This window comes from Arthrobacter sp. MDB1-55, from assembly GCF_059092925.1.
Genome location: NZ_JBNHID010000001.1, coordinates 1309503 through 1424560, shown reverse-complemented (window position 1 = coordinate 1424560; position 115058 = coordinate 1309503). Strand labels below are relative to the sequence as shown.

Annotated in this window: 99 protein-coding genes, 1 tRNA gene and 1 riboswitch (2 of these 101 cut by a window edge); of the genes, 66 read left to right on the top strand and 34 right to left on the bottom strand. The window is 63.9% G+C overall.

Annotated features, from left to right (window positions below; translation table 11 throughout):
- Positions 1–205: the 5' end (the start) of a type I methionyl aminopeptidase gene (gene map / locus AC5RU3_RS06720; RefSeq protein WP_309071258.1), read on the bottom strand. It extends 674 nt beyond the left edge of the window; 205 of the gene's 879 nt are visible here — the first part of the coding sequence; the start codon lies at positions 203–205; its stop codon lies off the left edge, out of view.
- A 74-nt stretch (positions 206–279) separates the two neighbouring features.
- Between map and AC5RU3_RS06715 the strand changes: the two genes are divergently transcribed.
- Positions 280–444 (top strand): SPOR domain-containing protein, encoded by a 165-nt coding sequence (locus AC5RU3_RS06715; RefSeq protein WP_309071259.1) that lies wholly within the window; start codon positions 280–282, stop codon positions 442–444.
- Positions 445–488: 44 nt separating this feature from the next.
- Here the strand turns inward: AC5RU3_RS06715 and panB are convergent, their stop codons facing one another.
- Positions 489–1355 carry a 3-methyl-2-oxobutanoate hydroxymethyltransferase gene (gene panB, locus AC5RU3_RS06710; protein WP_309071260.1) on the bottom strand — a complete coding sequence of 289 codons (867 nt, stop codon included), beginning with the start codon at positions 1353–1355 and terminating at the stop codon, positions 489–491.
- Positions 1356–1566: 211 nt separating this feature from the next.
- Between panB and AC5RU3_RS06705 the strand changes: the two genes are divergently transcribed.
- Together AC5RU3_RS06705 and AC5RU3_RS06700 are read left to right on the top strand one after the other, a co-directional pair.
- Positions 1567–2907, top strand: coding sequence for a glutamine synthetase family protein (locus tag AC5RU3_RS06705; protein WP_309071261.1), 1341 nt, complete (start codon positions 1567–1569; stop codon positions 2905–2907).
- Between the two features lie 18 nt (positions 2908–2925).
- The gene (locus AC5RU3_RS06700; protein ID WP_309071262.1) at positions 2926–5943 is read left to right on the top strand and encodes a bifunctional [glutamine synthetase] adenylyltransferase/[glutamine synthetase]-adenylyl-L-tyrosine phosphorylase; all 3018 of its coding nucleotides are present in this window, start codon (positions 2926–2928) and stop codon (positions 5941–5943) included.
- 90 nt (positions 5944–6033) lie between these two features.
- Here AC5RU3_RS06700 and glnA read toward each other — a convergent pair whose 3' ends face one another.
- Entirely contained in the window at positions 6034–7458 is a 1425-nt protein-coding gene (gene glnA / locus AC5RU3_RS06695; RefSeq protein WP_309071263.1) for a type I glutamate--ammonia ligase, read from the bottom strand.
- Between the two features lie 298 nt (positions 7459–7756).
- Between glnA and AC5RU3_RS06690 the strand changes: the two genes are divergently transcribed.
- Complete coding sequence (locus AC5RU3_RS06690; protein WP_493965097.1) at positions 7757–8194, top strand: RDD family protein; 438 nt, start codon at positions 7757–7759, stop codon at positions 8192–8194.
- Between the two features lie 97 nt (positions 8195–8291).
- Here AC5RU3_RS06690 and AC5RU3_RS06685 read toward each other — a convergent pair whose 3' ends face one another.
- From AC5RU3_RS06685 to lipB, 3 genes are all read right to left on the bottom strand, one after another.
- A complete protein-coding gene (locus AC5RU3_RS06685) occupies positions 8292–9065 on the bottom strand; it encodes a DUF4191 domain-containing protein (RefSeq protein ID WP_493965096.1) in 774 nt (257 codons plus the stop codon).
- Between the two features lie 90 nt (positions 9066–9155).
- Positions 9156–10157, bottom strand: a complete 1002-nt coding sequence (gene lipA / locus AC5RU3_RS06680; RefSeq protein WP_309071266.1) for a lipoyl synthase — start codon at positions 10155–10157, stop codon at positions 9156–9158.
- Positions 10154–10876 carry a lipoyl(octanoyl) transferase LipB gene (lipB, locus tag AC5RU3_RS06675; RefSeq protein ID WP_309071267.1) on the bottom strand — a complete coding sequence of 241 codons (723 nt, stop codon included), beginning with the start codon at positions 10874–10876 and terminating at the stop codon, positions 10154–10156. The genes lipA and lipB overlap by 4 nt, the downstream gene beginning before the upstream one ends.
- A gap of 103 nt (positions 10877–10979) precedes the next feature.
- Between lipB and AC5RU3_RS06670 the strand changes: the two genes are divergently transcribed.
- Together AC5RU3_RS06670 and AC5RU3_RS06665 are read left to right on the top strand one after the other, a co-directional pair.
- Entirely contained in the window at positions 10980–12710 is a 1731-nt protein-coding gene (locus AC5RU3_RS06670; RefSeq protein WP_493965095.1) for a serine/threonine protein kinase, read from the top strand.
- Positions 12711–12742: 32 nt separating this feature from the next.
- Positions 12743–16159 carry a S41 family peptidase gene (locus AC5RU3_RS06665; protein WP_493965094.1) on the top strand — a complete coding sequence of 1139 codons (3417 nt, stop codon included), beginning with the start codon at positions 12743–12745 and terminating at the stop codon, positions 16157–16159.
- A gap of 113 nt (positions 16160–16272) precedes the next feature.
- On the opposite strand, the gene AC5RU3_RS06660 is transcribed toward AC5RU3_RS06665, so the two are convergent.
- The 4 genes from AC5RU3_RS06660 to AC5RU3_RS06645 all read right to left on the bottom strand — a co-directional run bounded on the left by AC5RU3_RS06660 (position 16273) and on the right by AC5RU3_RS06645 (position 21875).
- Entirely contained in the window at positions 16273–16704 is a 432-nt protein-coding gene (locus AC5RU3_RS06660) for an OsmC family protein (protein WP_309071270.1), read from the bottom strand.
- A gap of 145 nt (positions 16705–16849) precedes the next feature.
- Positions 16850–18640, bottom strand: a complete 1791-nt coding sequence (gene sucB / locus AC5RU3_RS06655) for a 2-oxoglutarate dehydrogenase, E2 component, dihydrolipoamide succinyltransferase (RefSeq protein ID WP_493965093.1) — start codon at positions 18638–18640, stop codon at positions 16850–16852.
- A gap of 128 nt (positions 18641–18768) precedes the next feature.
- Positions 18769–20151 (bottom strand): dihydrolipoyl dehydrogenase, encoded by a 1383-nt coding sequence (gene lpdA, locus AC5RU3_RS06650; protein ID WP_309071272.1) that lies wholly within the window; start codon positions 20149–20151, stop codon positions 18769–18771.
- A gap of 173 nt (positions 20152–20324) precedes the next feature.
- Entirely contained in the window at positions 20325–21875 is a 1551-nt protein-coding gene (locus AC5RU3_RS06645; RefSeq protein ID WP_493965092.1) for a leucyl aminopeptidase, read from the bottom strand.
- A 269-nt stretch (positions 21876–22144) separates the two neighbouring features.
- Between AC5RU3_RS06645 and AC5RU3_RS06640 the strand changes: the two genes are divergently transcribed.
- From AC5RU3_RS06640 to AC5RU3_RS06625, 4 genes are all read left to right on the top strand, one after another.
- Complete coding sequence (locus AC5RU3_RS06640; protein ID WP_493965091.1) at positions 22145–23185, top strand: proteasome assembly chaperone family protein; 1041 nt, start codon at positions 22145–22147, stop codon at positions 23183–23185.
- A gap of 13 nt (positions 23186–23198) precedes the next feature.
- Entirely contained in the window at positions 23199–24518 is a 1320-nt protein-coding gene (locus AC5RU3_RS06635; RefSeq protein WP_309071341.1) for an MFS transporter, read from the top strand.
- Between the two features lie 95 nt (positions 24519–24613).
- Positions 24614–25855 carry a DUF4192 domain-containing protein gene (locus tag AC5RU3_RS06630; RefSeq protein ID WP_493965090.1) on the top strand — a complete coding sequence of 414 codons (1242 nt, stop codon included), beginning with the start codon at positions 24614–24616 and terminating at the stop codon, positions 25853–25855.
- A gap of 277 nt (positions 25856–26132) precedes the next feature.
- Positions 26133–27377 carry an RNA polymerase sigma factor gene (locus AC5RU3_RS06625; protein WP_309071343.1) on the top strand — a complete coding sequence of 415 codons (1245 nt, stop codon included), beginning with the start codon at positions 26133–26135 and terminating at the stop codon, positions 27375–27377.
- A gap of 134 nt (positions 27378–27511) precedes the next feature.
- Here AC5RU3_RS06625 and AC5RU3_RS06620 read toward each other — a convergent pair whose 3' ends face one another.
- On the bottom strand, positions 27512–27736 hold the full coding sequence (locus AC5RU3_RS06620) for a DUF7455 domain-containing protein (protein WP_309071344.1): 225 nt from the start codon (positions 27734–27736) through the stop codon (positions 27512–27514).
- 237 nt (positions 27737–27973) lie between these two features.
- Here AC5RU3_RS06620 and AC5RU3_RS06615 point away from each other — a divergent pair, with 237 nt between their 5' ends.
- Positions 27974–30070 (top strand): DNA gyrase/topoisomerase IV subunit B, encoded by a 2097-nt coding sequence (locus tag AC5RU3_RS06615; RefSeq protein ID WP_309071345.1) that lies wholly within the window; start codon positions 27974–27976, stop codon positions 30068–30070.
- Between the two features lie 96 nt (positions 30071–30166).
- On the opposite strand, the gene AC5RU3_RS06610 is transcribed toward AC5RU3_RS06615, so the two are convergent.
- Both AC5RU3_RS06610 and AC5RU3_RS06605 read right to left on the bottom strand, forming a co-directional pair.
- Positions 30167–31144 carry a M56 family metallopeptidase gene (locus AC5RU3_RS06610; protein ID WP_309071346.1) on the bottom strand — a complete coding sequence of 326 codons (978 nt, stop codon included), beginning with the start codon at positions 31142–31144 and terminating at the stop codon, positions 30167–30169.
- Between the two features lie 3 nt (positions 31145–31147).
- Positions 31148–31519, bottom strand: a complete 372-nt coding sequence (locus tag AC5RU3_RS06605; protein WP_309071347.1) for a BlaI/MecI/CopY family transcriptional regulator — start codon at positions 31517–31519, stop codon at positions 31148–31150.
- 211 nt (positions 31520–31730) lie between these two features.
- Between AC5RU3_RS06605 and AC5RU3_RS06600 the strand changes: the two genes are divergently transcribed.
- Genes AC5RU3_RS06600 through AC5RU3_RS06585 form a run of 4 tightly spaced genes read left to right on the top strand, consistent with a single transcriptional unit; the run spans position 31731 to position 38723 of the window.
- Entirely contained in the window at positions 31731–33305 is a 1575-nt protein-coding gene (locus tag AC5RU3_RS06600) for a cytochrome ubiquinol oxidase subunit I (RefSeq protein WP_458117002.1), read from the top strand.
- 42 nt (positions 33306–33347) lie between these two features.
- The gene (gene cydB / locus AC5RU3_RS06595; RefSeq protein WP_493965089.1) at positions 33348–34370 is read left to right on the top strand and encodes a cytochrome d ubiquinol oxidase subunit II; all 1023 of its coding nucleotides are present in this window, start codon (positions 33348–33350) and stop codon (positions 34368–34370) included.
- Positions 34367–37744, top strand: a complete 3378-nt coding sequence (gene cydD / locus AC5RU3_RS06590) for a thiol reductant ABC exporter subunit CydD (protein WP_493965088.1) — start codon at positions 34367–34369, stop codon at positions 37742–37744. The genes cydB and cydD overlap by 4 nt, the downstream gene beginning before the upstream one ends.
- On the top strand, positions 37731–38723 hold the full coding sequence (locus AC5RU3_RS06585) for a GNAT family N-acetyltransferase (RefSeq protein WP_493965087.1): 993 nt from the start codon (positions 37731–37733) through the stop codon (positions 38721–38723). The genes cydD and AC5RU3_RS06585 overlap by 14 nt, the downstream gene beginning before the upstream one ends.
- A gap of 22 nt (positions 38724–38745) precedes the next feature.
- On the opposite strand, the gene AC5RU3_RS06580 is transcribed toward AC5RU3_RS06585, so the two are convergent.
- Entirely contained in the window at positions 38746–41232 is a 2487-nt protein-coding gene (locus AC5RU3_RS06580) for a DNA gyrase/topoisomerase IV subunit A (protein ID WP_493965086.1), read from the bottom strand.
- A 119-nt stretch (positions 41233–41351) separates the two neighbouring features.
- Here AC5RU3_RS06580 and AC5RU3_RS06575 point away from each other — a divergent pair, with 119 nt between their 5' ends.
- The 4 genes from AC5RU3_RS06575 (at position 41352) to AC5RU3_RS06560 (ending at position 46750) form a co-directional block, all read left to right on the top strand.
- Positions 41352–44063, top strand: coding sequence for a bifunctional acetate--CoA ligase family protein/GNAT family N-acetyltransferase (locus AC5RU3_RS06575; protein ID WP_493965085.1), 2712 nt, complete (start codon positions 41352–41354; stop codon positions 44061–44063).
- A gap of 72 nt (positions 44064–44135) precedes the next feature.
- On the top strand, positions 44136–44813 hold the full coding sequence (locus tag AC5RU3_RS06570; protein WP_309071355.1) for a DUF5998 family protein: 678 nt from the start codon (positions 44136–44138) through the stop codon (positions 44811–44813).
- Between the two features lie 8 nt (positions 44814–44821).
- Positions 44822–46015, top strand: coding sequence for an alkaline phosphatase family protein (locus AC5RU3_RS06565; protein WP_493965084.1), 1194 nt, complete (start codon positions 44822–44824; stop codon positions 46013–46015).
- A gap of 3 nt (positions 46016–46018) precedes the next feature.
- Positions 46019–46750 (top strand): thymidine kinase, encoded by a 732-nt coding sequence (locus AC5RU3_RS06560; protein WP_493965083.1) that lies wholly within the window; start codon positions 46019–46021, stop codon positions 46748–46750.
- Between the two features lie 72 nt (positions 46751–46822).
- Here the strand turns inward: AC5RU3_RS06560 and sepH are convergent, their stop codons facing one another.
- Positions 46823–48079, bottom strand: coding sequence for a septation protein SepH (gene sepH, locus AC5RU3_RS06555; protein ID WP_493965082.1), 1257 nt, complete (start codon positions 48077–48079; stop codon positions 46823–46825).
- Positions 48080–48378: 299 nt separating this feature from the next.
- On the opposite strand from sepH, the gene AC5RU3_RS06550 reads away from it, so the two are divergent.
- Entirely contained in the window at positions 48379–48678 is a 300-nt protein-coding gene (locus AC5RU3_RS06550; RefSeq protein WP_309072698.1) for a DUF4193 domain-containing protein, read from the top strand.
- Positions 48679–48742: 64 nt separating this feature from the next.
- Here the strand turns inward: AC5RU3_RS06550 and AC5RU3_RS06545 are convergent, their stop codons facing one another.
- Entirely contained in the window at positions 48743–49213 is a 471-nt protein-coding gene (locus AC5RU3_RS06545; protein ID WP_309123790.1) for a DUF3093 domain-containing protein, read from the bottom strand.
- 178 nt (positions 49214–49391) lie between these two features.
- On the opposite strand from AC5RU3_RS06545, the gene dut reads away from it, so the two are divergent.
- From dut to AC5RU3_RS06525, 4 genes are all read left to right on the top strand, one after another.
- A complete protein-coding gene (gene dut / locus AC5RU3_RS06540; RefSeq protein WP_493965081.1) occupies positions 49392–49871 on the top strand; it encodes a dUTP diphosphatase in 480 nt (159 codons plus the stop codon).
- A 55-nt stretch (positions 49872–49926) separates the two neighbouring features.
- Complete coding sequence (locus AC5RU3_RS06535) at positions 49927–50685, top strand: DUF3710 domain-containing protein (protein WP_493965080.1); 759 nt, start codon at positions 49927–49929, stop codon at positions 50683–50685.
- An 88-nt stretch (positions 50686–50773) separates the two neighbouring features.
- Positions 50774–51031 (top strand): hypothetical protein, encoded by a 258-nt coding sequence (locus AC5RU3_RS06530; RefSeq protein WP_493965079.1) that lies wholly within the window; start codon positions 50774–50776, stop codon positions 51029–51031.
- On the top strand, positions 51028–51765 hold the full coding sequence (locus tag AC5RU3_RS06525) for a DUF3159 domain-containing protein (protein WP_493965078.1): 738 nt from the start codon (positions 51028–51030) through the stop codon (positions 51763–51765). The genes AC5RU3_RS06530 and AC5RU3_RS06525 overlap by 4 nt, the downstream gene beginning before the upstream one ends.
- 7 nt (positions 51766–51772) lie before the next feature.
- Here AC5RU3_RS06525 and AC5RU3_RS06520 read toward each other — a convergent pair whose 3' ends face one another.
- Together AC5RU3_RS06520 and AC5RU3_RS06515 are read right to left on the bottom strand one after the other, a co-directional pair.
- Positions 51773–52435 (bottom strand): potassium channel family protein, encoded by a 663-nt coding sequence (locus tag AC5RU3_RS06520; RefSeq protein ID WP_309071056.1) that lies wholly within the window; start codon positions 52433–52435, stop codon positions 51773–51775.
- A complete protein-coding gene (locus AC5RU3_RS06515) occupies positions 52432–53106 on the bottom strand; it encodes a potassium channel family protein (RefSeq protein ID WP_493965077.1) in 675 nt (224 codons plus the stop codon). Before AC5RU3_RS06515 ends, AC5RU3_RS06520 begins: the two co-directional genes overlap by 4 nt.
- Before the next feature lie 83 nt (positions 53107–53189).
- Between AC5RU3_RS06515 and AC5RU3_RS06510 the strand changes: the two genes are divergently transcribed.
- The 4 genes from AC5RU3_RS06510 to dxs all read left to right on the top strand — a co-directional run bounded on the left by AC5RU3_RS06510 (position 53190) and on the right by dxs (position 61576).
- Positions 53190–55166, top strand: a complete 1977-nt coding sequence (locus tag AC5RU3_RS06510) for an APC family permease (RefSeq protein WP_493965076.1) — start codon at positions 53190–53192, stop codon at positions 55164–55166.
- On the top strand, positions 55163–56464 hold the full coding sequence (locus AC5RU3_RS06505; protein WP_493965075.1) for a class I SAM-dependent RNA methyltransferase: 1302 nt from the start codon (positions 55163–55165) through the stop codon (positions 56462–56464). The genes AC5RU3_RS06510 and AC5RU3_RS06505 overlap by 4 nt, the downstream gene beginning before the upstream one ends.
- A gap of 173 nt (positions 56465–56637) precedes the next feature.
- Complete coding sequence (gene acnA, locus AC5RU3_RS06500) at positions 56638–59433, top strand: aconitate hydratase AcnA (protein ID WP_493965074.1); 2796 nt, start codon at positions 56638–56640, stop codon at positions 59431–59433.
- A gap of 169 nt (positions 59434–59602) precedes the next feature.
- Complete coding sequence (gene dxs / locus AC5RU3_RS06495) at positions 59603–61576, top strand: 1-deoxy-D-xylulose-5-phosphate synthase (RefSeq protein ID WP_309071051.1); 1974 nt, start codon at positions 59603–59605, stop codon at positions 61574–61576.
- A 19-nt stretch (positions 61577–61595) separates the two neighbouring features.
- On the opposite strand, the gene AC5RU3_RS06490 is transcribed toward dxs, so the two are convergent.
- Positions 61596–62234: a vitamin K epoxide reductase family protein gene (locus tag AC5RU3_RS06490; RefSeq protein ID WP_309071050.1), complete on the bottom strand. Its 639-nt coding sequence runs from the start codon at positions 62232–62234 to the stop codon at positions 61596–61598.
- A 395-nt stretch (positions 62235–62629) separates the two neighbouring features.
- Between AC5RU3_RS06490 and AC5RU3_RS06485 the strand changes: the two genes are divergently transcribed.
- The 13 genes from AC5RU3_RS06485 to AC5RU3_RS06425 all read left to right on the top strand — a co-directional run bounded on the left by AC5RU3_RS06485 (position 62630) and on the right by AC5RU3_RS06425 (position 76471).
- On the top strand, positions 62630–65986 hold the full coding sequence (locus tag AC5RU3_RS06485) for an Rne/Rng family ribonuclease (RefSeq protein WP_493965073.1): 3357 nt from the start codon (positions 62630–62632) through the stop codon (positions 65984–65986).
- A 134-nt stretch (positions 65987–66120) separates the two neighbouring features.
- Positions 66121–66235, top strand: a riboswitch (TPP riboswitch).
- Positions 66227–67825, top strand: coding sequence for a bifunctional hydroxymethylpyrimidine kinase/phosphomethylpyrimidine kinase (locus AC5RU3_RS06480; RefSeq protein WP_375164392.1), 1599 nt, complete (start codon positions 66227–66229; stop codon positions 67823–67825). (Overlaps the previous riboswitch by 9 nt.)
- Positions 67826–67979: 154 nt before the next feature.
- A complete protein-coding gene (gene rplU, locus AC5RU3_RS06475) occupies positions 67980–68288 on the top strand; it encodes a 50S ribosomal protein L21 (protein ID WP_309071058.1) in 309 nt (102 codons plus the stop codon).
- A gap of 57 nt (positions 68289–68345) precedes the next feature.
- Positions 68346–68606: a 50S ribosomal protein L27 gene (rpmA, locus tag AC5RU3_RS06470; protein WP_026545518.1), complete on the top strand. Its 261-nt coding sequence runs from the start codon at positions 68346–68348 to the stop codon at positions 68604–68606.
- Between the two features lie 130 nt (positions 68607–68736).
- Positions 68737–70338 (top strand): GTPase ObgE, encoded by a 1602-nt coding sequence (gene obgE, locus AC5RU3_RS06465; RefSeq protein ID WP_458117014.1) that lies wholly within the window; start codon positions 68737–68739, stop codon positions 70336–70338.
- Positions 70339–70385: 47 nt separating this feature from the next.
- Entirely contained in the window at positions 70386–71534 is a 1149-nt protein-coding gene (proB, locus tag AC5RU3_RS06460; RefSeq protein WP_493965072.1) for a glutamate 5-kinase, read from the top strand.
- Positions 71535–71576: 42 nt separating this feature from the next.
- Positions 71577–72914, top strand: a complete 1338-nt coding sequence (locus tag AC5RU3_RS06455) for a glutamate-5-semialdehyde dehydrogenase (protein WP_493965071.1) — start codon at positions 71577–71579, stop codon at positions 72912–72914.
- A 152-nt stretch (positions 72915–73066) separates the two neighbouring features.
- Complete coding sequence (locus tag AC5RU3_RS06450) at positions 73067–73306, top strand: hypothetical protein (RefSeq protein WP_309071045.1); 240 nt, start codon at positions 73067–73069, stop codon at positions 73304–73306.
- Between the two features lie 41 nt (positions 73307–73347).
- A complete protein-coding gene (gene nadD / locus AC5RU3_RS06445; protein WP_309071057.1) occupies positions 73348–74007 on the top strand; it encodes a nicotinate-nucleotide adenylyltransferase in 660 nt (219 codons plus the stop codon).
- Between the two features lie 21 nt (positions 74008–74028).
- Positions 74029–75141 carry a hypothetical protein gene (locus AC5RU3_RS06440; RefSeq protein ID WP_309071044.1) on the top strand — a complete coding sequence of 371 codons (1113 nt, stop codon included), beginning with the start codon at positions 74029–74031 and terminating at the stop codon, positions 75139–75141.
- An 18-nt stretch (positions 75142–75159) separates the two neighbouring features.
- The gene (gene rsfS, locus AC5RU3_RS06435) at positions 75160–75606 is read left to right on the top strand and encodes a ribosome silencing factor (protein ID WP_493965070.1); all 447 of its coding nucleotides are present in this window, start codon (positions 75160–75162) and stop codon (positions 75604–75606) included.
- Positions 75603–76304, top strand: a complete 702-nt coding sequence (locus AC5RU3_RS06430) for a histidine phosphatase family protein (protein WP_493965069.1) — start codon at positions 75603–75605, stop codon at positions 76302–76304. Before rsfS ends, AC5RU3_RS06430 begins: the two co-directional genes overlap by 4 nt.
- 91 nt (positions 76305–76395) lie before the next feature.
- Positions 76396–76471: transfer RNA gene (locus AC5RU3_RS06425), tRNA-Ala, on the top strand.
- A gap of 310 nt (positions 76472–76781) precedes the next feature.
- Here the strand turns inward: AC5RU3_RS06425 and AC5RU3_RS06420 are convergent.
- A complete protein-coding gene (locus AC5RU3_RS06420) occupies positions 76782–77327 on the bottom strand; it encodes a YceI family protein (protein WP_309071041.1) in 546 nt (181 codons plus the stop codon).
- A gap of 431 nt (positions 77328–77758) precedes the next feature.
- On the opposite strand from AC5RU3_RS06420, the gene AC5RU3_RS06415 reads away from it, so the two are divergent.
- The 4 genes from AC5RU3_RS06415 to AC5RU3_RS06400 all read left to right on the top strand — a co-directional run bounded on the left by AC5RU3_RS06415 (position 77759) and on the right by AC5RU3_RS06400 (position 81222).
- Positions 77759–78256, top strand: a complete 498-nt coding sequence (locus tag AC5RU3_RS06415) for a hypothetical protein (RefSeq protein ID WP_309071040.1) — start codon at positions 77759–77761, stop codon at positions 78254–78256.
- A 274-nt stretch (positions 78257–78530) separates the two neighbouring features.
- A complete protein-coding gene (locus AC5RU3_RS06410; protein WP_493965068.1) occupies positions 78531–78806 on the top strand; it encodes a hypothetical protein in 276 nt (91 codons plus the stop codon).
- Between the two features lie 250 nt (positions 78807–79056).
- Positions 79057–79590, top strand: a complete 534-nt coding sequence (locus AC5RU3_RS06405; protein WP_493965067.1) for a DUF6640 family protein — start codon at positions 79057–79059, stop codon at positions 79588–79590.
- A 429-nt stretch (positions 79591–80019) separates the two neighbouring features.
- Positions 80020–81222, top strand: a complete 1203-nt coding sequence (locus tag AC5RU3_RS06400; RefSeq protein ID WP_493965066.1) for a MalY/PatB family protein — start codon at positions 80020–80022, stop codon at positions 81220–81222.
- Here AC5RU3_RS06400 and AC5RU3_RS06395 read toward each other — a convergent pair.
- The gene (locus AC5RU3_RS06395) at positions 81219–82148 is read right to left on the bottom strand and encodes a 5'-3' exonuclease (RefSeq protein WP_493965065.1); all 930 of its coding nucleotides are present in this window, start codon (positions 82146–82148) and stop codon (positions 81219–81221) included. The genes AC5RU3_RS06400 and AC5RU3_RS06395 overlap by 4 nt on opposite strands.
- Positions 82149–82319: 171 nt before the next feature.
- Between AC5RU3_RS06395 and AC5RU3_RS06390 the strand changes: the two genes are divergently transcribed.
- Both AC5RU3_RS06390 and AC5RU3_RS06385 read left to right on the top strand, forming a co-directional pair.
- On the top strand, positions 82320–82481 hold the full coding sequence (locus tag AC5RU3_RS06390) for a hypothetical protein (RefSeq protein ID WP_309072569.1): 162 nt from the start codon (positions 82320–82322) through the stop codon (positions 82479–82481).
- A gap of 78 nt (positions 82482–82559) precedes the next feature.
- Positions 82560–83768 carry an App1 family protein phosphatidate phosphatase gene (locus AC5RU3_RS06385; protein WP_493965064.1) on the top strand — a complete coding sequence of 403 codons (1209 nt, stop codon included), beginning with the start codon at positions 82560–82562 and terminating at the stop codon, positions 83766–83768.
- Here AC5RU3_RS06385 and AC5RU3_RS06380 read toward each other — a convergent pair.
- On the bottom strand, positions 83765–84883 hold the full coding sequence (locus tag AC5RU3_RS06380; RefSeq protein WP_309072568.1) for an aromatic acid exporter family protein: 1119 nt from the start codon (positions 84881–84883) through the stop codon (positions 83765–83767). The genes AC5RU3_RS06385 and AC5RU3_RS06380 overlap by 4 nt on opposite strands.
- 341 nt (positions 84884–85224) lie before the next feature.
- Between AC5RU3_RS06380 and AC5RU3_RS06375 the strand changes: the two genes are divergently transcribed.
- Positions 85225–86166, top strand: a complete 942-nt coding sequence (locus AC5RU3_RS06375; protein WP_493965063.1) for a methylenetetrahydrofolate reductase — start codon at positions 85225–85227, stop codon at positions 86164–86166.
- Between the two features lie 49 nt (positions 86167–86215).
- Entirely contained in the window at positions 86216–88543 is a 2328-nt protein-coding gene (gene metE / locus AC5RU3_RS06370) for a 5-methyltetrahydropteroyltriglutamate--homocysteine S-methyltransferase (RefSeq protein WP_493965062.1), read from the top strand.
- Between the two features lie 64 nt (positions 88544–88607).
- Here metE and AC5RU3_RS06365 read toward each other — a convergent pair whose 3' ends face one another.
- A complete protein-coding gene (locus AC5RU3_RS06365) occupies positions 88608–89543 on the bottom strand; it encodes a LysR family transcriptional regulator (protein WP_458117025.1) in 936 nt (311 codons plus the stop codon).
- A gap of 366 nt (positions 89544–89909) precedes the next feature.
- Between AC5RU3_RS06365 and nrdH the strand changes: the two genes are divergently transcribed.
- The 4 genes from nrdH (at position 89910) to nrdF (ending at position 93909) form a co-directional block, all read left to right on the top strand.
- A complete protein-coding gene (gene nrdH / locus AC5RU3_RS06360; RefSeq protein ID WP_458117026.1) occupies positions 89910–90155 on the top strand; it encodes a glutaredoxin-like protein NrdH in 246 nt (81 codons plus the stop codon).
- Between the two features lie 46 nt (positions 90156–90201).
- Positions 90202–90660 carry a class Ib ribonucleoside-diphosphate reductase assembly flavoprotein NrdI gene (gene nrdI, locus AC5RU3_RS06355; RefSeq protein ID WP_493965061.1) on the top strand — a complete coding sequence of 153 codons (459 nt, stop codon included), beginning with the start codon at positions 90202–90204 and terminating at the stop codon, positions 90658–90660.
- Positions 90657–92807 carry a class 1b ribonucleoside-diphosphate reductase subunit alpha gene (gene nrdE, locus AC5RU3_RS06350; RefSeq protein WP_493965060.1) on the top strand — a complete coding sequence of 717 codons (2151 nt, stop codon included), beginning with the start codon at positions 90657–90659 and terminating at the stop codon, positions 92805–92807. Before nrdI ends, nrdE begins: the two co-directional genes overlap by 4 nt.
- A 127-nt stretch (positions 92808–92934) precedes the next feature.
- Entirely contained in the window at positions 92935–93909 is a 975-nt protein-coding gene (gene nrdF, locus AC5RU3_RS06345; protein ID WP_458117029.1) for a class 1b ribonucleoside-diphosphate reductase subunit beta, read from the top strand.
- 225 nt (positions 93910–94134) lie between these two features.
- Here nrdF and AC5RU3_RS06340 read toward each other — a convergent pair whose 3' ends face one another.
- Together AC5RU3_RS06340 and AC5RU3_RS06335 are read right to left on the bottom strand one after the other, a co-directional pair.
- On the bottom strand, positions 94135–94287 hold the full coding sequence (locus tag AC5RU3_RS06340; RefSeq protein ID WP_458117030.1) for a hypothetical protein: 153 nt from the start codon (positions 94285–94287) through the stop codon (positions 94135–94137).
- A 70-nt stretch (positions 94288–94357) separates the two neighbouring features.
- Positions 94358–94768 carry a nuclear transport factor 2 family protein gene (locus AC5RU3_RS06335; protein ID WP_493965059.1) on the bottom strand — a complete coding sequence of 137 codons (411 nt, stop codon included), beginning with the start codon at positions 94766–94768 and terminating at the stop codon, positions 94358–94360.
- 9 nt (positions 94769–94777) lie between these two features.
- On the opposite strand from AC5RU3_RS06335, the gene AC5RU3_RS06330 reads away from it, so the two are divergent.
- The 5 genes from AC5RU3_RS06330 to AC5RU3_RS06310 all read left to right on the top strand — a co-directional run bounded on the left by AC5RU3_RS06330 (position 94778) and on the right by AC5RU3_RS06310 (position 98775).
- Positions 94778–94930: a hypothetical protein gene (locus AC5RU3_RS06330; RefSeq protein ID WP_493965058.1), complete on the top strand. Its 153-nt coding sequence runs from the start codon at positions 94778–94780 to the stop codon at positions 94928–94930.
- A gap of 303 nt (positions 94931–95233) precedes the next feature.
- Entirely contained in the window at positions 95234–95749 is a 516-nt protein-coding gene (locus AC5RU3_RS06325; RefSeq protein WP_309071740.1) for a hypothetical protein, read from the top strand.
- A 351-nt stretch (positions 95750–96100) separates the two neighbouring features.
- Entirely contained in the window at positions 96101–96658 is a 558-nt protein-coding gene (locus AC5RU3_RS06320; RefSeq protein WP_493965057.1) for a hypothetical protein, read from the top strand.
- Positions 96659–96773: 115 nt separating this feature from the next.
- Complete coding sequence (locus AC5RU3_RS06315) at positions 96774–97055, top strand: hypothetical protein (RefSeq protein ID WP_309071738.1); 282 nt, start codon at positions 96774–96776, stop codon at positions 97053–97055.
- 859 nt (positions 97056–97914) lie between these two features.
- A complete protein-coding gene (locus tag AC5RU3_RS06310; protein WP_493965056.1) occupies positions 97915–98775 on the top strand; it encodes a class I SAM-dependent methyltransferase in 861 nt (286 codons plus the stop codon).
- A 26-nt stretch (positions 98776–98801) separates the two neighbouring features.
- Here AC5RU3_RS06310 and AC5RU3_RS06305 read toward each other — a convergent pair whose 3' ends face one another.
- The 3 genes from AC5RU3_RS06305 to AC5RU3_RS06295 are packed head-to-tail and all read right to left on the bottom strand — an operon-like array spanning position 98802 to position 100834.
- On the bottom strand, positions 98802–99569 hold the full coding sequence (locus AC5RU3_RS06305; protein WP_309071736.1) for an SCO1664 family protein: 768 nt from the start codon (positions 99567–99569) through the stop codon (positions 98802–98804).
- Positions 99569–100117, bottom strand: coding sequence for a DUF3090 domain-containing protein (locus AC5RU3_RS06300; RefSeq protein ID WP_493965055.1), 549 nt, complete (start codon positions 100115–100117; stop codon positions 99569–99571). Before AC5RU3_RS06300 ends, AC5RU3_RS06305 begins: the two co-directional genes overlap by 1 nt.
- A gap of 15 nt (positions 100118–100132) precedes the next feature.
- Positions 100133–100834, bottom strand: coding sequence for a histidine phosphatase family protein (locus AC5RU3_RS06295; protein WP_493965054.1), 702 nt, complete (start codon positions 100832–100834; stop codon positions 100133–100135).
- A gap of 123 nt (positions 100835–100957) precedes the next feature.
- Here AC5RU3_RS06295 and AC5RU3_RS06290 point away from each other — a divergent pair, with 123 nt between their 5' ends.
- A complete protein-coding gene (locus AC5RU3_RS06290; protein ID WP_309071733.1) occupies positions 100958–101395 on the top strand; it encodes a VOC family protein in 438 nt (145 codons plus the stop codon).
- A 54-nt stretch (positions 101396–101449) separates the two neighbouring features.
- Here the strand turns inward: AC5RU3_RS06290 and AC5RU3_RS06285 are convergent, their stop codons facing one another.
- Together AC5RU3_RS06285 and AC5RU3_RS06280 are read right to left on the bottom strand one after the other, a co-directional pair.
- Positions 101450–102319, bottom strand: a complete 870-nt coding sequence (locus tag AC5RU3_RS06285; protein WP_309071732.1) for an HNH endonuclease — start codon at positions 102317–102319, stop codon at positions 101450–101452.
- A 29-nt stretch (positions 102320–102348) separates the two neighbouring features.
- Positions 102349–103152, bottom strand: a complete 804-nt coding sequence (locus AC5RU3_RS06280; RefSeq protein ID WP_309071731.1) for a DNA-formamidopyrimidine glycosylase family protein — start codon at positions 103150–103152, stop codon at positions 102349–102351.
- 216 nt (positions 103153–103368) lie between these two features.
- Here AC5RU3_RS06280 and AC5RU3_RS06275 point away from each other — a divergent pair, with 216 nt between their 5' ends.
- On the top strand, positions 103369–104214 hold the full coding sequence (locus tag AC5RU3_RS06275) for a hypothetical protein (RefSeq protein WP_493965053.1): 846 nt from the start codon (positions 103369–103371) through the stop codon (positions 104212–104214).
- A gap of 100 nt (positions 104215–104314) precedes the next feature.
- Here AC5RU3_RS06275 and AC5RU3_RS06270 read toward each other — a convergent pair whose 3' ends face one another.
- Entirely contained in the window at positions 104315–104515 is a 201-nt protein-coding gene (locus AC5RU3_RS06270; protein ID WP_309071729.1) for a hypothetical protein, read from the bottom strand.
- A 173-nt stretch (positions 104516–104688) separates the two neighbouring features.
- On the opposite strand from AC5RU3_RS06270, the gene AC5RU3_RS06265 reads away from it, so the two are divergent.
- Entirely contained in the window at positions 104689–106143 is a 1455-nt protein-coding gene (locus AC5RU3_RS06265) for a protein adenylyltransferase SelO (RefSeq protein ID WP_309123643.1), read from the top strand.
- Between the two features lie 12 nt (positions 106144–106155).
- Here AC5RU3_RS06265 and ypfJ read toward each other — a convergent pair whose 3' ends face one another.
- On the bottom strand, positions 106156–107070 hold the full coding sequence (gene ypfJ, locus AC5RU3_RS06260; protein ID WP_309071727.1) for a KPN_02809 family neutral zinc metallopeptidase: 915 nt from the start codon (positions 107068–107070) through the stop codon (positions 106156–106158).
- 163 nt (positions 107071–107233) lie between these two features.
- On the opposite strand from ypfJ, the gene AC5RU3_RS06255 reads away from it, so the two are divergent.
- The 5 genes from AC5RU3_RS06255 to AC5RU3_RS06235 all read left to right on the top strand — a co-directional run bounded on the left by AC5RU3_RS06255 (position 107234) and on the right by AC5RU3_RS06235 (position 111563).
- Positions 107234–108565 carry an FAD-dependent oxidoreductase gene (locus AC5RU3_RS06255; RefSeq protein WP_309071726.1) on the top strand — a complete coding sequence of 444 codons (1332 nt, stop codon included), beginning with the start codon at positions 107234–107236 and terminating at the stop codon, positions 108563–108565.
- A 58-nt stretch (positions 108566–108623) separates the two neighbouring features.
- Complete coding sequence (locus AC5RU3_RS06250; RefSeq protein ID WP_309071741.1) at positions 108624–109403, top strand: thioesterase family protein; 780 nt, start codon at positions 108624–108626, stop codon at positions 109401–109403.
- A 146-nt stretch (positions 109404–109549) separates the two neighbouring features.
- On the top strand, positions 109550–109834 hold the full coding sequence (locus AC5RU3_RS06245) for a DUF427 domain-containing protein (RefSeq protein ID WP_309071725.1): 285 nt from the start codon (positions 109550–109552) through the stop codon (positions 109832–109834).
- 54 nt (positions 109835–109888) lie between these two features.
- Entirely contained in the window at positions 109889–110917 is a 1029-nt protein-coding gene (locus AC5RU3_RS06240) for an aldo/keto reductase (protein ID WP_309071724.1), read from the top strand.
- Between the two features lie 4 nt (positions 110918–110921).
- The gene (locus AC5RU3_RS06235) at positions 110922–111563 is read left to right on the top strand and encodes a 4'-phosphopantetheinyl transferase family protein (protein ID WP_309123644.1); all 642 of its coding nucleotides are present in this window, start codon (positions 110922–110924) and stop codon (positions 111561–111563) included.
- A gap of 24 nt (positions 111564–111587) precedes the next feature.
- On the opposite strand, the gene AC5RU3_RS06230 is transcribed toward AC5RU3_RS06235, so the two are convergent.
- Both AC5RU3_RS06230 and AC5RU3_RS06225 read right to left on the bottom strand, forming a co-directional pair.
- Positions 111588–112916 carry a M1 family metallopeptidase gene (locus tag AC5RU3_RS06230; protein ID WP_493965052.1) on the bottom strand — a complete coding sequence of 443 codons (1329 nt, stop codon included), beginning with the start codon at positions 112914–112916 and terminating at the stop codon, positions 111588–111590.
- 32 nt (positions 112917–112948) lie between these two features.
- On the bottom strand, positions 112949–115058 hold the 3' portion of the coding sequence (locus AC5RU3_RS06225; RefSeq protein ID WP_493965153.1) for a Pls/PosA family non-ribosomal peptide synthetase. 1766 nt of this gene lie beyond the right edge of the window; only the last 2110 of its 3876 coding nucleotides appear in the window; its start codon lies off the right edge, out of view — the gene reads right to left on this strand; it ends in the stop codon at positions 112949–112951.

Here is a 115058-nt window from a genome sequence, read left to right as displayed (position 1 = left end):
CCTGGATGGCCTGCGCAGCGATCATGCCGGCTCGTCGGATCCGCTCGATCGTTTCAGCCGACTTGACCTCGGATCCTTCGAACTTGGCCGGGCCCGGACGGCCCACATACTCCGGACGAGGTATGGATGCCGGTACATTCCGGGGCGGGCTGAGGGTGCCCTGCGTGAGCGTGCCGACGGGTGCGGTGGAGGAATGGTGGGGCATACCCTTGATCCTATCGGTGTGGAACCACCGGAACCGAAAGTCAAAGTAAGACTGATGAGACTAAGGAAATCGCAATGGTGCAGTACTGGTACAACGTCCGGACCCATGAGGTTGAAGAGGATGCCCAGTCTGACTGGAGCCAACTCATTGGTCCGTACAACACCCGGGCAGAAGCGGAACGAGCACTGGAAAAGGTTCAGGAGCGCAACCGTGCGTGGGAGGCGCAGGACGAGGAGTAGCCCTGCGATGTCGGGAGCCGGGAGTGTTCACCCTGTGACCGTTCCTAGAAGCTGTGCTCCGGGCCGGGGAAGCTCCCGTCCCGGACCTGGTCCCCGTATGCACGAGCTGCGTCCGCCAGTACTGAGCGGACATCTGCAAACTGCTTGACGAACTTCGCCTGCCTGCCCGAGCGTAGACCCGCCATGTCCTGCCACACCAGCACCTGCCCGGTGGTTGCAGAACCCGCGCCGATGCCGATGGTCGGCACGCTGACCGTTCGATCCACTTCAGCCGCTACATCGGCCGGCACCATTTCCATCAGGACACAGAAGGCACCCGCCTCTGCGAGGGCTACGGCGTCGTCGATGACCTGACGGCCGGCGTCGGCCTTGCCCTGTACGCGGTAGCCGCCGAGGGCGTGCTCGCTCTGGGGCGTGAAGCCGACGTGTGCCATGACAGGAATGCCTGCACGAACGATGGCGCGAACCGTCTCCGCGTGATGGGCACCGCCCTCCATCTTCACGGCATGCACAAGTCCTTCCTTCATCAGGCGGACAGAGGACTCGACCCCCTGGGCTGGGGAGACTTCATAGCTGCCGAAAGGCAGGTCTGCGACGACGAGCGCGCGCTTGGCGCCCCGCGTGACCGCTCGGGAAAACAGGATCATCTCATCAAGGGTGATGGGCAGCGTCGTGGCGTGCCCGAGAACGTTGTTCGCGGCTGAGTCACCGATCAGCAGCACCTCAATGCCGGCTGTGTCGAAGATTTCGGCAGCGTACTGGTCGTAGGCTGTGAGCATGGCGAATTTTCGCCCCTCGTTCTTCGCGGACTGCAGATGATGCGTCCGAATCCGCGCGATCGGCGTGGCCGCCGGTGTGCCGCCGGGCTGCGCTCCGGTTCCGTAGGGGGGTGGAGTTTCCGCGGAATTCATGACCACGAGCCTACTTCACGGGTAACCCCGGCGTAACACAGGCCCTACATACTGGTACGCGGTGCGGATGGACACCGGAATTCGGCGCGCCCAGCCGGATTGTCAGTAAAGTGAACAGCGGACTCGGGAGCAGGTGCTCCGGTTGTGATGCGCAAGATCGTAGCGGCCGACGGACGAGTGGATAACTCTGTGTAGTGGGAAAGAGGTTGGAATGGATCGTCAGCAGGAGTTCGTCCTACGCACCATTGAGGAACGTGACGTCCGGTTCGTTCGGCTGTGGTTCACCGATGTCGTCGGTTCGCTGAAGTCGGTGGCACTGGCGCCGGCGGAGGTGGAAGGTGCGTTCGAGGAAGGCCTGGGCTTCGACGGGTCCTCGATTGAAGGCCTGGCCAGGGTCTTCGAATCGGACATGCTTGCGCAGCCCGATCCATCCACGTTCCAGATCCTGCCGTGGAGAGGAGACAAGGAGCAGACGTCGCGCATGTTCTGCGACATCCTGACGCCCGATGGACAACCGTCGTCGGCCGATCCGCGCGGAGTGCTCAAGAGGACGCTGGCCAAGGCAGCGGACATGGGTTTCACCTGCTACACACATCCCGAGATTGAGTTCTACCTGCTCAAGTCAGACGAACTCGGTCCGGACGGACAGCCCGTTCCCGTGGACCAGGCCGGCTACTTCGACCACGTTCCTGGCGGAGTTGCACAGGACTTCCGGCGTACGGCCGTCGCGATGCTTGAATCGGTGGGCATCTCGGTGGAGTTCAGCCATCACGAAGCCGGTCCGGGACAGAACGAAATTGACCTGCGATACGCCGATGCGCTGCAGACCGCCGACAACATCATGACGTTCCGCACCGTGATCAAGGAGGTAGCGCTGACGCAGAACAGTTACGCCACCTTCATGCCCAAGCCGTTCTCGGACCACCCCGGCTCCGGAATGCACACGCACTTCTCCCTGTTCGAGGGAGATACCAATGCGTTCTTCGAAGCAGGGGCAGAATTCCAGCTTTCGAAGACCGCACGACAGTTCATCGCGGGCATCCTGCGACACGCACCGGAGTTCACGGCGGTTACCAACCAGTTCGTGAATTCCTACAAACGGCTGTGGGGCGGCGGGGAAGCTCCCAGCTATTTGTCCTGGGGCCACAACAACCGGTCCGCGCTGGTGCGGGTTCCGCTGTACAAGCCGAACAAGGGCCAGTCCGCACGCATCGAGTACCGCGGTATCGACTCAGCCACCAACCCCTACCTTGCCTACTCGGTACTGCTCGGTGCCGGCTTGAAGGGCATCGAGGAAGGCTACGACCTGCCACCGGGAGCCGAGGACGACGTCTGGAGCCTGACGGCGGCAGAGCGACGCGCGATGGGCCACGATCCGCTGCCGGCCAGCCTGCACGACGCTGTCCGCGCCATGGAGGATTCGGAACTGGTTGCTGAGATCCTGGGGGAGCAGGTCTATGAGAACTTCCTTCGTAACAAGCGTGCCGAGTGGCATGATTACCGGATCCAGGTGACCCCCTACGAGCTCAGGCGCAATCTCGGGATCCTCTAGTCCCGCAGGAGCCGGCACATGAGCCTCAATAGGGAACTGATCAGCAGGGGATTCACGGATCTCGACAAGAGCAGCCGGTTTCTTGCTGCCGCCGAGCTTCGTGACATCCCCGAGGACAGACTGTTCGCCGGGCTCAGCCACGCGGCGAACCCCGACCTTGCCCTTCAGTCGCTGGTTCGGCTGCTCGCGGTGCAGCCGGAGATCGGTTCTCTGGTACAGGACGACGACGGTGACCCTGAAGCGCTGTTCCGCCTGCTTGGAGCCTCGGAAGCCCTGGCGGAGTTTCTCATGCGTCACCCGGAGCATTCCGACGTCGTGAAGGTTCGGACTACCGCTGAGCCCGGAAGAGTGGACGCGGGGCTGCTGCGGACGTCCCTCCTGCAATCCGTTGGCGCGGATGCCGGACAGCCGAACCCGGTTGCCGCGGTAACCGGAGAGGAAGCGTACCGCGCGCTGCGCACGCGCTACCGTCGGCACCTTACCGAACTGGCGATCCGTGATCTCAGTGCCGCTTCGCCGACCGACTTCCTTCCCTCCGTCGGGCAGGAGCTTGCCGACCTTGCCGCTGCGGCGCTGGAAGCGGCTCTTGCCGTCGCCCGGAAGGAGCTCGAGGGCACCTTTCCTGCCGATGAGATCGCCGCCGTGCGATTGGCGGTGATCGGGATGGGCAAGTGCGGAGCCGGTGAACTGAACTACATTTCGGATGTGGATGTCATCTACGTCATCGAGGCAGAGGGACTCGGTGAAGATACGGCGGTCCGGATTGGCACGGCCCTCGCAGCCGGGATTTCCCGGGCCGTCATGTCATCGGGCCGAGAGCCGGGCTTGTGGGAGGTTGACGCCAACCTGCGTCCCGAGGGCAAGGACGGGCCGCTCGTACGCACGCTGGATTCCCATCTGTCCTACTACGCCCGCTGGGCACAGACCTGGGAATTTCAGGCCCTCCTGAAGGCCCGGCCGATCGCCGGAGATGCCGACCTCGGAGCCCGGTATGCAGGGGCAGTCTCCGCCCTGGTCTGGACTTCCTCGGAGCGAGAGGGGTTCGTTGAGTCGGTCCAGGCGATGAGACGACGGGTCACGGAGAACATCCCGTCCCATGAAGTCAACCGGCAGCTCAAGCTGGGCGCCGGCGGCCTCCGCGACGTTGAATTCACTGTGCAGCTGCTGCAGCTTGTCCATGGGAAAGTCGATGACACCCTGCGAACCCGAGCCACCACCTCGGCCATCGCAGCGCTGAAGACAGCCGGCTATATTGGTCGCCGTGATGCTGAGGAGTTTGATCGGTCCTACCGGTTCCTGCGCGTGCTGGAGCACCGTATCCAGCTTGTTCAAATGCGACGGACCCACCTCATGCCTGAAGACGAAGCGAGCCTGAAGGCACTCGCCAAATCCTCCGGGAGCTCGCTGCTGGTCACGCGCCCGACGGCGGCTTCCCTCACCGAGCAGTGGCAGCAAACCAAGCGCCAGGTGCGGCGGCTGCACGAATCGATCTTCTACCGGCCGCTGCTCAACGCCGCGGCCAACCTCAGCGCGGACGAGGTTCGCCTCACTCCCGAGGCAGCACGGGCCCGGCTCGCCGCCCTGGGTTACGTTGACCCGCGCGGAGCCCTGCGGCATATCGAGGCACTCACCACCGGGATCAGCCGTCGGTCCGCGCTGCAGCGGCAGCTTCTGCCGGTCCTGCTGGACTGGCTGGCTGACGGCGTTGACCCCGACGCCGGGCTCCTAGGCTTCCGGCGCCTCAGCGAGTCGCTGGGGGAGACCCACTGGTACCTGGGGATGCTCCGGGACTCCAAGGCAGCGGCCGAGCGCTTATGCCACGTCCTATCCTCCAGCCGGTTCATCACCGACCTGCTGGAGGTCTCTCCTGAGTCGACGAAATGGCTGGGTTCCGACAAGGAGTTGCTGCCGCTGCCCTTCGAAGTCCAGTGGCAGGAAATCCAGTCGAAGATGTCCCGGCATCCCGCACCGAAGGAGGCAATACGCCTTATCCGCCTCATCCGGCGTCGTGAGATCCTTCGTATTGCTATCGCCGACAGTTCCGGGCTGCTCAGGCAGGAGGACGTCGGGCCGGCACTCGCCGACGCGGATCGAGCGGCCGTGCTCGGCGCGCTCAACGTTGCGGAAGCGGAAGTCTACGCGGGCGAGCAGGCGCTGACCGACGTCGTCGTTATTGCCATGGGGCGCCAGGGCGGGCGGGAGATCACCTACGGGTCCGACGCCGATGTCATGTATGTGCACCGTCCCCGCGAAGGAGCCGATCCGGCGGCTGCTCAGACCCAGGCTGAGCGGATTGTCGGTCAGCTGCGGCAACTCCTGCAACAGCCGTGTACGCCGCCTATTCTGGCGGAACGTGTCCTTGAGGTCGACGCTGATCTCCGGCCTGAAGGCAAGCAGGGGCCGATGGTGCGCTCACTGGAGTCGTTCCGCGAGTACTACCGGCGCTGGTCACTCGTCTGGGAATCACAGGCTCTGCTGCGGGCACTTCCGATGGCAGGGAATGACAAGCTCGCTGGGGAATTTCTACAGCTGATCGATCCGCTGCGATATGAACGCAACGTCACGGAAACTGACCTGCGCGAGATCAGGCGCCTCAAGGCGCGTATGGAGTCAGAACGGCTGCCCCGCGGTGCTGACCCGTCCCGTCACCTCAAACTGGGACGCGGAGGCCTGAGCGACGTCGAGTGGCTTGTTCAACTCCTGCAGTTGCAGCATGCGCGCGAGATACCCGCCCTGCGGACCACGTCGACACTCGAAGCAATGGACGCGGTGGAGGAGCACGGTCTCCTGCCAGCCGACGACGTCGCCACGCTGCGAGCGAGCTGGCGGCTTGTCTCGCGAATCCGGGCGGCGAACACAGTGTGGGGTGGCAAGCAGTCGGACGTCGTGCCGTCGTCGCGCCGCGACCTTGAAGCGGTGGCGCGCTGGTGCGGCTACGGCGCGGGCCAGGGCACGCAGCTGGAAGAGGATTACCTTCGCCTGACCCGCCGAAGCCGAGCGATTTTCGAACGGTACTTCTACGGCTACGGGGACTAGCGTCCCTCGAACGTTCGGCGCTTGCTTCCCGGATGGTGCGGCCTTAAATGAAGGAAGGGCCGCACCGAAGTGCGGCCCTTCCTTCATCGGCTAGACGCCGTAGTACAGCTCGAACTCGTAAGGGTTCGGACGTGCGGCGAGGGGCGCGATCTCCACCTCACGCTTGAAAGCGATCCAGGTATCGATCAGGTCCTGCGTGAAGACACCGCCGGCCTGAAGGAACTCATTGTCGGCTTCCAGGGCGAGGAGTGCTTCTTCGAGGGACCCCGGAGCCTTCTGGATGTCCTTTGCTTCCTCAGCGGGAAGCTCGTAAAGGTCCTTGTCGATCGGGTCAGCGGGCTCGATCCGGTTCTTGATTCCGTCAAGGCCGGCCATCAGCTGGGCAGCGAATGCCAGGTAGGGGTTCGACGACGGGTCCGGAGCGCGGAATTCGATGCGCTTGGCTTTGGGGTTGGAGCCCGTGATCGGGATGCGGATACCTGCGGAGCGGTTGCCCTGTGAGTACACCATGTTCACCGGTGCCTCGAAACCCTTCACCAGGCGACGGTAGGAGTTGACCGTGGGGTTGGTGAACGCGAGCACCGCCGAAGCGTGCTTGAGAAGTCCGCCAATGTACCAGCGGGCAAGATCCGAGAGCCCTGCGTAGCCGCGCTCGTCGTAGAACAGCGGCTCGCCGTTGCTCCATAGCGACTGGTGGCAGTGCATGCCGGAACCGTTGTCGCCGAAGATGGGCTTGGGCATGAAAGTCGCAGACTTCCCCCAGGCGTTGGCAACGTTCTTGATGATGTACTTGAACTTCTGCAGGTCGTCAGCCGCGTGCACCATGGTGGTGAACTTGTAGTTGATCTCTGCCTGTCCTGCACCGCCGACCTCGTGGTGCGAACGCTCAACCTCAAGGCCGACCGCGTCCAGCTCGACACACATTGCGTCACGAAGGTCGGCCTGCTTGTCTACCGGTGCAACGGGGAAGTAGCCGCCCTTGAACGGGGTCTTGTTGCCGAGGTTTCCGCCAACTTCCTCGCGGCCGGTGTTCCACGGGGCCTCGATGGAATCGACCTTGTAGAAGGAGCCCTGGGGGCTGGATTCATACTGGATGTTCTCGAAGATGTAGAACTCGGCTTCCGGAGCAAAGAAGGCGGTGTCCGCGATACCGGTTGATGCCAGGTAGGCTTCGGCGCGTTCTGCAACTCCGCGCGGGTCCCGGTGGTAGGGATCGCCGGTGCGGGGGTTCACGATGGAGAAGTTCAGTGCGAGAGTCTTCTCGATCCGGAAGGGGTCGATGAATGCGGTGGTGACGTCCGGAATCAGCTGCATGTCGGATTCCGCAATACCCTGGAAGCCGCGGATCGATGAACCGTCGAACAGCTGGCCGTGAACAAAGAAGTCAGCGTCAACGGACTTCGCGGGGACGTTGAAGTGCTGCTGCACGCCCGGAAGATCGGTGAAACGGATGTCGACAAACTTCACATCTTCGTCGGCGATGTACTTGAGGACTTCGTCCGCATTTTTGAACATCGGGTTATGCTCCTAACGCATATTTCGGGGAGAGCGACCGGGGCCGGTAGCGCGGGGGAAACGCCGCAAGGCTTTACGTGCTGCGGTCGCAACAGCCTCCACACTATGAATGCGCAGTTACCCACTGGTGTCGCAAATGTTTCCGGCGTGTAACTTAAGCCGGTTGCCACGCACACGTGCTCACACCCCACCCTATCGGTCTCTCGAATGCTTCCGCTTCTCGGAGACGGTCATTCCCCGAGGCGCACCGGCTGGGTTTCCTGTGGGGAGGGTCTCGGCTGCACGTTAGAGTTGAACCGTGGTAGACCGCAGAGACATCAGTTCATGGCTGGAAGGGCCGCCTTCCCGCGGAGACGGTCATTGGCCCGGTCAGCGGCTGGGCAGGCCAAGGGACGGCGTCGGTTCGGTGGCGCGTCCGGGGCGCAGACTAGGAGCTCTGGTTATCGATTGGGCGCTCTGCAGCCTGATCTCTGCCGCGTTCTTCAACTATGACGGTCTGGCCACTCTCGGCATCTTCGCCCTCGAGCAGATGCTTTTGGTGGGAACGCTGGGATACAGCGCCGGTCACAGGGCTTTCGGTATGCAGGTCCAGCATGTTGAGGGCAGGGCAGCCGGGCTCGGCGCCGCCATCGTGCGCGCCCTGCTCATTTGCCTGGTCATCCCCGCGGTGGTCTTCGACGAGGATCAGCGCGGCTTGCATGACCGCGCTGTCGGAACCCTGCTCGTCCGTATCTAGGCTGTTCGATATTTAGGCTGTTCGATCCAGTCCAGATGAATCAGGTCGGCCCGGATACAACAAAAGCCGGTGCGCATCGAGCGCACCAGCTTTTATCTCATCGGCCGCGCATCGCCTTGCGGTCCGGGCGCGCCTTGAACGGATCGACGCCCTTGGGGATGGGCATGCGGGCACCGAGAGCGCTTAGTCGCTTGTCAACCGCGGACACTTCCTGGCGGGTCAGGTTCTTCTTCATCTTCTGAAGTGTCTTCGAAATGCGCTGCAGGGGAACCTGGCCTTCGCCCTGACCCGCGTGTACGACGTGAACCGGCACTCCGGGCACAATCCGGTTCATCTTGACCCGTTCCGCGTTGACGAGCTGCTTCACACGGTTCACGGGCCCCTCGGCAACAAGGACTATTCCCGGCCGCCCAATCGCGCGGAATACGGCGTCCTGGGTGCGGGCGTTGACCGCTACCGGTTCATCCTTCAGGATCCAGCCGCGGCGCAGCACACTGAGTGCAGCTCCCGCTGCACCGGGCTTCCCCTCGATCTGCGCGAAGGCTGCGCGTTCGGCTCTCCGCGACAGAATGAAGAGAGCAGCGAGGAATGCGAGCGGAACGGCGATGATAAGCATCGTCACCACGTTGTTGATCAGCAGTCCGATCAGCAGCCCCACCGCAACTACGGCCAGGAACGCCAGAAGCATGATCCAAACGACGTTTGGGTCATTGCGGCGGGTCATCGCGAACACTTCGCGGATGCGCTTCATTGTTCCCGGCTTCTTCGAAGACTTGCCTGCCTTCGGTTTGCGGGAAAACAGGCGGCGCCGTGCGCTCGATCCGTCAGCGTCAGAAGGAGTGTTGGAACTGTTGTCAGTGCTGTTGGCCATAGTGGCTTAAGTCTACGGGATGCCCAACGCGTATCGGGCGCCCCAGCCGAAGCCGGAGCGCCCGATAAAAGCGTGAACCGCGAAGGTGTATCAGCCCGCCATGAGGGTGGAGGCTTCCTGCAGAGTGCTGCCCGAATCCTCGATGTGTGCGAGCTCAGGAGGAAGCTCAAGACCCTTCTTCCGCATGGCGCGGGCCCACAGCCGGCCAGCGCGGTAGGAAGACCGGACCAGCGGGCCACTCATGACGCCCAGGAAGCCGATCTCGTCAGCCTCCTGCTGCAACTCAACGAATTCCTGCGGCTTGACCCAACGGTCCACCGGGAGGTGCCGCTCACTGGGGCGAAGGTATTGCGTGATGGTGATCAAGTCGCAGCCGGCTTCGTGAAGATCCCGGAGGGCCTCTGAAATCTCCGCCCGGGTCTCGCCCATTCCGAGGATCAGGTTCGACTTGGTAACCATGCCCTGATCGCGGCCCTGTGTGATGACGTCCAGCGATCGTTCGTATCGGAACGCCGGCCGGATGCGCTTGAAAATGCGTGGGACAGTTTCGACGTTGTGCGCGAAGACCTCGGGTTTGGCTTCGCAGATCCCCATGATGTGTTCCGGCTTCCCCGAGAAATCCGGGATCAGAATCTCGACGCCGGTCCCTGGGTTGAGCGAGTGGATCTGGCGAATCGTCTCAGCGTAAAGCCATACCCCCTCGTCCTCGAGGTCATCCCGTGCCACTCCGGTTACTGTTGCGTACCGCAGGTTCATGGACTGGACGGATTGCGCAACCTTGAACGGCTCGCTCCGGTCTAGAGGTGCGGGCCGTCCGGTGTCGATCTGGCAGAAGTCGCACCGGCGCGTGCATTCCGAACCACCGATGAGGAAGGTGGCCTCCCTGTCTTCCCAGCATTCGAAGATGTTGGGGCATCCTGCTTCTTCACAGACGGTGTGCAGGCCCTCCTTTTTCACCAGGTTCTTCATCCCAACGAACTCGGGACCGATGTTCACCTTGGCTTTGATCCAGTCCGGTTTGCGCTCCACTGGAACAGCGGCGTTCCGTGCCTCGACGCGCAGCAGTCGTCGTCCCTCGGGGGCCAGACTCACAGTAGAACTCCTTCCGGCCGGTCGTTGCTGCCGGCCTTCACTGTCTCGGGTACGGGGAGAGCGCCCTCGGCATCAAGGACCAGCGACCCCTCATTCTTACTTAGTTCTTCTTCGATACGAGAAACGATGTCCGCGGGTGTAACTGAGCGGCCAAGTTCCTGGGAAATGCTCGTTACACCAGCATCGGTGATCCCGCACGGAACAATCTGGGCGAACGGCGACAGATCATTGCTGCAATTAATAGCGAACCCGTGCATGGTGACTCGCCGATTGATCCGGATGCCGATGGCAGCGATCTTCCTGGCCGGCCCCCGTTCGTCAGCCTGCAACCAAACGCCGGATCGCCCCTCGATTCGTACCCCCGAAATCCCATAATCCAGCAGGACTGCGATGATAACGTCTTCCAAGATTCCGACGTAGTCGGCCACACGGGTTGGTTCGGGAAGGGCGAGGATGGGATAACCGACCAATTGCCCTGGCCCGTGCCAGGTCAGTTTCCCTCCACGGTCAACGGGCACCACGGGCGTACCGTCAAATGGTTTCTCATGATCCTCGGTTCGCTTGCCCGCGGTGTACACGGCCGCGTGCTCCAGCAGCAGGACGGTACTCGGCGAGGACCCGGCAACAACTGACTCGTGCAGTGCCTTCTGGCGGTCCCATCCTTCGAGGTAATCGACGAAGTGGGGGTCGAATCCGATTCGTGAGAACTCCAGCGTCATGCCTCAAGGGTAGACCCGGGCAGTGACGATCTCCCATTCGCGGGTACCGGCCGGTTGTGGATAACTTACGGACGCCGGAAAGAAATAGCCAAGAATGGCGACCATGGACAATTTCCTTCGCCAGACTGCGGCGGACCAGGATGTGGTTTCCCGGAACAACGCCCGCCCGGATACGCCCCCGGCCGTGGACGGTTACCGTACCGGAAGATTGCTCGGAACGGGAGGAAATGCAAATGTCTGGCTGCTCGAGGAGCGGCAGACCGGAGTGGCAAGAGCGCTCAAGGTGTTTCCCGCATACGCACCGGGGGGAGAACACGGCCGGAACACCAGCAACGAACTCCTGGCACAGTTGCGCAGGGAGAGCACTGTCCTGGGCTCGCTGGAACATCCGCACCTGCTTGGCCTGCATGCCGTCGTCTCCACGGACCAGGGGCCGGGGTTGATGACCGATTACGCGGCGGGCGGCTCCCTCCTCAATCTGGTGACTGCACGTGGGCGCCTCAGCCCCGGGGAATGCATCACCGTCCTGGCTCCCATCGCACAGGCCGTGGCCCACCTGCATTCGTCGTCGGTTCATCACGGAGACCTGTCGCCCGGGAATGTGCTGTTCACCGCAGAAGGGAAGCCGCTGATCGGTGACCTAGGGGCAGCTCGCCTGCTCGGCGAGAAGTACTTAGGAGCCGCCGGTACCGCAGGGTTTTCGGAGACTCACAGCGGAGAAATAGGGCCTCCCGCGGCCGCAGCCGATGTGTACTCATTGGCGGCGCTTGGCTGGTACTCGCTCACCGGCAATCCTCCCGGGCAGACGAAGGATAGGGTTCCACTTTCCCTGCTGGTGCCCGAGGTTTCTTCCGAGCTGCTCCAGATACTCGAATCTGGGTTGGAGACCGAGTGGACGGCGCGGCCCTCAGCTGCCGAATTCGCGGAAACCGTCCTGCGTTCCGGTGTCCCTCGGCCGCTTGACCTGGTGGCCGCCGTGCACCCTTCCGTGCTTCCGCAGTTGCTCACCCGGCGCCCTGCCGATATCCCGGCAACTGCTCCTCGCCCCCGGCTTGCTGCAGTGCTTGGAAGCTTACGCCCCGGGAAGGCAACCTCGCGGAGGAAGAAGCGAGCGCGGCTGGCCGAACCGAGAGGTCGCCGACGCAGGCAACCCGGTCGCCCGGAGCCTAAGTGGAAGTCAGCGGTACCCCAAACAACTGCCGCTGTGCTTGTGCTTCTCGGATCAATGATGGCCGGTCAGCACTTCCTCGGTGGGATCAGCACCGGCACCAGCGAACCGGATCCGGCACCTCTCACGGTCGGGATCGCCTCGAGCCAAGGGGTCGAAGAATCCGGAGCCAAGGCGCAGCAGGGAGAGGGCACCGAGACGGAGACCGCTCCGGCCGCGCCCGCGCCGGCCTCCGTCTTGTCCGCTGAGATGCAGGCGCGGCTGTCGGACGCAGATCCGGCCAAAGTCCTGCCGGCGCTGGCAGGAGTGAGGGCGATGGCTTTGACGTCCGCCGATACCGACCTGCTCTCACACGTGAATATCCGCGCTTCGGAGGCTATGGACGCGGATCGCGTCCTCGTAGCGGGTTTGCAGGAGCAGGGCCTTGTGTTCAGCGGGCTGAGTATCCGGGTTGAGGGAGCTTTTCTGACGGACGCCCTTGAAATCCCGGAGGGGGCTGCAGCGGTTACTGCGACCGTAGTCATGTCCGGCTACAGCGAGACTGACACGTCCGGGTCGGCAGTGCGCACAGTACCTGATTCGACACCGCAGGAGCTCGTCTTCGTCCTGATGAAGGAAGCGGACGTATGGAAAATCGACAGCGTACACACGGCCGGCGCAGTCTGAAAGGCGTCCTCCTGTGTGGCTATGATCGGACAATGGCTCCCTCTCATTACCTGCGCTATCCGCACCTGTCCGGAGATCTCCTCACGTTCGCAGCAGAGAACGACATCTGGGTTGCTCCGTTGTCCGGCGGCCGCGCATGGCGAATATCTGCACTCCAGCAACCGGTCCGTAATCCGAGGTTCTCGCCCGACGGTTCCACCATCGCCTGGACGGTAATCCAGGGTGCCGCGCCTGAGGTGGTAGCAGCAGATACTGACGGTGGAAACTTCCGCCGCTTGACCTACTGGGGGCACCAAAGCACGCGCGTCAAGGGGTATACGTCTGACGGCCAAATCATCGCGACAAGCGCCTTCCGCCACGAAGACCCCCGGCACACCTGGGCGTACACCCTCCCCACGGACGGATCCCCGGCCGCCGTCGTACCGTACGGACCGCTCGACGCCATTGTCCACGGAGAAGCTGTCGGAGACGAGCGGCCAGTTGTCATCGGCAGCGTCATGACCCGTGAGCAAGCCTGGTGGAAGCGCTACCGCGGTGGGACAGCAGGCAAGCTCTGGATCGACCTGGACGGATCCGGTGATTTCAGCCGCTTCCTTCCCGATCTCGACGGAAACCTCGCCGACCCGATGTGGGTCGGCGGTCGCCTTGCCTTCCTGTCAGATCACGAGGGCTACGGCAACCTGTACTCAGTGACGGCGAACGGTGAGGATCTTCGGCGGCACACCGATCACGAAGAATTTTATGCTCGGCATGCCAGCACCGATGGAAGTCGGGTCGTCTACGAGTCAGCCGGGACACTCTGGCTCCTCGACGGTCTCGATAGCGAAGCGCGCGCCCTCGACATCACTCTCGGTTCGGCTTCCACGGGGCGGCGTCCCCAACCGCTCAACGTTTCGCGTCACCTTGCCGCGGCCGTACCAGTCACAGATGGGCGGGCGAGCGTCATCGAATCGCACGGTACGCTTCACCTGCTTACACACCGCGATGGCCCATCGCGGGTGGTGGATGCCACCGCAGGAGTGCGGGCGCGCCTCGGCCGCCCGGTTGGTGACGATCATGTGGCCTATGTTGCCGACCACGACGGCGAGGAAGCGCTGTACATCCGCAACGTGTTCGACGTCGACCTGCCCGTCGCAAGCGGTCCCTCCCTTCCAGGAACTGAAACCGCGGACCATTCCTTGCCCGCGCCGGTGCCCGCGACGCTCCCGGACGGGTCTAGCTCACCGCGCGAGACAGCGTCGGCAGCTGAAACCGCGGAGACCGCAACGCCGGACGCGGCCATCGTCGTCGCGCAGGATTCTGCGGGCAGCGAGGCGCTGTCCCGCGTCGATTTCGGCGGACCGTTCAGGGCAAGCAATCTCGCGGTAAGCCCGGACGGCAAAGTCATTGCGGTCGCCGGTGAGATGGGACAGATTCTCATTCATGAGGTGGGAAGCGAGGGCTTCTTCACCCTCTCAACGACGCCTCACGGTGCGATCGACGATCTCGCTTTCTCACCTGATTCAGCCTGGCTGGTCTGGGCAGAACCTGTCACCGGAGAAGGCGCCCGTACGCGCATCCGGCTGGCACGGGCAGCACGTGACGCTGAGATCCTCGACGTGACGGACGGACGCTTCCGCGACCATGCGCCGTCGTTCACTCCCGATGGCCGCTTTCTCGCCTTCCTCTCGGACCGAAGCTTTGACCCGGTATACGACACCCACCGATTCGACCTGAGCTTCCCGGCCTCGACTAAGCCATTCCTGGTTGCATTGGCTGCGGGCACGGCCTCCCCTTTCGGGCCGGCAGTGCACGACCGTCCGGCGCCCGCTGAGGAGAAAGACGGCGCCAAGACGACCGTAGACGTTGCAGCGGAACGGATCGGGGAGCGGATCATCCCGGTGCCTGTGCCGCAGGGTTCGTATGAGGGCCTGCGCACTGCCGATAACTCACTGCTGTGGCTGGCTGCGGACACCGTGGGGACTACCGGTGACGGCCGTGCCACCACCGACACCAAGGAGCCGGCGAAGCGGCTGGAGCGATTCGACATGCTCAAGCGGGAGACGGCCACACTGGTGCAGGAAGTGGACTCTTTTGAGGTCAGCGGCGACGGCAAGCGGGCCGTAGTCATCCGGGCCGGCGCGGTCACCGCTGTCCCCACATCCGGCCCGGCCGATCCGGATTCGACGGAGCGGGTGACGGTTGAACTCAACCGTATCCGTGTCCTCCTCGATCCTCCGAGTGTATGGCGCCAGGCCTTCGAGGACGCCTGGCGTCTCCAGCGCGATTTCTTCTGGGCCGAAGACATGGGCGGTCTGGACTGGGTGGGCGTACGGGACCGCTACCGGCCGCTGCTGGACCGTATCGGATCCCACGACGACCTCGTGGACCTACTGTGGGAGCTTCACGGGGAACTCGGCACCTCGCATGCCTACGTCACGCCTGCCCTGGCCAGTGAGCCGGGCGCCGGAGCGCAGGGTTTCCTGGGCGCCGAGCTCAGTAGGTCTGAACGGGGCTGGCGAGTGGACCGCATCTTCGCCGGCGAGTCGTCAGACCCGCAGGCGGCAGCGCCGCTAGCGGCCCCCGGAGTGGCCGTGGAGCCCGGAGATATTATCCAAGCCGTCGACGGCGTTCCCGTTCCGCCCGAATTGGGTCCGGCCGTTCTGCTCACCGGAGCCGGCGGGCGCCCGGTCGAGCTTACCGTCGCCCGTCACGATGACGACGGCGATCACTCCGAGGTACGCAGGGTCGCGGTTGTGCCGCTTCGGAGCGAGGAACGGCTCCGCTATCAGAACTGGGTCAATGCGAACAGGTCGATTGTCCACGAAGCCTCGGACGAGCGGTTCGGCTATCTCCACATCCCGGACATGGTGGCCCGAGGCTGGGCCCAGCTCCATCGGGACCTGGACCGGGAGACCGCACGGGATGGTCTGATCATCGATGTAAGGCGCAACCGGGGTGGTCACACGTCCCAACTGGTCGCAGAGCTCATCGGACGCAAAGTGACCGCCTGGTCTCTTCCCAGAGGGGAACAGCCTGGGACATATCCTGCGCATGCACCGCGCGGTCCTGTGGTGATCCTGACGGATGAATTCGCCGGATCTGACGGTGACATCATCACCCAGGTAGCGAAGCTCCGCGGAATCGGGCCGGTCATCGGAACACGGACTTGGGGCGGCGTGGTGGGAATCGACGGTCGGTTCAGCCTCGCGGACGGTACCGGGGTAACCCAGCCGCGCTATGCCTTCTGGATGACAGGCGGCGTCGAGTGGGACGTGGAGAACTACGGGGTGGATCCTGATATCGAGGTGCCCTTCCCACCGCACGCATACGCCGCGCAGGAAGATCCGCAACTCGAGCACGCCGTGGGAATTCTCCGCGAAATGCTGGAAGAGCTTCCCACGGACGTGCCTCCAGCCCGGAGGGATCATCCCCGGCTGGCACCGGCGCCCCTTCCACCCCGCCGCTGAGAGTATGGGCGCCTGTCCCGGTCATTGACCGGGACGGGTGTTGAATGAAGAGACAAGACGCCCCGATCACCTGACGGTGACCGGGGCGTCTTGTAGAGCTGGGGAAGCGCAGGTCAGGACTCGAGGGTGGCGTCCAGCGAGATGTTCTTCACCGCTGCAAGAGCCTGGGAGACAGGGCACCCGGTCTTTGCTTCATCAGCAAGGCGCTGGAAGTCTTCCTCGCTCAGGCCCGGAACAGATGCCTTGAGAGTAAGCCGAATCGCGGTGATGCCCTCTCCCGGCTGGAAGTCCACCTCCGCCTTCGTCTCGACTCGATCAGGTGTCTTGCCCTCTCCGCCCAGCGCGTGGCTGAAAGCCATGGAGAAGCACGCAGAATGTGCCGCAGCGATGAGCTCCTCAGGGCTGGTCTTGCCTTCAGCCTGCTCCGCCCGGGCCTTCCACGTGACGTCGTAGGTTCCGAGGCCGGACGTGTCGAGCGATACCTGACCTGAGCCCGTGGGCAGGTCACCGGTCCAGACGGTGTGTGCTGAGCGTACGGTAGCCATGAGTTCTCCTGTTCGATGGTTGAATCATGTGCACCGGACGGGACGTCCGGTGTTTCCCCGTATTCGACGGGGAAGTCTTTCTAGAACCTGATGACAGAAGGCAGCGCCCCGAGAAACCGGAACGCTGCCTTCTGCATGAGGTGGGTTACAGCCCGAGGTCAGCCTCGAATGCACCATCTTCAAGACGGGACTTCAGTGACTGCAGGAACCTACCGGCGTCAGCTCCATCCACCAGACGGTGATCGTAGGTGAGGCAGAGGTACATCATCGAGCGGATGGCAATGGTGTCTTCACCATCGGCATCGGTGATCACCACGGGGCGCTTGACGATTGCACCGGTACCAAGGATGCCGACCTGAGGCTGGTTGATGATCGGAGTGTCGAAAAGCGCTCCGACCGAGCCAATGTTGGTGATGGTGAAGGTTCCGCCCGAGAGTTCATCTGGGCCGATCTGGCCGTTGCGGGTGCGTGCACCGACGTCGGCAATCTTCTTGGCCAGACCTGCGAGGTTGAGGTTTCCGGCATCGTTGATAACGGGAACGAGCAAGCCCTTCTCGGTGTCCACCGCAATGGCGAGGTGCTCGGCGTCGTGGTAGGTGACTTCCTTCGCATCCTCGTCGAACGAGGCGTTGAGCTTGGCGTGCTGCTTCAACGCTTCGGTTACTGCCTTGGCGATGAAGGGCAGGAAGGTCAGCTTCGCGCCATTCTGCGCCTGGAAGGTGTCCTTCGCCTTCGCGCGGAGCCGCGCCACGCGGGTCATATCAACTTCAATGACCTGTGTCAGCTGCGCTGAAACTTCGAGCGATTCCCGCATGCGGCGGGCGATCGTCTGGCGGATGCGGGGAGCCTTCTCGACCGTACCGCGCAGCTTCGAAGCCGCGGGGGCGGCAGCGGGAGCCGAGGGCGCAGCAGCCGCAGGTGCGGCCGCACTCGGAACTTCCTGCTGCGGTGTCTTTGCGGTCTCGGCAGCCTCAAGCACGTCCTGCTTGCGGATCCGTCCACCAACACCTGTGCCCTTGATGGAGCCGAGGTCAACGCCATGCTGGTTCGCGAGCTTGCGGACCAGGGGAGTGACGTACACAGAATCTGATCCGGCCGCCGTTTCCTTCCCGGCCGCGTCGGTGGGCTTCGGCGCTGCCGGCGCAGGAGCGGGCTCGGCACTTTCGGCAGGTGCGGGTTGCGCCTGCTTCTGAGCAGCCGGCTCAGCGGCCGGCTCCTCGCGCTCCGTGGACGGGGCCGCAGCTACCGGTTCGGCTGACGTCGGCTCCGCCTGAGCGGGAGCAGCACTGCCTGAGCCGATAACGGCGAGGACAGAACCCACCTCCGCGGTTTCGTCCTCATTGACCCGGATCTCCTGGAGCGTTCCGGCGACCGGTGAAGGGATTTCTGTGTCTACCTTGTCGGTGGAGACCTCGAGGAGAGGCTCGTCTACTTCGACCTCGTCACCGACCGCCTTGAGCCAGCGCGTGACCGTTCCTTCAGTAACGCTCTCGCCGAGAGCGGGCAGAGTAACTTCGGTGCCCTGTCCGCCGCTGGTGCCGGCGTCGGACTCCGAAGCCTGCTCCGCTGCGGTGGCTGCGGGGGCTGCAGCGTCAGTGTCCTGGGCTGCACTTTCTCCCGGCTGATCCTGCGTCGCAGCATCGTCCGACGGCGCCTGCTCTGCCGATCCGCCGTCTTCCGAACTGTCCGAACCGCCCGAGCCGTCACCGATCCTGACGAGTGGAGCACCTACCTCGGCTGTTTCGTCCTCGGCGACCAGGATCTCCTCGATGACCCCCGCAATAGGGGATGGGATCTCTGTGTCGACCTTGTCCGTCGATACCTCGAGCAGCGGCTCGTCGACTTCAACGCGGTCGCCGACCTGCTTGAGCCATCGGGTAACAGTACCCTCAGTAACGCTCTCGCCCAGGGCCGGCAAGTTCACGGATTCAGACATGGTGTCCGGTTCTCCTTGTTCGTTCTACCTTCGACCGCCGGTACCGGGATCAGCCGGTCGGTTTGAGGTTGCCAGTGATGCTTTGTGTGGAGCTTGGTGCGGTTTTCGAACAACCGCTCGAGTGTTCGTCAGCCGTGCAGCGGCTTGCCCGCCAGGGCAAGGTGCGCTTCGCCCAGCGACTCGTTCTGGGTCGGGTGTGCGTGAACCAGTTGGGCTACGTCCTCCGGGTACGCTTCCCAGTTCACAATGAGCTGGGCCTCACCGATCTGCTCACCCATACGGGTGCCGATCATGTGGACGCCGACCACCGGGCCGTCCTTCTCGCGAACCAGCTTGACGATGCCGCCGGTACCGAGAATTGAGCTCTTGCCGTTACCCGCAAGGTTGTATTCCTGGGTTTCGACGCGGTCATCGCCCAGCTTGTCCCTGGCGGCCTTTTCAGTCAGGCCGACTGAAGCGATTTCCGGCTCGCAGTAGGTGACCTTGGGAATGTTGACATCTTCGACGATGACAGGCTTGAGTCCGGCGATCTCTTCCGCAACGAAGATTCCCTGCTGGTAGCCGCGGTGCGCAAGCTGGAGTCCGGGAACGATGTCGCCGACCGCGTAGATGTTTCCGACGCCGGTGTGGAGACGCTCATTGGTGATCACGAATCCGCGGTCGAGGGTAAGGCCGGCTTCTTCGTACCCGAGGTCGGCAGTGACGGGGCCGCGGCCAACAGCGACAAGAAGTAGATCCGCTTCGAAGGTCTTGCCATCCGCGAGGGTGACCTTGACGCCGTTGTCATCCTGCTCGACCTTCTCGAAGAAGGTTCCGGTGTTGAACTTGATGCCGCGCTTCTTGAACGCACGCTCGAGGTTCTTGACGATTGATGCGTCCTCGTTGGGAACCAGGGATGGCAGGCCCTCAATGATGGTGACGTCGACGCCGAAGGACTTCCAGACGGAGGCGAACTCACAGCCGATCACACCGCCACCGAGCACGATGGCGCTGGAGGGGATCGTGTCCATGGTGAGTGCGTGGTCCGAGGTGATGACCTTGCCGCCGATTTCAAGTCCGGGCAGCGACCGTGAGTACGAGCCGGTTGCAAGAACGATGTTCTTGCCGGTGTACGTGGTGCCGTTCACTTCGATGGTGTTCTGGCCGGTCAACCGGCCGGAACCCTCGATGACGGTGATGCCCTTGGCCTTGATGAGCCCCTGCAGGCCCTTGTACTTGCCGGCGATGATGCCGTCCTTGTATGCATTCACGGCGGTCATGTCGATCGACTCGAACGTGGCCTTAATGCCGTACTTCTCGGCCGATCGCGCACTGTCGGCGACTTCAGCCGAATGCAGAAGCGCCTTCGTGGGGATGCACCCATTGTGTAGGCACGTGCCCCCGAGCTTGGCCTTCTCGACGAGCCCGACTGTGAAGCCGAGCTGCACGGCGCGGAGGGCGGCGGCGTAACCGCCGCTGCCTCCGCCCAGTACCAGGATGTCGAATTCTTGCGCAGTTGCCGTATCGGCCACTTGGACGCTCCCTCGCGTGATCGGTGACGCACTTGAGTACGCGCGTCGGTTGATGTCTGGCGGAATGCTTGGTGTGATCTGGCTTCACCCTATCGCCAGATCACACCATCAGCCACTTAGTGAAGGGCGAAGCACACGCCTATGTGTCGAGTCTCACCTCTACGCGGGTCGACTCAGGCAGCGTGCTTCTGTGCCCGCTCCACGACATCTTCGACGTACGCCAGGAGCGTGCGGACTCCGACACCGGTAGCGCCCTTGGGGGTGTAGCCGTAGGCGCCGCCCTCATTGAATGCAGGACCCGCGATGTCGAGATGAGCCCAGGGAATCTTCTGCCCATCGACCTCACCGACGAATTCCCGGAGGAAGACAGCAGCGGTCATCATGCCGCCGAACTTCTCACCGACGTTTGCAATGTCAGCAACCGTCGAATCAAGGCTCGGACGCAACTCCTCCGGCAGAGGCATCGGCCAGAACTGCTCGCCCACGCGGTCGGCCGCGGCTTTCACTGCGTCCCTGACGCCGTCGTCGCCCATTACTCCGGACACGCGTTTGCCGAGCGCGACCATCTGGGCGCCGGTGAGGGTGGCCACATCGATGATCGCATCGGGGTACTCAGCACTCGCTGCGGCCAGTGCATCCGCCATCACCAGCCGCCCCTCGGCGTCGGTATTCAGTACCTCGACGGTGCGGCCGCCGAAAGTGGTGAGCACGTCCGAGGGCCGCTGCGCGGTTCCCGACGGCATGTTCTCCGCGAGGCACAGCCAACCGCTCACGCTGACCGGGAGGCCGAGCTGAGCGATCGCAGTGACCGCGGCAAGCACGACGGCGGCACCCGCCATGTCGAGCTTCATTGTCTGCATCCCCGCGCCGGGCTTGAGGGAAAGTCCGCCTGAGTCGAAGGTGATGCCCTTGCCCACAAGCGCAAGGTTGATCTTCGACCTGGCAGGCGTGTATTCGAGTTTGACCAGCCGTGGCGGACGGGACGAGCCCTTCCCGACGCCGAGAATGCCGCCGTAGCCGTCCTTCTCAAGCTTCTTTTCGTCCAGGACCGTCACCTTCACGGGCAGTCCCTTGACGTGTTCGCGGGCGAACTGGGCGAAGGATTCCGGGTAGAGGTGGCTCGGGGGCTGGTTGACGAGGGTGCGGGTGACGTTAACTCCTCGGCCGATTGCTTCCGCGCGGTCGAACGCCGCTTTAAGCCCGCGGTCCTGCGCAGCCGGCGTCAGGAGGGTGACCCGCGAAAGAGTCTTGGCTGACGGACGGGGTGCCCTGCCGCCGAATGCCGAGTAGTGCTCCGTGTAGGCGTACCTGCCGAGCAGGATGCCTTCGGCCACTGCTGCAGCCTGATCGACCGTGGCGGCAGGGAGTGCTACGGCGATGCTTTCCACTCCGTTCAACTGCCGGGCGGCGGAACCTGCTGCACGGCGGAGCTGTTCATCAGACAGGGGAGTGCCGGCTGTTGTACGTCCCGTTCCAACCAGCACCAGGACGTCCGCTCCGGTTTCCGGCAATCCCGGGAAGCGGCGAACCTCGTCGGCGGCACCGGTGACTCCCAGGGAGGGAAGGGTGTCGGTCAGTGCCCTTGCCGACTTCGCGGAGAGCGGATTCTCCAGGAGTACCGGGCCGTCCGGGCTTTGGCCGGTGCCGATCACTAGGACCTCGCATGCGGACTTCTTGATGTCCCGGGAGACTGCGGTCAGGTGAATGTCGCTGGTGTTGCTCACGAAGGTTCGTCCTCGCTTCCAATAGCTTGGGGTTGGTGCACGGGCGTGCGGGTTGTGTCACGCGTTTTCCGTTGCTACCGATCGTAGTCGCACCCTGTGACATGCATCCCACGGGCGGGCGCGCGGGAATGGGGGGAAGCCGTGACGACGTTACATATCCGGACGAGGAATGGGCTATCAACTAGGGTTGACTGCCGGGGCTTCGCCGCAGCGGGGAAGACCGGCGCGGGTGCGCTGCAGTCGTCCGGAATTGAGCTGAGGAGGAAACGATGTTGGACCCGCAGAGTCTGTACAACGTGAGCGACTCAATCAGTGATGACCCTTCACTTCGGGGGCTGCCGCTGATTGCGGGTTTCACCGGCTTTGTCGATGCAGGCCACGTGGTTGCCCAGGTGCGCGACGAACTGCTGGGCTCGCTGGACCATGAGGTACTGGCCGTGTTTGATACGGATCAGCTCATCGATTACCGCAGCCGCAGACCGCGCATCACCTTCGAAGAGGACCATCTGAGGGACTACCAGCCTCCAACGCTGGAACTGCAGGTCCTCGAGGATGGGCTGGGGGAGCGTTTCCTCCTCCTGAGCGGGATGGAACCGGACCTGCAGTGGGAGAGGTTCTGTGCCGCCGTCGGGCAGTTGATTAGCGCACTCGAGGTTCCGCTGGTGACGTGGGTCCATTCGCTTCCGATGCCGGTTCCCCACACGCGGCCCCTCGGGGTGACGGTTCACGGAAACCGTGGCGATCTCATCGAGGGAATGGGTAGCGCCTGGAGGCCAACCGCAGAGCTGCAGGCCTCGATCAGCCATCTTCTGGAGCTTCGTCTCATGGAGGCGGGTCGCGACGTCGTTGGTTATGTGGTGCACGTCCCTCACTACCTGGCCGAAGCGGAGTATCCCCCCGCCGCCGTTACGGCGCTGGAGTACCTGGGCGCGTCGATCGGCCGTGTCCTCCCGACGGACCGGTTGCGCGAAGCCGGGCGGGATGTCGCCCGCCAGATTGCACGCCAAGTGGACAACTCTGCGGAGGTTCAGGGCGTCGTTTCATCACTGGAGAAGCGCTACGACGAGCACGCAGAGGGTTCCCGCCGGTCGCTGCTGATCAAGCAGAACATGGAACTGGCCAGTGCCGAAGAGCTTGGAGCCGCCGTCGAGGCCTACCTGGCCGGACCACGGGCAGCGGATGAGCTGGCTGAAACGTTGGATGCTGCCAGGGAGAATGCAAATGCCGGATCAGGGGAGCAGGCTGCCGACCCGGATGCCGAAGCCGACGGTGTCCCCGTCGACCGCGAAGGCGGTCCTTCTGGGGACTGATCCGGGACATGGGATGAACCGGCGGGCCTGGCTGGTTTGGTGCGCCGGTGTCCTGGCGTACCTGATAGCAGTCACCCAGCGCACGTCTTTCGGCGTGGCAGGGATTGCGGCCACCGAGCGTTTCGACGCAACGGCCTCCGCACTGGCTGTCTTCACGGTGGCCCAGCTTGTGGTTTACGCCGGATTGCAGATTCCGGTCGGGGTTCTGGTGGACCGTTTCGGTCCGCGCATCCTGATTTTCTCCGGTGCCCTCCTGATGGCGCTCGGCCAGAGCCAACTGGCATTTGCTGAGTCCGTCTCCGCCGGCATCTTCGGGCGTCTTTTGGTGGGTGGGGGTGACGCCATGACCTTCATCGCTGTCCTGAGACTGCTGCCTGCCTGGTTCGAGACGAAGCGCATCCCGCTGCTGACGCAACTCACCGGGATTCTGGGCCAGCTGGGGCAGGTCCTGAGTGTGGTGCCCTTTCTCGCCGTCCTGCAGTTCGCTGGGTGGAGTGCGGCTTTCCTCTCGGCGGCAGGATTGGGGATCTTAGCAGCAGTACTTGCGCTGGCGGTGATCCGCGACCACCCGGATGGAAGTCAGAAACGCTCCTCTGTAACGCTGCGTCAGACGGGTGTGTCCCTCGCCGAGGCCTGGAAGCAGCCGGGAACCAGGCTCGGCCTCTGGTGCCACTTCACGACGCAGTTCTCGGGTACCGTTTTCGTGCTCACCTGGGGTTACCCCTATCTGGTGAGTGCACAGGAGCTTGCTGCCCCGACCGCCTCGGTGCTGATGACGCTATTCGTGGTGGTGGGCATGATCTGTGGCCCACTTCTGGGCGTGTATGTCGCACGGCATCCGCTGCGCCGGTCGACCATGGTTCTTGCAATCACCGCTGCCACCGCCCTGGCATGGCTGGTGGTCCTGACCTATCCGGGCCGCGCACCGGTTTGGTTGCTGGTGTTCCTTGTCGTGACACTGGCGGTGGGCGGTCCCGGGTCCATGATCGGCTTCGACTTTGCGCGGACCTTCAACCCGGCGTCCCGGCTTGGGACAGCGACCGGGATTGTCAATATCGGAGGCTTCACCGCTGCCCTCCTCACCATGTTCGCTGTGGGGATCATTCTCGATCTGCTGCTGGCCAGCGGCTTTTCGAATGGCGATCTCTATGCCCTGGACTCGTTCAGGATCGCTTTCGCCGTGCAGTTCGTAATGCTCGCAGTCGGGACCACCGCGATCCTGATTGTCCGCCGACGCGTGCGGGCGCAGCTTGCCCGCCAGTCGATCGTTGTACCGCCGCTCAGGCAGGCAATTGCGAGGGAGATTCGACGACGGCGCGACGCCCGCAGCTGACGACTGTTCCTCCACACCGACGGAGTTTGGGCAACTTGCCCACATAGAGATCGAAGAGCGGACCTGCTCCTCCAGCCGGGATCAAAGTCGTAACTATGACATCAAGCGCATCCCACTCCGAGGCACCGATCAAAGTCAGCACTCCTGCGGACATCCTCAGTTACGTCCCGCACATCTTGGGCTTCCAGCCCCGCGAGAGCCTGGTGTTCCTCACCATGACAGGCAAGCGCGTCGGCGCCACGCTGCGGCTGGATCTTCCCTGCGAGGAGACAGATCCGCTCGATTACGCCGATTCCGTCTGCGAGTATCTGCAGTCCGATTCAGCCGCCGACGGTGTGCTGATGGTCATCTACACGGATAGGGCGTGGATGGAGCCCGCTGAGCCGCCTTTCGCCCCGCTGGTCCACTGCCTGGATCTTGTCCTTGACGCTGCCGGGCTCAGCCTGCTGGACGGATGGCTGGTCAGTTCCAGTCACTGGCGGGATTACTTCTGCGAGGAGCAGTCGTGCTGTCCCTGGCCCGGGCATCGCCTGACCGCAATCACCGAAAGCGTGCTGAACGCCGAGCTCGTGTTTCAGGGAAGCACGTACGCCGAGTCGCTGGAGTCGGCGGTGCGCACCGTCGATGCTGTGGACAATGAGGAAGTGCATCGGCTGACCTTCTCCTACATCAAGAAGTGGGCAGGCAAATGGGATAGCTCAAGCCTGGCCCGTGATTGCCTGACCCTCTGGGATGGATTGATCAGGGGCACTGCCGGCAGCGCCGGCGACAAACCTGAGGTGAGGGCCTTCCTCCTTGCCGGTCTTACGAGCGCCGCAGTGCGGGACAGCCTCATCGTGCTGGCAGCGACGGATGCAGCGGCTGCCTATGCCGCCGCTGTCGATGGCTCTGTTCTTCCGGCATATCCGGAAGAGGTGCAACTTCCCCAGGAATGCGATGATCTGAAGAGCGCCATTGCGGCAGAGGAAGCAGCAGGCGGAGCAAGCGCGCAAAGCCACAGTGGCGAAAGACCAAGCGCGCTCTTCCGGGACGTTTTCCTGGCCACGATGAGCACCCCCGACTGGAATCGTCTGGATGCCGCCCACCGGGTGTTCGTTCGGCTCACAGCGGTGGCACAGGGGAAGCCGAAATCGGCGCTGCTCAGCATTCTCGGCTGGTTGGAGTGGACTCGCGGGAGGGGATCCCGAGCCCATCACTACCTGCAGGCGGCGCTCGACGAGACACCGGGATACACGTTGGCTGAACTGCTTCTGGCCCTGGTCGGGACCGGATCCCTGGCTCCCTGGGCGCGGCGACGGGAAACCGCCTGGACTTCCGATTCTTGGAGGGCCGCCTGAATAGGCTCGTTGCGCAGAGGAATTACGTGGCGTCCGCAAAGCGTGCGACAATGGAACCTAGACCCGGTTGGGTTCGTGTTTCAGATTTAAGCGCTGCAGTCCCGGGACGTAGGTGTTCGCACCACTGATCATCCCCACGGAATAGTGCTACCGGCGGAGCTGTTGTATTCACCGACAGATTCCGCTGACAGGTCTGAAATCAAACACGGACTTGACAGGGTCATAGTGGTGTTGCCCCCTTTGGCGGCGCCGCAAACCGCCGTATGAAAGGTTCTCTGTGTCGGCCAAGAAGACAACAGCACCGGTGTTATCAGAACCCGGTACAACTGCGACCAAGCGCAAAGCTTCCGCTGCTAAACCAGCGTCGAAGGCAGGTGCCGCGCGCGGTGCCAAGCGCGCGGCCAACGAGGGCAGTGTGAACACGAAGGCTGCTGACGCCACGCCCGAAGAGGATTTGCCGGAGCAGGACATCGAGCCCAGCGCCGCGGATGTGAGCACCGCTGATACTGAAACCGCCGAACCCGAGGTTGCTGAAGCACCTACCGGCAGCGGGTTCGTCTACTCGGACGCTGACGACGACGACGCGCCGGCCCAGCAGGTGGTCTCCGCTGGAGCCACTGCCGACCCGGTCAAGGACTACCTGAAGCAGATCGGCAAGGTCGCTCTGCTCAACGCAGAACAGGAAGTTGATCTTGCACTGCGAATTGAGGCCGGGCTCTTCGCTGAAGAAAAGTTGGCGGCCAACGAGAACATCGATCCGAAGCTGCGCCGCGAACTCGAGTGGGTCATCCACGACGGAAAGCGCGCGAAGAACCACCTGCTGGAAGCAAACCTCCGGCTTGTCGTCTCGCTTGCCAAGCGCTACACCGGTCGCGGCATGCTCTTCCTGGACCTGATCCAGGAAGGCAACCTCGGCCTCATTCGTGCCGTTGAGAAGTTCGACTACACCAAGGGCTTCAAGTTCTCCACCTACGCGACCTGGTGGATCCGCCAGGCGATCACCCGTGCCATGGCAGACCAGGCCCGCACCATCCGCATTCCGGTGCACATGGTGGAGGTCATCAACAAGCTTGCTCGCGTGCAGCGCCAGATGCTTCAGGACCTTGGGCGGGAACCGACTCCGGAGGAACTGGCCCTGGAGTTGGACATGACCCCTGAGAAGGTCGTGGAGGTCCAAAAGTACGGTCGAGAGCCCATCTCACTGCACACCCCGCTGGGCGAAGACGGCGACTCCGAGTTCGGTGACCTGATCGAGGATTCCGAAGCTGTTGTTCCTGCGGACGCCGTAAGCTTCACCCTGCTGCAGGAACAGCTCCACTCCGTTCTGGACACTCTCTCGGAGCGTGAGGCCGGTGTTGTAGCCATGCGCTTCGGGCTCACGGACGGCCAGCCCAAGACCCTCGACGAGATCGGCAAGGTTTACGGGGTCACCCGTGAGCGGATCCGCCAGATCGAATCGAAGACCATGTCGAAGCTCCGCCACCCCTCGCGGTCCCAGGTTCTCCGGGACTATCTGGACTAGGACTGCTCGCTGGGCGACACCAGCAATCGTTACAGACACGAAGAACCCCCTCCGAGGAGGGGGTTCTTCGTGTCTGTAATAGCTTTCCAGTCAGGCGTCCTTCGGGATGCCCATCGGCCGATAGCCGAAGCGCTTTACGCCTCTACCGTGCTCGGGGCCTTTTCGGTCAATCGGGCAGTCTCATCCTGCCATTCGGATGTCTGCGGCCGGAGGGTGCTCTCAACAGCACGCGCGTGGTGCCCGCAGAAAAGAAGCTCACCACCGGAGGACTGAAGGACTGCGCGCACGTAGGCCTGGGCTCCGCACCGGTCACAACGATGCAGTGCGGTCAGCTCGCGGGTTGCTGTAGCTGTTGTCATGGATGCCTCCTTAGTGGTTCCTGTAGTTCATATAACCACTATTCGGAGCCGTTTCTTCGCAAGCTGGGTCCGCTTTCGCTCAGCGCGTACGCTCGCGCGAGCGGTCGGAGAGCTTCCGTTGGGCCCGGCACGCCTGCGGTCCTCACCGCGCACAAGCGAATATGCTAGGGAAGGCGCGCCGCCCCGGCCGCAGAAACACCCCGAGATTGACCGCAATGCCAAGGAGTTTCCCAGGAAGTGGCCCCCAGCTCTGAATACACAGCCCGCCATCTTTCCGTACTTGAGGGACTCGAGGCGGTCCGCAAACGCCCGGGCATGTACATCGGTTCCACAGACTCGCGTGGGCTCATGCATTGCCTGTGGGAAATCATCGACAACTCTGTCGACGAGGCACTGGCTGGTCACGGGCAGAGCATCACGGTCATCCTTCACGCTGACGGTTCGGTGGAAGTGCACGACGACGGTCGCGGCATTCCCGTCGACGCTGAACCGAAGACGGGACTCAGCGGTGTTGAGGTGGTCTTCACGAAACTCCACGCCGGCGGCAAGTTCGGCGGCGGGTCCTACACCGCGTCAGGCGGCCTGCATGGCGTCGGCGCCAGCGTGGTCAATGCACTCTCCGCGCGTCTGGACGTACAGGTCGACCGCGGTGGGAAGACCTACCAGATGTCCTTCCGCAGGGGAGAGCCGGGGCGCTTCGCCGACGAGCGCAAGCCCTTGCCGACGTCCAAGTTCGCCCCCTTCGTGGACAGTTCCCGGCTTGAGGTGGTCGGAACCGCGAAGCGCGGAGTTACCGGAACCAGGATCCGTTACTGGGCGGATCGTCAGATCTTCACGCCTGATGCAAAGTTTTCCTACGAGGAACTGCAGGCACGGGCACGGCAGACTTCGTTCCTCGTCCCGGGTCTGCGGATCACGCTGCGGGACGAACGGAGCCTGCCGGGCACCGACGGCGTGGTCGAAGAAGTCTTTCACCACGACGGCGGTATCTCCGAGTTCGTTGAGTTCCTCGCCATCGATCACGCGGTGACCGATGTGTGGCGGCTTCACGGATCGGGCCGCTTCAAGGAATCGGTGCCGGTTCTCGATGATCAGGGACACAGCCGGATCGCCGAAGTGGAGCGTGACTGCGAGGTGGATATCGCACTGCGCTGGGGGATCGGATACGACACGACGGTCAAGAGTTACGTCAACATCATCGCCACTCCGAAGGGCGGAACGCATCAGGCGGGCTTCGAGCAGGCCCTCCTGAAGACCTTCCGGAAGGTCGTCGAGACCAACGCGCGCAAGCTCAAGGCGGGCAACGACAAGCTGGAGAAGGACGACGTCTTCGCCGGACTTACCGCCGTCCTGACGGTACGGCTGGCCGAGCCCCAGTTCGAAGGCCAGACGAAGGAGATCCTCGGAACGTCCGCCGTCCGTGCCATCGTCGCGAAGGTCGTCGAAACCCAGATCCTCGCCAAGCTCACGTCGTCGGCCCGTGCCGACAAGGCGCAGTCCGCGTTGCTGCTGGAGAAGGTCGTCGCCGAGATGAAGTCACGCGTCTCCGCGCGCGTGCACAAGGAAACACAGCGCCGTAAGAACGCGCTGGAGACCTCCTCCATGCCTACGAAGCTCGCTGACTGCCGCATCGACGACGCCGAGCGTTCCGAGCTTTTCATCGTTGAGGGCGACAGCGCGCTGGGCACTGCCAAGCTCGCGCGTTCCTCCGACTATCAGGCACTCCTGCCTATCCGCGGGAAAATCCTGAACGTTCAGAAGGCATCGGTCGGCGACATGCTCTCGAACGCCGAATGTGCCGCGCTCATCCAGGTGGTCGGAGCGGGCTCCGGCCGTAGCTTCCAGCTGGAGGCGGCACGCTACGGCAAAGTCATTCTGATGACGGACGCCGACGTCGACGGTGCGCATATCCGCACCCTTCTACTGACGCTGTTCTTCCGCTATATGCGGCCGCTGGTGGACGCCGGGCGTGTTTTCGCGGCCGTTCCGCCCCTGCATCGGGTTGAGATCCTCAATCCCGGCAGCAAGGCGAACGAGACCGTCTACACCTACTCCGACCAGGAGTTGCACCGGCTGCTGGCCGCCCTTGAGCGTGAGGGCAAGCGCTACAAGGAACCGATCCAGCGCTACAAGGGGCTGGGGGAGATGGATGCCGGGCAGCTCGCCGAGACCACGATGGATCCGCGTCATCGTACTTTGCGGCGGGTCCGGATTCAGGAAGCTGAGGCAGCAGAGCGTGTGTTCGATCTGCTGATGGGCAGCGACGTTGCGCCGCGCAAGGACTTCATCGTCGCAGGTGCTGCCTCCCTGGACCGCGAGCGTATCGACGCCTGAATTTCGACGCTGAACTCCGACCCTGAACTTCGACGCTGAACGTCGAGGTTGGTCCAGGCTGCACGATCCGCTCCGGCAGAAGCCTGCAGCGGTAGCTCAGACGAAGAGTCCCGGCGCGACCAGCAGCACCGTCGGCACCATGAGGAGGAGCGCCGACGTCGCCAGCGCAGAGAAGGACTGGAGCGGGGAGAGCGGCCGCTTGGGTTCCAGCAGGCGGCGCAGCCGGTGAACCGTGGACAGCGACGCCTCATCATCCTGCTCCGGATCCGGCTCGAGTGCGCCCTGAGGCAGCGTCTGCTTCGATCCTCCGATCGTAGGCCCGTGCGAGCCGGTGGCGACGACGGCGATGGCACCCACCAGCGTTTCCTGGTCCACCTGCTTGACTGCTTCGTCATCGGCGAGCATCTCGATGAGTTCGTTGACGGCCCGTTGGGCAAGGCGCGAGGTAGGGAGCCAGGGGAGCGCTGAACGCCACGCCGCGAACGCCCACAGCAGCAGGTGGTGGCGCTGGCTCAGATGCGCGCGCTCATGCACCAGTACGGCTTGCAGCTCGTCCTCGGAGAGCAGTCCCATCAGGCCGTCCGAGAGAACCGTTACGGAACGCGCACCGCCCGGCAGGCAGTAGGCAACAGGGGTCGGGTGCTTGATGACGACCGTTGACGGGTTCGTGTGCGAGGGGGAGCTGAGCAGGTTCAACAGGTTCCGGTGCCGGCGTCGCTGGCGTGTGATCCGCGCGTACGTGATGAGGAGTGTAAAGACCAGATGGGCGGTCAGCAGACTTGCTGCGCTGAGCGCGAACACGTGCATCAGTCCGAGAGTGTCAGCAGGCCGGTTGTTTACGAGCACGTCCCAAAGCCCGCGAAGCGCTTCAAGCAGGTTATCGCCGAGGGGTTCAAGCCCCCACACCAGCATCGCCCCGATCATGGAGAGTCCGCCTGCGAGCGCTATTGCCTGCCACAGGATCATCGCCGTGAAGGGCGAGCGCGAGGGCCACTGTGCCCGGGACAGGGCGATGGGAGCAGGCCACGCCAAAACCACGGCAAGCGTGGCCAGGAAGTGCGAGGCCCAGAACATGGGCTAGTTGCTGCCCAGGAGCCGCCTCAGGGTGCGGGCCTCGCTCTCGGAAACGCTGCCGATGAAGCGTGCGAGCACAGCCTCCCGGTCGGGAGCAGTCACCAGAACCTCATGCATGAGTTCGGCGGTGTGGTCTTCCCGGCTGGTGACGGCACGGTAGCGGTGCGGGCGGGTATCCCGCTCCCGCTCCACCAGGCCCTTCTTCTCCAGGCGGGACAGTACGGTCAGCACAGTGGTTACTGCGAGGTCCTTGCCCTCTGCGGTGCCTTCCGGGGCAAGCGCCAATGCGTCACGAAGTGTATTCGCGGTCATGGCCTCCTGGGTGCCCCACAGCAGGTCCATCACTGTGCGTTCGAGTTCACCGAGCGTGGCCATTCTTGTTTCCTTTGTCGATCCGGTTCGGTTGGCGGACGGATGCTCGCGACTGCGATGCCAGTTCCAACTCCTCTTAATCTACAACTTTTTTCGCCAAGGTTCTACGCAATGTAGAAGTGATGCCGGAAGTTGTTCTACGATACGTAGAAGAAGCTTTTCTACGATGTGTAGAACTTGCTTGCATCGCCTGTGCTTGAGGAATTGAGGACCTGTGGAAGCGCTTGAAATCGCCCGGTGGCAATTCGGAATCACCACCGTCTACCACTTCCTGATGGTGCCGCTGACGATCGGCCTCGGCCTGGTCGTCGCCGTCATGCAGACGCTCTGGTACCGCACGGGCAAGGAGCACTACCTGCGGATGACGAAGTTCTGGGGGAAGCTTTTTCTCATCAACTTCATCATGGGCGTGGCGACAGGCCTGGTGCAGGAGTTCCAGTTCGGCCTCGCGTGGAGCGAGTACAGCCGCTTCGTCGGTGACGTGTTCGGTGCCCCTTTGGCTATGGAGGCGCTGCTGGCGTTCTTCGTCGAGTCCACCTTCCTCGGCCTCTGGATCTTCGGCTGGCAGCGTCTTCCGAAGATCCTTCACCTGGGTTCCCTCTGGGCCGCTGTGCTGGCTTCCGTCCTGTCCGCCTACTTCATCATCGTTGCCAACTCCTGGATGCAGCACCCCGTCGGCGTGGAGCTCGTCGACGGTCGCGCACGCATGGTGGATGCCTGGGCCGTCTTCACCAACAACACCGCGGTGGTCGCCTTCACCCACACGGTCTTCGGCGCACTTGCCGTGGCCGGCGGGTTCCTTCTCGGCATCGCCTGGTACCACCTCTGGAAGCGGCGCCACGATGGGCTGGACACGGTTGACGACGCCGGTGCAGTCATCGTCGGCTCGGACCCGTCCGGCTCACGCGGCTCGATCGACCACAGCGTGTGGCTGCGCTCTGCGCGGATCGGCGCCGTCGTTGCACTTATTTCCTTCGCCGGCACTGCCGCCTCAGGCGACCTGCAGGCGAAGCTGATGTTCGAGCAGCAGCCCATGAAGATGGCGGCGGCCGAGGCTGCGTGCCACGACGGGACAGGCTTCTCCGTTCTCTCGGTCGGAAACCTGGGCTCGCAGAACTGTGACGATATCGTGGCGGTCTTCGAAGTGCCGGGCCTGCTGTCCTTCCTTGCCAACGGTGACTTCACCACGGAGGTCAAGGGCGTCAATACGCTCCTGCCCGAATACGAGGAGCAGTACGGAAAAACCCTGCCGAACGACCCCATGTACGGCGAGCGCGCCGGAATGGACATTGACTACCTTCCCGTCATGGAGGTCACCTACTGGGGTTTCCGCATCATGATCGGCTTCGGCGTGATGGCGGCTTTCGCAGCGCTGGTTGCGCTGTGGATTCTGCGGAAGGGGACCGTCCCTGAATCCCGTTGGCTCATGCGCCTTGCGGTGTTCGGGATCCTCGCCCCGTTCGGTGCAAACTCCGCGGGATGGATCTTCACCGAAATGGGCCGCCAGCCGTTCGTGGTGGCACCCAACCCGGATCCGAGCGGAATTGACGGCGTCTTCATGTTCACGGCCGCCGCCGTCTCGCCCGGCGTCTCACTGGCAGAACTCGTGTTCTCCCTGGTCGCGCTCACTCTGGTGTACGCCGTCCTGCTGGTTGTCGAGGTCAGGCTGCTCTTCACCTACGTGCGCGGCGGCGTCGCTTCGGCCATGCCGGAACTGGCCCACAAGCACGACGACGCGAACTCTCCGGGCGGGAAGGACAACGACGATGTACTCGCCTTTGCCTACTGACCTGCCGAGCCCCACGCTGTCCAGCGGAAAGGACCTTCAAGCATGAGCGAGCTGCTCCCCACCATCTGGTTCACCCTGGTCGCCGTGCTGTGGACCGGCTACCTCTTCCTCGAGGGGTTCGACCTCGGCGTCGGCATGCTGATGAAGCTTTTCGCGCGGACGGACAGGGAACGCAGGCTTCTCCTCAACACCGTCGGTCCCGTCTGGGACGGCAACGAGGTCTGGTTGGTCACCGCGATCGGCGCCACCCTTGCCGCCTTCCCGCTCTGGTACGCCTCGCTGCTCTCCACCCTCTACGTCCCCTTCGTCCTTGTGCTGCTCGGCCTTATCTTCCGGGCGGTGGCATTTGAGTACCGGGGCAAGATGAACAACGACCAGTGGCGGCAGCGCTGGGACCTCGCAATCTTCCTCGGCTCCTTCACGTCGGCGGCCGGGATCGGGGCGGCCCTCGCCCTGACCACCACCGGTCTACCCCTGAACGAGAACGGTGACCGGGTGGGCGGGCCGTTCGTGTGGCTGACGTTCGACGCGCTCCTCGGCGCGGCCGCCGTCGTGCTGTTCTGTCTCGTGCACGCGCTGGCGTTTCTCGTGCTGAAAACCGACGGGCCGATCCGTGAGCGGGCACGCGGGCTGCTGCTGCGGACGCTGCCGGTCGCCGTCGTACCGTTGCTGGTGTGGGCCGCCCGGGTGTACATCGCCGACGGAACGGCGTGGACAGGTCTCCTCCTTCTTGCCGCCGTGGGCGCCGCGGCCGCATCATGGTTCGCCCAGCGGGCCGGGCGCGACGGCTGGGGCTTCAGCTGGCTGGGTGCGGCACTGGCCGCGTCGCTCGCGTGCATCTTCGGCTCCGTCTACCCCGTGGTGCTGCCGTCAACGCTCGATGAGGCGTTCAACCTCTCGGTCGAGAATGCGTCCAGTTCGCCGTACACGCTCGGTCTGATGAGCATCGTCGCTGCCTTCGGCGTTCCGCTCGTCCTCGCCTACCAGGGATGGACCTACTGGGTCTTCCGGAAGCGTGTCACCGAGCAGAGCATTCCAGACGCACACTCCGTGGTTCCGCTGTGATTGAGCGGCTGCTGGCCCGGGGGCCTGCGGGCACCTCTGTTCCGGTCCGGCCCGTCTACCTGCTAGGTGTCATCGCAGCGGTCCGGGCGGCGGGCCTCATCCTGGTGGCGGAGGCTGTTGCCCGGGGTATCGCGGCTCTCGCGGGTGGGACCGTGCCTCCTGAGGACCTGCTGTGGCTCGGTCTTGCCGGTGCAGTGCTCCGCGCCGCGGCAGCGTGGGCGCAACAAGGGATCGCGCAACGCCTGGCCCATGGCGTCAAGGAGCAGTTGCGCCACGAAGCGTTGAAGCGCGTGCTCGCCGACGGCGGTTCCCCGGACGGTAAGCAGGGCACCGGAGCTCTCAGCGTGCTCCTCACACGCGGCCTCGACGGCCTCGACAAGTACCACACCCAGTACCTGCCGGCTCTGATGACCTGCGCCGTCGTGCCCCTACTGGTGGGTGCGCGCATCCTGTTCGCTGACTGGGTGAGCGCCGTCATCATCGTGGTGACCATTCCGCTGGTTCCGGTATTCATGGTGCTCATCGGCTGGCACACACAGGACCGGACCGCCGAGGCAAGAGCGTCCCTGGACAGGCTCTCGGACCACCTGCTCGAGTTGGCCCGTGGCCTCCCCGCACTCGTCGGGCTCGGCCGTGCCAGCGCCCAGACGCGGGCACTGCAGGACATCGGGGCCGGCTACTCGAAACGCACCATGGAAACCCTTCGTGTGGCTTTCCTGTCCTCGCTTGCCCTTGAGCTGATCAGCACCATCTCGGTGGCGGTGGTCGCCGTCTTCGTCGGTGTGCGCCTCATCCACGGCGATGTGGGACTCGAGGTAGGGCTGCTGGCCCTCATCCTTGCGCCGGAGTGTTACCTGCCTCTGCGGGACGTGGGCGCCGCGCACCACGCCAGTGACGACGGGCTGGAAGCAGGGCGCGCCGTGCGCGGCATCATCGACGCTCCACGGAGGTCACACCGGGAAAGCCCCAGGCACGACGGCGCCCCCGCCGGAACCGAAAACCTCACGCTGCGCTTCGAGGGCGCCGAGGCGCCCATCATACGCAACCTCACCGTCACCCTCGAGCCCGGAAGCATCACCGCCCTGCGGGGCCCGAGCGGTTCGGGCAAATCGACCCTGATGGGCCTGCTCGCCGGCATGCCCCAACCCGGACTCCAGCCCGACGGCGTCGTCCGGTCAATTCAGGACCCGCTGGCCTGGGTGCCGCAGCATCCGGAACCGTTGATGGACACCGTTCGCGGTGAACTCGCTTTCTACGCGCATTCCGACGCCGACGACGATGTACTCCGGGAGGCCCTCGCGGCCGTCGGCGCTCTGCACTTGCTGGACAAGTCCACCGGTGAACTGAGCCCGGGCGAGCTTCGGCGCCTGGCCCTGGCCCGCGCACTGCTGCGGATCGGGCCCGACGGCGGAACACTGCTTCTTGACGAGCCCACTGCCCATGTCGACGCTGACACCTCGAACGTTATCCGCCGCACCGTCAGAAAGCTGAGGGGAAAGGTGACGGTCGTGCTTATCGCGCATGACCGCGACACAGCGCAGCTCGCTGACCACACGGTCGATCTTGCGCCGTCGGTCGCCTCCTCTGATCCGGCCGGCGAACCCGGCGATGCGCCGCCCAATCGCCGTCGGGGAACCGACGCGGTAGGGAACGCCACGCCTGTTGATCAGGACGCGGACGCTATCGTGCGAACGGGGGCTGTTGCTTCCGTCTCCACCCTGAGACGCACGCTTGCGCTGGTGCGTCCCTGGTCGCCGCGATTCCTCGCCGCACTCGCCTTTGGAACGGGGTCGTCGGCATTCGCTGTGGCACTCACGGCGCTTTCCGGATGGCTGATCGTCCGTGCCTCGGAGCAGCCTCCTATTCTGTATCTGCTGGCAGCCATCGTCGGTGTCCGTTTCTTCGGCATCGGCCGGTCACTGCTGCGGTACTGCGAGCGGCTGTGGTTGCACGAGAGCATTCTGCGGACCGCCGACGACATCCGGCTCCGCTTATGGCGGGTGCTCCTCGGCCGCGCCGAATCCTGGCGTTCGCTTTCGCGCGGTTCGGGCGGAATCGAACGGCTCGTGGGAGATATCGATGAGCTTCGCGATACGGCCGCCCGGGCGGTGTTCCCACCCCTCACCGCCGTCCTGACCGGCCTGGCGGCCGTCGCAACCACGGCACTTCTCCTGCCGGAAGCGGTGGGCTGGCAAGTGTTCGCAGTCGCCGTCGGGCTTGTGGCCGCCCCGGCAGCCGCACTGTTGGCGGAGCGCTCGGCGGGGGCGGCAGGCATTGGGCTGCGTGCGGCATCACTTGCCGAAACGGCCGGTCTCCTACAGGCGTCTCGGGACGTCTCCGTCAACGGCCTCACGGATCGTGCCCTCAACCGGCTTGCGCGCCTTGAAGCTCGCGCCGCCCGCGGCCTGCGGCGAAGTTCCTGGGCGGCAGGTACGGGCCAGGCGCTCGTGATCCTCGGCTGTGTGAGCACCGCGATCGCCATCCTCGCAGGGTCAGGCGGGCAATCCGCTGAGGTGGTCGCCGTCGTCGTGCTGATGCAGCTTGCTCTGATCGAGCCGTTCGCGCTCGGCGTCAGCGCCGTGCAGCAGTGGGCGCCGCTCGGTGCGGTGATCCGGCGGCTCGACGTGCATCTCACTCCTTCACCTCACGGAGGCAGTACGGCAAAGCTGCGCCCTGAGTCCCATTCAGGGGCAGACGCACCGGTGCTTGCGCTGATTGACGCCGCCGTGGGCTACGAGCCGGGCAAAGCGGTAGTCGAAGGGGTGACCCTCGAGCTGCGCAGCGGAACCTGGACCGCGCTCACCGGACCCTCCGGCAGCGGTAAGTCCACGCTCATCGGCGCCCTGCTCGGTTTCCTTCCCCTCAGCCGCGGCCGGTATGTGGTCAAGCCTGAAGCGCACCGCGAGGACGGACTTCCCGCCGCCTGGTGTCCGCAGGAAGGCTACCTGTTCGATTCATCCGTCCGGGCGAACCTCCTGCTTGCCCGGGGTCCGGACAGCACAGTCGACGACGAACAGCTGTGGCGTGTACTGGATGCCGTTGGGCTGGCGGGCACTGTGCGTGATCGAAGCGGCGGACTGGATGCAAGGATCGGGGCGGGCGGAAACCGGCTTTCCGGCGGTCAGCGGCAGCGCCTTGCCGTGGCCCGCGCACTGTTGACTGAAGCGCCGGCTTTGATCCTCGACGAACCAACCGCCCACCTGGATTCCGACGGCGCCGCCCGGCTTCTGCACGATCTGCGCGGGGGCGTAGGGGACAGGCCGGTGCTCCTCGTCACCCACGATCGAGAGGAAGCGCTGACCTGTGACACCGGCGTTGAACTTGCGCTCGCCGGCGCAGGCAATCACCTACGCTGGGATCATGCCTACTCCTGACCTGACGCCCGTCGACCAGCAGCTGAGCTGGCGGCCCATCTCGGACGCGGACATCGACGGATGGGAGGGATTGCTTCGCCGGATGGCCGTCGAGGACAAGCCCGACTGGATCGAGCAGCGGGCAGATCTCGAGGAAGTCCTTCAGGCTTCGAAGAACAACCCTGAACTGGATACCATCCTCGGAGTTGACGGGGAGGGCATCCCGCGGGCGTTCGGACGTATCAGTGCCAATCCGGGGTCGAACCTCGTGCATGTATTCGGCGGTGTAGACCCCGCCTGGCGGCGACGCGGTCTCGGCCAATCCATCCACCATTGGCAGGTCGAGCGCGCGCGCAAGCGGCTGGAGGACGCAGAGATAGCGGGCGGTTTCATCCGCTCGTATGTCGAGGAGAGCAATCCCGGGCACCAGGCCCTGATGGAGTCTGCGGGCGCCACCGTTGTCCGGTGGTTCACTGAGATGACGAGGGATCTGTCGGAGCCTATCCCGGAGGTCGACCTCGACCCGGAGTTCGAGATCGTGACCTTCAGCGACGACCTCTCAGAGGCAATCCGCCTGGCTCACAATGAAGCGTTCCAGGACCACTGGGGAAGCGAACCGCGCGACGAGGAAAGCTGGCGGTTCACAGTGACGCACCCCGAGTTCCGCGCTGACTGGAGCCTGGCCGTGATTGACAACTCATCCGGTGAGGTCGCCGCCTACGAGATCGCCAGTTACGATCCGGAATCCAAGGAACTGGTCGGGCACGACGAGGGCTACACCGAACTGCTGGGCGTGCGCCGGAATTGGCGCGGACGACGCCTTGCGCCGGCTCTGCTCGCCGAAGCCATGCGCCGCATCAAGGCAAGCGGTATGGAAAACGCCGCCCTCGGCGTGGACACGGAGAATCCCTCCGGCGCTCTCGGGCTGTACGAGCGCATGGGATACACCCCGACGCGCCGGTCGATGGCGTTCGAGAAGCAGCTCGCCCAGCCGGAGTAGCCGCACCCGCCCCCGGAAGGTCCTAGCCCTCCGGGAAGGGGTTCGGCCCGATCGCCTCGACCGGCTGGGAGAGCGCAACTCCTGAACCGTCGCGTCGTCCATGTTCCGTGGGAAGCGCCCGCGCTACGCCGGTCGCTGATACGGCACGCGCGGGTCCACGCCCGGCCCAGGCCAGCACCAAATGGTCCTCGCCCTTCAGGAAACGGTGGCAGCGCACACCGCCTGTCGCCCGCCCCTTTGCCGGGTATTCGGCGAATTCCGTCACCTTGACGGAGCCGGGCGTGGTGCCAGGCAGCGCCTCGCTTCCGGCGGCTATGGTAACGACGACGGCGGCAGGATCCGCCCCGCGCACCGCACCGAAGAAGAGAACAGCGTCATCTGCCCCGAGCTTTATGCCGGCCACTCCGCCGGCCAGGCGCCCCTGCGGTCGAACCCCGGAGGCCGCGAAGCGAAGCAGCTGCGCCTGTCGGGTGATGAACACGAGCTCGTCGGCGTCATCTGCTGCCGCTAGTCCCACCACGCTGTCCTTGGGTTTGAGCGTGATCGCTTCCCAGTCGTCCCGGTTCAGCGGGTAGTCCGGAACGACCCGCTTGACCACTCCCTGTGCTGTGCCGATCGCGAAGGATTTGTCCAGCGGGACAAGGCCCACCAGCGATTCACCGCGCTCCAGAGTGATGAAATCCTTGACTGCAACCCCGCCGGCCAGATTGGGAATGCCGTTCGTGGGAGGAAGAGCGGGCATGTCCACGACCTGCAGCCTCAGCATGCGCCCGGCGGAGGTGAGCGCGCCGATCTCCGCCCGCGCAGTGGTTGCGACCACCGAGGTGAAGGCATCGTGCTTCACCCGTTGTCCGCCGTCGGACATGGGCTCCTGACCGGTCGTGCGCGCGAGCTGGCCGGACGTCGACAGGATGACCCAGCAGGGGTCGTCCGCGATCTCCAGCGCCAGGGGAGCCTTTGCTCCATTGCCAGCCGGCGTGGGCATCACTGTGCCCTTCAGCGGTGCGCTGGCCTCGGACTCAAGCAGCACCGTACGCCGCGGGGTCGCGAACTGCTCCGAGATTGCAGCGAGTTCATCCGAAACGAGACCGCGCAGCTTCTCTTCCGAACCGAGGATCTCTTCGAGCTCGGCGATTTCCCTGCGCAGTTCCTCCTGCTCCTTCTCCAGCTCGATCCGCGAGTACTTGGTCAGCTGGCGCAGCCGGAGTTCGAGGATGTAATTTGCCTGGATTTCGGTCAGGTCATAGATGGCCATGAGCCGCTCGCGGGCTGCCGCGGCCTCGTCGGAGGACCGGATGATCTGGATGACCTCGTCGATGTCGACGATGGCGATCAACAGGCCTTCCACCAGGTGGAGGCGGTCCTTCTTCTTCCCCAGCCGGTAGGCGGTGCGTCGGCGGACCACCGAGATGCGGTGGCTGATGTACACCTGCAGCAGCTCCAGCAACCCGAGCGTGCGCGGCTGGCCGTCCACCAGTGTGACGTTGTTGATGCCGAAGGAGTCCTCCATCGGCGAATAGCGGTACAGCTGGGCGAGCACCGCGTTGGGGTTGAAGCCGTTCTTCAGCTCGATGACCAGGCGCAACCCGTGGGTGCGGTCGGTCAGGTCCACGATGTCCGAGATACCCTGCAGCTTCTTCGCTGTGACGGCGTCCTTGATCTTCTCGATCACCTTTTCCGGGCCCACCATGTACGGCAGCTCGGTGACCACCAGACCGGTGCGGCGCGCGGAGAGCTGTTCGACCTCCACGGTGGCTCGGGTCTTGAAGGATCCGCGTCCGGTCGCATACGCATCCCGGATGCCGTCCAGCCCGACGATCTTGCCGCCGCTCGGGAGGTCGGGTCCCGGCACGAAGCGCATGACGTCTTCGAGGCTGGCGTCCGGGTTGTCGATCAGGTGCCGGGCCGCCGCGATGACCTCGCCAAGGTTGTGCGGTGCCATGTTCGTGGCCATGCCGACCGCGATGCCCGTCGCTCCGTTGACCAGCAGGTTAGGGAACGCCGCAGGGAGGACCTCCGGCTGCGTGAGCTGGTTGTCGTAGTTCGGAACGAAGTCGACGACATCCTCGCCGAGGTGGTCAGTCATGGTGAGCGCTGCTGCGGCGAGCCGCGCCTCGGTGTAACGGGCGGCGGCGGGGCCGTCATCGAGCGAGCCGAAGTTGCCGTGTCCGTCGATCAGCGGAAGCCGGAGCGAAAAGTTCTGTGCCATTCGCACCATGGCGTCGTAGATCGCAGCGTCGCCGTGGGGATGCAGCTTGCCCATGACCTCACCGACCACGCGAGCCGATTTCACGTGCCCGCGGTCAGGTCGCAGACCCATGTCCGTCATCATGTACAGGATGCGGCGCTGCACCGGCTTCAATCCGTCACGGGCATCTGGAAGGGCTCGCGAGTAGATGACCGAGTAGGCGTACTCCAGGAAGGAGCCCTCCATCTCGGAGGTGACATCGATGTCGATGATCTTCTCGGTGTAGTCCGTATCCGGTGGTGTGGCTTGGCGCCTGGCCATGGTGTTTCGGGTCCTTCGGCAGCTGAATGCGTAACAGTCGTGGAGTCTGGCGGCGGCAGTCTCCCGGCGGCAACTGTGCTTAGCTGACGCCAGCCGCAACCGCCCACTACTGTGAGTCTATGGTGGCTGACGGACTATACCCCGAATATTGGGAGGCCGACGTCGTGTTGCGCGACGGCTCAACAGGCCATCTGAGGCCCATTTCGCCCCTCGACGCGGACGCCGTCCAGGCCTTCCATATGCGGCAGTCGCAGGCGTCCATCTACCTCCGCTTCTTCACCTACAAGTCCTCCTTGAGCGCCAAGGAACTCAAGCGGTTCACGGAGGTTGACCACGTCGGACGGGTCGCCTTCGTGGTGACCCGCGGCCAGGACATCATCGGCATCGGCCGCTACGACCGCCTCGACGACCCCGACGAAGCCGAAGTCGCCTTCAACGTCTCGGACGCTTACCAGGGCAAGGGACTGGGATCGATCCTGCTCGAACACCTCGCGGCCGCCGCCAGGGAGAACGGCATCCGGCGCTTCACCGCCGAGGTGTTGCCCGAGAACCGGAAGATGATCACTGTGTTCGCCGAAGCAGGCTACGAGGTGGACCGGCACTTTGATGACGGCGTGGTGGAACTCACCTTCAACATCGACCCCACGGACAGATCCCGCGCGGTCATGGAAGCACGGGAGCACCGCGCCGAGGCACGCAGCATGCAGACCTTGCTGACGCCGTCGTCGGTTGCGGTGATAGGAGCCAGCCGCAGCTGGGGGAGCGTGGGCTACTCACTCCTCGAGCACATCGTCGACGGCGGCTACACCGGGCCCGTCGCCGGGGTGAATCCTGAAGCCTTCGAGCTCAACGGCATGGTGGCCTACGGTTCCATCGGGGAGGTGCCCGGCCCCGTCGATCTCGCAGTGATCGCGGTTCCGTATGATCAGGTCCTCGCCGTGACCGAGGAATGCGGTCGGGCCGGCGTAAAAGGCCTGCTGGTGGTCACGGCAGGCTTCGCGGACGACGGTGGCGATGGGCTGGCACGCCAGCGCGCCCTGGTGCACAGCGCGCGCTCCTACGGCATGCGCGTGGTGGGCCCGGCATCGCTCGGCATCATCAACACCGAACCCGGCGTCCGGTTGAACGCGTCGATGGCACCGATCCTGCCGGAAGCCGGAGGGCTGGGGCTCTTCAGTCAGTCAGCTGCCATCGGCGTGATGCTTCACGCCGCCGCAAGCCGGCGGTCCCTTGGCCTGTCCTCAGCCCTGTCAGCGGGGAACCGCGCCGATGTCTCCGGCAATGACGCCATGCAGTATTGGGAAGACGACCCGAAGACCCGTGCAGTTGCTCTCTACCTCGAGTCCATCGGCAATCCCCGCAAATTCTCCAGGATCGCCCGCCGGCTGTCGCGGCTGAAGCCCGTCATCGTCGCCAAGTCCGACGTCATGGGGCTGCAACTGCCGCCGGGTCACGCCGTTCGGACAACACAGGCACCGAGCGGTGCACTGGACGCAATGCTGCGCCAGTCCGGCGTGATCCGGGTCGAAACTACCGAGCAGCTGATGGACGTTGCACAGATCGTAGTCGGGCAGCCGGTCCCGTCAGGACCGGGCGTCGCGATCTTCAGCAACTCACTTGCGCTGGGCAAGGTCCTCGCCGACGCCGCCGAGTCCCAGGAGCTCGACGTCGTCCGGATGAACGCGCACCTCGACCTCGATGCGGGCCAGTCCGTTGCCCTTTCCGCCCTCAGAACTGCGCTGGGCGAAGCGCTTGAGGACGCAGCGGTCCATTCGCTGGTCCTTACCCTCATCCCCGCGGTCGGCCTGGCTCCCGACCAGATCCTGCCCGTGCTGCACGAATGCGGTACGGCCGCGGGGAAGCCCGTGGTCGCCTGTTTCGCCGGGGTGCTCGATTCCGCCGCGCAGCTTGAAGGGCTGTGGCCGGACAGGGACGGGCGCTCCTCCATGCCGGAACATCCGGCCGAGGGCGCCGGCGTACCCTGCTTCGGCAGCCCCGGAGCGGCAGTGTCCGCCCTTGGCGCCGTCGTTCGCTACAGCCGGTGGCGTGAACGCGAGCACGGTGTCTTCGCCGAGATTGACGGCATCGATGACGACAACGCCGCCGCCGTGCTCGGCCACGCCCTGTCCGACGTGAGGGACGTCGGGCTGCGGCGTCTGGACAGCACCCAAACCGCCAGACTGCTGGCTAGCTACGGAATCGAGCTCCTGCCGTCGATTCCCTTCGATTCCCCCGAGGAAGCGGTCGAGGCCGCTGATTCGCTCGGGTGGCCGGTGGCTTTGAAGTCGGTGGAGGAGAATCTCCGCCACCGACTGGACTTCGGGGGAGTCCGGCTCAACATCGCTGACGCGCCCGCGTTGCGTGCCGGAATCGCGGCCATGCGTGCCGAACTGCAAGCGTTCGGCGACCCCGGTCTCGAGGTCCAGACCATGGCGCCCGCCGGCCAGGCCTGCGTCATCCGGGCCATTGAGGATCCGCTCCTGGGCCCGGTGGTGTCCTTCGGGCTGGCCGGAGACGCAGTCAACCTGCTCGATGACTGGGCCCACGGCATCCCGCCCCTGACCACCGTGGACGCTGCCGAGCTGGTCAGGACCCCGCGGGCAAGCAGACGGCTGCGCGGCTATCAGGGGCTGCCGCCGGTGGATATTCCTGCTGTCGAAGAACTGCTTCTGCGCGTCGCCCTGCTCAAGGACCGGCATCCCGAGATCGCCCTGCTGTACTTCAATCCGGTCCTTGTCTCACCTGCCGGACTCGCTGTGCTCAATGCTGAAATCAGCGTCGGCAATCCCCGGCAGCGCACCGACAGCGCGCGTCGTGCCATGCGCGACTGAGGCGGTGCAGGTGCCTGCTGCCGGGTGCCTTCCGGTTAGGCGTGCGCTACCGCGATAAGTCACACTGGAAGCATGACTCCATCGCTGTCGGCGGAACGCCGCGACCTGGATGCCTCCCTTGAACGAGCGGGCTTCTACCCGCGACTGGTGGCCGACGTCGTTCACGACGCCCTGGACGGCAGGGAACCGCTGTCCCATGTGGTCCACCTGGAAACCCACTTCGAACGCACGGAAGTGCGCCGGCACATCACCGTCCTTGTCCTGACCGAGGACATGCTGGTGGTCACGCACGTTGATGACCAGCAACTGGACGACGCCGGGGAACAGGTGACCGCGCAGGTTTCCACCGAGTCGGTTCCGGTCAGCCAGATCCGCTCCGTAGTGCTCAGCTACCTGTACTCCCAGCCGCAGAACTACAAGCCATCGGATCCGGCCCGCGAGCTCACCCTCGGAATCGCGTGGTCCGGCGGGCAGCGACTCGACATGGGACCCGCCAGTTGCGGCGACCCCCAGTGCGACGCCGACCACGGCTACACCGGAACCATCGCCCAGGAAGACATCGTGCTGCGTGTCAGCGCAGAAGCCGACGGACTGCAGGCCGTCCAGAACGCCAAGTCCTTCGCCCGCGCCCTGCGTACGGTGAGCACCGCGAATCCCACTGTCGCCGGCGTCGTCGTCAATCAGCCAAGCGCCAACCGCCGGCAACCGGGGCTGGCCACCCGCTTCAGCCGCGCTCACCACGGGCGGTAACCCGACACGTGACAGCGACACCCCTTCACCGGGAGCCACTCCCGGCTGCACCCGCCTATGGCCGCTCAACGGTCGCTGAGGTCTTCACCAGTTCCGCCGCAGCCCTCGGGGTTCCCGGGTTCGTCAATACCCTTGAATTGCCCTCAGCCCGGAAGGTCTGCGTAGTCCTGGTGGACGGGCTCGGTGCGGCCCTGCTGCGCCAGCGCTCCGGGCACGCACCTTTCCTGCGCCAGTTCCTTGACTCATCGCGCAAGCTCGGCTCCGTGTTTCCCAGCACGACGGCGGCAGCCATCGCCTCGCTCGGTACCGGACTACCGCCCGGCCAGCACGGCCTCGTAGGCTACGACGTTCTCGATCCGGAGCAGGACAGGATCGTGAACATGTTGGGCGGATGGGATGCCGCCGTCCGGCCTGAACGCTGGCAGCCGCACCGAACAGTGTTCGAAAGGGTTGCGGAACAGGTGTCCGTCACCAGCGTCGGACTTGCCCGTTTTGACGGCTCCGGACTCACCCGGGCAGCTCTGCGAGGCGGAGCCTATGTCGCGGGCAGCACTCCCGAAGCCCGCGTCCAGGCCGTGTGCCAGGCGTTGACGGCCAACGACCAGGCTCTGGTTTACCTATACCTGAACGACCTGGACAAGACGGGGCACCGCTCCGGCTGCGCCTCGCCGGACTGGGGGGACAGGCTCGAGGACCTCGACCGGACCATGCGTTCCCTCACCGCGAAGCTTCCACCGCACACCCTGCTGCTGCTGACGGCCGATCACGGCATGGTGGACGTGGCACAAGCGCAACAGATCGACTTCTCCGCTGATGCCGACCTGGTTGACGGCGTGGCCCACACAGGCGGCGAGCCCCGCATGGTCCACCTCTATACAGAACCTGACCTTCCCGACGCTGGTATGGAACAACTCCTGGCTTCGTGGCGGAACGCCCACGCCGCGCGAGCCTGGATCCTTTCCCGTGAGGAGGCGATTGCTGCCGGGTACTTCGGCAGCGTTGCGCCGGACGTCGTGCCGCGCATCGGGAACATCCTGGTGGCGGCGAGGGAGCCAGTGGCCTTCTACGACGCCCGCCGGGTGCCCGCCTCGGCCCTTCAGGTGATTGGCCAGCATGGGTCGGTCACGCGCGCCGAACGCGAGGTGCCGTTGCTCACCCTGAAGAAACCCGGGCCCGGCCCGGCCAGGATAGTCGGGCGCTGACGGATGGCTGAACTGGTGTTCTTTTCCGGAACCATGGACTGCGGCAAGTCCACGCTCGCACTCCAGATGGATCACAACCACAGTGCGCGTGGTCGCGGCGGGCTACTTTTCAGCTCCCATGACAGGGCCGGCGAGTCGATTATCTCCAGTCGCCTGGGCCTCAAAACCGAAGCAGTGGAGGTCCGCCCGGATACTGATTTCTGGGAAGAACTCGTACGACTGCGAACCCACGGGACACGCGTTGACTATCTCATCTGCGACGAGGCCCAGTTCTATACTCCCGAGCAGATCGAGCAGCTCGCGCGTGTGGTTGATGACATGGATATCGACGTGTTTGCGTTCGGAATAACGTCCGACTTCCGCACCCAGCTCTTCCCCGGCTCGCAGCGGCTCATCGAACTGGCTGACAGAACACAGGTACTCCAGGTCGAGGCGCTCTGCTGGTGCGGACGGCGGGCCACCCATAACGCACGCACGGTGGACGGCGTCATGGTAGTGGAGGGCGAGCAGATGGTGGTGGGCGATGTGGAACCGCCGGCCGCTGAAGCTGATCCACATCAGCCGAGACTGGCAGGAGGGGGCCTGGACGAACTCGACGCGCCCGCCGGCCCGGTCATCGGCTACGAAACGCTCTGCCGCAGGCACCACATGCGACGGGTTACCGCTCAGACGGCCGGCAGACATGCGGGAAGCGAGGTACCGCTGCCGTTCGATCCGGCAGCGGCGCGCCTCTAGCGTCCCGCATGGTTGGTCCAGCATCCCGCTTGGTTGGTCGCCTCTGCTGGCGCCTCCGCTTGGTCTGGCTGGCTAGTCGCCCTTGGTCCCGAAGACGATCTCATCCCAGCTTGGGACGCTCGAACGCCGGGGACGAATCTTCCGGTCAGCGGAATGGTCGGTGGCTTTGGGCGCCGCGTCATGGGATTCTTCAGGCTCAGGAGAGCGGTCCACTGCGTGGCTTGCATGCCTGTCCTCAAGGGAAGCGGCTGGTGCGGCTGCAGAGTCGTTGACGATCGGTTGCGGCCTCGCGATAACGCTGATCTCACGTGTATCGGTGCTGATGCCTTCGAACAGACGCGGCGTGCCGTCGTCGTACGTGTCTTCTCGGTTCTGTCCCTCGAAGATGGACGGAGCAAGGCTCAGCCCGGGGAAGGACCGGGATTCAGCCGCGACGCCGTGCTCCTCGCTGATGTCTGCGTCCTCGTGGCCGGGGCGGGGATGCGCGGCAGGAACATGTCCCTTTGCGAGCATGAGCGCGAGGGCATCGTCGCCGTCTTCATCGGCACCGAGGCGCTGGCCGCGACGTGAGCGAAGCACTTCGAGCAGCTCATCGGAATCGGATTCCTCTGGTTCTTCGACGGCAGCATCGGTTTCGAAGTCGAAAACGCGGTCGGCTACCGCGCTGAGCCTTCGTGAGGGGAGCGGCCCGTCCAGCGGCTCAAGCTCGCTCAGGACCTGCGCCCAGCGGTTGGCGTTCAGCACTGTCCGGCGCGACGGGTTGAAGGTCCACTGGGCGGGCGGTTCCTCTCCGACCGAGGCTGCGGAACCGGTGGGAAGTTCAAACCGGACGACGACGGTCCAGAGACCGTCCGGCTTGCGCCACGCATCCCATTCGGCGGTCTCGGGGTCCACTCCAAAGGCCTGCAACCGGTACCGGACCATGTCGTCGAGCTGAGCCGGGTTGTCCCCGAACGCGGACCTGTAGCCGTCGTTGGAGGGCAGCGGGGATGCCACCTCGACGCGCTGCGCCAGCTGGGCCATGTAGTCGCGTTCCGCCCGTACCGGACCCTCGTAGCGCAGGACATGCTGCAACTCCACGCCCGTTTCGTCAACGATCTCCTGGGCAGTCGCACCACCCCGGATGCGCGCCTGAATGTCCCGGGGGCTCAACGGCGGACGCTTGTCCGGGCTCACCGGCGTTTCCTGGCGCATCGGACGCGTGGACGGCCTTGAGCTCGCCATCCGCAGCGCCTCGTTGATAGGGAGGCGGAACGAAGTCCCACCTTCACCGCTCAGCAGCAGATGACCTCCGCCCTCATCCACGCCTACCAGCCGTAGCTCCTGCATGAAAAACCCTCCAGCCGACATACGTTACTTTCGGTGAAACTCTGCCATTCAAAGGGTCCCGTTCCTACTTCATCCCTGGTGTGGCGCGGAACTTATGCATGGATTCGCTTTATTGAAGTCGATCAGCAACAATCTCTGCGGAACGGGCACAAAATGATCCCCTTCAGCGTTGTGACACGGACAGGAGCCTTGCGCTTATAACGCACCGTTCCTGTGTAGCGATTCGACCGTGGCTCCCACAGTCCACAAACAGTCCACCGATACACCACCCACATCCTCCGGAGCGTGAACAACTAACTATGGCGACTGACTACGATGCGCCGCGGAAGACCGACGACGAACTCAGCGAAGACTCCATTGAGGAGCTGAAGACGCGTCGCACGGACAAGCAGTCCGCGGTTGTCGACGAGGACGAGGCTGATGCTGCGGAAGGGTTCGAACTTCCGGGCGCCGACCTCTCCGGCGAAGAACTGCTGGTGCGGGTGCTTCCCGCGCAGGCCGACGAATTCACCTGCGCTTCCTGCTTCCTGGTGCGCCACCGCTCGCAGATCGCAAAGGAAAAGAACGGTATGGCCTACTGCAAGGATTGCGAAGGCTGATTCGGGGCCCAGCGACGTGGAGCCCAGTAAGTGAGGTCGACGAACGAAGGCGGAGAAGTCCCGCCTAGGCTCCTTGTGACGGGGCGGTCAGGGCAGCGATCAGCTGCTCGGGCCGCCTCGTTGACGTTAACCAGTAGGGCGTCGGGTCCTCGGCATCCTCGATCACGATCTTGACGACGGGCGAGATCCAGCCTCGAATGCAGAGATAGGCCTTCCCATGGAGCCTTGGTCCGCGCTGGGCCGTCGCGTCGGCTCCGGTGAAAGCCTCGACGCGCCCCAGGTACTTCCGCTCGATCTGCGCTTTGCCCACCTGCAGCTCGGTGGACGTCACCCTGATACTCGGAGTTGAGAGGACCAGCAGGGTGGTCAGAATGGCCGCGACCACGACGGCGGCTATGATGCCTGCCTCAACGCTGATCGGTATGAAGGTGAACACTGAGGCAAGAGCCGCACCCGCCACCACGATCCAGATCCACGGCGCCGGCCACAACTTCTCTTCATAAAGAACCGATTCACCGGCAGATCCTGTAGGCATATCAGCTAGCTAAGCACCTTTCGGGGCGCTTTTCATCCTGACGCCCAGGAGTGGGCGGTCGGGTGGAAGCGCTACAGTAAATGGAGCAAAGTGCTCCGGTGCGCCGTGCACTTCCGGCGCATCGCCGATGCGCATTGCATACCGCGCCGCCATCAAAAAGACCCGTGCAGGAGAAGACGTGCTTGATACCGCTGAAGCATTGTCCGTGCAGATCAAAATGCTCGACGACGGACTCGAACCCCCTGCCTATGCGCAGCCGGGCGACGCCGGTGCCGACCTTCGCACCCGCGTCGACTTCGAACTTCAGCCCGGAGAGCGTGCCCTCATCCCGACCGGCGTTGCGCTGGCATTGCCTGACGGCTACGCAGCATTCGTCCATCCCCGTTCCGGCCTCGCAGCCAAGCACGGGATCACCGTCGTGAACGCCCCGGGGACCATCGATTCCGGATATCGGGGTGAGGTGGCCGTGACGCTGTTGAATACGGACTCCTCCGCTGCCCTGTCCTTCCGCCGGGGCGACCGCATTGCCCAACTGGTTATCCAGAAGGTCGAGCAGGCGGCATTCGTGGCGGTGGACGAGCTGCCGGACTCCGTTCGCGGGGAGGGCGGCTTCGGTTCGACCGGGGGATTCACTCCGACCACAGGCGCCCCGCGCTGACGCAACGACTGGCAGCGACAGGGCTGCCGATGACCACTGAAGGAGGATCCCGATCATGATTTTCGGGCGCCGCAAGAAGAACGAAAACCGTAGCACTGCATCAACCACTGCGGCTGAATCCGGCGAGACCACCGAAGCCGGCGAGGAACTCGAACCGTCCAGCGCACGGGAGGAAGGTGCGCTGGCCACCGGTCGTGCTGCGACCGGTCCTTTCGACGATGCTGAAAAGGACACGAGCTCGGGTTATATCGATCTTGGAGCCCTGCGGATTGCCGCTGCCGAGAACCTGCAGCTCCGCCTCGAGGTCGAGGAACGGACAAAGCGGGTTATCGCAGTCACCCTGGATATCAAGGGCTCGAATCTGCAGCTTCAGGCCTTCGCCGCTCCACGGTCGGAAGGGCTCTGGGACGAGATCCGGGGGCAGATCGCTGCATCCGTCGGATCGCAGGGTGGAACCGTCGAGGAGCGTGAGGGCGAGTTCGGCACAGAACTGATCGCGAAACTCCCCGCGCAGACGCCGGATGGCCGTGCAGGGTTCCGGGTGGCGAGGTTCGTCGGCGTTGACGGCCCGCGCTGGTTCCTCCGCGGCGTCTTCGGGGGGCCGGCCGCCATGGATCCCGCGGTGGCAGAGCCGATGGAGCAGCTCTTCCGCAATGTGGTTGTGGTTCGTGGGGACCATCCGCTGCCTCCACGGGAACTTCTGCAGCTCAGGCTGCCGAAGGACGCGGGTGCGCCGAAGCAGCAGCCTGAACGGCCGAAGACGACGCCCGACGATCCGCTGCGGCGGGGCCCCGAGATCACCCACATTGGCTGATCATGGCTCTACAGCCCACCGGGAGCAGGCAAGGGGGACCGGCTTCCCGGACCGCGGACGCGTCGCCGGGAGGGGCTTCGTGGAGCGTGTGACTATTCTGCCCCGGAGTGCTCCGCCCGAGTTTTCAGCGACGGTTGCCCTGGATCCCGGTGATTCCACCGCCGGTCCACGAGATTCCGACCGGGATCGAAGGGTCCGGCTCATCTGGAACGGCCAGCGCAGGGTTCCCGGGATCGACCCAGGTATCAACCTGGCTTTCGAGGGGATGGTCAGCATGGTCGATGGAATACGCACTATTCATAACCCGCGCTACGAGATTGTCGGCCGTCCTGAGGAGTCACCGTGAACCAGTCCGCCGAGGACCGCCCGGGCAACGAGGCGGCCGACGCCCCCGATCAGCCAGCCGCAGATAACGGACTCGGAGCGATCGCCGGCCAGTATGCCGCGAAAGCCGGCGTGCGGCAGGACGAAAGCGGACGCATCGATGTCATGCAGTCCATCGGCGGAGTGCGCGGACTGGCCGAAGCCATACTTCCCGGCCTGCTGTTCACCGTTATCTTCACCGTGGCGCGGGACCTGCAGCTCTCACTCATCGTTGCCCTCGCAGTCTCAGCGGTCTTCGCCGTCGTCCGCCTGCTCACCAAAACGCCGCTGACCCAGGCACTGTCCGGGCTGATCGGCGTGGGCATCTGCGCGTTTGTTGCCAACCGAACGGGCAACGCGGAAGACTTCTTTCTTCCCGGATTCTTCACGAACGCCGCCTACATCGTGGGCATGGTGATTTCCATTGCTGTCCGCTGGCCCCTGGCGGGACTGCTCTTCGGTTTCATCCGGGGGGAGGGCACCGACTGGCGCAAGCACCCGGCGCGGATCAAGGCCTACTCACTTGCCACCTGGCTGATTATCGCAGTACTCGCCTTGCGGCTCATCGTGCAGGTGCCGCTGTACCTCGTAGATAACATCGCCGCCCTCGGCGCCACCCGTGTGGCCATGGGTGTCCCACTCTATGCACTGGGGCTCTGGTTCGCCTGGCTTGTATCGCGTCCGGCGCTCGAGAAGCAGCAGCATCCGCCGGCGTAAGGGGACGTCAGGTAGCGGACCGTAATGCCGCCCGCAGAGCGTCCTCGGCTGCGATCGCGGCAACAAAGAACAGTTCATCACCGGCCTCGACAACGTCGTCGGGGCTGGGAGTGATGGGAGCGTCGTCGCGAAGGATCGCAACTGCCGTGCAGTCCGCGGGCAGCTCGATTGACCCCAGCGTTCGCCCGATCAGGGACGAATCATGGGGCACGGTGAACTCGACAATGGCAGACACGCCGGTCTGGAGGGTCAACAGGCGCACGAGGTCGCCGATTTCGACCGCCTCTTCCACCAGGGCTGTCATCAGGCGCGGTGTGTTGACTGCGACATCGACGCCCCAGGAATCGTCAAACATCCAATCGTTCTTGGGGTTGTTCACGCGTCCCACGGTCCGTCCGACGCCGAACTCGCTCTTGGCCAGAAGCGAGACCACGAGGTTCACCTTGTCGTCGCCGGTAGCGGACACCACGACGTCGGCCTCTTCCAGTTTCGCGTCCTTGAGGGTGGTCAGCTCGCACGCGTCACCGATCAGCCAGCGTGCGCCCTTCAGCCCACTGCGGCCCACCACCTCCGGCTTCTCATCGATGAGGAGGATGTCGTGGTTGTTGGACAGCAGTTCACGTGCGATCGAGGATCCGACGCTTCCCGCGCCGGCAATGACAACCTTCATTCCTGCTCCTCCCGCGGCTGCTTCGAGAGCACCCGAGCCACTTCGTCTGTTGCGGCGGTCTCCATCATGGCGTGCACAACGTCGCCTTCCTGGTAACTGGTTCCGCTGCCCGGCAGCATTCCCTCGCCAAAGCGGGTGAGGTAGGCAACCCGCACGCCGGCAGCTTTTTCGATGTCCTTGATGGAACGTCCCAACCAGCCGTCGTGGAGGGTGAGTTCACCGAGGATCAGCCGCCCTGAAGACTCGCGGAAGTCACCGTTGATGCTCTGCTCGGGGAGGATCCGGCGGAGGACCTGATCTGCGCTCCAGCGGACCGCCGCCACCGTGGGGATACCGAGGCGCTGGTAGATCTCTGCACGGCCCGGATCGTAGATCCGTGCGACGACGTGCGGTACGTGGAAGATTTCCCGCGCCACCCGGGTCGCCAGGATGTTGGAGTTGTCTCCGCTCGACACTGCGGCGAAAGCGTACGCGTTTTCGATATCGGCGCTCTTCAGGGTGTCACGGTCGAAGCCTACGCCCGTCACCTTGCGTCCGCCGAAGGAGCCGCGCAGCCTGCGGAACGCCCGGTCATCCTGGTCGATGATCGCCACGCTGTGGCCGGATTCGTCCAGCGTGTGCGCCAGGCTCACGCCGACCCGTCCGCAGCCCATGATTACGAAATGCGCCACTGCGCCACCCCTGCTTGTCTGCTGCTGGTTATCCCACAAGCCTAGTGGAGGTCGGGGCGTGCAAACGCGCTAGTCTGTGGGCTGTGCTGACTTTCTTCGAGGCCGCCAAACGGGTGTTGGTGGGCAAGCCGTTCCGCAACGACCGGCTGCGGCATGAAACGCTGCCGAAGAAGATCGCGATGCCGCTCTTTTCGACCAGCGCCCTCTCGTCGACCGCCTACTCACCCGACGAGATCCTGCTCACCCTTGCGCTGGCCGGTGTGTCAGCCGTCGCGGTGTCTCCCTGGGTCGGCCTCGCGGTCATCGTGGTTCTGTTAGTGGTCATCGCCTCCTACCGCCAGTCTGTCCACGCCTACCCTTCAGGTGGCGGTGATTACGAGATAGCCCGCCGCAACTTGGGGGATGGCGCCGGAGTTACGGTTGCTGCGGCGCTCATGGTTGATTACGTCCTCACAGTGGCGGTATCCGTATCGGCAGGGGCGCACTACGTCATCTCGCTCGCACCGGCGCTTGCAGGCACGCAGACCGCCCTGGCAGCGGCCGCCGTCGTCGTGTTGGTGGTTGTCAACCTTCGGGGGTTCACGCGCGACGCGCGCGTGCTTGCTGTTCCGTCCTATGTGTTCATGGCTGCGATCCTCGCCCTGTGTACTGCCGGCTTTGTCCAGCGGCTCACCGGAACACTGGGCGAGGCGCCGAGTGCGCGCTTCGAGATCATTCCCGATCCTGCCTTCGAGAGCGGACTGGTGGGGCTTGCCGGCGCGCTGCTGATCCTGCGCGCCTTCTCCTCGGGCGCGGCGGCGCTGACGGGAGTGGAGGCTCCGAGCGCCAACGTTCCGAGCTTCGAGCGTCCGCGGGCGAAGAATGCTGCGAGCACTCTCCTCATCCTTGGGATCGTCGCATCGCTGATGACTGCAGGAATCATCTATCTCGCCAACGCCACCCGGGTGCACGTGGTCCAGAACCCGGCCGAGCAACTGCTGCTCAATGGTGAACCGGTGGCAGGGTCCTACATCCAGAATCCGGTCATCAGTCAGCTCGCCGGGACCGTCTTCGACGGCGGAAGCGTGCCTTTCATCATCGTCGTCGGAGCGACTGCGCTCATCCTGTTGCTCGCGGCGCACAGCGCCTTCAACGGTTTCCCTGTCCTTGCATCCATCCTGGCCAAGGACGGATACCTTCCACGCCAGTTGCGTACCCGCGGGGACCGCCTGACGTTCAGCAATGGGATCATGGCGCTCGGCCTCGGAGCTATCCTGCTGATCTTCATGTTCCGCGCGGACGTCACCCAACTGGTGCAGCTGTACATCGTCGGCGTCTTTGTCTCCTTCACCGCTACCCAGCTCGCCCTGATCAAGCACTGGAGCCGTGAGCTGCGCAGCACTTTCGACAAGAAGCGCCGCTGGCAGATGAACAAGTCCCGCGCCATCAATACCGTAGGGTTCCTGCTGACTGCGGCCGTGCTGGTGGTGGTACTTGTGACCAAGTTCGAGTTCGGCGCCTGGATTGCGGTCCTGGCCATGGTGGTGTTGTTCGCGGTGATGCTCAGCATCAAGGCGCACTACGACCAGGTAGCCCGGGAACTCGCCATCGACGACGCCGCGTCCGCCCGTGCCTTGCCTTCACGGGTGCATGCCGTGATTCTTGTCTCCCATGTGCGCAAGCCAGTGCTGCGTGCCCTCGCCTTTGCCCGGGCATCTCGACCCTCACGGCTCGATGCGATCGTGGTCGATGTGGACCCCGAGGAAACGCGGCGAACCCTCGAAGACTGGGACCGCCTCGAAGTGCCGGTGCCGATCACGGTCCTGGCTTCCCCCTACCGCGACACCATCCAGCCGATCATGGACTACATCCAGTCCATGCGCCGTGACTCTCCGCGGGACCTCATTGTGGTCTACATCCCCGAGTACGTTGTGGGCAAGTGGTGGGAGCAGCTGGTGCATAACCAGACGGCGCTGCGCATCAAGACCCGGCTCCACTTCGAGCCGGGGGTTATGGTGGCAAGCGTGCCATGGCAGCTGGCATCCTCCGATGCCGCCCGAAAATTCCAGGACCTCAGGTGACCCACACTCCAGAAATCGAACTAACCATCGGCCCACCCGCCCACGGCGGGCACTTCGTTGCCCGGCACGAGGGCAGGGTGATCTTCGTGCGCCACGCCCTGCCGGGTGAGGTGGTGAAGGCCCGTCTCACAGAGCACGACGACGACGCCCGCTTCTGGCGTGCCGACACCACCACCGTCGTTCAGGCGTCGCCGGACCGCGTGAACCACCCGTGGCCGCTTGCTGACGCGGTGCTGGCGGGAATGCGGGGAACGCGGCCGGTGGGTGGCGCGGAGTTCGGGCACATCGAGCTTTCTGCGCAGCGACGATTGAAAGCGGGCATCTTTTCGGAGCAGCTTTCACGGCTCGGAAGCATCGAACGGGACGTCACCGTGGAACCGGTCCCCGATGAAGCGCCTGACGGGCTGGGTTGGCGCACCCGGGTGGGCTTCGCCGTCGACGCCGGCGGGCATCTTGCGATGCACCAGCACCGTTCCACCGAGCTTGTCCCGGTGGCTGACATGCCCTTGGCGGTCCCGGCCATCAACGCCCTGGGACTGTGGAACATCGACTTCAGCGGGGTCACCGGTGTGGAAGTGGCAGCGGCCTCCGGAGATGAGCAACCGCTCGTGCTGCTGCGCACTGTAGCGGACACCCCCGAGGGAGCAATCCGCACCCTTGCAGGCCGCATCAGCGGTGCCTCAGTGGCTGCCTGGAATCCTGACACGAACGTGCTGTCCGGATTGCGGGGGAGAACCTGGGTGCGTGAGGTCGTGGGCACCAACAGTTTCCGTGTGACGGGCGAGGGGTTCTGGCAGATCCACCGCAGCGCGCCCAGGGTGCTCACGGACGCGGTTCTTGCCGGACTGGATCCGCAACCGGGTCAGCGCGTGGCCGACCTCTACGCCGGTGCCGGCCTCTTCACGGCCGCCCTGGCGGACCGCGTGGGCGAGACAGGCGCGGTGCTGTCCGTAGAGGGATCCCCGGCAGCCAGCAAGGACGCCCGGCGCAACCTGCACGGGCGCCCGCAGGTGAATATCGTGCAGGGCAAGGTTGAGAAGGTGCTGCGGGACCGCCGGCCGCACCTTGACGCGGTCGTCCTGGATCCTCCCCGGGCGGGAGCGGGAAAGGAGGTTGTCCGTGCGATTACCGGCACCGGCGCACAGGCGGCCGTGTACGTCTCGTGCGATCCGGCTTCCTTCGCGCGGGATGTCGCCTACTTTGCGGCCGCCGGATGGCAGCTGGACTCCCTGCGAGTGTTCGACCTGTATCCGCACACCCACCATATGGAGTCAGTCTCTGTTCTCCGTCCGGCCTGAACGCACCCGGTTGCCCGCAACCGGCTAGGATGAAAACGGTTGTTCCGCGTGGACTTCGCAGCCTCCATTCGCCGCGAAAAACCGATACCTGCTCCCCTGGAGTCTTAGGTGCTCCTAAGTAGCAGCTCGCGCCCGCCGGAACAAAGATAGAAGACGGCGAGAGGAGTCCTGACATGAGTAGTGTGGACAGCTTCGGTTCCAAAGGCGTACTAGACGTCGCCGGTGCCGAATACGAGATTTTCCGGTTGAATGCAGTTGAAGGCGCCGAGAGCCTTCCGTACAGCCTCAAGGTTCTGCTCGAGAACCTGCTGCGCACCGAGGATGGTGCAAACATCACTGCGGATCACATTCGCGCACTCGCGAACTGGGATGCCGACGCCCAGCCAAACACCGAAATCCAGTTCACCCCGGCGCGTGTCCTGATGCAGGACTTCACCGGCGTGCCCTGCGTGGTGGACCTGGCGACCATGCGCGAAGCGGTGAAGGAGCTCGGCGGAGACCCGGCGCGCGTCAACCCGCTTGCACCTGCAGAAATGGTCATCGACCACTCCGTGCAGATCGACGTCTTCGGTAACTCCGATGCCATCCAGCGCAACATGGAAATCGAGTACGAGCGCAACGGGGAGCGGTACCAGTTCCTCCGCTGGGGCCAGACCGCGTTCGATGACTTCAAGGTTGTACCCCCGGGAACCGGCATCGTGCACCAGGTCAACATCGAGTACCTGGCGCGCACCGTGATGACACGTGAAGTTGAAGGTACCCTCCGGGCCTACCCCGACACCTGCGTCGGCACCGACTCGCACACCACCATGGTCAACGGCCTCGGCGTGCTCGGCTGGGGCGTCGGCGGCATTGAGGCCGAGGCAGCAATGCTCGGCCAGCCCGTTTCGATGCTCATTCCGCGGGTTGTCGGCTTCAAGCTCACCGGTGCCATCCCGGCGGGCGCAACTGCCACCGACGTCGTCCTCACCATCACGGAGATGCTGCGCAAGCACGGCGTCGTCGGCAAGTTCGTCGAGTTCTATGGCGAAGGTGTTGCCGAGGTTCCGCTGGCCAACCGCGCCACCATCGGTAACATGAGCCCGGAATTCGGCTCCACCGCAGCCATGTTCCCGATCGACGATGTCACCCTCGAGTACCTGCGCCTCACCGGCCGGTCCGAAGAGAGCGTTGCGCTGGTCGAGTCCTACACCAAGGAACAGGGTCTTTGGCATGATCCCTCGCGTGAGATCCGTTTCTCCGAGTACATCGAGCTGGACCTGTCCACGGTTGTTCCGTCGATCGCAGGCCCCAAGCGCCCGCAGGACCGTATCGAGCTGACCAAGGCCAAGGAACAGTTCCGCAAGGACATCCACAACTACACCGGAAGTGCCGACGAGGCCGCACTGGATGAAGCACTCGAAGAGTCCTTCCCGGCCTCGGACGTCCCGGCCATGACGTCGACCCTGAAGCATTCGGCCGCAGCGTCGGCCACCGGGCGTCCGTCCCGGGCGGTCACGGTGAACATGAGCGACGGCCGCGAGTTCGTGCTCGATCACGGTGCCGTCACCATTGCTTCGATCACCTCGTGCACCAACACCTCGAACCCGTCGGTGATGCTCGCTGCCGCCATCCTGGCGCGCAACGCTGTGGAGAAGGGCCTCACCTCCAAGCCCTGGGTCAAGACCTCTGTTGCCCCCGGATCGAAGGTTGTCACCGACTACTACGACAAGTCGGGCCTTACCCCGTACCTGGAGAAGCTTGGCTTCTTCATCGTCGGCTACGGCTGCGCCACCTGCATCGGAAACTCAGGGCCGCTTGAGGAAGAGATTTCCCACGCGATTCAGAACAACGACCTCTCCGTTGCCGCGGTGCTCTCAGGCAACCGCAACTTCGAAGGCCGCATCAACCCGGACGTGAAGATGAACTACCTCGCGTCACCGCCGCTGGTCATCGCCTATGCTCTCGCGGGCACCATGGACTTCGATTTCGAGAACGATGCACTCGGACAGGACGAGTCGGGCAACCACATCTTCCTACGGGACATCTGGCCGAATGCCACCGAGGTGCAGCAGGTCATCGATTCCTCGATCGACGAGGACATGTTCGCCAAGGGTTATGAGGGCGTGTTCGACGGCGACGACCGCTGGAAGGCGCTGGACACCCCCGAGGGTGACACCTTCGCCTGGAATACGGAGTCCACTTACGTCCGCAAGCCCCCGTACTTTGAGGGCATGCAGGCACAGCCGGAGCCGGTTGCCGACATCGAGGGTGCACGCGTCCTCGCGAAGCTCGGCGATTCGGTCACCACCGACCACATCAGCCCCGCGGGCTCGTTCAAGTCTGACAGCCCCGCGGGCCGCTACCTCCTCGAGCACGGCGTCGCCCGGAAGGACTTCAACTCCTACGGGTCCCGCCGCGGTAATCACGAAGTGATGATCCGCGGCACCTTCGCCAACATCCGCCTGCGCAACATGCTGCTGGACGGGGTGGAGGGTGGTTTCACCCGCGACTTCACCCAGACCGGGGGCCCTCAGGCGTACATCTACGACGCCGCCATGAACTACCAGGCCGCAGGCACACCGCTGGTGGTTCTGGCGGGCAAGGAATACGGATCGGGCTCCTCCCGCGACTGGGCCGCCAAGGGAACCGCGCTGCTCGGAGTGAAGGCCGTCATCGCTGAAAGCTACGAGCGCATTCACCGGTCCAACCTGATCGGGATGGGCGTACTGCCGCTGCAGTTCCCCGCCGGCCAGAACGCTGCCACTCTGGGGCTGACCGGTACCGAGACCTTCTCGATCGAGGGCGTCACGGAGCTGAACAACGGCAACACACCGGCCACCGTCAAGGTGACCGCCACACCGGAAGAAGAGGGCAATCCCGTGACGTTCGACGCGGTCCTGCGCATCGACACCCCGGGTGAAGCCGACTACTACCGCAACGGTGGAATCCTGCAGTACGTACTGCGCCAGCTGGCAGCAGCTTCCTGATTCACCAATTATCCAGAACACGCCGCGTCCGGTTCAGGACGCGGCGTGTTCTGCGTTGAGGGCAGGTCGGCTCCGAGCCAGGGCACGGGTGAGCAGTGGACCGCGTTAGAGTTAAGAGCGTGTGAGAACGCACCGGAGCCGCAGATCGCAAGTATCAGAAGGAGGCGCGATGGGACTTCTGGAGACCATCCACAGCCCACAAGACCTCACCAGGTTGTCCGGACAGCAGCTTTCCCGTCTGGCCGCGGAGATCCGGGCCTTCCTGATCCGGACCGTCTCACGAACGGGCGGCCACCTTGGTCCCAATCTTGGCGTCGTCGAGCTGACCATCGGCATCCATCGGGTGTTCGACTCGCCACGCGACAGCATCGTCTTTGACACCGGTCACCAGTCCTACGTTCACAAGCTCCTCACCGGCCGGCAGGATTTCGACTCACTCAGGCAACAGGGTGGTCTGTCGGGCTACCCCTCGCGCGCTGAATCAGTGCACGACGTCGTCGAAAGCTCGCATGCCTCGTCCTCCCTTTCATGGGCGGACGGCATCTCCCGTGCACGCCTTCTGAACGGGGAAGAGGACCGTACCGCCGTCGTCCTCATTGGTGACGGCGCGCTCACGGGCGGCATGGCCTGGGAAGCAATCAACAATATTGCTGCAGACAAGCGGCGCCGGGTGGTCATCGTCGTCAATGACAACGGGCGCTCCTACGCTCCGACGATCGGCGGTGTAGCGGACTATCTGGCGTCCCTGCGTCCCACTCTCGATTCCGTCCGCACCCACCGCGTGTATGAGGGAACCCTCGACTGGTGGAAGCGGAAGCTCCAAAACGGTGGACCGGTTGGCCGCTTTGCCTACAAGAGCCTGCACGCCACCAAGAAGGGCGTGAAGGACTGGTGGGCGCCGCAGGGACTGTTCGAAGACCTCGGCATGAAGTACATCGGTCCTATCAACGGCCACGACCTGGCGGCAGTGGAGCATGCGCTGACGCATGCCAAGAACTACGGCGGCCCGGTCATCGTCCATGCGATCACAGAGAAGGGGCACGGCTACGCTCCCGCTCGTGCCGACGAAGCAGATCAGTTCCACGCCGTCGGCATCATCGACCCCGAGACCGGTGAGCCGATCGGTGCTGCGGGCGCCCAATCGTGGACATCCGTCTTCGCCGAGGAGATCGCGGACATCGCCGATGAGCGCAAAGACATCGTCGGGATCACCGGCGCGATGCTCATTCCGGTGGGACTGCACAAGTTCGCTGCGAAGCACCCGGACCGCGTGTTCGACGTCGGCATCGCGGAACAGCATGCGCTCACCAGTGCTGCGGGCATGGCGTTCGGTGGTCTTCACCCGGTGGTGGCGCTGTACGCGACGTTCCTGAACCGTGCCTTCGACCAGCTCCTCATGGACGTCGCCCTTCACAAGGCAGGCGTGACCATCGTGCTGGACCGCTCCGGCGTGACAGGGCCTGACGGGGCCAGCCATCACGGCATGTGGGATCTCTCGATGCTCCAGATCGTCCCGGGTCTGCATCTGGCGGCACCGCGCGATGCCACCCGACTCCGTGAAGAGCTGCGCGAAGCCGTAGCCATCAGCGACGCGCCGTCGGTGGTGCGCTATTCCAAGGGCAACGTTGGAGCGGAAGTCGAGGCCATTGAGCGTCTCGAGGACGGCGTGGACGTCCTGTGCCGCCGGCCTGCAGGATCCCGGCACAACGATGTGCTGCTTGTCAGCGTGGGTGCCATGAGTGAATTGGCGCTTGATGTTTCGAACCGGCTGGGAGCGCAGGGCATCAGCTCCACGGTGATCGACCCCCGGTGGGTATTGCCTGTGGCCGCCTCAGTGATTTCCATGGCCGCGGACCACCGGATTGTCGTCGTGATCGAGGATGGAGTGCGCGCCGGAGGGGTAGGCTCGCGGATCCGTCAGGAAATGCGCTCGGCGGGGGTCGATACAGCGCTCAACGAGGTGGGCCTGCCGGTGGAGTTCCTTGACCACGGTTCGCGCAGCGAAGTGATGGAGCGGGTCGGACTCACCGCACGGAAGGTAGCACAGGACGTCGTCGAGCAGGTTCTTGGCACCAAGGTCCCGGTTGCCCGTCCGCTTCCCGGTGAGGTTCCCTCGGCCACGGGGCAGTTGCCTCAGCTCTGACCCACTGTGGGCCTGCCTTTCAGCCCAGGAATGCCTGGGAGAAACTGAAGAACACCGAGGCTGCTGCCGCCACCAGGAGAAGCACGGTGAGCGGCCATGCCCATTCGGCGAGGAATTGACGCAGGCCGGCGGGCGCGGGAAGGTCCCCGCAGATCACGTTGCGCGCCGTCAGCAGGACAGTGAGCACGATCATCACTGCCCAGACCACCATGCAGTACAGGCACAGGATATGGATCTCGAAGAGCGCCTGGCTCCACAGCCAGACGACGAACAGGAAGCCCAGGCCCACGCCGACCTGCAGTCCGCGCCAGTACCAGCGGGCCGGACGCGCACCGGAAAACAGGACCATCGCCGTCGTCAGAATGACGGTGAACGCCGCGATGCCGATCAGCGGGTTCGGGAACCCGAACAGTGCCGCCTGCCAGGTGCGGAAGACCTCTCCGCATGAGACGAAGGGGCTGATGTCGCAGGAGGTGACGTAGTTCGGGTCCTCGTAAAGGGCAAGCCGTTCAAGGACCAGCTGGCCCGAAGCCAGGAACCCGATGAACCCGCACACTGCGAATAGCCAGGCCACACCACGGTCAGAGGCGAAAGCCGGTATGCCACCGCCCTGCAAGCCGTTCACGCCCGTTGGGGCATCCCGGGCGTCGTCTTCCATGCACCCCTCCTGTGGTCATCCACCAGCGAGTCTAACCGGCGCTACAACGCCTTATGACGGGCATGTGAGACAATGAAGGTGGCTGGCGCAGGAACCACATTCCGGTGCCGGTCCAGTGACAGGCTTCCGGTTCTGCCGGCGACGCTCCTGCGGATTTTGGCACTTCATGGTGAACCCCGCAGAATCCGCCGGGCAGAACCCGCGCTGGTTTCAGCGATCGGGCAGGAAAAGCGCCACTGGTCTTCGAGTGATGCCGCGCCCCATGGTTGGCGCGACCTCGGATGACACAATAACGACTTCCGGGTGGCGCGTGCACCAACGCCGCGGACACCCGACCAAGCGCCTCGGGGCGCCGGAATGTGGACGGCGTTCCCGAGGGTGGAGCACAGCCAAATATGGATACAAACGCATCAGATACCTCAGAGGTCCTGACGGATGCAGTTGAGCACGTTGCACCGGAGCGCAAGGCGCCGCGTACGCGCCGGAAGAAGAACGACGACGACGTAGCCGAGCGTTCGGACGCGTCGCCGGCTGCCGCGGGAGACCCCGAGAACGCCCCGCAGCCTGCCCGCCGGCGCGCGCCGCGCCGCGCCGCAGCGTCCGAACTCACCTTGCCGGAGTCCCCATCCCAGCCGCCGTCGATCGGTGCCGAGCCGGACGCGGTACAGGCCGGAAGCCCCGCTGCCGAGGCGGGCGAAGCCGTCAGCGGCGAGGAGGGTGAAGGCGTTCCGGAAGAGCGGAAGCCCGTCCGCGCACGTCGGACCCGCAAGACAGCCCCTGCCGAGAGCCCTGAGCAGCAGTCATCTGAGGAGCCCGCTCCGGAGGAAGCAGCCGCTGAGCGACCGGTACGCCGCCGTCGTGCCAGCACCAAGGCCGCAGTCACCGAGGGCGCTGGAGCTGACGACGTCAGTGTCGCGGTGGAAACGTCCGAACCCGCGTCCGGCGACTCGGCAGACGAGCCGGCGTCGGAGCAGGCATCCCGGCCCCCGCGGTCAACCCGTTCGCGGAGCCGCCGGGCGACGGGCGGCACCGAGGCCACGGCTGAGGTGGCGCAAGCTGACACAGCGCCCCAGACCGCAGAGGCAGGCAGCGCAGCCGCTGAGGAACCGAAGGCCGGGACTCCCGATTCCGGGACCGAGCCGGCCGCTACCGCGCCGCACGCCGCCGCGTCTCCAGGGACTGACGGCGGAGCACCCGTCGCTGAAGCTGCCCCTCGCGCCCTGGATCCCTTCGCGGTTCCCGACTCACCGGTCTCCTTGCTGTTCCACGCACCGGACCTCACCGCCGTCGTGCCGCGGAATCAGCCGAAGACAGTCACACCCGAAGACACCGAAGATGACACCGAGGGTGACGACGACGGCCGCGGACGTCGTCGGAACCGGCGCAGCCGGAGCCGCAGCCGGGCTGTCGAAGGTGAGGCATCAGAGTCCGAGTCACGGAGCCAGGGGCCGGCAGAGTCCAGCGAGGAGAGCGAGTCGGTCACCTCCCGTCGTCGTCGTCGCCGTCGCCGCGGGGACGAAGACCTCGAACTGACCGGTGGATCGGACGATGACCCGCCCAACACCATCACGCGGGTGCGCGCGCCGCGGCAGAGCCAGGAAGCGCCGTCGGACCGCGTCACGAGCGTCAAGGGTTCCACACGACTGGAAGCCAAGAAGCAGCGCCGTCGTGAATCCCGCGATTCGGGCCGGCGCCGCCACGTGATCACCGAAGCGGAGTTCCTAGCGCGCCGCGAGTCCGTTGACCGCCAGATGGTGGTCCGCCAGAGCGATGACAGGATCCAGATCGCGGTCATGGAGGACGGCGTTCTTGCCGAGCACTTCGTGTCCAAGACCCAGCAGGATTCCCTGATCGGGAACGTCTACCTCGGCAAGGTCCAGAACGTCCTTCCCAGCATGGAGGCAGCGTTCATCGACATCGGACGCGGACGTAACGCCGTGCTGTATGCCGGAGAGGTCAACTGGGATGCAGCGGGCCTGGACGGACAGCCGCGCCGTATTGAACTGGCGCTGAAGTCAGGCGACTCGGTGCTGGTGCAGGTCACGAAGGACCCCGTGGGCCACAAGGGCGCGCGGCTGACCAGCCAGATTTCCCTGCCGGGCCGCTATCTGGTCTACGTGCCCGGCGGCTCCATGACCGGCATATCCCGCAAGTTGCCCGACGTGGAGCGCAACCGCCTCAAGCGGATCCTCAAGGACCGGTTGCCTGAGAATGCCGGCGTCATCGTGCGGACCGCCGCCGAGGGCGCCAGCGAAGAGGAACTGACCCACGACATCAACCGCCTCCGCTCGCAGTGGGAGACCATCGAGGGCAAGGCATCGTCCACCAAGACGCTGGCACCGGAACTCCTCTACGGAGAGCCGGATCTCACCATCAAGGTGGTGCGTGATGTGTTCAACGAGGACTTCTCCAAGCTGATCGTCTCCGGGGAAGAGGCGTGGGACACCATCGAGGCGTACGTGATGTACGTAGCGCCGGACCTCGTCGGCAGGCTCGAGAAGTGGACCCAGGACGAGGACATCTTCGCTGCCCGGCGCATCGACGAGCAGATCCACAAGGCACTGGAACGCAAGGTCTTCCTGCCTTCGGGCGGTTCGCTGGTCATCGACCGGACCGAAGCCATGACGGTTGTCGACGTCAATACGGGGAAGTTCACCGGTAGCGGCGGCAACCTTGAGGAAACCGTCACGAAGAACAACCTGGAAGCGGCCGAGGAAGTGGTCCGGCAGCTCCGGCTCCGCGACATCGGCGGCATCATCGTCATCGACTTCATCGACATGGTGCTCGAGGCGAACCGCGACCTCGTGCTGCGCCGCCTCGTGGAGTGCCTGGGCCGTGACCGGACCAAACATCAGGTTGCTGAAGTCACCTCCCTCGGCCTCGTGCAAATGACCCGCAAGCGCATGGGAACCGGTCTGCTTGAAGTGTTCGGCGAGAACTGCGAGCACTGCGGCGGACGCGGCGTCGTCACCCACGACGAGCCGGTCGAGCACCGCAGGCACGCCGTATCAACGGAGAACCACCAGCAGCACCTGCGGCAGGAAAAGATGTCCCGCAGCGAACGCAAGCGCCGCGCCAAAACCCAACAGGTCGAGGAGCACGTTCCCGCCCCCGAGCAGAAGACTGACGACGCCGAGCGTCAGGCGCGCGCCGAGGCCGCACGGGCAGCTCTCGCGAACATCGCTGCGGCGACTCACGCTGCGCATGAACACGACCACGACCACGATCACGAGGAGGCGGCAGCCGAAGCGCCGTCGTCGGGCCCTGTGCTGACGATCAACGGCGAGAAGGTGACGCTGCCGCGTGCGGAGAATGGGCCGGTCGTTCCCCGACCGGAGCCGGAGCTGACCCTCGAGAGCCTGACGGAAGCATTCAACCGCTTCCCGGCGGCCAGCGAGACCGAGCCTGATCCGGAACCCGCCTTCCGGGAGCGGAGCGGACAGACACCGGCTCGCAGCGTGACCGTTGAGCCCGCGCCGGAGATCTCACGTCCAGAGCCGGTGAAGCGCGAAACTCCCGCAGTGGACGCGGGTGCAGCGCCGACATCCGGTCGCCGCAACCGGAGGCATCGGGCCGCCAGCAGCGCGCAGGGCTCCGCCGTCAACGCAACTATCGAGCGCGCCGGCGAAGCGACGGCCGCCCCGTCGGGCGGAGCGCAGTACGTGGCGCGGGCCGAGAAACCCGCAGCCAAGCCGGAGAAGTCGGACGAGCCGATGATCCTGGGTGTCGGAGTGCCTGCCTCCGAGCTCTAGGTTCCGACACTTTCAGCGAACACGCCGTTCCCTTCCCCGAAGGGAGCGGCGTGTTCTGTTGTGAGGGTCAGCTTCTGTGACACGGCGCCTGAGCCCGAAACCAGACGGCCGGTCCGGGCAGGGGTAAGGTGGGACGAAGTGACACGCGGTGCCCGGTCCGGGCTGAGATAAGACGCGTTGAACCTGATCTAGAGATGGCCGCCGACACGCGGTCCTTGGCCTAGCGGAGGGATGTCGCGAATGAGTATTCGCACGCTCATGGAGCACACAGAATCATCAACCTACCCAGCACAGACGCGGACAATTCCGCGTGTCCTGAGTATTGCGGGTACCGACCCGACCGGGGGAGCGGGCATCCAGGCCGATCTGAAGAGCATCGGCGCGCAGGGCGGGTACGGCATGGCCGTGGTGACCTCCCTCGTTGCGCAGAACACCAGGGGAGTGCGGGCTGTCCACACGCCGCCGGCAGCTTTCCTTGCTGAGCAGTTGACCGCCGTCAGTGACGACGTGGTCATTGATGCGGTCAAGATCGGCATGTTGGGCGACGTGGAAACCATCCGGACGGTAGCCGGGTGGCTGCCCCGTGCGTCAGCTGCCGTCGTCGTGCTTGATCCGGTCATGGTGGCAACCAGCGGTGACAGGCTTCTGGCAACCGACGCCGAGGATGAACTGCGCGCGCTGATTCCGCTCGCCGATCTTGTGACACCGAACCTGCCCGAACTCGCCGTGTTGGTGGGTGAGCCGGTTGCCGAGACCTGGGAAGCTGCTCTGGAGCAGGGGCAGCGCCTCGCGGCGTCAACGGGAACGTCCGTTCTGGTCAAGGGCGGCCATCTCAAGGACCTCAGGGATGGAGGAGACACCGGGGAGGGAAATCGGGCGTGCCCGGATGCGTTCATCGACGCGTCCGACGGTGCCGGGACGGTGACGGAGGTCAGCGGCGCCAGGATCGCCACCCGCAACACGCACGGCACCGGATGCTCGCTCTCGGCTGCCCTCGCTACCGTCCAGGTGCGTACGCGCGACTGGCACGAGTCGCTGGTGATCGTCAAGAAGTGGCTGAGGGGCGCGCTGGAACGTGCCGACGAGCTGCAGGTGGGGGAGGGCAACGGTCCCATCCACCATTTCCATGAGTTCGAGCCGAGGCTCGGGGACAGGCCGCTCGTGGAACGTCCATTCAGCGAACAGGTCTGGGAGCTCACTGCCGGACACCGCAGCGCCATCGAGGCGCTCGGATTTGTGCAGGACCTGAGTGACGGTACCCTGCCCTCTGAACAGTTTGCCTACTATCTGGCACAGGACGCTCTCTACCTCCGTGAGTACTCACGGGTGCTGTCCAGGGCCAGTGCGCTGGCACCCACCGAGGCGGAGCAGCTGTTCTGGGCACGGTCCGCATTGAATTGCCTCGAGGTGGAGTCCGAGTTGCACCGGACGTGGCTTGCCGGACGAGAACTGACCGACACGCAGGGTCCCGTCACCAAGGCCTACGTCGATCATCTGCTGGCTGCCTCCGCCAATGGCGGGTACGCGGTGCTCGTGGCTGCTGTGTTGCCGTGCTTCTGGCTTTACGCGCATGTCGGCAGCGTTCTGCATGCGCGGTGGAGTGGTTCGAAGTCCGGACACGGGCACCCTTATGCGAGTTGGATGGAAACCTACGCCGATCCCGATTTTGCTGAGGCTACCGGGTGTGCGATTGCCTTCGCCGATGCGGCATTTGCCGGCGCGTCGGCGGGGGACCGAGCCGCTATGGTCGACGCTTTCGTTGCCTCCGCCTGGTACGAGCATGAGTTCTTCGACGCACCGACGCGTGTTGATTTGCGGGATACCGCAAAACTGCCGTAATCTAGATCTTCGGTGCTGCGCCCTTGTATGACTATTTTCGGGGCGTGGTTGTGCCGTGAGTGCACAGGCACCCCTCCGGCTGCGCTGCTAACAGCGTACGGTCCCGGAAACAGTAAGCAAACAGTTTTGATCGTCGAGAGAAGTGAGTTCCCAAGTGGTGTACGCGATTGTCCGCGCAGGCGGCCGCCAAGAAAAGGTTTCCGTGGGAGACCTCGTTACCCTTGACCGCGTCCCCGGTGAGGCCGGCAGCAGCTTCAAGCTGCCTGCTCTCCTTCTGGTCGACGGCGACAAGGTGACTTCAGCAGCACAGGACCTGGCAAAGGTCACTGTCACTGCCGAAATCGTCGAGAATCTTCGGGGCCCGAAGATTGTTATCCAGAAGTTCAAGAACAAGACCGGCTACAAGAAGCGCCAGGGTCACCGTTCAGAGCTCACCAAGGTCAAGATCACGGGCATCGCGTAACCCTCACACGGTTACTCGTTCCTCAGATTCTGTTCGAGAAAAAGGCAGGCATAACAGATGGCACATAAGAAGGGTGCGAGCTCCACTCGCAACGGTCGCGACTCCAACGCCCAGTACCTCGGCGTGAAGCGGTTCGGCGGACAGGTCGTTAAGGCAGGCGAAATCATCGTTCGTCAGCGCGGTACCCATTTCCACCCCGGCGCCAACGTTGGCCGTGGCGGCGATGACACGCTGTTCGCTCTGGAAGCCGGTGCCGTTGAATTCGGTACCCGCCGCGGACGCCGCGTTGTGAACATCGTGGGTGCGGCTGCCGAGTAGTACTCGCAACCGCACACCATAGCAGCGTTCACAAAAGCACTAGGGTGGGGTGAGCCAATCAGGCTCACCCCACCTTCTTTTAAGCCGGATAGACTCGGCACTGATGTGAGATTCTCAAGAGGAGTACACCGTGGCAAGCTTCGTTGACCGCGTAGTTCTGCACGTCTCGGGCGGCACCGGCGGACACGGGTGCGTCTCGGTCAAGCGGGAAAAGTTCAAGCCCCTGGGTGGCCCTGACGGCGGCAACGGCGGGGACGGCGGCGCCGTGATCCTGCGCGTTGACCCGCAGACGACCACTCTTTTGGACTACCACCACGCCCCGCACCGCCACGCTACGAACGGCGGCAACGGCATGGGCGACTGGCGGGAAGGCCGCAGGGGCGAAACCCTTATCCTGCCGGTCCCCGACGGCACTGTGGTCAAGTCCCCCGAGGGCGAGGTGTTGGCTGACCTCGTCGGCCCGGGCGCCGAATTCGTCGCCGCCGCTGGCGGGCAGGGCGGCCTCGGCAACTCCTCGCTGTCGTCGCAGAAGCGGAAGGCTCCCGGGTTCGCATTGCTGGGAATTCCCGGTGACGCACGCGACATCGTGCTCGAGCTCAAATCCATTGCGGACATCGCCCTCGTCGGATTCCCTTCGGCGGGCAAGTCCAGCCTGATTGCCGCCATGTCGGCCGCCCGGCCTAAGATCGCCGACTACCCCTTCACCACGCTGCGCCCCAACCTCGGGGTGGTGCAGGCCGGTGACGTCCGTTTCACCATCGCTGACGTCCCCGGACTCATTGAGGGTGCGAGCGAAGGCAAGGGACTGGGGCATGACTTCCTGCGCCACGTCGAACGTTGCGCCGCACTGGTCCATGTACTGGACTGTGCAGCACTTGAGACGGACCGGGACCCTCTACGCGACTTGGAGATCATCGAGGGCGAACTCGACCGATACGCCGTAGACATGAGCTATGCCGGGCCAGGCGGTGAGGTAGTGCCGCTCAACGAGCGTCCGCGCCTCGTGGCACTGAACAAGGTCGATGTCCCGGACGGCCGTGACATGGCCGAATTCGTTCGCCCTGAACTCGAGTCCCGTGGCTACCGCGTCTTCGAGGTGTCTGCCGCCAGCCACGAAGGACTCCGCCAGCTGGGGTTCGCCATGGCCGAGATTGTCCGCGATGCCCGCGAGAAGCTGGAAACAGCGCCGCCCGTTGTCACGCCCACCGTCCTGCGCCCCCGCGCGGTGAACGAGAAGGGCTTCGTCATCCGGCGCGAAGAGAAGAATCTCGAGCCGCTGTTCCGGGTGCTCGGTGAAAAGCCTGAGCGCTGGGTGAAGCAGACCGACTTCACAAATGACGAAGCGGTTGGCTACCTTGCCGACCGGCTCGCTAAGTTGGGCGTTGAGGAACAGCTCTTCAAGAGTGGAGCCAAGCCGGGGGATACCGTGGTAATCGGGGAAGGCGACGGCGTCGTCTTCGACTGGGAACCAACCATGATGGGTGGCGCTGAGCTGCTGGCCTCGCCCCGCGGTACTGACATCCGCCTTGAGGAGTTCGTTCGTCCCACACGCGAACAGAAGCGTGAGGATTACCAGAGCCGCAAGGACGCGCGTGCTGCTGCGCGGGCCGAGCTTGAGGCTGAAAGGAAGGCCGGCATCTGGACTGAGTCGGTCAACTACAAGCACTCAGGGCCTAAGGTTGCGAACGGCGAGAGCGGACCCGATGGCGGCACGGACAACGACGAAGTGTGACCGCACGGCCCTGTGTTGACCACTGGGGAACCAGACAGAAGGAATAGATGACCGCAAAGCGCCCGCTCAAGACCCGTTCCGGACTGGCGAAAGCCAAGAGAATAGTCGTCAAGGTAGGTTCGTCCTCTCTCACGTCACTCTCCGGAGGACTCTCCGACGAAGCGCTCTACGCTCTTTCCGATGTGCTTGCGGCCCGGCACAACGAGGGTACCGAGGTGATCCTCGTATCCTCGGGCGCAATCGCAGCTGGTCTTGCCCCGCTCGGGCTGGTGCGCAGGCCCAGCCAGCTGTCCTCCCAGCAGGCGGCCGCGAGCGTGGGACAGGGCCTCCTGATGGCCCGCTACACCCACGCCTTCGGCGCTCACGGCGTCACCGTCAGTCAGGTGCTGTTGACCCTGGACGACCTCATGCGGCGGAGCCACTACGCCAACGCGCACCGGGCCATGGAACGCTTGTTGAACTTCGGAGTGGTCCCGATCGTGAACGAGAACGACACGGTGGCGAGCTCCGAGATCCGTTTCGGGGACAACGACCGCCTTGCTGCCCTCGTGGCGCACCTGGTCAAAGCCGATGCACTCGTCCTGTTGTCCGATGTCGACTCGCTCTATGACGGTCCGCCCAAGGAAGGCGCGAAGCGCATTGCGGAGGTTCGCGGCCCCGAAGATCTTGAGGGCGTGAGTATCGGACGTACAGGCAAGGCGGGAGTCGGCACAGGCGGCATGGTGACGAAAGTTGAAGCCGCCACCATTGCTGCCTCATCCGGGATTCCCGCCCTCGTCACCTCCACAGCGAATGCAGGCCCTGCACTGGCCGGTGAAGACGTGGGCACCTGGTTCAGCACCAACGGCCGCCGCCAGCCCATCCGGCTGCTGTGGCTTGCCCATCTGGCCCGGATTCAGGGCACGCTGACGCTGGACGACGGCGCGGTCAGGGCTGTGGGGGAGAGACGCCGGTCGCTCCTGCCGGCAGGCATCGTGTCGGTGAGCGGCGAGTTCGAGGCCGGTGACCCGGTGGAAATGGTGGATGGCACCGGCACCGTCATCGCCCGCGGTCTGGTCAACTACAGCTCCTTCGAACTGCCGCGCATGCTTGGCAGGTCCACGCGGGAGCTTTCGCGTGAGCTCGGCCGGGAGTATGAACGGTCGGTGGTCCACGTCAACGACCTTGTGGTCCTGAACGCGGTAGCTTCCTCCTGAGCCCGGCTGGGGTTGGGCGGGCGCCCTCGCTAGACTGGAGCAATGACTGACGTGACCACACAGCAGACTGCCCAGCAGGCCATCACCGACCCAGAGAACGGCGACCAGCCGGGAACACCGGTGAACGTCGAGCAGGCTGTGCACGCCATCGCGGATCGCGCCCGGACCGCCTCGCGCGTCATCGCCCGCGCGAACCGATCCCACAAGGACAAGGCACTGAGCGCCATCGGGGAAGCGCTCGTCGCCAATCAGGAAGCCATTCTGCGCGCCAACCGGCAGGACCTGGAAGCGGGCCGCTCGAATGGCACCTCCAACGCACTCCTGGACCGGCTGAGCCTGAGCGAAGAGCGCATTGCCGGCCTCGCTGCCGCCCTCGAAAATCTCGCCGGACTGCCTGACCCCGTTGGCACCATCGAGCGTGGACAGACCCTGCCCAACGGCGTGAGACTGCGGCAGATCCATGTTCCGCTCGGGGTGGTGGCGGCTATCTACGAGGCACGTCCCAACGTCACGGTGGATATTGCGGGACTCGCACTGAAGAGCGGGAATGCGGTGATCCTCCGAGGCGGTAGTGCGGCCGCACATACCAACGCTGCGCTGCTGGGCATCATCCGTGACGCACTTGACCGAACGGGCCTGCCGGCGGACGCCGTCCAGACTGTGGACGAGTTCGGGCGTGAAGGCGCCAACGTTCTGATGAAGGCACGCGGGCGCGTCGATGTTCTGATTCCGCGCGGCGGCCACGACCTCATCCAGACCGTAGTCCAGAACGCAGCAGTCCCCGTGATCGAGACCGGCGAGGGCAACGTCCACATCTACCTCGACGAGAGCGCCGACGAGGAGATGGCGGTCGACATCCTGCTGAACGCCAAGACCCAGCGTCCCAGCGTCTGCAACACGGTCGAGACCCTTCTGGTCCATAAGGACGCGCAGGCAGCACCCGCAGTGTTGGAGGCGCTGTCCCGCGCCGGCGTGCGCATCCACGCGGACAGCCGCATCCAGGCGATCCTACCGCAGGGGGTCACGGCAGATACCGCGAACGACGACGACTGGGCGCGTGAGTACATGGACCTGGACATAGCGGTGGCCATGGTGGACACAGTCGATGAAGCACTGGAGCACATTCGGACATGGAGCACGGGGCACACTGAAGCCATCATCACCAACAACCTCACACACTCCGAGCAGTTCATCGCTGGAGTGGATTCCGCGGCGGTCATCGTCAACGCCTCCACGCGTTTCACCGATGGCGGCGAGCTGGGGCTCGGGGCGGAGGTCGGCATTTCCACGCAGAAGATGCACGCTCGCGGCCCGATGGGGTTGCGCGAACTGACCACCACAAAGTGGATCATTCAGGGCGATGGACAGATCCGCCGCTAGAACCGCGTCGCACGGCTGAGCGCGGAACGTTCGGCAGTGGAAGTCGAGCGGTACGCGGTTAGCGCGTAGGATAGTACGGATACTGTACTGAAACTAAGCGCTGACCCGCGCCCAGCCGCCGGGCTGGCCACGTCGTTCTCAAGGGGAGAAGAATGCTGAACCAGATCCTCAATGTTGCGGTGGTAGCAGGCGAGACCGCCGAGCACCACGCCGAGCTTCCCATGCCTGCGATCGCGTATGGCGCCATCATCATGGGGGCACTGCTCCTGCTGATGTTCGTGACCATCTCGTTCACCAGCCTCGGTCACCGCCACGAGGCGGTTGTCGAGCACGCCGATCCGCATCGTCAGCACCCCAACAAGCACGATCACGGCGAGACGTCCCAGCACTGATTTCCTTGACCGTTCCTTCCGCGTCCCCACCCGAGCAGGTGATCCATCCGAGTGCTCTCAGAACCGACGGTTCACGCCGCTGGCGCCTCGGGGTGATGGGCGGAACCTTTGATCCGATCCACCACGGTCACCTGGTTGCGGCAAGCGAAGTAGCAGCGGCGTTCGACCTGGACGAAGTGGTGTTCGTTCCTACCGGCCAGCCGTGGCAGAAGAACGTGAAGGAAGTCAGCCCAGCTGAGCATCGCTACCTGATGACTGTGGTGGCTACAGCGTCGAATCCACGGTTTACGGTGAGCAGGGTCGACATCGACCGGCCCGGCCCCACCTACACCATTGATACGCTGCGTGATCTTCACGCAACACGTCCGGAAGCGGAGCTCTTCTTCATCACGGGTGCTGATGCCATGGCTCAGATCCTGTCCTGGAAGAACGTTGATGAGCTGTGGTCGCTTGCGCACTTTGTCGGGGTGACCCGGCCGGGGCACGAGTTAAGCACGCAGCGGAAGGACGTCAGCCTGATGGAGGTGCCGGCGATGGCAATCTCCTCGACCGACTGCCGCCGAAGGGTCTCTGACGATGAGCCGGTCTGGTATCTGGTTCCGGACGGCGTCGTGCAGTACATCGCCAAGCATGGGCTTTACCGGAAGAACGGACCCAGCACGGGAGCGCCGGTCCAACCTGAAGTGTCCACAACAACATGACAATCACTGGGTGAAGAAGTAATGAGTAACGGTAACGAGTCCGCACAGAGCCGGAGGTCGCTCCGGCAGGCGCGCGCGACTTCTGCCGAGGATCAATCGCCGTCCCACGAAGGATCCGTCGAGACGCACCCGCCCGCGAACCCGCCGGCGCCGCCTTCCGGCAAAACCGCTGAAGCGGGCGTTGCAGTCGCGCCGATCCGCGAGCGCCGCAGCAGACGCGCAGCCGACGCCCCCGTTGACGCTCCGCCGAAACAGCCTTCCACGGAACGGATCTCGCAGGCACGCGCCCGGGATCGCGAGATGCTCCGTAACTACCGTGCGTTGGCGGAGCAGCAGGCTGAGCAGCCCTCGAGCATCCCCACCCGGCGTCAGCTTCGTCTCCAGCAGCAGGCTGCCCGTGAAAAGGCGCTGCAGGCTGATGGGCCAACGACTGCAGCTCAGGCTTCCCAGCTCTCAAACGCCGATCTGGATGAGATGACGGTGGAGCAGGCACTCGCAGCCAGGGAAGCGATCATCAACCAGGCCCAGAACCAGGTCGCGGTGATGGAAGCAGCCGCCAAGGATGACCCTTTCTCCGTGGATCTGGAGATCCTTGCGCAGCAGAAGGCGCTGGCCGAACGGGCCGCAGTGCTCAACACGCGTGCCCAGAAGATCCAGCAGCTGACACAGGAGAACCGCCAGCGTAAGCCGCTGCTGAATGACCCTACGACCGCACACAATCTCTCGATAGTCTCGCCGGTGGAATTCGTACGTGCCGTTCCCGAGAGCCCGGACGCGCCCGCACCGTCGACATCCCACATTCCCGTCGTCACAGCCAGGGATGTCCAGCCAGTCATTACCGCGCCCGCTGTCCCAACCCGGCCGCCGTCGTCCGCTACATCGCCCGACTCCGTCGGACGGTCGCACGTTCTCGCGCAGGCTGAGGCGATGGTGCGTGAGCAGCGCCGTCCCGGGTCCGACGGCGTCACCCCCATCCGTGCGCGCAGCGCCTACGGACTTGAGCCTCTTGACGCCATGACCGCGGGCCTGGCCCGGGTTCAGCGCATGCGGATACTGCAATATTCGGTAGTTGGACTGGGCGCACTCGCGCTCATCACCGGAATCATGATGATTGTCGGCGGCTTCGGCGGCTGACCACACCCTAGGAGATTAGTGAGCGCATCGGAATCGTCCATTGCAATTGCCCGCACCGCAGCACGCGCGGCGACGGACAAGATTGCACAGGACATCGTGGCCATGGATGTGAGTGAACGCCTCGCGATCACTGATGTCTTCCTCGTGGCCTCGGCCCCCAGCGAACGGCAAGTCAACGCAATCGTTGACGGCATCGAAGAGGAACTCGCCAAGCAGGACCTGAAGCCCGTGCGCCGTGAGGGCCGGAGCGAAGGCCGCTGGGTGCTGCTTGACTATGCAGAGGTGGTTATTCACGTCCAACACCAGGAGGACCGGGTTTTCTACGCCCTCGAACGCCTGTGGGGAGACTGCCCCAAGGTGGACCTTCAGATCGAGGATTCAGGACGGACTGTCTCTGCTGACGGCGCTGGCGAAGACCCTGCTGAAGCTGGTTCCCCGGACGCTGCGCGCGCAGACGCCGAGTGAGTCCGCGGGCCGTAGACAGCGCGGCGGGGGACTCCGCTCCTGAGGGCCGGAGGATCGTCTTCTGGCGCCACGGGAGGACCGAGTGGAATGCCCGCGGGCTCTTCCAGGGGCAGGAGGACATCGCCCTCGACGACCTCGGCAGGCAGCAGGCGACGCAGGCCGCCTACGAGCTGAAGCACTTTTCGCCGTCGCTTATTGTGTCATCGGACCTGGAGCGGGCGCGTGACACCGCTGCGGCCTTGAGCGTCGCCACCGGCGTCTCGTCCGGCACCGACCCACGGTTCCGGGAGACCTACGCCGGGCGCTGGCAAGGATTGGCTTTCGCTGAGATCGGCCGCAGGTTCCCCGAGGATCAGCGGGCGTGGCACGAGGGTGACCCGCGGGTTGCCGCCGGCAGGGGAGAGAGTCGGCTGGAGGTCGGCGAGCGGATGAAGGCAGGAACGCTCGACGCCGTTGCCGCCCTGCAGCCCGGGCAGACTCTCGTTGTGGTCAGCCATGGGGGAGCCATCCGTGCAGGGGTTGCCGCTTTGATGGGCATTCCGCCGGAGTTGTGGGGCTCACTGGCAGGAGTAGCGAACTGTCACTGGTCCGTGCTCGAGGAGTTGAATCCGTCGTTGTCGGGTGTCACGCCACGATGGCAATTGACTGAGCACAACGTCGGTCTTGCGTCCATGCCCTCCACACCGCTGGAAGGCTGAAATCCGCGGAGATTCGCCGATTTTGCGGGACCAGAAAAATTGTCTAAACTGGACAAGTTGCTTCGGCCGGTAAGGGCCAGGAAACAAGTTTGGGGCTGTGGCGCAGCTGGTAGCGCACCTGCATGGCATGCAGGGGGTCAGGGGTTCGAGTCCCCTCAGCTCCACCAATGATCCGCTGGAACAAAGGGAGAAGCCCTGTTCCAGCGGATTTCTTTATGTCTGCACCGTGCGCTCTTGGTGCAGCTAAAACTATGGCATGAAGGCGCTCACACATGCTTTGGGGAAGGTGCGGATCATCTCGGGTGAAAAGGCGGGTAGTAGGGCGCGTCGGAGGTTCTTACTTACTTCCATAGGTTGACGTCGAGCTCGGTGCTCCGTCCGGGACTGTCCAGGAGCGCGATTCCTCCGCTATTGCGGTCTCCGACCAGGACGACCCGCAAAAGGGGTAGAGAAAGGGCAAGGTTTGCAGAGGGGTCGTCAGGAGTGCTTGACCAGCGACGCTTCGATATTGATCCTTACCTTGTCGCTGACCAGCACGCCGCCGGTTTCCAGTACCGCGTTCCACGTCAGGCCGAAGTCCTTGCGGCTAATCTCGGCCTCGGCCGAGGCGCCTGCGCGCGTGGCACCGAAAGGGTCCACAGCCACACCGCTGAACTCCACTTCCAGTTCCACCAACCTAGTCACTCCCCTGATAGTTAGATCGCCAGTCAGCGTATAGTCCTCGCCGTCACCTTCTATGGACGTGGCGCGGAATGTCATCTCCGGATATTTCTCCACATCAAAAAATTCCGGTCCCTTCACGTGGGCATCCCGGTTGGCGTCACCGGAATCGAAACTGGAAGTTTTGACCGTGGCGTGCAGCGACGCGTCGGCCAGAGACTCCCCGATCCGGGCCTCGGCGGAAGCCTCGAGGAAGCGGCCGCGCACCTTGCTGATGCCCGCATGCCGGACCGTGAATGCAATCTCACTGTGCGACATGTCAAGAACCCAGACACCTGGAGTTATTCCTTGTGGCAGCGTCACTTTTTGCATCTCCTTATCAGTGAAAACCCGTCAGGATGACCAAGCCCCACACTGCTGCACTCTGAAAGTTTTGTCCAGACGCCACCAGCCGAAAGCCAAGCAGCCAGTCTCAAAACCATCGGCACACTCGAAGTTCTTGGCGCCCTAGGCCTCATTCGCCCAGCGCTGCTGGAAACCGCCAATGACTCCAGTATGAAGCGCGGTTGCGAGGCCGGTGCGAAATCGGTAAGCGTGCTTATCATTGTTTATGGGACTTCGGGAGTAATGGTCCTACATCACCTCTGGGCTCCAGGCCGGCGATGTTGGTTTGCTGTCTGACTGATGGACTATGGTGGCAGCCTTTGTGGTGTTTCCCGTCCTGTTCGTGTGGATTCCGTCGGTGATCCGACTGAGTAGTAGTGAAACAGTGAGAAGATTAGGAAGGGAAGATCATGACCAGGGCATCTCGTCTTAACGAACTGGGTGGAGCGGCCGCAACCGGAGCGGCAGCAGGACTTGCCGGAGCAGCAGTAATGGCGGTTGGTGAGAAGCTTGAACAGGCCGTGACCCACCGCCCGAACTCCTATGTGCCCGCTCGGGCGTTATTGGCGCTGCTTGGCAAGCAAACAGGTGATGGCGCTAAGCCTGTGGTGTGGAATCACCTTATGCATTACGCCACGGGTGCGGCTCTTGGTGCGTTGCGGGGGATCTGGGCCGTGACCGGTATCCGCGGGGTGCACGCGAACCTTTGGCACACCGTGATACGCCTCGGATTCGATCAGACCATCGAGAACTCCACTGGTGTCGGCGCGCCGCCGGCGACCTGGCCCGCGGGTGAAAGAGCCGTTGATGTCCTGCACAAAGCAGTGTTCTCGGTAGTGACCGGCGTGGTGGCCGACCGGGTATTACCTCCGAGGCTTTCTTCCACCCGGGGTCGCACCAGCCACTAGCCTTCCTTGCTTGCACTGCGAGAGTTGCCCCCCTGTTAATGGGCCGGAGATGACGGGGTTCGCTGCGGGCCCTTAATCAGTGGAGAGGGTGGATGCTCGAGTAAGCGTTGCACCTGCGCGGCGCTCACCCAGCGACAGTCCACTGATCAGGGCAAGGGTGCGGAAACTACCAACTGGCTCAGCCGACACTTTGTCGTTCGCGATCAGCCAGATAGCTGGCACCAACGTGCTGGTCCTGCACCTGGCCTGCCCCGGGCATGAACCCTCTCCAGACTTGACCACTGCTCTCCGCGCCGCATGTAACGCCGCAGCCGAGATGCCCGGCGTACAGATTAAAATCCTCGTTGGAGGCCGCAGCGTCAACCAGCTCATCAAAGGGGAACCTGCGCGGGAGATAGTAGGACCGCCCATATCGATCTATGCGTACGAAAACAGCCTGCGGTCAGCCAAGATCGACCCCTCCACCCTCTATGCAGGGGTGATGATCATTCCAGCAGCCGTTCCACACATCGTTGAACGGGTTTGCAGGTACACCTACATGCGGCAGTAACCTCCGAACCCAAGCGCTCCAGACTCTCAGTGATGACCTCCGCCCATCAGTGAAAAAGCTCTCGGTGTTTCACTCTCCCCGGAGCACTCTGTGGAGGTGTGTGATGTGGTGGTTGTCTATGGCTGAGGATCTCGGGTGTGTGTTCACATCAGTTGGCTGCACAGGTACAGACAGGTGGAGGTGCGCGGCGTAATGTTCAAGGCCCACCATGAGTGGGTTGGTCTGCCGCCTTTGTTCCTGATTGTTGACGGTGGGCCCCTTGGTACTGATTTGCGGGCCGCTGCTTCGGTTGGCGTGGTCTGGTCAAGGAGTGAGCGAGTGGGAGGGACAGGGCGTGTCTGCAGGTCGGAAGGTTCTCAAAGTCGTGGCTGGTGCCACCGCTGTTGGCGGATTCGCGGCGGACTGGAATCGGACACATTTGTTCAATCCCAACTGGCCCCCGCACGCCAGGTTCCATGACGCGCAAACGGTCGCTATGGGGGCGTTGCTGGGGCTGGGTGGTTTATGGGTGTTGAATCGTAGGGGCTCGGCACCACAGCGAGACATCGCAATGGGGGCGCTATTGCCGGCGTTTTTCTGGGCGTCCATGGGCGCGGCGATCGGTTTTCCTGGCACTGGAGGTTTGCAGACCGAGTTCCCTGAGATGGTCCCGCGGGTGCGGGGGGGTGTGGATCGACGAACGGTTCGCCAGCGGTGCAATGCTGGGGCTGATCGCTGTGGGTTATTACCTGGACCGGCGCTGGCAAGCTGGCCAAATTCAACGTCCATGGGGGGCAGGAGCTAGCCCTGTCCCCGCTGCGGCTCCCTCCTTATATTGCCTAAGAGGTCGGTGAATCGTTCATTGGCGCTGCGTCATGAACTTCAGCTGGGGGACTGAGTGACCCGAAACTCTGTCCGGCCAACCCCACCGAAGCACTCTTTCCGGCATCATCCAGATAACGCACAATTCCGCCGTTTACTCGGTGCTTCAAGGAGGAAAACAGGGGATCTTACGGAGTGTCACGGGAGCGGTGAAAGCGAAGCAACCCGCGAGATACCAGCGATATCGTGTGATACGGGTTATCAAGGAAACATGGATTGAACTCGAATACCTATCAGCGAGTCGGGGTTCAGCTCCACCAAACTCAACACGAAATTGCCTCGCCTTTGGCGGGGCATTTTTGTGTCCTGCACCTATCGCAGACCGGCGTTGCACTCTGTATAGATTGACCTTATGAACCCGCTCAGCCAACTGACCCTTCAGCAGCTACGAGAGCGCTCAAGCCTCAAATGGCGTACCTACCCCGCCGATGTCCTGCCGCTGTGGGTCGCGGAGATGGATGTCCCACTGGCACCGCCGGTCCGGGCAGTACTGCAGCAGGCAATCGATCAAGGCGACACCGGATACCCGGCGGGAAACGCCTACGCGGAAGCCTTCAGGACGTTTGCCGTAGAGCGTTGGGGATGGAGGAACGTCGATACCGATCGGATCGCTGTCGTTCCTGACGTCATGATGGGTATCGTCGAGGTCCTCAAGCTGGTGACGGCGCCGGGGGACGCCGTCGTCGTCACACCTCCGGTGTATGCACCATTCTTCGCCTTCACCACACATGCCGACCGGCGCATTGTCGAAGCACCTCTCGGAAGTGATGGACGCCTTGATCTGGGCAATCTCGACGAGGCGTTTCAGGCTGCGCGGGCCGCGTCGGGGCAGCCCGCCTTCCTGCTCAGCAACCCTCACAATCCCACTGGCACGGTCCACACCCGCCAGGAGCTTGAGGAGGTTGCGCAGCTAGCCGGCCGTCACGGGGTGCGGGTCATAGCGGACGAGATCCATGGTCCGCTTGTGCTCGCCGGGGCCAGTTTCACCCCCTATCTGAGCGTTGCGGGGAGCGATGACGCCTTCTCGCTCACCTCCGCATCAAAAGCATGGAACCTAGCGGGATTGAAAGCGGCACTTCTCATCGCAGGACCCGAAGCAACAGCGGACCTTGCCCGGCTGCCGGAAGAGGTAAGTCACGGCCCCAGTCACCTTGGAGTCCTCGCTCACACGGCAGCGTTCAGCGAGGGAGGTGCCTGGCTGGATGAGTTGCTGATGGGCCTGAATGACAACCGCGACCTGCTTGGCAAGCTTGTGGCCGAGCATCTCACGGGAACCGGGCTGCTTCCGTCGGAGGGCACATACCTGGCCTGGCTGGACTTTCGGGAACTGGGGTTCGGTGAATCCGCTCCCCAGGACGACCCTGCGGTTGTTACCGATTTGGCCGGGCCTGCCGAATTCTTCCTCGATCAGGCGCGGGTCGCCCTGAGCTCGGGCCATGTGTTTGGAACGGGTGGCGCCGGCCACGCGCGGCTCAACTTCGCGACGCACCCGGAAATCCTTATCGAGGCAGTTCGGCGCATGGAAAGGGCACTCGCCCAGCGGAGGGCAGGTTAGCCGCGGGTGGCCAACGCCTTCAGTACGCGGTCCGCCGCGCCGCCGAGGTTCCATTGCTCTGCCAGTTTTTTCAGTGCCACTTCCTGCTCGGCATCAAGCGGCCGGATCCGGGAATCGATCTGGCCCAGGTCCAGATCCCGGACCACGCCGACAACCGTCGGAGCTACAGCCAGATAGTCGGCAGCACTCGTGAGCTTCTGGCGTACCGACGCTGACATGGCGCTTGAGGAGTCTTTGCTCGCGTCGATGATCCCGTCGAGATCGACGAATTCCTTGAGAAGGCTGGCCGCCGTCTTGTCGCCGATGCCGGCAACGCCGGGAAGGCCGTCTGAGGTGTCACCCCGCAACGCAGCGAAGTCGGCGTACTGGCCGGGAAGTACCGAGTACTTACCCACCACCGTCACATCGGTGACTGCTTCGAGCTTGCTCATTCCCCGGGCGGTGTAGAGCACCCGCACGCCGCTGGCGTCGTCGACAAGCTGGAACAGGTCCCGGTCACCGGTGACAATGTCCACCGGCATAGTGGCTTGGCTGGCGAGGCTGCCGATGACATCGTCGGCTTCGTGCCTTGCCGCTCCGATGATCGGCAGACCAAGCGCGGCGAGGGTTTCGCGGATCAGCGGGAGCTGGGCTACCATGCCCTCCGGCGTCTCCTCGATGTCCGGACCGTCCGGAACCTTCCGGGCAACCCGGTGCTCCTTGTAACTGGGAATGAGCTCTACGCGCCACTGGGGACGCCAGTCATCATCCCAGCAGGCGACCAAGTGTGTCGGCTCATAATCAGTCACCAGGCGGGCGATCATGTCAAGCAACCCTCGAGCGGCGTTTACCGGCATCCCGTTGGCTGCCTTGAGGCTGTCCGGCAACCCATAAAAAGCGCGGAAGTACAGGGACGGTGTATCGAGGAGCATCAGTCGTTCGGCCACTCTCAGATCCTCCCATGGTGCAGTCCCGGAACGACGACGACGGCGCGCCACCGAACCTCACCCAGTCCTCAGAAAATATATCCATTCGATCGATGAAAACCCTTGAAGCTTGGAGCAAGTAGGTCCACACTGGGACCGGACAACCAAAAGCACGAACGGAGCAAGTGCATCATGACTGGACTAATGCGGTGCCGTCAGTGTCAGCGGACGTGGGTAGTCGAGACCAGGACAGCCGAATCAGTCACTTCCGAGAACCACACCTTCCTCAACCCCGGGCACAGGACGGTGACCATCTGGAAGGCTTCCGAGCAGCGCGAGGAAGCGATGGTCTAAGCGGCCCAACCTGGTTGAGCAGCAGAGCGACGCGCGCTTCCCTGTGGCAACGCGGTTTGATCATGCAAGACTGGAGCCATGGCAACCGACCAGGCACCATTCGAGCAGGCACCATCTGACGAAGCCCTCGCGGGAGGAGCCGATAGGCGTCCTGAAGACCCGGCATCATCCGCGAGCGGACAGTCCACACCCATACCGCTGCCCCCACCTGGGGCGGAGATCAGGGAACGGACCCACCTCGGTCTGATGATCGGCGATACGTGGCACTCATTGCAGACCCGTATCGCGGAGAAGCGTGGCCGCGTCGAGACCATCATTCCGTACACGGGTTACGGGACCACCACCTGGATCCGTGTTCTCGGTCGCGTGGTTCTCTCCAACCCACGTGATCTCCAGCCGCTTGAGGGCAAGGAGACCATGAAGCCAATCAAGGAAGGGCTCCGTGGATGGCGGAACTTCGTCAGCGCACCGGTGCGCAATGCGGAAGTGACGCTTGAGGTCAACGGAACCACCGCCGTCGTCCATGCGGACAGGGGCGGCGTCATAGACGTCCACATCGATGCCTCGCTCGCACCGGGCTGGCATACCGTCCGCATCAAGTCCGGGGACTCAGTCGTGGCTGACGCTCCCGTGCGGGTCGTCGAGAACGACGTAACGTTCGGCGTCGTATCCGACATAGACGATACCGTCATGGTGACCGCTCTGCCGCGTCCGTTTCTGGCGGCCTGGAACACCTTCGTGCTTGATGAGCATGCGCGTACTCCCACTCCCGGGATGTCCGTCCTGATGGAACGGATCGTCCGGAAGCATCCGGCCGCCCCCGTGCTGTACCTCTCAACGGGCGCTTGGAACGTAGCGCCCGCCCTGACCCGGTTCCTGTCAAGGAACCTGTACCCCGCCGGACCAAAACTCCTTACCGACTGGGGCCCTACCCGCGACCGCTGGTTTCGTAGCGGACAGGAACACAAGCGGTCCTCACTGGAGCGGCTCGCTGAGGAGTTCCCCTCGGTCAAGTGGCTGCTGATCGGTGACGACGGACAGCATGATGAGGCTATCTATGCGGAGTTTGCGCGAAACCACCCGGACAATGTCCGGGCGATCGCCATACGGCAGCTCTCCACAAGCGAAGCCGTACTCGCGGGTGGACGATCGAAGGCCAACCTTGCGGGGTCCACGCCGGGCATTCCGTGGATTTACGCTGGCGACGGTGCCGGCATGTCGGATCAGCTGAGCCGGATGGGAATCATCGACAGTGCGGCCCGTATCGACCCGGAGGACGAGGTCTAGCTCCCTCGTTTCCCGACGTCCGGTACTGCCCCGTCATAGGGTGACTCGGATTCGGCACGCACGGTCAGCAGGATCCGCCGCAGGTCCATACCCAGCGCCGCTGTTGCCTGGATTCGCTCCTCGGCAGCGGCTCCGGAGGAGATTTGCTGCATCAGGTGCTCCACGGCATCTTCAGCGCGCGTCATGGTGGAACCTTCCGGGTCCCACTCATCCAGAGCCTCTGCAGTCCGGGCAATGGCATCGGCAAGGGGCTGAACCAGTGCCGGTGGCAGGGGAGTGGATTCGGGGGTGCGCCAGATGACCCCCGCAAGGACCTCAGTCATGTCCTGAACGTGAAAGGCGATCCGTTCCATCGCCTGTAGCCGCTGGTAGTCCGCGGCGAGATCGCGTTTATAGCGCCGTCGTCGTGGGTTTCCGCGCCTGCTGCTGTCCGCCAACTGCACCGCGGAACGGACCTCCTGGCCCAGATCGGTCAACCGACCCTCGCGTTCGGCCCATTCCTCGTGCTCAGGCGGCCAGGATTCCGTGATGGCCTTGGCCATGTCGGAGAGCTGACGGGCCAGCAGCGCCCGGAAGTCCCGGAGACCGCGTACCGCGCCGTCAAGGTGAAGCGGCGGGAAAATCAGCAGGTTCACCACCAGCCCGACGACCACGCCGACAAGCATTTGAAGGAGGTAGCTGAAGGAGTATTCTTCCGGATCGTTGCCCCCGACCAGCAGTACAAAGATGGCGGCCATTGGAATCCAGTCTCTGCCTGCACCGAATCGAGGGATGCCAGCAACGAGTACGCCCACACCGACGACCATCGCGAGGGAAAGCACGGAAACACTCCCCATGAAGATGATCGGAAGCGCCAGCGCAAACCCCACGGCCAAGCCCAGGAGGGTCTCCATACCCTGCCGCGCTGATCCGGCGATGGTGGGATACATCGTCGCCACCGCACCGAGCGGAGCGTAGTAGGGGTATTGCGCGGCAACTCCGGGGACCCGCACAGCCAGCCACCATGCAACCGCCGCCGCCAGGGCGGTCTTGATGGCCAACAGAAGGCGCTCGTGCATGATGAGGTGCCGGGTACGCTCCCGCAGGTCACCGGAATGGGTCAGCAGGCGTCGCATTCCTTCAGTATGGCAACCGTTTATGAGAGCCCCGTAAGTGCTTCGTGGAGGACCGCTCCACGAAATGTGTCGGGGTTGTCGCAACAATTCTTGAAGGCCCGCGCGACCGTGCCGTAACGTTCAGGGCAAGTTACTTCCGTAACGGGTCAGCGACTCCCAAAGTTGGGAGTGTGGGTGCCCCCATGTGGGCCTGACATTTGTTTCGCAGGAGTTCCCTGCCGCGCGGCCGCGCGGTGATCGGGATTCTGTCCTGCTTCCTTTCCTTATTTCATTCCGGTTCTGCTTCTGCATATTTTTTGTGCCGGGCGGCAGCCGGATGTCCTAACGACCGAGGATGACGAATGTCACCAGCAAAGTCTGTCCATACCGTGGGTCCGCCGGCTCCCGAGCCGTATCCCGCCCTGTCCTATGAACTATTCCCACCGCGCAGCACCAGTGCGGCCGAAACGCTCTGGCGCACCATCCGCGAGCTTGAGCAGACCAGCCCCGACTACGTCTCGGTGACCTACGGTGCCTCAGGCTCCAACCGTGGCACCGCCGTCGAGCTGCTCTCCAAACTCCTGACGGAGACCTCGCTCAAGCCCCTGGCGCACCTCACCTGCGTGGGCAACAGCCGCGAGTACCTCCTCGACCTCGTCGATGAACTCATCACCCTCGGTGTACGCGGCATCCTCGCGCTCCGCGGGGACGCTCCCAGAGACCCGACCGTGGAGCCGGGCGATCTGTCCTACGCCAGCGATCTGGTGAAGCTCGTCCGCGAAGCGGAACGCCGCAGGACGGCGCATTTGTGCGCCGGCAGACTCGCCGTCGGCGTCGCCGCATATGCCACCCAGCACCCGGAATCACCAAGCTTCGGCCACGATATCGAGGCGCTGCTCGCCAAACAGGCGGCCGGCGCGGACTTCGCGATCACGCAGGTGTTCTTCTTCCCCGACCACTTCCAGCGATTGGTCTCCGCAGCGCGCCGCGCCGGCGTCGAAATTCCCATCATCCCCGGAGTCATGCCGCTCACCAGCGTGCGCCGGCTGGACCGCCTCAGCGAGCTCGCCGGCATCGAAATGGATCACGAGTTGCGTGAGCGCTTGGCAGCAGCCGACGACGACGCCGCGCGCCGCCGCATCGGCGTCCAGGCGACGGTCGACCTTGCCAACGCAGCGCTCGACGCCGGAGCACCCGGAATCCACCTCTACACCTTCAATGAGCACGCAGCAGCGCTGGACGTGCTCGAGCACCTTGATCTCCGCCGACCCCCCGTTCCGCGTGGGCTCGGACGTACTGCCTGACTGAACCTCAATGCCTGACTGAACCTCAACGAACGTGAAAAGGACCCTCATGACAACCGCATTCCCGAAAGCCACCATCGTCGGATACCCGCGCATCGGCCGTCGCCGCGAGCTGAAAAAGGCTGTTGAAGCCTACTGGGCCGGCCGCACCTCGGCCGCTGAATTGGAAGCAACCGCAGCAGAGCTCCGCGCCGCAACCTATGCCCGGCTTGCCGACCTCGGCCTGGAGGCCGGCAACTATTCCATCCCGGCGTCCTTCTCCCTCTACGATCAGGTGCTGGACACAGCGGTAACCTTCGGCGCCGTGTCGGACCGCTTCAAGGACCTGTACGACGGCGACGGCTCTCTGGGCATTGACGCCTACTTCACCCTCGCCCGCGGTGACAAGGAGCGGCAACCGCTCGAGATGACCAAGTGGTTCGACACCAACTACCACTACCTTGTGCCCGAGATCGGACCGGAAACAGCCTTCTCACTGGCGAACGACTGGATCCTGCGCGACGTTGCCGAAGCCGCTGCCGCGGGGTACACCGTGCGTCCCACCCTGATCGGTCCTGTGACCTTCCTGCTGCTCAGCAAGGCCGCCGACGAAGCACCCGCAGGATTCGACCCGTTGAGCCGTCTGGATGATCTGCTGCCGCTGTATGTGGAGCTCCTCGGCAAGCTCGCCGAGGCCGGCGTTCAGTGGGTCCAGCTTGAGGAGCCGGCTCTGGTGGCAGATCAGGCGATTCCCGAGAGCGAGGTGGCCGCCGCCGTCGAGCGTGCCTACGCCGCGCTGTCCGCTGAGGCGACGAAGCGTCCGGCCATCCTGGTCACCAGCCAGTACGGCTCCCTTGGTTCCCTGTTGCCGGTCATCGGCGGCACCGATATCGACGCTCTCCACATCGACGTCTTCAAGGGCGAAGTTCCGGATGCGGCCGATCTTGCGCAGCTCGGCGAGACCACCCTGGTGGCAGGTGTCGTGGATGGACACAACATCTGGAAGGCCGACCTCGGCGCTGCCGCTGCGAAGCTCGCCGAGCTGGCAGCCTCCGTGCCGGCCCTCGCCGTGTCCACCTCAACCTCGCTGCAGCATGTACCGCACGACGTCGAGGACGAGCAGCAGCTCGATGGACAGCTGCGCAGCTGGCTGGCCTTTGCCGACCAGAAGGTGACCGAAGTCGTCACGCTGGCACGCGCAATCGGCAACCCGGGCGCCATCGACGCCGAGATCCAGGCTGCGGCTGAAGTGCTCGCTTCCCGGGCGGGCGCCGCGGGCGTGAACCGTGCCGAGGTGCGGAACCGCGCAGCTGCCCTGTCGCCGTCGGACTTCTCCAGGGGAGACTACGCGGCCCGCGTCGCCGCCCAGGAACAGGCACTGGACCTGCCGGCCCTGCCCACCACCACCATCGGGTCCTTCCCGCAGACCGCCGAAGTGCGCTCGGCCCGTGCCCGGGCCAACAAGGGTGACCTGTCACCCGAGCAGTACGAGCAGCTCATGAAGGACGAGATCAAGCGCGTCATCGACCTGCAGGAAGAGCTCGGCTTCGATGTCCTGGTGCACGGCGAGCCCGAACGCAATGACATGGTGCAGTACTTTGCCGAGAACCTCGACGGTTTCGAGGTCACGGTGCATGGCTGGGTTCAGTCATACGGCTCCCGCTGCACGCGTCCGTCCATCCTTTGGGGTGATGTCAGCCGTCCGGCTCCCATCACCGTGCCGTGGGCTGAGTTCGCCCAGACCCTGACTGACAAGCCGGTCAAGGGGATGCTGACCGGACCGGTAACCATCCTCGCGTGGTCCTTCGTCCGCGACGACCTGCCGCTCGGCGACACAGCCAACCAGGTGGCGCTAGCTCTGCGCGACGAGGTATCCGATCTCGAAGCCGCAGGAATCAAGGTGATCCAGGTGGACGAGCCCGCGCTGCGCGAGCTTTTGCCCCTGCGCAGGGCAGACCAGGCCGAATACCTTGAGTGGTCGGTCAACTCCTTCAAGCTGTCGACGGCGTCCGCCGCTCCACAGACGCAGATCCACACCCACCTGTGCTACTCGGAGTTCGGCGCCATCATCGATGCCATCGACGGCCTCGACGCCGACGTGACTTCGATCGAGGCTGCCCGCTCACGCATGGAGGTTGTACACGACCTTGAAGGCCACGGCTTCAAGCGCGGCGTTGGCCCCGGCGTCTACGACATCCATTCGCCCCGCGTGCCTGGCGAGCAGGAAGTCGCCGAGCTGCTGGAGAAGGCTGTACAGCATGTGCCTGCGCGCCAGCTCTGGGTCAACCCGGACTGCGGCCTGAAGACCCGAGGCTACGCCGAGACTGAGGAGTCGCTGCGGAATCTCGTCAACGCGACGGTATCCGTCCGTTCACAGCTGGAGGCGGCGGTTTCGTAGTAACCCTCGAGACAGCTGAAGCGCGGGCCGGGTTTCCGGTCCGCGCTTTTGCGTTCCTGGGAGGCTAGGCCGGGCGGCTGCTCTTCCGGGGCACGATCTGCCGGTCCTTGAGCACATCCGCGAGCTGGTCCATAAACAGACGCACCTGCGTGGTCTGCTTTCCGGCAATCTGCAGGGCGAAGATGCTGCGGGCGAGGCGGATCTCGGGAACATCGAGCGCGACAATGCCTTCGGGTGCACGGAGCATGGCCAGTTCAGGTACGAGCGCTGCGCCCATGCCGGAGGCTGCCATGGCCAAGCTGGCGTTGAAGTCGTCACAGTAGGCGGCGACATGCGGGTGGAGATTGCAGCTGGCGAACAACCGTTCAATCACCGTTGCGTCCGAGGTGCCGGGGTGATGCATGATCCACGGCATATCGGCCAACTGCCCAGCCGAGACGGTGGAACCTTCGCCTATACCCCAGGCCGCGGGCAGCACCACCCGGAAATTGTCGTCACCGATCCATTGCCGGCTCACCGAGGAGGGCCAGGCAAGGCCGCCCTGTCCCACCTGAAAGACCAGGGCTAGATCCAGTTCACCGCCGGTGCGCAGGCCATGGATGGTTTGCGCCGGCTCGCCGACGAAGACTTTGAGGTTGATTCCGAGCCGCTGCCACTGCGGCGTGCGCACAAGCCGGGGGAGAGCGAACGTTGCGAGGCTTGGAAAGATCCCCAGCCGCAGTTCCTGGGTCACTGCGGCGCCGGCTTTGGCGGTGGATGCCAGGAGAGTGTCGATGTCCGTCAGCACCTTGGCAGCATGGCGTGACATGACGACGGCGGCTTCCGTGGGAACAGCGGTGCGTGCGGATCGAGTGAAGAGAGTGACGCCGGTGTCCCGTTCCAGCGCTGACATCTGCTGGGACACTGCCGAGGCCGTGTAACCGAGCCGTGTGGCGGCGGACGCGAAGGATCCGTGCCGGATGACTTCAAGCAGGGTCCGCAGGTGAACGGGATTGACCACGTCGTCATCCTCTCACGCGTTTTCCCCTACGCAGCGACACGCCGAGAAAGCGCGACACGCTCGCCATTTTCCTGTGTGGACAGCGCTCCACAGCCTGTGGACCCTACTGCATGCAACCGCGCCGTTGAGCCGTTCTGACGGGCTGCTGCATGTGGATTCCCTGTGGACGAATCGACCGGCGAATGACATACTTGTAATACATCATCTTGGGGTCGGCGCCACTGCGTTGCACTAGATGTAGTATCTAGATATCGAAATACCTGCTGGCGAGGCAGTCTCCGCATCGACCGTTTGACGGTCCGAAGAGCGGCTTGAAGCCCACCAACATTGGCCGAATAACAGCACTTCACAAGGGGAGTCAGGGACATGACCGTCACGGTTTACACCAAGCCAGCATGCGTACAGTGCAACGCCACCTATCGGGCCCTGGACAAGAAGGGCATCGCCTACCAAAGCGTCGATATCTCTCAGGATCCCGCAGCGCTGGAGCGGGTCCGCTCGCTCGGTTACATGCAGGCGCCCGTCGTCATCACCGACCAGGATCACTGGTCAGGATTCCGCCCCGACAAGATCAACGAGCTCGCTCAGGGATCGGTTACTTCCGTAGCCTAGGCACGGCTTTCAGTCTTACCCACTCGCGAGGGCGGATGTAGTCACCATGACAACACCAACCATTAGTCGACCTGCTCGCGGACGGGCAGCGGGGGAACCGTTGGAAACTGACGCGTCGTTGATCTATTTTTCGTCGGCGTCGGACAATACCCATCGGTTCGTCAGTAAATTGCCCGTCCGTTCGTCGCGAATTCCGCTCCTCACTAAAGAAGACACACTGCACGCGCTCAGCCCGTTCGTGCTGGTTCTACCCACCTATGGGGGAGTCGGCGGCCAGGGCGCAGTGCCCAGGCAGGTCATCAAGTTTCTCAATGTCGAGAACAACCGCGTGCTGCTGCGCGGCGTCATCGGCGCCGGCAACACCAACTTCGGGGACACCTACTGCCTTGCTGCGGATATCGTGGCGGCAAAATGCGGTGTTCCCGTGCTGTATCGATTTGAACTTATGGGCACGTCTGAGGACGTTGACCGGGTAACCCAAGGATTGGAAGAGTTTTGGACATGACAGTCGCTGAACCAGAAGCACCCGCACTTCCCGAGCGATTCAAGGGTTTGGGCTATCACGAGCTCAACGCGATGCTCAACCTGTACGGCCCGAACGGCGAGATCCAGTTCGAGGCTGACAGGGAAGCCGCGCACCAGTACTTCCTGCAGCACGTCAACAACAACACGGTCTTCTTCCACGACCTCGAGGAAAAGCTCGACTACCTCGTCAAGAACGAGTACTACGAGCGGGAAACGCTCGATCAGTACACCATGAACTTCATCCGTGACCTTTACAAGCGTGCCTACGCGAAGAAGTTCCGGTTCGAGACCTTCCTCGGCGCGTTCAAGTTCTACACCTCTTACACGCTGAAGACTTTTGACGGCAAGCGGTACCTCGAGCGCTACGAGGACCGCGTCTGCATGGTTGCCATGCACCTGGCCCGGGGCAACGAGGAACTCGCCACCCGCATGGTGGACGAGATCATCGAGGGCCGCTTCCAGCCGGCAACACCCACCTTCCTCAACGCAGGCAAGAAGCAGCGCGGCGAGCTCGTCTCCTGCTTCCTGCTCCGCATCGAAGACAACATGGAGTCCATCGGGCGCTCCATCAATTCGGCGTTGCAGTTGTCCAAGCGGGGTGGCGGTGTCGCTTTCGCACTGACGAACATCCGCGAGGTCGGCGCCCCGATCAAGCAGATCGAGAACCAGTCTTCCGGCGTCATCCCCGTGATGAAGCTCCTCGAAGACAGCTTCTCCTACGCCAATCAGCTCGGCGCACGCCAGGGCGCCGGAGCCGTATACCTGCACGCCCACCACCCCGACATCAACCGCTTCCTTGACACCAAGCGCGAGAACGCCGACGAGAAAATCCGCATCAAGACCCTCTCACTCGGCGTTGTCGTTCCGGACATCACGTTTGAGCTGGCGAAGAAGGACGAGGACATGTACCTGTTCTCGCCCTACGACGTCGAGCGCGTTTACGGCATGCCGTTCTCCGATGTCTCCGTCACCGAGAAGTACTACGAGATGGTCGACGACTCACGGATCAAGAAGACCAAGATCAAGGCCCGCGAGTTCTTCCAGACGCTCGCGGAGATCCAGTTCGAGTCCGGCTACCCGTACATCATGTTCGAGGACACCGTGAATCGGGCCAACCCGATCGACGGCAAGATCATCATGTCCAATCTGTGCTCCGAGATCCTGCAGGTTTCACAGCCCACCACGTACAACGAGGACCTCTCCTACGCCGAAACCGGCAAGGACATCTCCTGCAACCTGGGCTCGCTGAACATCGCCAAGACCATGGACTCGCCCGACTTCGGCAGCACCATCGAGACCGCAATCCGTGCCCTCTCGGCTGTGTCGGACATGTCCCACATCTCCTCGGTCCCGTCTATCGCCAAGGGCAACGACGCGTCCCACGCCATCGGTCTCGGCCAGATGAACCTGCACGGCTACCTTGCCCGCGAGCGGGTCCACTACGGCTCCGAAGAGGGTCTGGACTTCACGAACATCTACTTCTACACAGTGGTGTACCACGCCGTCCGTGCCTCCAACCTGCTGGCGATCGAGACCAGTCAGACCTTCGGCGGCTTCGAGAAGTCGAAGTACGCGTCGGGGGAGTACTTCGACAAGTACACCGAGCAGGAATGGGTTCCGCAGACCGCCCGCGTGAAGGAATTGTTCGCCAACGTGCACATCCCCACCCAAGAGGACTGGCGGGCGCTCAAGGCCTCGGTCATGGAGCACGGGATCTACAACCAGAACCTGCAGGCCGTACCGCCGACCGGATCGATCAGCTACATCAACAACTCGACCTCCTCCATTCACCCGGTGGCAGCGAAGATCGAGATCCGCAAGGAAGGCAAGCTGGGACGCGTGTACTACCCGGCGCCCTACCTGACGAACGACAACCTAGAGTACTACCAGGACGCGTACGAGATCGGCTACGAGAAGGTCATCGACACCTACGCCGCTGCCACGCAGCACGTGGATCAGGGGCTTTCGCTGACGCTGTTCTTCAAGGACACCGCCACCACGCGTGACATCAACCGTGCCCAGATCTACGCCTGGCGCAAGGGCATCAAGACGCTGTACTACATCCGTCTCCGTCAGCTCGCGCTGGAGGGCACGGAGGTTGAGGGCTGCGTCAGCTGCATGCTGTAACGCTGAAGTAAGCCAACGACGACGCCGGCGGGCCGGCGGGGAAAGCCGGCTCGCCGTCGTCGTACATTTATAAGAGGAATTTCACCGCCCTGAGGGGCAGTTCGATTGAATGGGACAAGGGGTCACAATGACCGAGAAGGTTAAGTTGCTGTCGCACGTTGAGGCGATCAACTGGAACCGTATCCAGGACGACAAGGATGTCGAGGTCTGGAACCGTCTGGTCAATAACTTCTGGCTGCCTGAAAAGGTGCCGCTGTCCAACGACGTCCAGTCGTGGAACACGCTGACGCATGATGAGCAGCAGCTCACCATGCGGGTGTTCACCGGCCTGACGCTACTGGATACGATCCAGGGCACTGTTGGCGCCGTCTCGCTGATCCCGGACGCGATCACCCCCCACGAAGAAGCCGTGTACACGAACATCGCGTTCATGGAGTCGGTGCACGCCAAGAGTTACTCCTCGATCTTTTCCACGCTGGCTTCCACCAAGGAAATTGACGAGGCATTCCGTTGGTCGACGGAGAACGTTAACCTTCAGAAGAAGGCCAGTATCGTCATGGACTACTACCAGGGCGACGATCCTCTGAAGCGCAAGGTGGCCTCCACACTGCTGGAGAGCTTCCTGTTCTACTCCGGCTTTTACCTGCCGATGTACTGGTCCTCGCGCGCCAAGCTGACGAACACCGCTGACCTGATCCGGCTGATCATCCGCGACGAAGCCGTTCACGGGTACTACATCGGTTACAAATTCCAGAAGGGTTTGGAGAAGGTTTCCGAGGAGAAGCGCCAGGAGATCAAGGACTACACCTTCGAACTGCTGTTCGAGCTGTACGAAAACGAAGTTCAGTACACGCATGACCTGTACGACGGCGTTGGCCTGGCAGAGGACGTCAAGAAGTTCCTGCACTACAACGCCAACAAGGCGCTAATGAACCTGGGCTACGAGGCAATGTTCCCGTCGTCGGTCACGGACGTGAACCCTGCGATCCTGTCGGCCCTGTCACCAAACGCGGACGAGAACCACGACTTCTTCTCGGGGTCGGGTTCCTCGTACGTCATCGGCAAGGCCGTCAACACCGAAGACGAGGACTGGGACTTCTAGACGTTCGTGAGATCGGAAGCTCGTTGGCGATTCGATGACTAGTTGGCAACTCAAGTGCCTGGAATGTCAGCCTCAAGGTGAGTGCAGGCCTAGGTATAAGAAGCGACGACGTGAGTACTGATGCTACTCGGTAGCAGCCGTCGGATGAGGACCGGACCGCCATGGCGCCGACTACGAGGTCATCACCAGGCTGCGGGAATCCTGACCTGACGGCAGCCACCGAGATCAGTTGCTCGGGCTGCGGCGTTCCTCGGCGTAGTAGGCGCGCATGCCGTGCTTCACGCCGAACCGGACGACGACGTACAGCAGCAGCGCGCTGATCAGCGCCGGTACCAGGCCGTAGACGAGCAGCAGCAGTGGTGAAGGTTCGAGCATCATGGTTCCCCCAGGAGTTGAGTTGTCCTGCCAGCCTAGCCGGAGGGCTCAGTAGTCATGGTGGCGTGGGAGGTCACTGCTCACCATCAGCGGTTACCGTGTCGCCATGCCGGTGGACAACCTTCCACGTGCCGCCTTCTCGTCGATAGATTTGCGAGACCCTGAGGACGTAACTGCGAGGTTCACCGTCGACGGAGGCTGATGTACGTTCAAGTCCCGCTGTGTATGCCATGTCGCCGACGACGTCGAAGGCGAGCAGCTCGAATCTGTACGAGGTGCAGTCGGAGAACTGCTGGGCTAGGTCGGTGAACAGTTCATCGAGCTCCTGCCGTCCGAAGGCGTTGCGCCATGCCCCTAGGACGCTCACGGGTTCACTGCGCGACCAGAGTGCCTTCCTCGGGCCGGCGTCACCATTGTGAATAGCTAGTTCGGCTTCGAACAGCTCAGTCCGCACCCAGTTCAGGAAGCCAGCACGATCGCTCATGACATCAGTATGAACCCAACCGTGATCTCAGCAGTCCTGCCCGCCTTAGCTGCGGCGGACGTTTATGACCAGAGCCTGCTCGATCCCGAGGATGGCGGTCTTCTGCTCGGCGGAACGCTCTCGCCGGCCCTGACCGTGGTGGATTCCTGCAAAGCGTCGTAGATGAAGCCTCGGACCGGGGTCGTCAGGGTGGAGCGTACGACGTAGCCGAACTTGGCAAGGTCATGCGTGACCGCTTCGAGCTCTTCGCCGTTGTCGAGGCCGACAAACAGCTTGACTCGTTGATTGATCTGGAAGGGTCCTTGTGGGCCCCATAGGTAGCTTCTACACTGTCTGTTGTTGCTCAGCCGTTGGTCCCGGACGGCCCGTCAAGGACGTTTCTAACCTCCTGCGCGGTCTCAGCTCGGGGTGTCAGTCACGCTCCACTTTGGAATGCTTTCTGATTTAGGCCTAGGAGCCAAAAAAATGCACACTCTGCCCAGTTTCAGGCGATCTGGTGTCGCCCTCGCCTCGGTTGCCGCCCTCCTTATGGGCGGTCTTGCACCCGGTGCAGCAAATGCTCATACAGGCGGCACGGAGACGCGCGCCGCCCATGACCTCGTCAAGACCCTCAAGAAGTCTACAAAGGACCTGAGGAAGGTTGAGGACGCGATGAAGGCCGGGTACCTACCGGAAGGCCCTTGCGTGGAGGTCCCAGGCCTCGGCGCCATGGGCGTCCACTACGTGAATGGCGCCCTGGTCGACGGCGTCATCGATCCAAAAGCTCCGGAGGTCCTGGTGTTTATGCCGGACGACAGGGGCAGGCTCGATCTTGTCGCAGTCGAATTCCTGACCGTTGGTCTAACTCAGGCACCATCGGTGGCCGGAATTCCGTTCGAAGAGGGGCCTTTCCCGGGCAACCATTCGCTACATGCATGGATTTACGAGAAGAACCCGAGCGGGACCTTCGCGGCCTTCAACCCGAACCTCAGCTGCCCGTGACTGAGCCACGAGCCTGAATTGGAGGGTGACCCGCTGCTGTGCGATTTCATCGTCCAGCAGTGAGAATGTACCCAGGAGATGCCGGGACGCCGGCTAGCACTTCCTGAAAGGTGGGGCCCGGTTTCCCCGGCCGCGGTCCCACCGTCTTTCTCGAAGGAAACAGCAAGCCACACATCAGACGCTGGTTGCGGGAGCAGCCGTCTGACGACTCGGCGAGAGCGCCTACCGGGGGCCGCTTTCGCCCCTAGGACCGGCCCCGTCCGGCTCTTCGCGTAACAATGCTGCCAGCTGCCTGAGCCGACTCGCCGCGTAGTAGTCTTCGAGCAATTCCTACGACCATGCGGGGGCTCAATGGCTAGAATTTTCAGCGCAGCGGTTGCAGTATTTGCCGCCAGCTCCGTACTCACCGGCTGCGCATCAAGCCAGGAGGCCACGGAAGCGCCCTCTGCTGCCAGCCCTGAGGTGAGTGCGGCGCCCACGGAGCCGATCACCATCGAACCGGTCGACGACGCTGAATGGCAGTCGATCTATGACATGGATGATTTCAACGAGATCCAGGGTTCCGCTGGGCTGGTGTACTCGCCGCAGGAAGCGATCGTACTCCTAAACGGTCATCACGAGTGCGGGCAGACCGTTGATGGCATCTCGATTGTTCGGGACGTGATTACGCTCGAAGTCTCCCCGAACGCCCCTCAAGCCCAAAGCCGCGGCGACAATGCGTCGTTGGCTGCTTTCCCTGCTCAGGTGCCCGACGAGCGGTCCTGCGGCAGCGAGCCGATCGAGCCCTCGTTCTACAAGCTGACCGTGAAAGACCCGCTATTCATTCCCGGTCAGAGCTACCCGGTCACCCTGCGTGCCGACGGCGAGAACAATATGAGCCAGCTGATCTGGCAGGACCCGAAAGAGTAGCGGCCAGGCTTTCAGGGCGTCCTAGCTGCGTGCCTATACCTTGCCGACCGGTTCGATCAGGTGCTGGTTGGTCTCCTTACCTCCGAGGGGTGGGCGCCGGTGAGACACTTCCAACATGGACGTATTTATGGTTTGGCATGTCCGTCATGCAAAGTTCTTGGATGGTTCCCCGACGGAACACTTCGGTGAGGACGGCGAGCTGACCTGGGATGAACAGGACGGCGACAGCCTGAAACTCTTGGGTGTCTACGCCACAAGAGCCGAGGCCGAAGGCCGCATCGAAAGAGCGCGCCAGCAACCAGGCTGCAAGGACGAACCTGATTGCTTCATGATCGACACTTTGACGCTAGGTGAGGACAAGTGGACGGATGGATTCGTGACTATCCCGTATGAATAGTCCCTTGCCCATATCGGCGTAGCCCCCCGACTTTGAGAGAAGTCAGTCAACTAGCGGCTGGCAGGGCTGCGCCGCAGCTGGAAAATCATGAACAACCTGATTGGGACCGGTTGGAATGGCTACACCATAGCCGGGTTCTGATTCCCTCGAAGAACCACAAAAGCGGGGGCTTCCAGCCCAGATGAAGTCGTGCCGACAGAGGCTACGCTCGCCCTGACCGGTGCGGTCAGGGTGCCTACCGACAGGTAAGTTCAAGCTTCCCTCAAGTAAGTCTCACGTCTCGACTAAACCCGTTGACGGCTTGAGTGTCAGGCCGGATGCTGTTATCAAGTGCATCTCAGCAGAATTAACTTTGGGGCGGATATGGGAACGATCAAGTGCAAGACCTGTCCTGGAACGTGGACAGTTTCAACACCGAAGACCGAGAAAGTCATCGCAGAAAACCACAGTTACCTGAACCCCGGTCACCGGGTGGTCACCTCATGGGACAAATCGGACCATGACATGAGGAAGTCCTAAAGACTAGCGGGGCGGCGGGCGAGGACTGACAATCGTACGGAGGAACTTGTCCGCCGTTCGAGGATTCTACGGGTGGGGCCCAGGCGTCATGTGCGCAGCAGCTTCGGTAACAATCACCGAAGCTATGGATCGAGGCCCGTTCCCCACCCACAATGAAACGCAGCGGGACCTGGTCTGGACGGAGATCACTCCCGCGAGGCGGGGACCGTTCTCCCCCTTCGAGTCCCCGCCGCCTCCCTCCTTCAGTCCAAGAAGTGATCAAGCCACAAGGGACTCCTCCGCTGGGCTGTTGACGTTGAGCGGCCTTCCGACGCATGAACGGACGTTGTAGTGTGACGGCGTGATCATCCCCGATATTCACCAGAACGCCGTCGCGGTTGCGGACCACTATGACGAGCTCGACCCGATCTATCGTCGGGTGTGGGGTGAGCATGTCCATCACGGACTATGGGCGACGGGTCGAGAAACGCCCGTCGAGGCTGTCGAAGCGTTGGTCGACACGGTGGGCGATCGGTTGCGGCTCTTGCCCGGAGATGAGTGCGTCGATATCGGATGCGGCTACGGCTCCACCGCGAGGCAGCTCGCCGTGAGGCGGGGGGTGCGCGTTACCGGTTTCACCCTTTCCGCCGAGCAGGCCGCCTACGCCGCTGCGCATCCAGCACCCCACGTGGACATCCAGCTCCGTGACTGGCTTGGCAACGGGCTGCCCGACGCGTCGGCTAATGCCGCGTGGGCAATCGAGTCGAGCGAGCACATGGTCGACAAGCCCGGATTCTTCGCCGAGGCGCATCGCGTGCTAATGCCGGGCAGCCGCTTCGTCGTCTGTGCGTGGCTCGCCGAGACTGATGCCAGCAATTGGAAGGTGCGCCACCTGCTGGGGCCGATCTGCCGTGAAGGCCGGCTGCCGTCGATGGGCACGCGCGAGGAGTACGAGGCGATGGCGAAAGCCGCAGGGTTTGAGATTGTCAGCTATGAGGACGTCAGCCGCCGCGTCGAGCGGACGTGGACGATCTGCGCCCGTCGAATTGCGAAGGTCTTCCTTGTCGATCGGCAGATCCGCCGCCTCGCCCTTGGCACACGCAGCAGCATCTTCGTTCTGAGCGTCCCGCGCCTGATCCTGGCCTACCGCACCGGTGCGATGCGGTATGGGATATTCACGCTGTCAAAGCCTGGCGATAACGCAGGACCACATGAGTCTTGATCACTCACCTGAACGAGACGGATCCCTTAGAACAATGGCCAGGGCACGGCCGACATGTTCCCTCTCGGGGCGGGAAACCGCCCTGCTGAGCGTAAGCGGGCGCAGCGCGCGTCGAGCGCAGCGATTTCGTCCGCGGTGAGCAGGTCCGTTAGCTCCCGGCCCAGCTCACCGTTCAAGGCTCCGCTGATGCGATCCACGCCGTCGAGCTCGTCGCTGGTCAGTTCCTCGCCCAGCCATCCCCACAGCACGGTGCGCAACTTGTGGTCAGTGTGGAAGGTCAGCCCATGGTCCACGCCGTACCGGTGCCCATCCGCGCTGGCAAGAATGTGGTCGCCTTTCCGGTCTGCATTGTTTACGACGACGTCGAAGACCGCCATGCGTCGCAACGGCGACGTGTCCTCGTGGACGAGGGCTACCACCCGTCCACTTTCGTCCTGACCCTCAAGGACCTGCTTCCAGCCGGATTCGGGGACGTCTTCTGCGGCGATGAGGTCGACCGCACTCTGGTCAGGATCCGTCTCCTGCCAGAGCTGCACCATGCCCTCCCCGAAAGGACCATCGCGCAGCCACGTACGAGGAACGACGTTCCAGGTGAAGGCTTCCGACACCAGATAGGCGGCCATCTCCCGGTGCGCTAGGCACCCTTCAGGGAAGTCCCACAGCGGTTTCTCGCCAGCGATCGGCTTGTATACGACCGTCGTTTCGCCGATGCTGCCGAGGAATGTGGCGTTGGACGCGGTCGTAATGCGGCCGGTGAGCGTCAGCTCGGCTGTCACCAGGTCGAGCGGCGACATCAGGCCTCGGGAATGGTGCAGGTGTGTCCGTCGGCGTCGATGGGCTGACCGCAGAGCACGCAGATCGGACGCCCGGCGCCCACGATCTCCCGGGTGCGCTTCGCGAAGGCGCGGGCGGTACCGACCGGCATGCTGACCCGCAGGACTTCGGACGCGTCGGCGTCCTCGTCGAGGACCGCCTCGTCCTCAGCGTCTACATCCGCGAGCGGGTAGGCCTCGACGACGATCTGCGCCGTTGTAGGGTCCCATCCCAGACTCATGACGCCCGTGCGGAACTGCTCCTCGACCGTCTCCAGTTGGTCGTTGTCGACGAGTTCGATGGGTGTGCCCGTGGGAACACTGAACGGGTTGCCCTCGATGGTGATGAGTTGGTCGAGAATTTCGTCAATCTTCTCGGCCAGTTGCGCGGACTGCTGCTTTTCCAGCGCGATACTCACGAGCTGCTTACCGGCACGTACCTGCAGGTAGAAAGTGCGCTGCCCCGGAACGCCGATGGTGCCGATGACGACGCGGTCAGGCCAGGCGAACTCGTGAACAGTTGTAGGCATGGGATCATTTTAGGCTCATCCGGCCGGCGGCGCCGTGTGTCCTGCGCCACCCCCCACCGGCGCGTCGTCGGAAGTGCCGGTATTCGCGAGCCATGAGAGGTCTCCGGCGTCGGTGTTGGTCGCATGGACGGTTGGGCGGCTGGGCCCGTAGCGCACGATTGACACAGAGGCCGGACCAACAGCGATGCGCTGGAACAGGTCGAGGTGCATGCCGAGCGCGTCGGCGAGGACTGATTTGATGATGTCTCCGTGACTCACCGCGACCCAGACCGCGCCCGGTCCGTGCTCAGCCTCGAATGCTGCATCGTGGCGGCGAATCGCCGCCACGGACCGAGCCTGCATGGCGGCCATGGACTCGCCGCCGGGGAAGGTGACGGCGGACGGTTGCGACTGTACAACGGACCACAAGTTCTCGGTTGCGAGATCGGTGAGCGTACGGCCTTGCCACTGGCCGTAATCGCACTCGGTTATATCGGGATCAAGCGGCGCGTGGGGAGAGCCAGTCTGGCGATCGATGATGAACTGAGCGGTCTGCCGGCACCGTTCGAGGGGGCTCGACACCACTCCGACGGCCGGCACAGCAGCGAGTCGATCAGCTGTCAAGGCCGCTTGGTCGCGGCCGACCTGATCCAGACTGACGCCGTCGGCCCGGCCGGCCAGCAGCCCGGAAGCATTAGCTGTGGTGCGGCCGTGCCGCACGAGAAGAACTGTCGCCATTGACCCAGCGTAACCATTGACCAAGAGGTCCCCTACCTTCTTCAATCATGCCGAAGGGCGGCCGGTTGCTTATCGGGCGCCCGGCCCTGAGGAGGGTTGCCTCGACTTGCTACCGTGAACGTTATGCCCATCAGACTCGAGAATGTCGGCATCGCGGTCCGCGACCTCGAAGCGACGATCGCATTTTTCACGGATCTTGGACTCACCGTCCTGGGACGTGAAACGATCAGCGGAGAGTGGGCCGACACTGCAGTCGGGCTCGACGGCAACCATGCCAAAATCGCCATGCTCCAGACTCCCGATGGCAACGGTCGGCTGGAACTCTTCGAATACATCCACCCTGACGCGATCCAGACGGAACCCACGCAACCCAATGAGATCGGCATGCACCGCGTGGCGTTTTCGGTCGACGACATCGAGGAGGCCCTGGAGGTTGCCGCAAGTCACGGCTGCCACCCCCTGCGCGGTGTCGCGACATACGAAGACTCCTACAAACTCAGCTATGTCCGCGGCCCCAGCGGTATCATCGTCATGCTCGCCGAGGAGCTGAACAAGCGCTGACTGCCGGTGTCAGGAACGCTTGCACAGCGCTCGATACACCAAGTGTCTCGCGGATTAGTTCTGCAGAAGCGTCTTCGCCGCGGCCTCGGCTGCCATCTGCTCCTCACTCATGATCGCGCCACGAAGGTGCCCGCCTGCCGAGATCATCGCCCGGAGCTCCGCCACCGTGTAGGCGTCCGGCTTGCGGCGGTGGGCCATGTGATGACAGTTCGGGCAGAGTGGAATCAGGTCGGCAGTCGGGTCAAGCTCATAGCCTCTTCCGAGCTGGGAGACGGGCACCGTGTGGTGAACGTGCACGCACGAGGACCCCGGGGCTCCGTACGTCTGCTCGAAGTCAAAACCGCATGCCGCGCATCGTGACCCGTGATGGGCAAGCGCCACACGCCTGGCGTCCGCGTTGCGTTCGTATCGATTCACAGCGACCCGCGTCAAAGCGTCCTCCGGACAGGTACCGGGCGGCGGTTCCAGGGTGTCGCCGTCGTGGTCGCCGATGACATGTTCGGTCCACGCCGCTCTCACTTCCGCCTCTGAACCGGTCGGAAGGCGCTGGACGGAGGCGTTCAGCGACTCCCATTCCACTGCGGGCACTCGAGCAGCGAGCTCTGCAGTACGCAGCTGGTCGCCCTCGGGAAGCAGGAGATCGAACTCCACCTGAATGTAGCTTCCGGTTCCGGTATCGAAGGTGTGGGAATGAGCCCGGAAGGGCTTGCTGACCGTCACCCCGTGGCCGATGAGACCGCGCTGGTTCGGCCCGCCCCCTTGGACGAACAGCCATGCTTCAGTGCCTATCGGCTGAACTTCAGTACAGTCGTTGGGCCACCTCCCCAGGTGTCTCCCAACCTCATGGGTCTCACTCACCGCACGCGCGTACGTCCCGTCCCAGCTCCATCGTTCAGGGTTCCAGCCCAGGATCACCGCAGCCATACCCATCAGTGTCCCATCAGAGTGTCGCATCAGGAGGAACGGAGTGGCTGACAGTGCGGGCACCACCAGGTCCGGCGTCGCTCCGGATCTCCCGGGACTTCGGGCCTGACCAGGATCGCCGTGCCGCATCGCAAGCACGGCTTTCCGGCCCGGCCCGCCACCCAGTGCTGTTGTCCTTTGCGGGTGTTGCCCGTGGTGACCTGGAGGGCTCCGGGCTGAGTGGCGGAGAAGCGCAGGCACCGTGCCCCCAGCGTGACCAGCGCGGGAACATCCACCTGGCTCATGGCGGTGTCAGGGTGAATCCCGCGCAGAAAACAGAGCTCATTGGCCCACAGATTGCCGAATCCAGCGATGTTGCGCTGATCGAGGAGGGCAGCAGCCACCCGCCGGTCGAGGTCCTGATCTAGTCGCCTGACTGCTTCCTGTGCCGACCAGTCGCTTCTGAGCGGATCGGGACCAAGGTGCCCAACGACGTCGTTCTCTGCGTTTGTTGGAAGGAGGTCGACGACGGGTAGCTTCAGCCCGTACGCGGTGGGACCGCCGTCGACTTCCAGGATTACCCGGGCGTCCGAAAGCACTGCGTGCGGGAGCTTCCTGCCCGGCGACGTGACGGTCCACGACCCCTCCATCCGGAGGTGCGTGTGGAGGGTGAGTCCGCTGTCGAATCGTGTCAGCAGATGCTTTCCGTGCGTCTCATGCTCGATCACCCGCATGCCGTCCAAAGCATCCGTAGCGTGAGCAGGGACGCGGAGGTCTCCCCGCTTCAGCTTGCGGCCGTCCAAGGACTTCCTGAGGCGAATCGCCAGCCGGAAGACAGTGTCACCCTCCGGCATGCTGCCTCCCTGTTCGCTTGCAATCTCGCTGGACCTGTCGCCGCATCCTTGCACGCGCCGTTTGTCGCAGCAGAGCCGACCGTCTCCTCGATAGTAGATTGAACCAAAGGCCCGCGCCCGGAGACCTTCACTCCCATGTTGGCGCGGACCGGGTACACAATGGAGTTCCGAAGGACCGTCATCGGACCCGTACGCTCGCCCAGACAGGATCGACGCATGAATTCCGAAGTTCCAATGTCAACGACCATCGCTACCTCGCCGGTCTTCGGCGTAGCCTCCACTGCCGTGATCGGGGCACTCCAGCTCGTCGACATCTCCAGGCTTGACGAGTCGCAGCGGCGCGCCTTCCACGTCGCATCAGCTGTGTTCGCCGGTGCCTACGTCGCCCTGACCATCGGCGGTACCCGGAAGCGAAGAGTACTTCTGAGAAGTGCTGCCGGTCTGGCGACATCGGGCCTCGCTCTGCGGTTCGCCGACGCAAGCGACGCATTCGATAGCCGCCTTGAGCAGAAGCTGCGCGAAGCAGGCGCTCGGAACCCCCGCCGCTGGATGGCGGTCGGGGCGGCGGTGCTCACGTTCGCCGGATATCTGAGTGATCGCGCAGCCGCCAAGCAACCCTTCTTCGAAGCCCTTCCACTTGATCAACTGGAGCACGTGCGCCCGGTCGATCCTGCGGTGTCTCGCCTGGTCGAAGGCATGCTGGGCGCCGGGAACTTGGCGGGAGCGCCGGAGCTGCTGGCACAACTTCGCGCTGCCAAGGAAGTCTCGTGGGGGGAGGCACTCTATCCCACAACGCATTTCAGGGTGCCCGAAGACCTGCCACGCGCAGTGCCTCACGATCAGGTGTTCCCTGTCCGCGCACAGTTCTCCGGATCCAAAGGGGAGACACTCCATGTCCTCCTGCACGTCTTCGAGGGCAAGATCGATCAGCTGACCATCGAGGCTGTGGACGCGGACGGAAACGGGCCCTTCGACGGAACCTTCACCGGCTGGCCGGACCCGGCAAAAGTAACGTACGTGGTGGACCGCGCTGATGGAACGTCAGCCCCCATTACCGCCTGAGCCCTCAGCCAGATTGCGGGCACGACGGGTTATCTCCCGAATGTGATCAAACAGCAGTCCGGCACCGCGCATATCGAAAGCAGAAGTCCGATGCCGGCGTCTATCCGGGAAATGGCATGAACGGAACGTCGGGCTTTCCGTCCTTGTCCTTGTCACCGTAGGCCCTCATGGCCAGTTCATTGGCCTTTTTCTCGCTTCCATGGATATGGACGTACCCTTCGCGGAAGTCCTTTTGCTGGGCTGACGCAGCGGCGGCCTGCTTACGCTCGAAAGCGTTGCCTTTCCGACGGAAGATGGACATGTCCCGCTCCTTTCCGGTCCCGTAGGATCGGCGCAGGGCAGACGGCCCATCGCCGACATACATCCAAAATACGCCCGCTGGAACTGGAAAGCGATAACGAAAAGATGGAGCGCGCGCGAGAGTGAAACCGGCGTAGAGGGAACATTTTTAGTCAGCACGCTGTTGATTCAGGGGTGAGCATCTCAACGGCGTCAACGATCACCCTCGACAACCATTTCGCCCGCCATCTGCCCGAAATGGGCATGCCCTGGCAGGCTGCCGAGCTTCTGGAACCACAGCTGCTTGTACTGAACGAGCAACTTGCTTCCGACCTGGGCCTGGATGCCGCCGTCCTTCGAAGCTCGGAGGGAATCGAGCTGCTGACCGGCAACCGGGTGCCGGCGGGCGCAACTCCTGTGGCGCAGGCCTATGCAGGTCACCAGTTCGGCGGATACAGTCCCCGCCTCGGGGACGGGCGAGCGTTGCTGCTTGGCGAGATCACCGGCCCGGACGGCAGCCTGCGGGACATCCACCTCAAAGGTTCGGGCCGCACCCCCTTTGCACGAGGCGGCGACGGGCTGGCCGCCGTCGGCCCAATGCTGCGCGAATACATCGTCAGCGAAGGCATGTCTGCGATGGGGATTCCCACCACCCGCTCACTCGCGGTCACAGCCACCGGCCGCCCGGTGCAGCGCGAAGAGCTCTTGCCCGGAGCTGTCCTGACCCGCGTTGCGGCGAGCCACCTGCGTGTCGGGACGTTCCAGTACGCGCGTGCAACCGGCGATCTCGAGTTGCTGCGACGTGTGGCGGACTACGCCATCGCACGCCATTTCCCGCACCTGGCGAAGGCTCCCCGCCCATATCCAGCCCTTCTCGAATCGGTCATCGAGGTGCAGGCGTCGCTGGTCGCGCAATGGATGCTGATTGGCTTTGTCCACGGAGTCATGAATACGGATAACATGACGATTTCGGGAGAGACCATTGACTACGGCCCATGTGCGTTCATGGACTCGTTCAACCCCTCCTCTGTCTACAGCTCCATCGACACCATGGGCCGCTACGCCTACGCGAACCAGCCGCTCGCGGCGCAATGGAACCTGACCCGCTTCGCTGAGACCCTCCTGCCGCTGCTTCACGAGAACCAGGACGACGCCGTCGCGCTCGCCGAAGAGGCCCTGAACCGTTTCCCCGCCCGCTACAGCGAAGCCTGGTCGGCGGGTATGGGCCGCAAGCTGGGCCTGGCTGACGGCGTCGATGCTTCTGAGCTGGCGGGCAAGCTCCTGACGCTGCTGGAGGAAGACCGTGTCGACTACACGTCCTTCCTGCGCAGCCTCAGTTCAGCCGCGAGGGGCAACGCAGAGCCGGCCCGGGCGTTCTTCATGGACACGGCGAGGTTCGACAGCTGGCTGGGGGAGTGGCATGCGCTCAACCCGTCCGCGGAACAGATGGACAAGGTCAACCCGATCTACGTGCCGAGAAACCACCTCGTGGAAGAGGCGCTCGCTGCCGCTTCCGACGGCGACCTCGCTCCGCTTGAGACGCTCCTTGCGGCGGTCACGGCTCCCTTTGAGGAACGGTCCGGGTTCGAGCGCTACGCCCTGGGTGCACCGGATGACTTCGGTTCCTACCGGACGTTCTGCGGAACCTGACCCTGTCGCTGCCTAGGGGTTGTCGAGGTCGTTAGCGGCGAAGGTGTCGCAGGCTTCAATGTCTCCAGTTTCCAGCCCCTGCAGGAACCACGCCTGCCGCTGTTCGCTCGAGCCATGGGTCCAGGCCTCCGGGTTGACCTGACCGGTGGTCGACTCCTGAATCCGGTCATCTCCCACAGCGGACGCCGCCGACAGGGCGTCCTGCAGGTCGGTCCTGGTGAATTCCCGAAGGAAGGGAACGCCAGACTCGGGATCGGGAACGCTGGTTGCGTGTGCTGCCCACATGCCCGCGTAACAGTCAGCCTGCAGTTCCACCCGCACGGCGCCCGATTCCGCGCCGCGGGGATCTTGCTGGGAAGCGCTGAGCGCACCCGTCAGGTTCTGGATGTGGTGTCCGAACTCGTGCGCGATGACGTATTCCTGTGCCAGGGGTCCGGCTGACGCGCCGAAGCGGGTCACGAGGTCGTCGAAGAATGCAGTGTCGTAATAGGTTTGCTCGTCCGCCGGGCAGTAGAACGGTCCAACGGCGCTGCTCGCCGTGCCACATCCCGTGTCAGTCTGGCCGCTGAAAAGGACAACGCCCGGCGGCGTGTACCGAATCCCGTAAGGCTCCAGGTAGGGGGCCCAGAAGCTGTCGAGGCTCTCTGCCGTCCCCAGTATGCGGCAGTCCAGTTGCCTATTGGCATCCTCGCCGGTCTGGCAGGCGTTGATTGCAGGGTCAGAGTCCTCCGTGAAGCCGGAATCCGTTCCGCTGCTGCCGTCAAGGCCCAGCTGATCGACCACGCCGGGGCCGAAGAACAGAGACAGCAAAAGAATGAGGCCACCGCCCAGCCCACCGCCGACGGCGACGCCCCGGCCGCGCCCTCCGCGGCCTCGGCGATCACTTACCCGGGACGGATCAAACTGCGCATTGTCATTGAAGCTCATGCGAGAACTCTAAACTAGGAAGCCTGCTTCGTATTTGCGGGGGACGGGTGGAGTGCCCTCTTGGCCGCGCTGCATTGACATCTATCGATATAGTGGTGATCATCTATATCGACGCAGATCAATGTGGATCGGTCCGCCGCTGAGGCGCGAGGAAGGGACACGGATGACTGAACAGCAGGAACTGCCCATCGCCATCATTGGCGCGGGCCCGGTAGGACTGGCGGCAGCTGCTCACGTGCTCGAGCGGGGACTAACCCCGGTCGTCTTCGAGAAGGGCCCCACGGTGGGGACCTCAATCCGTCAGTGGGGCCATATCAGGCTGTTCTCGCCCTGGCAGTACAACATCGACGACGCCGCACGCCGCGCGCTTGAACCGACGGGCTGGACCGTTCCGCGTCCTACTGCGCTTCCCTTCGGAAGCGAGTTGGTGGAGTCCTATCTTGAACCGCTCGCAGCCCTGCCCGAGGTGGCTGGCGCTCTTCGCTTCGGATGTGAGGTTCTGGCGGTGACCCGGCATGGGCTGGACAAGACGAGGACCAAGGGCCGGGAAGTTACGCCGTTCCTCGTCCGGGTCAGTGGCCCCCACGGGCTCGAGGACCACCTCGTACGTGCTGTCATCGATGCGTCCGGCACCTGGACCCAACCGAATCCGCTGGGCCAGGCGGGTCTGCCCGCTCCCGGGGAGCGCGCAGCGCGGCAATACATCACAGCACCGCTCCCGGACATCACAGGAGCAGAGCGCGGGAGGGTCTCGGGAAAGCGGGTAATGGTTGTCGGGGCAGGGCACTCAGCGGCCAACACCCTCTTGAGTTTGGGCCAGGTTGCCAAAGCAGATCCGGGAACGCGCGTCCTGTGGGCGGTGCGCGGGGAAGGATCGGCGCAGCGCCTCTACGGCGGCGGTGACCTCGATGGGCTTCCCGCCCGCGGTGCGTTGGGAAGCCGCCTGCGCTCGCTGGTGGAAGACCGCGTGGTCGAACTGCTGACCCAGTTCACCATCACTTCACTCAAAACCGACGACGACGCCCTCACCGTCCGATCCGAAACTCCGGACGGCGAGCGCGAAGTGGAGGTCGACGTGCTCGTCCCTGCCACCGGCTTCCGTCCGAACCTGGACATGCTGCGTGAACTCCGCCTTGAAATGGATCCCGCGGTGGAGGCACCACGTGCATTGGGGCCATTGATCGATCCTGAGTTTCACTCCTGCGGCACTGTTCGGGCACATGGAGCCGAGGTCCTGGCGCACCCGGAAAAGGACTTTTATCTGGTCGGCATGAAGAGCTACGGCCGGGCACCAACTTTCCTCCTGGCCACGGGCTACGAACAGGTGCGGTCGGTGGTCGCCGCCATTGCAGGTGATCACCAGGCAGCTTCCGCAGTCCGTCTGGAGCTGCCGGAGACCGGCGTGTGCAGCACTGGCCTCGGCGGGACACTGAATGTACCCGTGGGCGAGCAACGCGTCACGGCTTCCGCCACGATTGGGTATTGTCGCTCCTGAGCCACCCCCTGCCGCGGGGACTCCGGTCATCACTCAAGGGAGCGTGTTCATCAGCACTATGGCAGATTCCTACTATCGCGCCGTCGGAGACGGGCAGTTCGAAGCGACCATCCACTCGCAGGGCGCCTGGAACGCACACGAACAGCACATGGCGCCGGCCTCAGGGCTTCTCGCCCACTGCCTCGAACAATTCGAGCCGCGCCCTGAGCTGCAGATGGCGAGGATTTCGTACGAGATTCTCGGGCTCATTCCACTCGACACCGTGCAGGTGGCAACCCGGGTGGTGCGGCCTGGGCGCACCATCGAGCTCCTCGAAGCGGAGATGAACCACGGAGGACGTACTGCAATACGAGCCCGTGCCTGGCGCCTCGCGACCAGCGACACCTCGCCGGTGGCAGCCCTTGAGGATGAGCCAATGCCAGGTCCGGCCGAGGGCGAAGAGCACGATGCGGTGGCCGAGTGGCCGGGTGGGTACATCCAGTCCATCGATGTTCGCCGGCTCAAGGGTCACCGTTCCGGTCACGGCAAGGTGTGGCTGCGCACGCCCCACCCTCTCGTGGAGGGTCAGCCGTCGTCGGACATGGCGCGGCTCATCGGACTCATCGACACAGCGAACGGCATAGCGACCCGGGTTCCTCCTGGACCGGGCAGTTGGGCCTTCCCGAATGTTGACCTTCAGGTACATCTGCACCGTCAACCGGTGGGTGAATGGCTCGGTCTGGACACCCGAGTGACGTTCGGCCGCGAAGGAGTCGGCCTGACCTCGTCGGTCCTTCACGACCTCGAAGGACCGTTCGGGCGCAGCGAACAGATCCTCACCCTGCGCAAGCTGCCCTGATCAGTTCTTGGAACCCGATGACTTAGTCTTTGGAACCTGATGACTCATCGGAGGGAATGCGGTGCTCACCGTCGTCGTTGGTTCTCTGTGTAACCGCGCTCACAGCGCAGCCGGCGCCGAGCCGTTCAAAAACAAGCGAGGACATCATGGCCAAGGCAATGTGGAACAACCAGGTGATTGCGGAGTCCGACTCCACAGAGATGGTCGAAGGCAACCACTACTTCCCGAAGGAAAGCGTGCGGCAGGAGTTCCTGCGGCCAAGCGACATGCACACCACCTGCCCCTGGAAAGGGGAGGCGAGCTACTACAGCCTCGAGGTAGAGGGGGAGAGCAACCCGGACGCCGCCTGGACCTACCCGGAACCGAAGGATGCCGCCGCGAACATCAAGGACCACGTCGCGTTCTGGCGTGGAGTCACCGTCACCGACTGACTGGACCATCCCGACCAATCCAACCCGCAGTGGAACCGAACGACAGGAGTGTTGATGGAGTACAGGAATCTCGGCAGCAGCGGTACATCGGTGTCAGCGTACGCGCTGGGCACCATGACCTTCGGAGCGGAATCGGACGAGGCTGCGTCGCATGCCATTCTTGACGACTACGCGGACGCCGGCGGCAACTTCATTGACACCGCCGATGTCTACACCGCGGGCGCGTCAGAGGAGATCATCGGGCGGTGGCTCGCGAAAAGCTCGTCCGCTGCAGACATGATCCTGGCGACCAAGGGCAGGTTCCCGATGGGGAAGGGCCCCAATGATCTGGGGCTCTCCCGCAGGCACCTGCGCCTTGCGCTCGACGCGTCGCTGAAGCGGCTCAACGTCGACCATATCGACCTCTACCAGATGCACTCCTGGGACCCGCTCACTCCGCTTGAGGAAACGCTTGGATTCCTGCACGACGCCGTCAGCGCAGGCAAGATCAGCTACTACGGCTTCTCGAACTACACCGGCTGGCAGCTCACCAAGGCCGTCGGAATCGCGAAGGCTCGTGGATGGGACCTGCCGGTCACCCTGCAGCCCCAGTACAGTCTGCTGGTTCGGGGGATTGAGGCGGAGATCGTGCCGGCAGCGGTCGACGCCGGTATAGGCCTCCTGCCCTGGTCGCCCCTGGGCGGGGGCTGGCTCACCGGGAAGTACAAGCGTGACACCGCACCCGAGGGCGCAACCCGGCTCGGAGAGAATCCCGAGCGCGGCATGGAAGCGTGGCAGAAGCGCAACGCGCAGGAGCGCACGTGGGCGATCATCGACGTCGTACTGGAAATCGCGGAAACGCGCGGTGTCAGCGCATCCCAGGTGGCCCTCGCGTGGGTCGCGCAGCAAACGGCCGTCACCTCGGTGATCCTCGGCGCGCGGACTACCGAACAGTTGGCGGACAACCTGGGAGCGGCGACCCTCACGCTCAGTGACGGGGAGATCGGCCGGTTGTCCGAGGTCAGCACACCGGAGCTCGCCGATTATCCGTACGGGACGCCCGGCGTGGAGCAGCGAAGCCGGAATATCGACGGCGGCCGCTAGGGACGTGAAACTCCATGCCGTCCGGTTGGACGGCCGACGGCAAGAACCCGTGGACACCGGTGAGCGCGAGCGCGGCGGAACCTTTGCGGACGCAGCCGCCCGGCACAGCTTTCTCGCCGGGCGGGCCTGGCTGCGTGAAATCGTGGGTTGTGCCGCTGGTATCGAGGCGAACCGGCTCGTTGCACGATTCGATTGTCCGTCGTGCGGCGGCGTAGATCATGGACGGCCGGGCTGGACGGTCGATGGGGAAGTGGTGCCGTTGGCTGTCAGCCTGAGCCGTAGCGGCGGCTGGGCCGTTGCTGCGGTCGAGGATGCGCGGGTGACCCCCGTGGTCGGGATCGATCTCGAACAGATCAACCGGTTCGAGGGCACGGAACTTGATGCGACGGTGTTCACGTCCGCCGAACGCTTCCGCATCGAGGGCCAGGACGAGTCCGGCAGACCGTTGCTGCGGGCGATGCTCTGGGCGCGGAAAGAAGCGGTGCTCAAAGCGGCCGGTACAGGTCTCATGACCGACCCGGCGTCGGTCGATGTTCTGGAACAGCAGATCCGCGTGGGACGGCGCAACTATGTGCTCGAGGACGTTGACCCTGCAGAGCTTGAGTTGCCCCACGGCTTCGTTGTCGCCCTTGCGACAGCCTGCTGAAGCGTCGGAAACCGGCGGGCCGGGTCAGGGAAGTGCGGGTAGCCGCGCTTCATACAGCCAGGGACGCAGCAACCCGGCGGAATCGAACCCGGGGAGGTCCGCGCACAGCTCATCCGTGAGCGACAGGAAGTCGGCCGTGCTGGCGTTGGCGTGCCTGAAGCGCCCCGTCCATTCCCTGAGTACGCCGAAGAACCGCTCGTCGCCGATCGTTTTCCTCAACGCGTGCAGGGCGCACGCCCCCCGCTTGTAGACGCGGTCGTCGAACATCGCAGCCGGGCCCGGAGAGCCGATCTCCAGATCGCGCGGGGCTGAGGCGAGACCCGACCAGGCGTCACTGGCGCGGCGCTCCGTTGACAGCGAGCCGGATTCCTCGGACCAGATCCACTCCGCATAGCAGGCGAAGCCCTCGTGCAGCCAGATGTCCTGCCAGGAGGAAGCGGTCACCGAGTTCCCAAACCACTGGTGCGCGAGCTCGTGGGCAATCAGCCGCTGAGCTGCCCATTCAGAGCCGAGATGGTTCTTGCCGATGATGGACAGCGTCTGCGCCTCCAACGGTATTTCGAGCTCGTCATCCGCCACGACGACGGTGTAGAGCGGGAAGGGATAGGCACCGAACCGTTCGGAGAACGCACTGATCATCTTCGCCTGATGGGCGAGCGCCTTGCGGGCTGCGGGAAGAAGAGGGCCGGGTGCGGCAACATACTGCGGCACGGCGCCGGCGTCGGCGAGCTCAGCCAGCTGGTAACGGCCAATCTGGACCGTCGCGAGGTACGTGGCCATCGGTGCGGTGGATTCGTAGACCCACGTCTCACGGCTGGACGCCACCGAATGGGAGGTAAGCGTCCCATTGCAGACCGCCCGATAGCCGGCGTCGGTGGTGACGCGGATAGTGAAGGCAGCCTTCATCCGCGGGTGGTCGTTACAGGGGAACCACGACGGCGAACCGGTGGGCTGACCTGCCACGAGCGCGCCGTCAGTGAGCTCCTCCCACCCGACGTCTCCCCACACCCCGTTCAGCGGCGACGGATTCCCCGAATAGCGAATGTCCAGGACGAATGGTGATCCGCCGATCAGGGCCTTGGCGGGCGTGACCTTCAGACGGCCGTTGGCGGCCCGTATCTTCCGCACCCGCTCACCGTTCAGCGAAACCCGGCCCGCCCGCAACCCCGAGAGGCTGAGAACCAGATCGGGCACAGAATGCGACTCCGGCCCGCCGATGACACCCGAGATAAGCGCCCTGCCCTCCAGCCGGTTGCTGGCCAGCCGGTATTCGATGGTGAGGTCATAGGAACTGACCGAGTAATCCTCTGTGCCGTGCCCGGGCGTGTACGGGTCCGCGGAAGCAGATTGCACCGCGTTCCTGCTGCAATCAGTGGATTGTGCCATCAACTAACCAGGACCTCTTCTGCTGGTGCCGCGGACTCGGAACGCTTCCACGGGCTGACCGGATTACCCATCCACGAGCTTCCCGCGGGAACAGCCTCTCCTCGCATGACCAGTGAAGCCGGTCCCACCGTTGAGCCTGCCCCCAGTTCAGCCGCCGGAAGGATGACTCCGTGCGGTCCAAGGGTAGCGCCGTCCTCCAACGTTACGGTGTCCATGGACATGACGCGGTCATGGAACAGGTGAGTCTGGACCACGCAACCGCGATTGACCGTCGAGTTGTCCCGCAGATGAACGAGGTCCGCTTCCGGCAGCCAGTAACTCTCGCACCAGACTCCGTGTCCGATCTTCGCGCCCAGCGCACGCAGCCACCACACCAGTGCCGGTGTACCGCTTGCTGCCCGTGCGAACCAGGGCGCCGCCACGGACTCGACGAAAGTATCCACCACCTCGTTCCGCCAGATGAACGAGCTCCAGAGCGGATGTTCGCCCGCCCGGATCCTTCCTACCAGCAACCATTTGACGACGACGGCGCTCGCCGCCGCCAGCGCGCCCGCGAACATCATGACCGCTCCACCTGCCAGTGCGGCCACACCGTATCCCCAGGTGTTGGCGAGCAGGTCCAGCAAATAGAGCACCAGTCCCGCGATACCCACGGTCAGGATCGTGGCGGCGAACCGGGTGACCTCCCAGGCGGCGCGCGCGACCCGGAGCCGCGTGGGGGGACTGAAGGTAAGTCCCTCATCGGCGAGCATCTGGGTGCGCCGCAGCCGGACGGGAGGGGAACCCAGCCACGAGGTTCCAGCTTTGGCCTTCGCCGGCGTTGCGGACAGTACGGCGACGAGGGAATCCCTGGGAACCCGCCGTCCGGCGCCGATCATGCCGGAGTTGCCGAGGAAAGAACGCTTGCCTATTTTGGCCGGCGCAATTTTCATCCAGCCGCCGCCGAGCTCGTAGGAGGCCACCATGGTGTCGTCAGCGAGGAAAGCGCCGTCGCCGATGGTCGTCATTCGCGGGACCAGGAGCACGGTCGAGATTTCCACGTGCTTGCCGACGGTTGCGCCCAGAAGGCGGAGCCAGATCGGCGTGAACAGGCTGGCGTAGAGCGGGAACAGGAGGTCCCGTGCCATATCGAGCACCCGTTCAGTGGCCCAGACCTGCCACCCGACACGGCCGCGGACGCGATGCCACCCCTCGGTGAGACCGATCCCGAGCAACCGGACCGTTCCGAGGATGAGCAGCATCGTCACCAGGAACCAGATTGCGGCCACGAGAGGGAGGGAAATGAGAAGTCGGGGGAATGCTTCGGAGAGGGATCCTGCTCCCTGAAGCGTCGGCATCAGCGGAAGGATTGCGACGACGGCCGCGAGGAATGGGATGGCTGCCAGGACCACCGAGGCGGCCGCAAAGCCGAGGAACTCGCCGATCCCGCGGGATGCGGGCGCGGCCGGCCAGGGTTGTTTCGCCTTCCCGGTACGGGTAGCGGGCGCTCCTGAAACGCGATGTCCGGCCTTCACTTTCCCCGATACCGCAGATCCTGGCGCAACGACAGCACCTGAGCCGACCCTTGCTCCGGGCATCAAAGTGCTGCGCGCTCCGATCGTGGCGCCCCTGCCGATGCTGACGCGGCCGATGTGGACCAGATCGCCGTCTACCCACCAGCCGGAGAGGTCTACCTCGGGTTCCACCGAGCTTCCACTGCCGAGATTCAGCATGCCGGTGACGGGCGGGACCGAATGCAGGTCCACATTGTGTCCCACTTTCGCACCAAGGGCACGCGCGTAATAGGTGATCCAGGGGGCGCTCGCGAGGCTGACGGCGGAAGCCATATCCGCGATCTGTTCAGCCAGCCACAACCTCAGGTGAACCCGCCCGCTGCGCGGGTAGCTGCCGGGCCCCACGCCTCGAAGCAGGAGCCGTGCGGCGCAGACGGCGATGGCCATGCGACCCCAGGGCGTGACAAAGACCGCCCAGGTCACAACGATCCACCACCAGGAGATGGGCGTGAGCGTGAAGACGCCCCAGGCCGCGAACAGATTGTTGACTGCCATGAGGTAGGTGAGCCACCGCATGGCCACCAGGATGTGCAGGGGCACACCCATGATGGTCTGG

What these genes read in the sequence shown, in the direction of transcription:
- AC5RU3_RS06715 (WP_309071259.1), top strand. Translation starts at nt 280, where the DNA reads ATGGTGCAGTACTGGTACAACGTCCGGACCCATGAGGTTGAAGAGGAT.
- panB (WP_309071260.1), bottom strand. Translation starts at nt 1,355, where the DNA reads ATGAATTCCGCGGAAACTCCACCCCCCTACGGAACCGGAGCGCAGCCC.
- AC5RU3_RS06705 (WP_309071261.1), top strand. Translation starts at nt 1,567, where the DNA reads ATGGATCGTCAGCAGGAGTTCGTCCTACGCACCATTGAGGAACGTGAC.
- AC5RU3_RS06700 (WP_309071262.1), top strand. Translation starts at nt 2,926, where the DNA reads ATGAGCCTCAATAGGGAACTGATCAGCAGGGGATTCACGGATCTCGAC.
- glnA (WP_309071263.1), bottom strand. Translation starts at nt 7,458, where the DNA reads ATGTTCAAAAATGCGGACGAAGTCCTCAAGTACATCGCCGACGAAGAT.
- AC5RU3_RS06685 (WP_493965096.1), bottom strand. Translation starts at nt 9,065, where the DNA reads ATGGCCAACAGCACTGACAACAGTTCCAACACTCCTTCTGACGCTGAC.
- lipB (WP_309071267.1), bottom strand. Translation starts at nt 10,876, where the DNA reads ATGACGCTGGAGTTCTCACGAATCGGATTCGACCCCCACTTCGTCGAT.
- AC5RU3_RS06670 (WP_493965095.1), top strand. Translation starts at nt 10,980, where the DNA reads ATGGACAATTTCCTTCGCCAGACTGCGGCGGACCAGGATGTGGTTTCC.
- AC5RU3_RS06665 (WP_493965094.1), top strand. Translation starts at nt 12,743, where the DNA reads ATGGCTCCCTCTCATTACCTGCGCTATCCGCACCTGTCCGGAGATCTC.
- AC5RU3_RS06660 (WP_309071270.1), bottom strand. Translation starts at nt 16,704, where the DNA reads ATGGCTACCGTACGCTCAGCACACACCGTCTGGACCGGTGACCTGCCC.
- sucB (WP_493965093.1), bottom strand. Translation starts at nt 18,640, where the DNA reads ATGTCTGAATCCGTGAACTTGCCGGCCCTGGGCGAGAGCGTTACTGAG.
- AC5RU3_RS06640 (WP_493965091.1), top strand. Translation starts at nt 22,145, where the DNA reads ATGTTGGACCCGCAGAGTCTGTACAACGTGAGCGACTCAATCAGTGAT.
- AC5RU3_RS06635 (WP_309071341.1), top strand. Translation starts at nt 23,199, where the DNA reads ATGAACCGGCGGGCCTGGCTGGTTTGGTGCGCCGGTGTCCTGGCGTAC.
- AC5RU3_RS06630 (WP_493965090.1), top strand. Translation starts at nt 24,614, where the DNA reads ATGACATCAAGCGCATCCCACTCCGAGGCACCGATCAAAGTCAGCACT.
- AC5RU3_RS06620 (WP_309071344.1), bottom strand. Translation starts at nt 27,736, where the DNA reads ATGACAACAGCTACAGCAACCCGCGAGCTGACCGCACTGCATCGTTGT.
- AC5RU3_RS06610 (WP_309071346.1), bottom strand. Translation starts at nt 31,144, where the DNA reads ATGTTCTGGGCCTCGCACTTCCTGGCCACGCTTGCCGTGGTTTTGGCG.
- AC5RU3_RS06605 (WP_309071347.1), bottom strand. Translation starts at nt 31,519, where the DNA reads ATGGCCACGCTCGGTGAACTCGAACGCACAGTGATGGACCTGCTGTGG.
- cydB (WP_493965089.1), top strand. Translation starts at nt 33,348, where the DNA reads ATGAGCGAGCTGCTCCCCACCATCTGGTTCACCCTGGTCGCCGTGCTG.
- AC5RU3_RS06585 (WP_493965087.1), top strand. Translation starts at nt 37,731, where the DNA reads ATGCCTACTCCTGACCTGACGCCCGTCGACCAGCAGCTGAGCTGGCGG.
- AC5RU3_RS06580 (WP_493965086.1), bottom strand. Translation starts at nt 41,232, where the DNA reads ATGGCCAGGCGCCAAGCCACACCACCGGATACGGACTACACCGAGAAG.
- AC5RU3_RS06575 (WP_493965085.1), top strand. Translation starts at nt 41,352, where the DNA reads ATGGTGGCTGACGGACTATACCCCGAATATTGGGAGGCCGACGTCGTG.
- AC5RU3_RS06570 (WP_309071355.1), top strand. Translation starts at nt 44,136, where the DNA reads ATGACTCCATCGCTGTCGGCGGAACGCCGCGACCTGGATGCCTCCCTT.
- AC5RU3_RS06560 (WP_493965083.1), top strand. Translation starts at nt 46,019, where the DNA reads ATGGCTGAACTGGTGTTCTTTTCCGGAACCATGGACTGCGGCAAGTCC.
- sepH (WP_493965082.1), bottom strand. Translation starts at nt 48,079, where the DNA reads ATGCAGGAGCTACGGCTGGTAGGCGTGGATGAGGGCGGAGGTCATCTG.
- AC5RU3_RS06550 (WP_309072698.1), top strand. Translation starts at nt 48,379, where the DNA reads ATGGCGACTGACTACGATGCGCCGCGGAAGACCGACGACGAACTCAGC.
- AC5RU3_RS06545 (WP_309123790.1), bottom strand. Translation starts at nt 49,213, where the DNA reads ATGCCTACAGGATCTGCCGGTGAATCGGTTCTTTATGAAGAGAAGTTG.
- AC5RU3_RS06535 (WP_493965080.1), top strand. Translation starts at nt 49,927, where the DNA reads ATGATTTTCGGGCGCCGCAAGAAGAACGAAAACCGTAGCACTGCATCA.
- AC5RU3_RS06520 (WP_309071056.1), bottom strand. Translation starts at nt 52,435, where the DNA reads ATGAAGGTTGTCATTGCCGGCGCGGGAAGCGTCGGATCCTCGATCGCA.
- acnA (WP_493965074.1), top strand. Translation starts at nt 56,638, where the DNA reads ATGAGTAGTGTGGACAGCTTCGGTTCCAAAGGCGTACTAGACGTCGCC.
- dxs (WP_309071051.1), top strand. Translation starts at nt 59,603, where the DNA reads ATGGGACTTCTGGAGACCATCCACAGCCCACAAGACCTCACCAGGTTG.
- AC5RU3_RS06490 (WP_309071050.1), bottom strand. Translation starts at nt 62,234, where the DNA reads ATGGAAGACGACGCCCGGGATGCCCCAACGGGCGTGAACGGCTTGCAG.
- AC5RU3_RS06485 (WP_493965073.1), top strand. Translation starts at nt 62,630, where the DNA reads ATGGATACAAACGCATCAGATACCTCAGAGGTCCTGACGGATGCAGTT.
- AC5RU3_RS06480 (WP_375164392.1), top strand. Translation starts at nt 66,227, where the DNA reads ATGAGTATTCGCACGCTCATGGAGCACACAGAATCATCAACCTACCCA.
- rpmA (WP_026545518.1), top strand. Translation starts at nt 68,346, where the DNA reads ATGGCACATAAGAAGGGTGCGAGCTCCACTCGCAACGGTCGCGACTCC.
- proB (WP_493965072.1), top strand. Translation starts at nt 70,386, where the DNA reads ATGACCGCAAAGCGCCCGCTCAAGACCCGTTCCGGACTGGCGAAAGCC.
- AC5RU3_RS06455 (WP_493965071.1), top strand. Translation starts at nt 71,577, where the DNA reads ATGACTGACGTGACCACACAGCAGACTGCCCAGCAGGCCATCACCGAC.
- AC5RU3_RS06450 (WP_309071045.1), top strand. Translation starts at nt 73,067, where the DNA reads ATGCTGAACCAGATCCTCAATGTTGCGGTGGTAGCAGGCGAGACCGCC.
- AC5RU3_RS06440 (WP_309071044.1), top strand. Translation starts at nt 74,029, where the DNA reads ATGAGTAACGGTAACGAGTCCGCACAGAGCCGGAGGTCGCTCCGGCAG.
- AC5RU3_RS06415 (WP_309071040.1), top strand. Translation starts at nt 77,759, where the DNA reads ATGACCAGGGCATCTCGTCTTAACGAACTGGGTGGAGCGGCCGCAACC.
- AC5RU3_RS06400 (WP_493965066.1), top strand. Translation starts at nt 80,020, where the DNA reads ATGAACCCGCTCAGCCAACTGACCCTTCAGCAGCTACGAGAGCGCTCA.
- AC5RU3_RS06390 (WP_309072569.1), top strand. Translation starts at nt 82,320, where the DNA reads ATGACTGGACTAATGCGGTGCCGTCAGTGTCAGCGGACGTGGGTAGTC.
- AC5RU3_RS06385 (WP_493965064.1), top strand. Translation starts at nt 82,560, where the DNA reads ATGGCAACCGACCAGGCACCATTCGAGCAGGCACCATCTGACGAAGCC.
- AC5RU3_RS06380 (WP_309072568.1), bottom strand. Translation starts at nt 84,883, where the DNA reads ATGCGACGCCTGCTGACCCATTCCGGTGACCTGCGGGAGCGTACCCGG.
- AC5RU3_RS06375 (WP_493965063.1), top strand. Translation starts at nt 85,225, where the DNA reads ATGTCACCAGCAAAGTCTGTCCATACCGTGGGTCCGCCGGCTCCCGAG.
- metE (WP_493965062.1), top strand. Translation starts at nt 86,216, where the DNA reads ATGACAACCGCATTCCCGAAAGCCACCATCGTCGGATACCCGCGCATC.
- nrdH (WP_458117026.1), top strand. Translation starts at nt 89,910, where the DNA reads ATGACCGTCACGGTTTACACCAAGCCAGCATGCGTACAGTGCAACGCC.
- nrdI (WP_493965061.1), top strand. Translation starts at nt 90,202, where the DNA reads ATGACAACACCAACCATTAGTCGACCTGCTCGCGGACGGGCAGCGGGG.
- nrdE (WP_493965060.1), top strand. Translation starts at nt 90,657, where the DNA reads ATGACAGTCGCTGAACCAGAAGCACCCGCACTTCCCGAGCGATTCAAG.
- nrdF (WP_458117029.1), top strand. Translation starts at nt 92,935, where the DNA reads ATGACCGAGAAGGTTAAGTTGCTGTCGCACGTTGAGGCGATCAACTGG.
- AC5RU3_RS06340 (WP_458117030.1), bottom strand. Translation starts at nt 94,287, where the DNA reads ATGATGCTCGAACCTTCACCACTGCTGCTGCTCGTCTACGGCCTGGTA.
- AC5RU3_RS06335 (WP_493965059.1), bottom strand. Translation starts at nt 94,768, where the DNA reads ATGAGCGATCGTGCTGGCTTCCTGAACTGGGTGCGGACTGAGCTGTTC.
- AC5RU3_RS06330 (WP_493965058.1), top strand. Translation starts at nt 94,778, where the DNA reads ATGAACCCAACCGTGATCTCAGCAGTCCTGCCCGCCTTAGCTGCGGCG.
- AC5RU3_RS06325 (WP_309071740.1), top strand. Translation starts at nt 95,234, where the DNA reads ATGCACACTCTGCCCAGTTTCAGGCGATCTGGTGTCGCCCTCGCCTCG.
- AC5RU3_RS06320 (WP_493965057.1), top strand. Translation starts at nt 96,101, where the DNA reads ATGGCTAGAATTTTCAGCGCAGCGGTTGCAGTATTTGCCGCCAGCTCC.
- AC5RU3_RS06315 (WP_309071738.1), top strand. Translation starts at nt 96,774, where the DNA reads ATGGACGTATTTATGGTTTGGCATGTCCGTCATGCAAAGTTCTTGGAT.
- AC5RU3_RS06305 (WP_309071736.1), bottom strand. Translation starts at nt 99,569, where the DNA reads ATGTCGCCGCTCGACCTGGTGACAGCCGAGCTGACGCTCACCGGCCGC.
- AC5RU3_RS06300 (WP_493965055.1), bottom strand. Translation starts at nt 100,117, where the DNA reads ATGCCTACAACTGTTCACGAGTTCGCCTGGCCTGACCGCGTCGTCATC.
- AC5RU3_RS06295 (WP_493965054.1), bottom strand. Translation starts at nt 100,834, where the DNA reads ATGGCGACAGTTCTTCTCGTGCGGCACGGCCGCACCACAGCTAATGCT.
- AC5RU3_RS06290 (WP_309071733.1), top strand. Translation starts at nt 100,958, where the DNA reads ATGCCCATCAGACTCGAGAATGTCGGCATCGCGGTCCGCGACCTCGAA.
- AC5RU3_RS06285 (WP_309071732.1), bottom strand. Translation starts at nt 102,319, where the DNA reads ATGGCTGCGGTGATCCTGGGCTGGAACCCTGAACGATGGAGCTGGGAC.
- AC5RU3_RS06280 (WP_309071731.1), bottom strand. Translation starts at nt 103,152, where the DNA reads ATGCCGGAGGGTGACACTGTCTTCCGGCTGGCGATTCGCCTCAGGAAG.
- AC5RU3_RS06275 (WP_493965053.1), top strand. Translation starts at nt 103,369, where the DNA reads ATGAATTCCGAAGTTCCAATGTCAACGACCATCGCTACCTCGCCGGTC.
- AC5RU3_RS06270 (WP_309071729.1), bottom strand. Translation starts at nt 104,515, where the DNA reads ATGTCCATCTTCCGTCGGAAAGGCAACGCTTTCGAGCGTAAGCAGGCC.
- ypfJ (WP_309071727.1), bottom strand. Translation starts at nt 107,070, where the DNA reads ATGAGCTTCAATGACAATGCGCAGTTTGATCCGTCCCGGGTAAGTGAT.
- AC5RU3_RS06255 (WP_309071726.1), top strand. Translation starts at nt 107,234, where the DNA reads ATGACTGAACAGCAGGAACTGCCCATCGCCATCATTGGCGCGGGCCCG.
- AC5RU3_RS06250 (WP_309071741.1), top strand. Translation starts at nt 108,624, where the DNA reads ATGGCAGATTCCTACTATCGCGCCGTCGGAGACGGGCAGTTCGAAGCG.
- AC5RU3_RS06245 (WP_309071725.1), top strand. Translation starts at nt 109,550, where the DNA reads ATGGCCAAGGCAATGTGGAACAACCAGGTGATTGCGGAGTCCGACTCC.
- AC5RU3_RS06240 (WP_309071724.1), top strand. Translation starts at nt 109,889, where the DNA reads ATGGAGTACAGGAATCTCGGCAGCAGCGGTACATCGGTGTCAGCGTAC.